The 115343-nt window shown below is 37.6% G+C and carries 69 protein-coding genes (1 of these 69 running past the window's edge); 38 read left to right on the top strand and 31 right to left on the bottom strand.

Annotated features, from left to right (window positions below; translation table 11 throughout):
• The 7 genes from ACRD62_RS03140 to ACRD62_RS03110 form a co-directional block, all read right to left on the bottom strand.
• Positions 1-274, bottom strand: partial view of an endonuclease MutS2 gene (locus tag ACRD62_RS03140; protein ID WP_430818665.1) — the 5' end (the start) only. It extends 2216 nt beyond the left edge of the window; 274 of the gene's 2490 nt are visible here — the first part of the coding sequence; it begins with the start codon at positions 272-274; its stop codon lies off the left edge, out of view.
• A 318-nt stretch (positions 275-592) separates the two neighbouring features.
• On the bottom strand, positions 593-976 hold the full coding sequence (locus tag ACRD62_RS03135) for a hypothetical protein (protein ID WP_430818664.1): 384 nt from the start codon (positions 974-976) through the stop codon (positions 593-595).
• Between the two features lie 189 nt (positions 977-1165).
• Entirely contained in the window at positions 1166-1786 is a 621-nt protein-coding gene (locus ACRD62_RS03130; protein WP_430818663.1) for a response regulator transcription factor, read from the bottom strand.
• Positions 1783-3507 carry a sensor histidine kinase gene (locus ACRD62_RS03125; protein ID WP_430818662.1) on the bottom strand — a complete coding sequence of 575 codons (1725 nt, stop codon included), beginning with the start codon at positions 3505-3507 and terminating at the stop codon, positions 1783-1785. Before ACRD62_RS03125 ends, ACRD62_RS03130 begins: the two co-directional genes overlap by 4 nt.
• Before the next feature lie 77 nt (positions 3508-3584).
• Entirely contained in the window at positions 3585-4154 is a 570-nt protein-coding gene (locus tag ACRD62_RS03120) for an alpha/beta hydrolase family protein (RefSeq protein WP_430818661.1), read from the bottom strand.
• A gap of 105 nt (positions 4155-4259) precedes the next feature.
• Entirely contained in the window at positions 4260-4676 is a 417-nt protein-coding gene (locus ACRD62_RS03115; RefSeq protein ID WP_430818660.1) for a hypothetical protein, read from the bottom strand.
• Between the two features lie 10 nt (positions 4677-4686).
• A complete protein-coding gene (locus tag ACRD62_RS03110; protein ID WP_430818659.1) occupies positions 4687-5262 on the bottom strand; it encodes an RNA polymerase sigma factor in 576 nt (191 codons plus the stop codon).
• A 222-nt stretch (positions 5263-5484) separates the two neighbouring features.
• Here ACRD62_RS03110 and ACRD62_RS03105 point away from each other — a divergent pair, with 222 nt between their 5' ends.
• Both ACRD62_RS03105 and ACRD62_RS03100 read left to right on the top strand, forming a co-directional pair.
• On the top strand, positions 5485-5826 hold the full coding sequence (locus ACRD62_RS03105) for a DUF6249 domain-containing protein (protein ID WP_430818658.1): 342 nt from the start codon (positions 5485-5487) through the stop codon (positions 5824-5826).
• Positions 5827-5956: 130 nt separating this feature from the next.
• Complete coding sequence (locus tag ACRD62_RS03100; protein ID WP_430818657.1) at positions 5957-6772, top strand: hypothetical protein; 816 nt, start codon at positions 5957-5959, stop codon at positions 6770-6772.
• 62 nt (positions 6773-6834) lie between these two features.
• Here ACRD62_RS03100 and ACRD62_RS03095 read toward each other — a convergent pair whose 3' ends face one another.
• Positions 6835-7782, bottom strand: a complete 948-nt coding sequence (locus ACRD62_RS03095; RefSeq protein WP_430818656.1) for a glycoside hydrolase family 43 protein — start codon at positions 7780-7782, stop codon at positions 6835-6837.
• A 223-nt stretch (positions 7783-8005) separates the two neighbouring features.
• Here ACRD62_RS03095 and ACRD62_RS03090 point away from each other — a divergent pair, with 223 nt between their 5' ends.
• Entirely contained in the window at positions 8006-12310 is a 4305-nt protein-coding gene (locus ACRD62_RS03090; RefSeq protein ID WP_430818655.1) for a hybrid sensor histidine kinase/response regulator, read from the top strand.
• Between the two features lie 255 nt (positions 12311-12565).
• On the opposite strand, the gene ACRD62_RS03085 is transcribed toward ACRD62_RS03090, so the two are convergent.
• From ACRD62_RS03085 to ACRD62_RS03010, 16 genes are all read right to left on the bottom strand, one after another.
• Entirely contained in the window at positions 12566-15397 is a 2832-nt protein-coding gene (locus ACRD62_RS03085) for a glycoside hydrolase family 2 protein (RefSeq protein ID WP_430818653.1), read from the bottom strand.
• 6 nt (positions 15398-15403) lie between these two features.
• Positions 15404-16855, bottom strand: a complete 1452-nt coding sequence (locus tag ACRD62_RS03080) for a glycoside hydrolase family 28 protein (RefSeq protein ID WP_430818652.1) — start codon at positions 16853-16855, stop codon at positions 15404-15406.
• Between the two features lie 21 nt (positions 16856-16876).
• On the bottom strand, positions 16877-19657 hold the full coding sequence (locus ACRD62_RS03075; RefSeq protein WP_430818651.1) for an alpha-L-rhamnosidase: 2781 nt from the start codon (positions 19655-19657) through the stop codon (positions 16877-16879).
• Entirely contained in the window at positions 19641-20384 is a 744-nt protein-coding gene (locus ACRD62_RS03070) for a rhamnogalacturonan acetylesterase (RefSeq protein ID WP_430818650.1), read from the bottom strand. The genes ACRD62_RS03075 and ACRD62_RS03070 overlap by 17 nt, the downstream gene beginning before the upstream one ends.
• 30 nt (positions 20385-20414) lie before the next feature.
• Positions 20415-23522 (bottom strand): glycoside hydrolase family 88 protein, encoded by a 3108-nt coding sequence (locus ACRD62_RS03065; protein ID WP_430818649.1) that lies wholly within the window; start codon positions 23520-23522, stop codon positions 20415-20417.
• A gap of 213 nt (positions 23523-23735) precedes the next feature.
• Complete coding sequence (locus tag ACRD62_RS03060) at positions 23736-25253, bottom strand: sulfatase family protein (RefSeq protein WP_430818648.1); 1518 nt, start codon at positions 25251-25253, stop codon at positions 23736-23738.
• A 108-nt stretch (positions 25254-25361) separates the two neighbouring features.
• Positions 25362-29942: a rhamnogalacturonan lyase family protein gene (locus ACRD62_RS03055; protein WP_430818647.1), complete on the bottom strand. Its 4581-nt coding sequence runs from the start codon at positions 29940-29942 to the stop codon at positions 25362-25364.
• A gap of 62 nt (positions 29943-30004) precedes the next feature.
• Complete coding sequence (locus tag ACRD62_RS03050; protein WP_430818646.1) at positions 30005-34606, bottom strand: rhamnogalacturonan lyase family protein; 4602 nt, start codon at positions 34604-34606, stop codon at positions 30005-30007.
• 292 nt (positions 34607-34898) lie between these two features.
• Positions 34899-37754, bottom strand: a complete 2856-nt coding sequence (locus ACRD62_RS03045) for a T9SS type A sorting domain-containing protein (RefSeq protein WP_430818645.1) — start codon at positions 37752-37754, stop codon at positions 34899-34901.
• Between the two features lie 59 nt (positions 37755-37813).
• Positions 37814-39559, bottom strand: coding sequence for a RagB/SusD family nutrient uptake outer membrane protein (locus tag ACRD62_RS03040; protein WP_430818644.1), 1746 nt, complete (start codon positions 39557-39559; stop codon positions 37814-37816).
• A gap of 23 nt (positions 39560-39582) precedes the next feature.
• Positions 39583-42768 (bottom strand): SusC/RagA family TonB-linked outer membrane protein, encoded by a 3186-nt coding sequence (locus ACRD62_RS03035; protein WP_430818643.1) that lies wholly within the window; start codon positions 42766-42768, stop codon positions 39583-39585.
• An 18-nt stretch (positions 42769-42786) separates the two neighbouring features.
• Positions 42787-44310 (bottom strand): fasciclin domain-containing protein, encoded by a 1524-nt coding sequence (locus ACRD62_RS03030; protein ID WP_430818642.1) that lies wholly within the window; start codon positions 44308-44310, stop codon positions 42787-42789.
• A gap of 48 nt (positions 44311-44358) precedes the next feature.
• Positions 44359-46215, bottom strand: a complete 1857-nt coding sequence (locus ACRD62_RS03025; RefSeq protein WP_430818641.1) for a fasciclin domain-containing protein — start codon at positions 46213-46215, stop codon at positions 44359-44361.
• Between the two features lie 25 nt (positions 46216-46240).
• The gene (locus ACRD62_RS03020) at positions 46241-47725 is read right to left on the bottom strand and encodes a RagB/SusD family nutrient uptake outer membrane protein (RefSeq protein WP_430818640.1); all 1485 of its coding nucleotides are present in this window, start codon (positions 47723-47725) and stop codon (positions 46241-46243) included.
• Between the two features lie 41 nt (positions 47726-47766).
• Positions 47767-51042, bottom strand: coding sequence for a SusC/RagA family TonB-linked outer membrane protein (locus ACRD62_RS03015; RefSeq protein WP_430818639.1), 3276 nt, complete (start codon positions 51040-51042; stop codon positions 47767-47769).
• Positions 51043-51047: 5 nt separating this feature from the next.
• Complete coding sequence (locus ACRD62_RS03010; protein ID WP_430818638.1) at positions 51048-53309, bottom strand: fasciclin domain-containing protein; 2262 nt, start codon at positions 53307-53309, stop codon at positions 51048-51050.
• 704 nt (positions 53310-54013) lie between these two features.
• On the opposite strand from ACRD62_RS03010, the gene ACRD62_RS03005 reads away from it, so the two are divergent.
• From ACRD62_RS03005 to ACRD62_RS02980, 6 genes are read left to right on the top strand one after another with little or no spacing between them, the layout of a single operon-like run.
• Positions 54014-55162, top strand: coding sequence for a glycoside hydrolase family 88/105 protein (locus tag ACRD62_RS03005; RefSeq protein ID WP_430818637.1), 1149 nt, complete (start codon positions 54014-54016; stop codon positions 55160-55162).
• Between the two features lie 3 nt (positions 55163-55165).
• The gene (locus ACRD62_RS03000; RefSeq protein WP_430818636.1) at positions 55166-56377 is read left to right on the top strand and encodes a rhamnogalacturonan acetylesterase; all 1212 of its coding nucleotides are present in this window, start codon (positions 55166-55168) and stop codon (positions 56375-56377) included.
• Positions 56367-57116: a DUF4450 domain-containing protein gene (locus ACRD62_RS02995; RefSeq protein ID WP_430818635.1), complete on the top strand. Its 750-nt coding sequence runs from the start codon at positions 56367-56369 to the stop codon at positions 57114-57116. The genes ACRD62_RS03000 and ACRD62_RS02995 overlap by 11 nt, the downstream gene beginning before the upstream one ends.
• An 11-nt stretch (positions 57117-57127) precedes the next feature.
• Positions 57128-58603 (top strand): rhamnogalacturonidase, encoded by a 1476-nt coding sequence (locus ACRD62_RS02990; protein ID WP_430818634.1) that lies wholly within the window; start codon positions 57128-57130, stop codon positions 58601-58603.
• Positions 58600-60870, top strand: coding sequence for a rhamnogalacturonan lyase (locus ACRD62_RS02985; protein ID WP_430818633.1), 2271 nt, complete (start codon positions 58600-58602; stop codon positions 60868-60870). Before ACRD62_RS02990 ends, ACRD62_RS02985 begins: the two co-directional genes overlap by 4 nt.
• A 12-nt stretch (positions 60871-60882) precedes the next feature.
• Positions 60883-62217, top strand: coding sequence for a rhamnogalacturonidase (locus ACRD62_RS02980; RefSeq protein WP_430818632.1), 1335 nt, complete (start codon positions 60883-60885; stop codon positions 62215-62217).
• A 107-nt stretch (positions 62218-62324) separates the two neighbouring features.
• On the opposite strand, the gene ACRD62_RS02975 is transcribed toward ACRD62_RS02980, so the two are convergent.
• From ACRD62_RS02975 to ACRD62_RS02965, 3 genes are all read right to left on the bottom strand, one after another.
• Entirely contained in the window at positions 62325-63161 is an 837-nt protein-coding gene (locus ACRD62_RS02975; RefSeq protein ID WP_430818631.1) for a class I SAM-dependent methyltransferase, read from the bottom strand.
• A 14-nt stretch (positions 63162-63175) separates the two neighbouring features.
• Positions 63176-63670, bottom strand: coding sequence for a hypothetical protein (locus ACRD62_RS02970; RefSeq protein WP_430818630.1), 495 nt, complete (start codon positions 63668-63670; stop codon positions 63176-63178).
• Between the two features lie 131 nt (positions 63671-63801).
• A complete protein-coding gene (locus tag ACRD62_RS02965; RefSeq protein ID WP_430818629.1) occupies positions 63802-64686 on the bottom strand; it encodes an AraC family transcriptional regulator in 885 nt (294 codons plus the stop codon).
• A 142-nt stretch (positions 64687-64828) separates the two neighbouring features.
• Between ACRD62_RS02965 and ACRD62_RS02960 the strand changes: the two genes are divergently transcribed.
• From ACRD62_RS02960 to ACRD62_RS02935, 6 genes are all read left to right on the top strand, one after another.
• On the top strand, positions 64829-65929 hold the full coding sequence (locus ACRD62_RS02960) for an L-rhamnose/proton symporter RhaT (RefSeq protein WP_430818628.1): 1101 nt from the start codon (positions 64829-64831) through the stop codon (positions 65927-65929).
• A 10-nt stretch (positions 65930-65939) separates the two neighbouring features.
• Positions 65940-66254, top strand: a complete 315-nt coding sequence (gene rhaM / locus ACRD62_RS02955; protein ID WP_430818627.1) for an L-rhamnose mutarotase — start codon at positions 65940-65942, stop codon at positions 66252-66254.
• A 346-nt stretch (positions 66255-66600) separates the two neighbouring features.
• A complete protein-coding gene (locus tag ACRD62_RS02950; protein WP_430818626.1) occupies positions 66601-67866 on the top strand; it encodes an L-rhamnose isomerase in 1266 nt (421 codons plus the stop codon).
• A gap of 77 nt (positions 67867-67943) precedes the next feature.
• Positions 67944-69047 carry a class II aldolase/adducin family protein gene (locus ACRD62_RS02945; RefSeq protein WP_430818625.1) on the top strand — a complete coding sequence of 368 codons (1104 nt, stop codon included), beginning with the start codon at positions 67944-67946 and terminating at the stop codon, positions 69045-69047.
• A 303-nt stretch (positions 69048-69350) separates the two neighbouring features.
• Positions 69351-70718 carry an FGGY-family carbohydrate kinase gene (locus ACRD62_RS02940; RefSeq protein WP_430818624.1) on the top strand — a complete coding sequence of 456 codons (1368 nt, stop codon included), beginning with the start codon at positions 69351-69353 and terminating at the stop codon, positions 70716-70718.
• 77 nt (positions 70719-70795) lie between these two features.
• Entirely contained in the window at positions 70796-72094 is a 1299-nt protein-coding gene (locus ACRD62_RS02935; protein ID WP_430818623.1) for a class II aldolase/adducin family protein, read from the top strand.
• 318 nt (positions 72095-72412) lie between these two features.
• Here the strand turns inward: ACRD62_RS02935 and ACRD62_RS02930 are convergent, their stop codons facing one another.
• A complete protein-coding gene (locus ACRD62_RS02930) occupies positions 72413-73129 on the bottom strand; it encodes a GntR family transcriptional regulator (RefSeq protein WP_321408186.1) in 717 nt (238 codons plus the stop codon).
• A 160-nt stretch (positions 73130-73289) separates the two neighbouring features.
• On the opposite strand from ACRD62_RS02930, the gene ACRD62_RS02925 reads away from it, so the two are divergent.
• The 10 genes from ACRD62_RS02925 (at position 73290) to ACRD62_RS02880 (ending at position 87730) form a co-directional block, all read left to right on the top strand.
• Positions 73290-74606, top strand: coding sequence for a dihydrolipoamide acetyltransferase family protein (locus ACRD62_RS02925; protein WP_430818622.1), 1317 nt, complete (start codon positions 73290-73292; stop codon positions 74604-74606).
• Positions 74607-74616: 10 nt separating this feature from the next.
• Positions 74617-75975, top strand: coding sequence for a dihydrolipoyl dehydrogenase (gene lpdA / locus ACRD62_RS02920; protein WP_430818621.1), 1359 nt, complete (start codon positions 74617-74619; stop codon positions 75973-75975).
• 32 nt (positions 75976-76007) lie between these two features.
• Complete coding sequence (locus ACRD62_RS02915; RefSeq protein WP_430818620.1) at positions 76008-78476, top strand: alpha-ketoacid dehydrogenase subunit alpha/beta; 2469 nt, start codon at positions 76008-76010, stop codon at positions 78474-78476.
• Positions 78477-78695: 219 nt separating this feature from the next.
• Positions 78696-79913: a PHP domain-containing protein gene (locus ACRD62_RS02910; protein ID WP_430818619.1), complete on the top strand. Its 1218-nt coding sequence runs from the start codon at positions 78696-78698 to the stop codon at positions 79911-79913.
• 3 nt (positions 79914-79916) lie between these two features.
• Positions 79917-81017, top strand: a complete 1101-nt coding sequence (locus ACRD62_RS02905; protein ID WP_430818618.1) for an SDR family NAD(P)-dependent oxidoreductase — start codon at positions 79917-79919, stop codon at positions 81015-81017.
• A 136-nt stretch (positions 81018-81153) separates the two neighbouring features.
• Positions 81154-82431: a zinc-binding dehydrogenase gene (locus ACRD62_RS02900; protein WP_430818617.1), complete on the top strand. Its 1278-nt coding sequence runs from the start codon at positions 81154-81156 to the stop codon at positions 82429-82431.
• A gap of 9 nt (positions 82432-82440) precedes the next feature.
• A complete protein-coding gene (locus ACRD62_RS02895) occupies positions 82441-83106 on the top strand; it encodes a transaldolase family protein (protein WP_430818616.1) in 666 nt (221 codons plus the stop codon).
• A 245-nt stretch (positions 83107-83351) separates the two neighbouring features.
• Positions 83352-84068, top strand: a complete 717-nt coding sequence (locus tag ACRD62_RS02890) for a FadR/GntR family transcriptional regulator (RefSeq protein WP_430818615.1) — start codon at positions 83352-83354, stop codon at positions 84066-84068.
• Positions 84069-84415: 347 nt separating this feature from the next.
• On the top strand, positions 84416-84751 hold the full coding sequence (locus tag ACRD62_RS02885) for a hypothetical protein (protein WP_430818614.1): 336 nt from the start codon (positions 84416-84418) through the stop codon (positions 84749-84751).
• A gap of 57 nt (positions 84752-84808) precedes the next feature.
• Positions 84809-87730, top strand: a complete 2922-nt coding sequence (locus ACRD62_RS02880) for a cadherin-like beta sandwich domain-containing protein (protein ID WP_430818613.1) — start codon at positions 84809-84811, stop codon at positions 87728-87730.
• 69 nt (positions 87731-87799) lie between these two features.
• Here the strand turns inward: ACRD62_RS02880 and murQ are convergent, their stop codons facing one another.
• A complete protein-coding gene (murQ, locus tag ACRD62_RS02875) occupies positions 87800-88633 on the bottom strand; it encodes an N-acetylmuramic acid 6-phosphate etherase (protein WP_430818612.1) in 834 nt (277 codons plus the stop codon).
• Positions 88626-89480 (bottom strand): ATPase, encoded by an 855-nt coding sequence (locus ACRD62_RS02870; RefSeq protein WP_430818611.1) that lies wholly within the window; start codon positions 89478-89480, stop codon positions 88626-88628. Before ACRD62_RS02870 ends, murQ begins: the two co-directional genes overlap by 8 nt.
• 218 nt (positions 89481-89698) lie before the next feature.
• On the opposite strand from ACRD62_RS02870, the gene ACRD62_RS02865 reads away from it, so the two are divergent.
• The 6 genes from ACRD62_RS02865 to ACRD62_RS02840 all read left to right on the top strand — a co-directional run bounded on the left by ACRD62_RS02865 (position 89699) and on the right by ACRD62_RS02840 (position 99224).
• Complete coding sequence (locus ACRD62_RS02865; protein ID WP_430818610.1) at positions 89699-92734, top strand: golvesin C-terminal-like domain-containing protein; 3036 nt, start codon at positions 89699-89701, stop codon at positions 92732-92734.
• 11 nt (positions 92735-92745) lie between these two features.
• Complete coding sequence (locus tag ACRD62_RS02860) at positions 92746-94203, top strand: glycosyltransferase family 2 protein (RefSeq protein ID WP_430818609.1); 1458 nt, start codon at positions 92746-92748, stop codon at positions 94201-94203.
• Positions 94204-94257: 54 nt separating this feature from the next.
• Positions 94258-95211: a DUF4922 domain-containing protein gene (locus tag ACRD62_RS02855; RefSeq protein WP_430818608.1), complete on the top strand. Its 954-nt coding sequence runs from the start codon at positions 94258-94260 to the stop codon at positions 95209-95211.
• The gene (locus ACRD62_RS02850) at positions 95208-96539 is read left to right on the top strand and encodes a SpoIID/LytB domain-containing protein (protein ID WP_430818607.1); all 1332 of its coding nucleotides are present in this window, start codon (positions 95208-95210) and stop codon (positions 96537-96539) included. The genes ACRD62_RS02855 and ACRD62_RS02850 overlap by 4 nt, the downstream gene beginning before the upstream one ends.
• A gap of 150 nt (positions 96540-96689) precedes the next feature.
• Positions 96690-97994: an MFS transporter gene (locus ACRD62_RS02845; RefSeq protein WP_430818606.1), complete on the top strand. Its 1305-nt coding sequence runs from the start codon at positions 96690-96692 to the stop codon at positions 97992-97994.
• A gap of 123 nt (positions 97995-98117) precedes the next feature.
• On the top strand, positions 98118-99224 hold the full coding sequence (locus ACRD62_RS02840; protein ID WP_430818605.1) for an acyltransferase family protein: 1107 nt from the start codon (positions 98118-98120) through the stop codon (positions 99222-99224).
• A gap of 87 nt (positions 99225-99311) precedes the next feature.
• Here the strand turns inward: ACRD62_RS02840 and ACRD62_RS02835 are convergent, their stop codons facing one another.
• Positions 99312-100556 carry an exo-beta-N-acetylmuramidase NamZ family protein gene (locus ACRD62_RS02835; protein ID WP_430818604.1) on the bottom strand — a complete coding sequence of 415 codons (1245 nt, stop codon included), beginning with the start codon at positions 100554-100556 and terminating at the stop codon, positions 99312-99314.
• 234 nt (positions 100557-100790) lie between these two features.
• Here ACRD62_RS02835 and ACRD62_RS02830 point away from each other — a divergent pair, with 234 nt between their 5' ends.
• The 7 genes from ACRD62_RS02830 (at position 100791) to ACRD62_RS02800 (ending at position 115195) form a co-directional block, all read left to right on the top strand.
• Positions 100791-101948: a C40 family peptidase gene (locus ACRD62_RS02830; protein WP_430818603.1), complete on the top strand. Its 1158-nt coding sequence runs from the start codon at positions 100791-100793 to the stop codon at positions 101946-101948.
• Between the two features lie 9 nt (positions 101949-101957).
• The gene (locus tag ACRD62_RS02825) at positions 101958-103097 is read left to right on the top strand and encodes a dipeptide epimerase (protein WP_430818602.1); all 1140 of its coding nucleotides are present in this window, start codon (positions 101958-101960) and stop codon (positions 103095-103097) included.
• 252 nt (positions 103098-103349) lie between these two features.
• Positions 103350-106415, top strand: a complete 3066-nt coding sequence (locus ACRD62_RS02820) for a SusC/RagA family TonB-linked outer membrane protein (RefSeq protein ID WP_430818601.1) — start codon at positions 103350-103352, stop codon at positions 106413-106415.
• A 13-nt stretch (positions 106416-106428) separates the two neighbouring features.
• Complete coding sequence (locus tag ACRD62_RS02815) at positions 106429-108042, top strand: RagB/SusD family nutrient uptake outer membrane protein (RefSeq protein ID WP_430818600.1); 1614 nt, start codon at positions 106429-106431, stop codon at positions 108040-108042.
• Between the two features lie 317 nt (positions 108043-108359).
• Positions 108360-110642, top strand: coding sequence for a GH92 family glycosyl hydrolase (locus ACRD62_RS02810; RefSeq protein ID WP_430818599.1), 2283 nt, complete (start codon positions 108360-108362; stop codon positions 110640-110642).
• A gap of 251 nt (positions 110643-110893) precedes the next feature.
• Positions 110894-113875 (top strand): glycoside hydrolase family 2 protein, encoded by a 2982-nt coding sequence (locus ACRD62_RS02805; RefSeq protein WP_430818598.1) that lies wholly within the window; start codon positions 110894-110896, stop codon positions 113873-113875.
• Positions 113876-113956: 81 nt separating this feature from the next.
• On the top strand, positions 113957-115195 hold the full coding sequence (locus tag ACRD62_RS02800; protein WP_430818597.1) for an isoprenoid biosynthesis enzyme family protein: 1239 nt from the start codon (positions 113957-113959) through the stop codon (positions 115193-115195).
• The last annotated feature ends 148 nt before the right edge of the window (positions 115196-115343 follow it).

The raw sequence follows: 115343 nt of genomic DNA, 5'->3' as shown, positions 1-115343 counted from the left end.
GTTCTGATTCTTCCATGAATCTTCCTTCGGTACGAATTCGAAGTAAAGGCTCACGAACATCAATGAAATAACTTAGAGGAAAATTATCCTCTTCCAGGCAAATTCTTCTGAACTCAAATGTTTGAAGTTGATTCAGACGAGTTTCATCAAAGTTAGTACTGAATTGCATTTCATCTACAACCTCTTTACCAAGGTTGCTCATGCAATTATTTTTGATGTGCTCGCGAATGCGATTAAACTTAATCTTCTCTTCGAAATTTGCAGGATAAATCACTGTTTTACTTTTTCTGCAAAAATAGAAAAATTAAACAGGCTTTTAACAGCAGAATGAATGGCAATCAAGAGTAAAGAATAAAAAAGACAAAAAAATCGTATTTTTTTTAAAAAGGGTATTGACAACAGAAAGGGAACAGCTTAATTTTGTTTTCACAATGTAAGAAAAGGCTCTCCTGGTCCCCAAATATAGAAACATTCGGATGTGTGTGAGGTTTAGGTTAGAATTTTTTTTCTTAGAATGTTTCTTGCCTGTCTCCCAAAGACAGGCTTTTTTTATGTGCTTATTTGAATAAAAAAAGGCCCGAAGGCCTTTCTGTTAATCAGTTAATATTTCTTTTTGCTGGTTAAGCGTATCATTGGTCTGTACCATATTTTGGTTAATAGTCTCGTTAAAGTGGATGGATTTACTTTTGTTATAAGGTTTGTAGTTTTTTGCATTCGGACCTTTTAATGCCATCTTTTCTTCATTTCCTTTTATCTTTATTGTCTGAGTTTTGTCTTCATTTTTTACCCATGTCTGGTTGTTTTTAGCCACACCACCTGTTATGTTTTTATTAGTGTTGGTAACAACTATACTTTTATTTGATTTATTTATCCAAACCTTTTCGTTTTTGGCTTTAGGACCATATACTCTTTGTTGATTTTGAGCAAAAGAAATGGATGCTATGCTTATAAAAGCTACAATTAAAATATTTTTCATATCTACTTGTTTTACTATTAAATACTGATGTAAAAGTAGATGTATCCTTAATGTTGATCAATTCCTTCTTTTTGGTATATTTTATTCGTGGAATATACCTGGCAAAATATCCGTATAAATACGGATATTTTGATTATAACCTATCAATTGATGTTAAATTATTGGAATAATGGTTTGTTATTGAGTGTTTTATATGAGTCCCAGTTGAGTTGCTTTTGTAATCAATTCAGCAGTATTTTGTACTTCCAGTTTCTTTAAAATATTGCTTCTGTGTGTTTCAATTGTGCGTTTACTAACAAATAATTGTGCTGCAATTTCAATAGTAGTTAGTCCTTGGGCAACCAGTTGCAATACTTCTTTTTCGCGTTTTGAAATTTTTTGAGTATTAGCTTCTTTATTAACTGCTTCTATCATTAAATGTGAAACATCTTTGTTGAAATATTTTTTACCATTAAACACCTCTAAGATTGCTTCAGCCAGTTCTTCAGCATCACAATCCTTTAAAAGGTAACCAAAGGCTCCGTTGCGTATTGCCTGCATAACATATTGCCCTTCATTATGCATTGTAAGCACTATGCTCCGAATGGTTGGGTGCATTTTTTTTAATATTGAGATGGCATCGAGTCCATTGGTAGATTTCATAGAAATGTCAAGTAAGGCAATATCTACTTTTGATTCCGGCAGCTTTTCCAATAGCTCTTCTACCGAGGCTGTTTGATGAATCACCTCAATAGTATCTGTTTTTTCGAGTAACATTGCAATGCCACTTCTGAATAAATCATGGTCGTCGGTTATGCTTACTCTAATCATAGCAATTGTTTTGTTTCAAATTCAACTTCAATGGTTGTACCATCGTTACCTGAAATTATTTCCATATGCCCATTAAACAATTGAACACGTTCTTTAATATTCATCAAGCCATTGCCTAACGAAACTTTATTTGGTTCAAAGCCGGTACCGTTATCGGCAATAAATATATTTACCTGATTAGTAAATTCCGTAATCGATAGTTTAATTTCAGTTGCATTGGCATGTTTCAAAGCATTATTAACAGATTCCTGAATGATTCGGAATGCATTTAAAGCAATATTTAATGGAATTGTTGATTCCTCGTCCTTATCATAAATGTAAGAAATATGGCAGGTATCAGACATTGGTAATTGATCGATAAAGCTCTGTACAGCAGCTGTTAATCCAAAGTCCTTCAGGACTGAGGGCATCAGATTGACTGATATTTTTCGTACTTCTTCAATAATATTCTGAACCCTTTGGGCAATAACTTCCTTTGGGGCATCATTCTGCGAAATTATAAGTTTAAGGTTGGTTAACAACGGACCAACACTATCGTGTAATTCTTTGCTTAACCGGTCTCTTTCTGCTTCTTCACCAGCCATTAACAAGCGTTGACTTTTATTCTGAAGTTGTCGTTCGCGTTCCTGAATTTCGATGAGCTGGTCTTTCATGTAATTTAAGCTGTTTACTAATCTGTCATTATTACTTCGCAGAACCATTGTACGATTAAACTGACTATTAGCTATGTGGTTGGCAAAATCAATAATTTGCTCGGTGTTGGTTATTAATAAGGCAAGAGTTGAAAAAAGGCTTCCGATTTCATCTTTATTTCTATATCGGGGAATATTGGTTTTCTCACCTTTGGAAATTTTAGTTAATGCTTTTTCAACTTTTATGACAGGATGCACAATGTACCAAGCCAGAAAATTGGATAATATTAAAATGCCAATGGCTATAATAGCAGAAATAATATAGATACGATGCTCCATGTCTTTTAAAGGCAATAGGGCTTCCTTTACATCAATTTCAGAAAGGATTACCCAATGGAGTCCGTGATAAGAAAATGACGAAAATGAGCTAAAAACTTCAATGTTTCTGTAGTCAGTGTGTCTGGTGGTACCTTCTCTAACCTTTAGTGACAAGTTAAAAGCTTGTGTCTTACTATAAATTTGTGTAGGCAGAGTGTCAATCCAAAATCGAGATTGACTTCTTAAATAGCCATCACTTCCAACAATGTATGTTTCCCCTGATTCACCCATTCCGGTTCGTTCAAAAAGTACATTTTGTATGGCTTGAGGAGTCGAATAAAAGGTGTAAATCAAGTTGTTATGAGATGTGTGATAGGCAAGGTGCAATTTGCCATCATTTATTTGTGGGCTGATGTCTTCAATTAAGATGGTATCATTTTTCCAATTGTTAAGTTCTTTCAGTTCATGGTTAATTATAATCGAATCGATATGAATGAAGCGGTCGGCAGCCAAAGCATCCAGGTATTCGCTGTTGTTGATGTGAGAGAGCATGGTGTTAATTTCCTGCACATGACTACTAAGAATTCGCTCAATTTGAATTGTTTTTAAATGCCTGATTGATGAAAGTTGTAATAGGATACGGTCTTGAAGTGCATTTTTAAATTGTTGTGCCAGAACAACAGATACTAAAGAAATAATTAAAAGGGCAAAAGAACTTAGCAATAAGGCAATTTTAAATCTGATGCTCAGGTTCCGTATTCTTTTAATCATATAAACTTGTTTCACCTTTGTTTTATAGTATCAAGATAAAACAAAAAAATGAGATGTTAATTAACCGGGATCTTTCCTCAAGGATTTAAGATTTTGCCGGCATAGCTATCCATTGCTTCATAAAGCTTGATAGGCGAAAGGGTACGCCATTTTACTGCAGATAGATTACCGCCGTACAGCACATAATAGTTTAGATTGATCTTATCGAATTCTGCCAGTACATGTTCCCGGAAATTGATTGCAATAATCCATCCATCTTCAATATCATTAAACCAATCTTCGTAATAAGAGTCATCGGAATAATGAAAGTTTAATACATTTTCACCAATCAAAATAAATTTTTGAATGCCATGATCTTCCAGATGTTCAATGATATTACGTTTGAGGTGCATGATGTCGTTATACAGGCAGTCGTTCCATTCGCCCATTAATTCGATGATGCAGTACCCTGAATCATAATTGGCATACAGTATTTTCAGGTAGAGTGTATTTGATCCGAATTCATCCCATTTTGGGTGGATATAATGATCGTAGATGGTGTTACGACATAAATATTCATCAAAGATTTGCCCATAATATGGTGATCTCTTATCCTCATTGGCCTTGTAAATCTTTTCCCACCTGTTGTATGGTTCAATGTTCTGCATGTTGCAAAAATAATGAAAGCGCTTATTGTGTCAATTAATTTTTTGTGCATAAAAAAGCGAATCGTTTTTAGATTCGCTTAAGATATTTTAGAGTAAAAGCTTTTCTTATAAGTTCGCCAGTCGATTTAAAATTTTATCCAATCCTAATAGGAATACAATACCTGCTACAACAAAATATACCAGCGAGGGAATTTTTGTAAATACAGCGAAAAACTGAGAGAAGCTTTTGTTGATAGACCCCAAATTCAATTGTTTGGAGGTGAATCCCAAATCACCAAGGTACTGCTGAATAACAGAGGCATCGACCAGAAATGAGATGGCTAATATGGCGATGGCTGCCGTTATGATCCACCATCTGTTTTGTTTATTGATTAATGGCTGATAAGTCTGAGGTTCCTGCACCCAGTCATGTAAAACACGATTCATCGCATTTTGCCTGATTGAAGCAGGGGCTTCTTCAGGTGTGAAATCCCTGAACAATTCCTTCAACAGTTTATCGTCATCGTTATTAATCTTTTTCATCGTCTCAAATTTATAAAATCGAGTTCAACTCTCCTTTTAAAATTGCATTTAATTCTGTTTGCATTTGCTTTCTTCCGCGGTGCAGTTTCACTTTTATATTTGAAACTGAAAGACCGGTTGTTTTACTAATCTCTTCAATGCTTTGCTCTTTATAATAGTATAAAATCAGAATAAATGCATCGTCTTCCTTTAAATTACTCAATGCCTTTTTAAGTACCTTCTTCCTTTCCTGTAACTCCAACCTGTGCATATTGTTTTCAGCATAGTTGGCTTCGTACTGAATAGTTTCCTTGCTTTCAAGGTCCTCGGTTGAAGGCTTTCGGCTTCGTAACTTAGAAATGGCAGTATTATAAACAATACGATAGAGCCAGGTTGAAAAAGAAGCATCTCCCTTGAAGCTGTCCAGCGATTTATAAGCTTTTACAAATGCATCCTGGGTTACTTCTTCTGCTTCCTGCAGATTTTTGACAATTCCTTTGGCTAATGTAAATGCCATATGCTGATACATATCAATGATCTGCGAAAAGGCTGCAACATCTCCCTTTTTAATACTCTTTATAAGCTCTATGTCTTTATTATTGCTCATTCACAAAATAGGACGCACCTAAATCATTATTGGTTACAAGTATTCTGCAAGTTATTTTTATTTCTTACTAAGGTCAATACCATCAGTTTCTTAGTAAGTTGTTTGATGAAAAAACGAAAAAGTAACAAATTTTTGTAACCGTGTCTTTTTTCATGGCGTCATACGAATGAGCACGCTCAGAGAGTTGATTAACAAATAATGTAAAACTTAAAATATAAAATCATGGAAGGTTCATTAGCAATTATTTTTATTTTCGGAGGTATACCTGCTATAATCATATCATTGGCTTATTTCAGAACACGAAGAATTGAAAGAACAGCATTAATAGCAGCAGGAAAAGATGCTTCAATTTTTGATCAGTTGAATTCCAAACCCAAGCACTATTTAAGTCTTAAATACGGTATGTTGATGGTTGGATTGGCAGTTGGAGTAGTATTAGGATCGGTATTACAGAATAATACCATGATGAATGAAGCAGCGGCATATTTATCAATGGTGCTATTATTCGGAGGTTTGAGTTTAGTATTATTTTATCTGATTCAAAAAAAACTGAATGACGAGTAATTAATATCACTCAGATATGCATGAAAGAAAGGCTGTTCCGTTGAGCAGCCTTTCTTTGTTATTAAAAATTAGATAACTATTTGTTGATTCATTCGTATTGATGGTTGGAAAACGACTAACAATAAATTCAATGAAAAAGCCACTTTTTAGTTTCATAACTTTTTTACTGGCACTGGTATTATTAAGCTGTGAAGTAGAAGAAAAAATCAATCAATTCAACTCTATTGATGAAGGTATTGAGGCATTACAGGAATATTCGGTAGTAAGCAAGCAATTCCAGGATGCCTCAAACAGCAGTGATGAAGCTATTATGGAAGCCGAATTACAATTAGCCGGTGAGCTGAAAGCCACTAAAGAAGGTCCTGCAATAACTATTGAGCCATTTGATGCAACAACATGGCCTAAAAATATTACTGTTGATTTTGGGGATGGTATTACCGGATTGGATGGAGTTGTTCGTTCCGGAAAATTATTGATTGTATCAACCGGTTTGTATCGGACTGAAGGTAGTGTGCATACTACTACTTTTGATAATTATTATCAGAATGGTTATAAATTAGAAGGTACACATGTTGCCACCAATAATGGAAATCCCGATGGTGAAGGGCTTCAGTTTAATGTTACCATAACTGGTGGTAAAGTAACCAAAGAAGAATCGGTTATAGAATATCAGCAAAACTCAACACGTACCTGGGTAGCCGGTTCAGATACTCCTTTAAATATTTGGGATGATGAATATACATTGGATGGTACACAAAACGGAACGAGTTCAAAAGGAGTTGAGTATGCATTGTCGATTACAGAATCACTACATTTTGTAGTCTTAACCAGACAAATCACTGAAGGTAAAATGGCAGTTGTAATTGAAGGATTACCTAATATAATAATGGATTATACAACCTCAACAATAAAGATTGGAGAACTAACTTATCCAATGCAAAATTAATAAGGGAGACAGACGGACAAGGAGAAAAAAGAGTTACCCGCCCGGGTAACTCTTTTTTAGTTTTATTCTTTTACAGAAAGGACAAGGAGTTTATTTAAAACATCTTCTGTAGTTTTAAATGCAGTGCCATGACGAATACCTTTGGGCAGATTAATGGTTTCAGATACGTCTTCCCAATTTTGTCCATCAGTAGAACGGATGGCTCCATATTTCTTTTCTCGATATTTGTCGAAGTAAATGTAGGTGTATTCTCCAATTTGCATAGGAGTTGGACCTTCCACCCAGGAGTCGCCCGAAATACTTTCAGTTACCTCTGTTGGGAATCCTTCTTTTAAGTCTGTTGTAAATGTTAATCTTAAATTCTTTTCTACCGGAGCCGACATTTCATTTTTAACCACCATCATGTAATCAGAATCTCTTTTTAGAATAGCGGCATCAATTACACTGAAGCCCGGATCAAAAAATAATTCGGTTGGGCTAAAGGATTTAAAGTCTTTGGTGGTTGTGTAATATTGTCTGTGATTCAGTCCTTTTTCGTTTGGTAATGTTTCTATGTCAGGATATAACTCAGGTACCGTTGATGCCCAAACAATATAAAAGATGTCATCCTTATCATCGTAAAAGACTTCCGGAGCCCAGCTGTTTCTTGTACTTTCCAGATGTTCCATTACAGGTATGTATTGTTGTTCCGACCAATTGATCAGATCAGTGGATGATGCATAGCCAATTCCTTTATCCCACCATCCGGTTGTCCAAACCATGTGAAATACTCCATCTTTACCTTGTGCTATACTTGGGTCACGCATCAACCGGTCTTTACCAATTACAGGTTGAAGTAAAGATTCACCATTGTTTACAACACCCCATTCATGTCCGTCATAACTATAAGCTATGTGAAGTCCGTCTTGACCACCATTAATGAAATAAGAAAAAAGGTATACATCTTTCTTTAGGGTGCAACTTGATAATAAAATAATTAGAACAATACTTAGTTTAATCAGGTTTTTCATAATCATGAAGATTCTACTTGAAGTTTACGAATGCAAGGTAACGGCTCACCCAAATTCTTTAATGGATAATAATACAAAGAACTGAAAAAATTGACATATTCTTCTGCATGTATATTATATTATATAATTTTATTACCTTAATTATTACAAGCGAAATCTGTTGAAAATTCGCAATTATCATTGAATAAAGATGATCTATAGGGAAAGGCTTATTTTATGGGTTATGTTTCTGTACTTGTTTACAGGTATAGGTATTTATGCTCAGGAAACCATTACATTTAGTCAGATTAGTACAAAAGAGGGACTTTCTCAAAATACCGTACGTAGTATTCTTGTCGACAATAAAGGCTTTTTATGGGTAGGTACACTTGATGGTTTAGTGCGTTACGATGGCAACCGTTTTATTACCTATAAACCGGAAGCTGATGCTCCCACAAATATACCTGATCAACGGGTAAAAGGTATTTATGAGGACAGGAATGGTTTTATTTGGATATTAACATATGCCAACTCTTTTAGTTGTTATAATCCCAATACAGAAGACTTCATAGAATTTAGTTACGAGGGTAAAAATATTTCATTGCCTTTTACTCACTTTGCTGAGACCTCTGATGGTAATGTATGGCTATGGGGAGGGAATGGTTGTGTAAAGATGGCCATGGGAATGAATAATTTACCTGAGGTATTATTCCATTCATCAGTTAATAAAAAACAGTTGACGGATGAGAATATTAATTTTTTGTTTGAAGATTCAGCTAAGTCAATATGGATTGGTTCAGAATCTGGACTAAACTGCTTTAATCCTTCCGGTGACATTCAACATTTCTTTAAAGGTAATGATGATGGTGTTTTTGTTGAAGCTGTTGAAGAGAGCGGTATTATATATTTTCTAATGGCGAATGGAACCATTCATCGATTTAATCAATCTGCAAAAACATTTATTTCATCTTTCAGAAGCCCTGTTGAAGATACTTTCCGGGATTTGAAGAGAATGAATAACAGCTATCTGGTTGCATCAACATTAAATGAACAACTGTTTAAAATTGATATCAGTACAGGCAACTATTTTAAAAATGCCCTGAATCTGTCTCATACATTTAAAGGTTCACCACAGTTGTTCTTGGATAAGAAAAAAGGTTTATGGGTATATGATTATTCCGGTATGGTTTTTTACTATAATCCAGAAAAAGATATAGTTAAATCGTTTCAACTTATAAAACCTGAGATAGCAAATGTAATTGATGATGGACGTTATAATATTTTGATTGATAATGAAGGTATTTATTGGATAACAACATATGGCAGTGGACTTTATCGTTATGATTCAGAAAGAGATCAACTTACAAATTACAAGTATGATCAGCTACAGAATAGTCCTGCTTCAGATTATATGCTTTCGATCATTGATGATAAATATGGAAATCTTTGGATTGGATGTGAATATGCTGGTGTTATAAAAGTTGTGAAGGAAAAATATCATGCTGAATATATTAAACCAGAGGCTGCAGGTTCTATTGGAACTAGGAATAATGTAAGAGTTATAGTTAAGGATTCTGATTCGAATATTTGGTTAGGAACTAAAAACGGAAGTCTTTATTTGTACGATAAGGATTTGAATAACAAGAAGGTTGTTATGAAGAACATTAATCCTTATACTGTTTGTGAAGATGATAAGGGACGTATTTGGGTTGGAACAAAGGGGAATGGTGTTTATGTGATTGATAAAAAGACGTTCAAGGAATACTATCATTTTACGGCATCTGATGATGATGAACAGAGTTTAAGTCACAATTCAATTTTTGATATTATTCAGGATACGGATAAACGCATTTGGATAGCATCTTTTGGAGGTGGTATTGATCTGGTAGAAGAAACAGATCAGGGTATTACATTTAAGCATTTTCTTAATAATAAGGGTAATCTTAGTTTTGTAAGGTGCCTGATTCAGGACAGGGAAGGTAATATATGGGCTGGTAGTTATGAAGGATTGATAAGTTTTCGATTCGAAGAAATCAACATCAATCCCAATGCCTATACAATTTACACTTATAATTCAGGGCATCCGGTTGGATTAAATTGTAATGATGTAAAAACGGTTTATGAAGATAGTTTTGGGCAGTTATGGGTTGGAACTGCCGGAGGAGGATTAAATTTATTTGATAAATATAGTCCTGATCGACAGGGAGCTTTTATAAAGTATACCAAGAAAGAAGGATTGCCATCTGATATTGTGACTTCGGTAATGGAGAGTAAGGATGGTGTAATCTGGGTAGGAACAGAAAACGGTCTGGCTCATTTCGATAGAAACACCAAAACATTCCTGACGTACTTTTTCTCAAATAGTTCCTTTGGTAACTTTTATGGTGAGAACGCTTGTTTACGAAACGATAACGGATATCTTTTGTGGGGTACTTTGGATGGATTGTTGGTCTTTGATCCGGGTGAACTGGATGCCAATAAAAAAGAAGTGCCAAAGGTAACATTAACTGATTTATATGTGCTTGACCAAAGGATTGAAACGACACAGAAGAAATCACCATTAACTGAATCAATAAATAAAGTTGAAAAGGTAAAGCTCAAAAGCGAACAGAAAACATTTACATTGTATTTTGCCTGTTTAGATTTAACAGATCCAAAAAGGAATAAGTATTCCTATAAGATGGAGAATTATGATCAGTTTTGGAGTAAAGCCAGCACTAATAACTGGGCTACCTATAAAAACATGCCTCCCGGAACCTATACTTTTATGGTAAAAGGATCAAATGCTGAAGGACAATGGAATGACGAAATCAAGACATGTCAAATAACAGTGTTGCCAACGTTTTGGCGATCAATATATGCCATTATCTTATATGTTTTTGTGATTGCACTTTTAGGCTTGGTGTTTATTCGTTTCTTGTTTAGAATCAATAAATTGAATACGGCTGTTAAAATGGAGAAGCAACTTACTGATTATAAGTTACGTTTCTTTACCAATGTTTCGCATGAGTTCAGAACACCACTTACTCTTATAAAAGGAGCATTGGAAAGAATTAATGATGAAGAGAATCACTCACCGGAAGTTAACCGTCACCTTGCTCTTTTGAACAGAAATACCCAGCATATGTCGAGGTTGATTGATCAGTTGCTCGAATTCAGGAAGTTACAAAATAATATACTTACTCTTAATCTTGAAAAGACTGAAATTAATGAATATGCTTTAAATGTATATTACGAGTTTAAGGAAATTGCATTTCAAAAAGGGATTGATTACCAGTTTGAAGGGTTGGATGATAAATGGTATTTCTATGTTGATCGTAATAAGCTGGAAAAGATATTATTTAACCTGTTATCCAATGCCTTTAAGTTTACACCTCATAACGGATCCATTGTTTTTAAATTACAAAAGGATGAAGATGAGAAGAAATGCATTATCTCAGTCGCAGATTCGGGTATTGGAGTACCTAAAGATAAGCAGGATCTATTGTTTAGCCGATTCAAACAGGTTACATTCTCGGCAGAAGGAACCGGAGTAGGTCTTGAATTGGTGAAGGAATTTGTGGAAGCTCATCAGGGTAAAGTAAGTTATCAACCAAATGAGGGCAAAGGCTCGGTGTTTACAGTTGAGTTGCCAACTAACGAAGAATTGTATAAAGATGCCAACTATGTAAATTCTCAGCCTACAGTTGAAAATGCTGATAAGATTATTGAACAGAAAGTAGAAGCTGAAATTAAGCGTCCGGCTAGTCCATCTAGTTCTAAGATTCTGATCATTGATGATAACTATGATATAAGAGAATATCTGAATGATGAACTAAGACATCACTTTAATGTTGAGCTGGCTGTTGACGGAAAAGAAGGACTTGAAAAAGCCATTGCTATCAATCCAACATTGATTATTTGTGATGTTAAAATGCCTGAAATGGACGGTTTGGAAGTGACGCGACGGCTGAAAGATAATTTTGAAACAAGTCATATACCTATCATTCTTCTAACAGCCATGTCGTCAGATACCATTAAACTTCAGGGTAGCGAGAGTGGGGCAGATGCATATATTATGAAGCCATTTAGTCTTAAGTACCTGTTATCAAGAATTTATGGGCTGATTGAGCAACGTGAGAGACTTAAAAAGCGTTTCTCTGTTGATATTGATGTGAAGATTGGAGCATTGAGTGAAGAGAAAAAAGATAAAGAGTTCTATACTCTAATTAATGATATAGTTGATAAACATCTGTCAGATGCCAATTTTACAGTTACTGAATTTACCGAGCAAGCCGGACTCTCGCGTACTATCTTTTATAAAAAGGTAAAAGGATTAACGGGTTATTCACCAAATGAACTAATAAAAATTAAGCGAATGAAGAGGGCTGCAGAACTTCTTGTTGAACGAAAACATACCGTTTCAGAAGTATCGTGGCAGGTAGGTATTGAAGATCCGTTTTATTTTAGTAAGTGTTTCAAAGCACAATTTGGTTGTGCTCCTTCGAAATTTGGAGTGGAAGATTTGAAGTTAGATTCAAGTCATGAAAAGGCTGAAGATTTAAAGTAAATACCTTAAATAGGATATTATATCGGGGCATAAGTTTGTTGAGTATTGTTTTTATTTTGATTCTTGAAAGCTTAAAGAATTCAAAGGGTGTCAAGTGTAAATCAAATTGAACTTGTAAATATTGAATATCACTCAGCGATGGGCCAAATCAATAAGCCAATGAATTAGGTTTACATGTATTGAATCTTAAACCTTTGCAATAAAAAAGAGGAATCTCAAAAACTGAAATTCCTCTTCATACCTAAAGCTATATTACTAATTACTTCTAAAATCAAAATTCAACACCATTTTGATACCTTCATCACCTACTTTAATGCGAATATTGCCAGGCTGACTATGAGGTCCCTGTTGTGAAGTAGGTTTAAACGATTGTATGGCAGGTATATCATATAAGAATGAGATATCACCTTCGGGGAAACCAGGCATGGTTCTTCTTCCATTCTGTCTGCCTTTAGGTTCTTCGGGAGTAAATACTCTCATAAATACACCGTCTGTCTCTGAATAAACAGTAAAGGGGGCTTCATCTGACTCAATAGTTGCCCAATACAGGTTGGCATGATATCCTTTGAACTCAGGATAGGTTAAACCATACTCACTTTCACCAGTAGTGGTATTGTTGTAATCTTTTTGCCAAAGGTTGTAGTTGGTTCCTTTAATGCGGTTCTTCCATACGCGGTATGGTCCACGTCCAAACCATTCCATTCCTTTAGCTAATTCTTCAGGATACGAAAAAGATAGTCCGAAATTATAAATGGCATCATCGGTAAATGCGTCATCAAAACCCTGACCACCTCTGGCCCGGTTCAGCATAACTGCATCCATTTTTAACAAACCATCAGCATTCATAGTCCATGCAATAGAATCGATGGCTCCCAGATATTTTGCTACAAAAATTGCAGAGTTCTCATCCTGAAGGGTATAATACTCTTTAAACTGGATCTTCATACCAACAGCAACAGGTCCGTTATTAAAAGGTATCTCACCATTGGGGTTTGTAATTTTTACCAGTTGACCATTGGATTGATTAAATGTAACCGATACACCATTCGATGATAAAGTAGTTGTTGTATCCTGCTCTGAGATCTTTACTGCACTGCTGTTTTTTGCAGCTTCTTCCTGTGTTTTAAAATAATCACCAGCATATTTAACTGTCCATGACCAGGTACAAATTGAATTGCCATGCGGATCAAAAGCTTCCAGTTCCAAAACATCACCATCAAAGAAATTAGCAGGAAGTTCCATTCTAGCCATTCCAGTTTCACCTGGATCAATTGCAGGTAGTGTTAAGTTACCTTCTGATAATACCTCTTTTTTGGCACCTTTTAAAGGTGAATCGATTGAATAAAGCTTGTATTGAGCCTTACAATCTTTCAGGTTAGTAAACAAGAAAGTATTTGAAATAGTAAAGTTTCCTTTGAATGACGGGGTGATGAACAGCTGTTTAAACTGAATTGGAGCCCAAACTTCCCGCACTGTAAAGACACTTCCTTCTTTTTCGCGGTATGGTCCAACAATACCATCCGGCGCACGGAAATCATCAGAATCCAGTTTGCCACCTCTGTCCGAGCGTTTTACAGCATTATCGCAGAACGCCCACATAAAACCACCTGCAAACAGAGGGTGAGAAGTCCAGTTAACCCAGAAATCTTCCAGACCTGCACCATGTCCCTGGTCGTACATTCCGTGCATAAACTCAGTTGGTAAAAATACTTTATATCCATTGGTAAAACGTGCAACACCAGTCAGGTAGGTTGGGTAATGGTGTGCATCCACATCATTGAAATCTGCCCAGGGATGAATCACATGTCTTTTTTGTGGATCGTAATCGGCAAAATGAGCATCCAGATTGTAGTTCCATCCACCTTCGTTACCGTTACTCCAGATAACTATACTGGGGTGATTTACATCGCGTGTCACCATTTCTTTTTGCAACTTGGGACCAACCTTTGAGTCATAGCAATTTTGCCAACCTGCCAGCTCATCCATTACAAATAAACCAATTGAATCACACATGTCAAGAAAGTGTGGATCAGGAGGATAGTGAAAACGTACAGCGTTTATGTTCATTTCTTTCATCAGCAGTACGTCTGATTTACTGATCTCTCGGTTGGTAGTTCTTCCTCCATCAGGATGGAAGGAGTGACGATTGATACCTTTCATTACTATTTTGGTATCGTTTACATATATACCGTCTTTTGGTCGGAATTCAACGGTTCTGAACCCGATACGCGAGTTCCAGGTGTGTAAAGTCTGGTTATTTTTATCAATCAGCTTCAGTTTTAAAACATACAATTGTGGAAATTCAGGATTCCAGTTAATTACGTTGTCCCATTTTGTGCTGATAGTTTGTTTTAACTCGCTGTCTTTTAAAGGAATTGATACTTCATTAAAAGAGCCTTCTCCTGTAAGTGGTTCAATAGAAGCAATTATTTTAGCACCTACTAAGGGTACCGATAAATCCACATTAGCCATTAAAGTACCATCGGCGCGGGCATCAACAGCAACATGCGAAATGGCCTGTTGAGGTTTGGCCTCAAGGTAAACCGGACGATATATTCCACCGAACAACCACCAGTCAGCCATTCTTTCAGCACGGTTAATACTTGCGTTTTCGGAGTGTTTATGAACAATTACTTCCAGTCTGTTTTTCTTACCTACCAGAAGTTTATCTGTTATGTCATACGAAAAGCGATAAAAACCACCCTGATGCATTTCACCAGCTTTATGGCCGTTTACAAATACTTCAGTATCGGTCATAGAGCCTTCAAAAACAATACTAACCTGTTTGTCTGACCATGATTTTGGCACCTTGAAAGAGTGACGGTAAGTACCTGTTTCTTTTGAAACTTCTTCACCTTTTTTGTACCAGCGACCATATGTATATTCACCGTATCCTTGTAGTTCCCATTGTGAAGGGACTTGTATTTTACCCCATTTACCACTGTTGTTGCCACCTGAGCAGAGGAAATCCCATGTAACGGTATTGTCCAAACCAGTGCCTGAAAGATATAATTGTTCAGTTGATTGGCCTTTAACTATTAGTGTTGTCAGTAATATGGAGCAGATTAAAAACAGGTTGCGTTTCATTATATCTTATTTTGTTGTTGACTGATCTACAAGTTCGTTAAATTGTAATTTAACCTTTTTGTTGTTCTCTAATTTTATTTCATCCAATCCGTTAATGCTTAAGGATTCACAATCCCAGTTATTGGCATACTTAATAAAACCGGATTTCTTGCCTTCAAGCGATACGTTTTTGAAAATGAAATTATCAATGGTACTGGATTCAATGCCTCCAATTCGGATACATACCTCGGCATCATTGGCAGTGAGGTCATTGAAAACAATGTTTTTAAATTTAGGGGTTCCTTCTTTTGGGTCCACTTTCTCCAGCATTTTAATCCAGTGTTCCGGAACTTCATCAACACTATAACCTTCGGGTAGAGTTGAATAGCTATAGGTTGGATTCCAGTTTAAATCGACAGAAATTGGAAAATTTACGCCCTTCATATCGATATTAGACAAATAAATATCTTCTACTGTGCCACCACGATTCATCGCACTTTTAAAACGAAGACCGTAAGTGGTGTTTTCAGCTCGCAGGTTATAAGCCACCACGTTGCGAATGCTGCCAGATGTCTCGCTTCCACAAGTGATTAATCCGGCACCGATACCTGCATAACATTCCCGGATAACAATGTATTCGCATGGTCGGTTAACTTTTAGTCCATCGGCATCTCTGCCGGCTTTCAAACAAAAATTATCATCGTTACAATTGATCGTGCTGTTCTCAACCAGAATAAACGAGGATGAGTCGATGTCGATACCATCAGTGCTTGGGCCGTGGCCTTCAATGTTATTACTAATAATCATGTTACGAACAGAAACATGACTTGAGTAAAGAATGTGCAAACTCCAGAATCCAGGTTGGTACAGAACAACACCATCAACAGTTATATCTTCACTGTCTGAAATTAGAATCCCTCTTGGACGTTCGCAATCATAATCAACAATCCAGCGTAATCCTTTAGGTTCATATTCACGTCGCATGTCCCAATATTTATCCCAGAAAACTTTTCCTTTACCATGAATGGTTCCATTACCGGTAATGGCAGCATTTTTTTTACCAATAATATTTACCAAAGCTGCCGGCCATTTCATTTCCAATCCAGCTACCCTGGTGTCTATCTGCTTATAATCATTCAAATTCTGGCTGCCAATAAGCATGGTACCTTTGGGAATATGAAAATTAATATTATCGCCTATAAACAACGATCCTGTAAGATAAATACCTGGTTCAAAAGTAACTATGCCTCCTCCTGAGGTCACTGCATCATCAATGGCTTTTTGGATTGCAGTGGTATTCATTTGAATGGCATCCCCAACGGCTCCGTAATTTTTTACATTGAAAACTTTATCACTTGTTGGAAACGATTGAGCTCCTACTTGTTCCATCCATTCGAAATGAGGTATGGAATCCTTTTCGCTTTCACCGGGACACAGATGAAAATTTATAAGTAGTAATATAATTGACAAAGTCTTCATAATCAAAACAATTAAGTTTTATTAATTTGATAGGTTCACCGGAATCAACTTCACTTCGCTATTTAATCCGGAAGGCATAATTTCCCAATCATTGTAGAGTTTTCTTGAATACTTGATGTCTACAAGGTTAATCTCTTTGAATTTTCTCCATTTAACACCATCTCTGTCCAACTTTGAAATGTAATTGGCAGGAAGATTGGTTACTTCTATTTCAAGGGTATTCAATCCATCTTTAAGGTATGAGCCGATGTGTACATGATATGGTACTGACCATAAGGTGTCAACAACAATTCCGTTAACGGATACCCGGGCAGTCTCACGAACATCACCCAAATCCAGAATCCAGTCGTCTGCCATGTCTTTATTCGCTGAGAATGTGGTGGTGTACTTACCCCTTGCCATGGCTACTGAAGCATTCTCGTCTGGAAGCATAGTCCATGATTGAACTGATGGCAACTTAAAAGTATCTGTTATTTCAGGAATACTTTTTGTGAATGATAATTGCCAGTTGTTATTAAGTACAAATGGAGTTTTATATTCATCAACATAAGCCCATGAATTACATGAAGGTGATTCGTTTGAGAAAGTTTGCAGAATCAAAGACTGACCTGATTCCAACTGGATACGTACCTGTTTTGATCCGTTTTTCTCTCGTATAGCAGCTTGCCCTATTTCACCTGAAAGAGGGTCAAATATCAATGCTGACTGAAACGGCTTTGCAAGGGTAATCCATTCATCTGTATAGCTTTCTTTTAAAGCACTGATGAAATAATGGTGTCCTTTTGTATTCTTACGACGAATATAGGATAGCCCGTATTCTTTCTTTAGTTCTTCAGAAGCTGTTTCTGTCTTGGCAAGTGTAGAAACAAAATCAGAACCCGTAATGATTGAACCCTTGCCAAATTCATACTTTTCACTTTTACCAAACGTACTCTCAGGTAATTCTTTTAGGTAATTCAGGAAGCTCTTTTGCCGCTCATCAAGTTGATGAAATCCGGGAACATCATTTGGATAATGATCCATAAAGATAATTTGGGCTCCTTCTTTTGCAAGTTGAATCAGATGTTGCAGTACTGCTACCGGCATTTTTTTTGCAGCCGGAACAATCAAAGCCTTATAAGTGACTCCACCAGAAGTCATCAAATCCCCATTCTTAACTTCGGTGCTTTTAATAAAGCTATCCGATATGTAGTCAACGTCATATCCGGCATTACTAATTCGATGAATGACTTCAATAAACTCAGGTGCTCTTTCATTCATCTTGTGAATATCAAACATCAGCAAACGACCATCTTGTTCGTGCCACATATCATAAACAGGCAGATAAACTAAAAAATCGTTATCCGGCTCACCCATCTGCAGAAATGCTTGTGATCGCGAGATGTATTTAAAGAATGGGCTTGCATCTTCCCATAAAGGGTTTGTCGGACTCATATCGATGGATGCATAAAATTTCCATCCCGGCCATTCTGCTTCTTGCGGGCTATAGGTTGTACCATGAAAATACATGCGATTAACACCTGAGACAAACATAAGATCCAGATCGGGTTTGCATTGAGCAAGAGAAGTACGAAAGTGCTCTGTAAGCCATGTAAATGTCTCGGATGAAGTAAATGGTTTACCTGCAATATGCGCTGCTGATGAGGCATATTTGAGCATCGATAAATCAGAATCGTTATGACGGGTTAATGAATCGTGTCGTAAGCCCTTAATATGAAAATCAGACAAACCAAAGCCTTCGCATTCAGGTACATCAACAGCTGCGTATATGTCAATCAGGTTACCTGGCGAGCCATGTGCCTGACTGCGGGTTTGAGCTCCCATCTCATGGGCCCAGCCAGTCCATTTTTTGGTGAAATTATTAAGCAGTAAATCATTTAATAACTCACGATAATCAGTAATAATGCGGGCTGTGGTATCATTCTTCTCGTTACTTAAAAAATAAGGAAGATAGTCTTGTAATTTATATTGATACTTATTCTCAAAGGCTTTTAAAAGTCCTGGGGTCCAGTCTGCCTGGTATACTTCATATGAATCGGTGAAGAAGAATCCTGGGGCAGGGGCATTGCTTTTAGAAAAAGCATCGGTGAATCGTTGCAGATAATGAGGTAGTGCCGATGCTGAGAAATGATCGATCACCAGACCTTTACCTCCCGGAGCAGCTCTTTTAACCTGTTGAAAGGTGTTTCCTTCAAATAAAGCAATTACTTTCCAGTTTCCTTCCGGAGAGGTCCAATCAAGATGTCCATCCTTAACTTTTTGAGTCAGATCAACTGATTCCTTATTTTGATTAAAAGCCATGATACAAGCCAGATGTGCATGCTCTATTTGTTTGGCGTCTTCAGGCAGTATGTCGATTTTTAGAGACTCACCGGATTTTACACTGTACTCCTGAATAATTAATTTAGTTGCAGCATCTACGGGTTTTACCTGAGGGCCACCAAAAGGCCAACCGGTGCCGGTATTCATATCAATCTGCATGTTCAAACGTTTGGCTTCAGCCTGAGTGTGTTTATACACTTCCATCCATCTGTCTGACAGAAAATCGATGTCATTTTCGTCGTTATCCTGAACACCGTAAATGGGAGTTATCTCAAGAGCTCCCATTCCGGCTTTGGAATAGGCTTCAAGGTTATGAGTCAGGTTTGCTTCATCAACAGCACTACCTAACCACCACCATCTGGCACCCGGCTTGGTTGTAACAGATTCTTCCGGCCATTTAACATCGGGTTGACATGCTGCAACTAATGAAAGTATTAAGCCGAAGAATAAAGGCTTATATTTTCTAAGGTAACACCACATGCGATGATAGATTTTTCAGATTAAGTTTCTTTATTTCTTTAGCTGCCAACTCAGCGACAGCGGTTGCTCCGGCTTCCTGTAAATGAGTGTCATCTTCTGATCCATCCGGACGTTTTTTATCTAAACCAGGACCAATCCACATGTATAGTTCTTTTGATGGTTCATCACCCAGCATGATTATCATATCACGGCTTCGGCTATAGATATCAAGCAAAGGAAGGTTTAATGAATCAGCCACCTGTCGTGTTATCACAGGATAAGCAAGTAAGCGATCATCAACTAAAGCCCTGCCCTGAAAGGTTCGCATTACTATTGAAGTTGCCAATATAGGATTGGCTTGTTTTGCTTTAACATCGTTAATCATGTTAACCAGGTTCTGACGATATTGGTCGTGCGATGCATGGCGCTCGGGGCGGGTAGAGGCATCGTTATGACCGAATTGTATAATTACATAGTCACCTGGTTCAGTTTCTTCAATCAGCTTAGCCCATCTTTCTTCCTCTATGAATGTTTTAGTGCTTCTTCCAGCTTTTGCATGATTCTTAACAGTTATGGTGCTGTCTAAAAAAAGTGGTAGCATTTGGGCCCAGCCACGCATAAGTGTTTGAGTCGTGTCGTACGATTGAGCCGTTGAATCTCCGGCAATTAGCACACTAACCGGTTTTTCCTGTTCGCAGCTAAAAATCAAAAGCAGAAGTGGCAGAATTAGTAGATATTTTGGTTTCATAATGGATTTATTTTGGACTGATGCTGATTATTATTGATGAATTAGATTGATTTCAATAGATTTATCCCGGTCGCAGGTGATTTTTCCATCACTATATTCCAGTTCTCCAACCTGAATGGAAGTGCGACGTGTGTCGTATGTGTTTTCTTTGGCTTTATCCCCAATCCGTCCCGGATGAGTAAAGTAAAAGATATAGGCTTTGTTGTTGCTGACAATCACATCACAATGCTGACCATGCACGCCATCATCCTTACCTGATCCGCCTTTTTGCAGGATATGATCGGGTTGACGAGTCCAGTTGTCCAGATCAATAGAAGAATGGATGGCCAGACCTCTCCATGTATCAATCACCATGAAATAATGCTCTTTCCATTGGAATACTTTAGGGCCTTCACCACGTTCGGCTATTATTTTACCCTTGTCTTCCCATTTGTATAAGTCAGGACTGTCGGCATAATAGATGGTTTTTCCATCTTTTTCGTTATTGTAAAACATTCGCCATGTGCCATCCGGTTTTTGAATAACACCTGCGTCAATTACTTTATCAGATGTTAAATTCAATTTTGATTGAAAATCCCAATCTAACAGATTTGTACTGGTTAAATGCACAATATGACGGGGATGACTCCAATCAGAAAATATACCCGGAACAATGGTTAGGAACATATGATATTTTCCTTCAAATTCAACAATATCCGGAGCCCAGTAGGTATATTCATCAATGCCATAGTTGATATTGGCCGATCCTCTGAATTCCCATGTTAATCCGTTATCCAACGATTCAGCAATATTGATTTTAGTGCCATGTACCCAATCAACGCCATTCGGATTTTTCATATTGGCTCTTCTATTGGTATAGAACATAAACCATCGTTGTTCTTTTTCATTCCAAACCACTTCAGGATCGGCAGCACCATCAAATACCGGGTCGCGATATAGTGGTTTAGGCGCTACTTTCTTCTTGGTTACTAGTGTCTCGGGTTTTATATAGTTTTTGAGATCACATTGATCAAGATCTAAAATTGCTTTTGCCAAGGTTCTGCCGTGCAACATAGCTCCATCGAATGAAGTATGTACATTATCCTTGTAATAGGGTTTGGTAGCTTCTTTACCAATGGCTTCATATTGCTCTGCACACAGGTTGTTATGATCGATGTAACAAACGCCTTCTTCTTCTGCTACTTGTTTAGTCCATGCAGCAAAAGTATCTGTACAACGATTCATTTTGTCACCTGTCCATCTGTTACCCGGAGTGTGTGATAAGGCAATTACTTTTACACCTTGTGCTTTTGCCTGGCGGATGTATGTTTTTATATAATGACCAAATGAATAAACAGTTTCAGGTCCTCCATGGCGCTGCATGATAACCGTTTCTGATTCATCACCGGCACTGTGAAGAGAGGCTCTCGCGCGACCTGTATTCAATGGGCCTCCATCATTGTGCCCAAACTGAATAATCAGATAATCGCCAGGTTGAAGTCCCTTTAGAACTTTTTGCCAAAGTCCTTCCATTAAGAACGAGCGGCTGCTTCTTCCGCCAAGAGCATGGTTCTCAACAGAGATTTTTGTCGTATCTACAAACTTGTCAAAGAAACTTCCCCAGCCCCATTGACCACGATCTCCTTTACCACTGCCATTTTTAACTGTAGAATCACCAATTATAAATAATACTGGATTTTTGACTTTTCTTGTGCTTCCTGCTCTCATATATGGAGGGCGTGATGGATCCTGCACTTCAAAGATTGGCTCGTTGTGATTCTGAGCTATTTTATAAAAATGAACAGCACTGTCGTTCATCTTTGGATGCCAGTTCTTTAATAATTCAATAATTTCAGCACCAGCTAATAGTGCCGGACCATAGCCATGAGCAGCATAACTGCTTACTGGTCGGTGATAATAAAAAGCAGCATCAAAACCCATTCCGGTGCCTACACAGGTTCCTTCTACTTTACCATCATCTGTAATTTTCTCATTTAACGCATTCCAGCCCAGGATGGTGGCAGGTCCGTACAGGGTTGCACTGATCCAACCTTTATTAATACCATGTGCCAAGGCATAAACATATATGGCTGTAGCCGATGTTTCAAGGTAACTATCGTTTTTGTCAATTAGTTGATGCCATAATCCATTAGCTGACTGGTAGCTAACAATTGAATGAATATGCGTCTGGTAGAGTTCTAAAATATTTGAATATTCTGGATGACTGCGAGGTAGCATATCCAAAGCTTCACACAGGGTAAGTAAGGCCCATCCGTTTGCTCTGGCCCAGAAAAAGTCTGGCTGAGGATTTTGTCCTTCCACCCATCCATGGCGGAAGAGGCCTTTTTCAGGCACCCACATTTTTTCTTTAAAAAGCTTTATCTGTTTTACAGCCTCTCCGTTAAAATCAAGGTCGGTATCGAAAGGTGCTTTTTGCAGTAAAGCCGGAATACTCATAAACATATCATCCGTCCATACTGCGTTGTGTAAAGGACGATTGCGGGCGAAAGTGCCATCGTATAATCGTTGTTGATGATACATGATATAGTCTATGTATCGGTCAATCATTGGTTGATAGCTTTTAAGATTCCCGGTTTGACGGCCTGTTTTGATAACCGCAGCACACATGGCACCGGCATCGTCCAATGCATGAGGATTGACAACTTTATTCATTAAAGGATCAATGATCCCTGTTTCATCCAGGATATTTGAAAAGTATGGTGATACTTCAGCCAGAAAATCCAATCGGTCTGTAACATATTTTAAATACTGAGGATTATCTGTAGCCTGGTTCATTTTCAGCATTGCTGCATAGGTAACGCCCCATTCGTATGAAGTTAACCTGAAATCACCTTTTTGTAATTCACAATTACGATCAATCGTTGAGTAATCGGTAACAATACTATTGGTTTGCTTATTGATGATAGCAGGTGGCGTTGAGTTTGAAAGATATTGCAGGATCCCATCCATTTTACCAGCCACTTCATTAATGGTTGGCACATGGTAATTAAATGAATAATCGGGTTGTAACAGATGAAGTGGAGTATTTGAATCGTTTAATTCAACCTTCTTAGATCCCTTTTTTTGAGCTCCCAATTCAATGGGAAGAAGGGTTAATGAGATTAATAAAATGAATAATATTCCTGTAGATCTTTTCATAGTTTTTGTCAAATTCAGTATGAGCAATGCTCATTTATTTTAATGTAAAAATACTTGCCGATGAATTGTAGCGAAATGGAAAATTGTGCAAAGACCTTTAAATTTTGCTACCCTGTTTTATAATCCGGCATTCAATGTAATTACAGTATTATTGGTTTTAGTGCTTATGTAACTTTTGTTATATAATTTGATTAATTTGTGTTATTTCTCTGATTATATTTTGCTTTTAACCTGTGATTTTAAGTGATTCAGCAATTCATCCTTCATTCTAGTCATTATTGGATCACTTTCGGATGAATGATATTTATTATTCCATTCCTGTGGATCATTTTCCAGATCGTAAAACTCACCATCAATGATATCATCCTTATTGTATTCGCTTAAATTACTTTTCCGGTTCATCACCAATATGAGTTTATGTTGTGCATTTCGCCACATAAACGCTGCCTGATCTTTCTTTTCGTGCAGTGCACAAAAACTTCCTTGTCGGCTTGTATTTGTGTCGAGCAGGTTTATTCCCATTGCACTTTGAGGTATTTCAATGTTAGCAGCTGAAAGTAGGGTTGGAAGAACATCAATCAGTTCTGCATTACGACTATCTTCTTTGCCCATTAATTCTTTTGGGAGTGCTTTTCCTGAGATTATAAACGGAACCCTTACACTTGATTCGTAAAGGCAATACTTATTAAATCGATAATAGCGCTCACCCAGCATCTCGCCATGATCTGAAACATAGATAATGATTGCATTATCTAAAAGGTTTTTCTCATCGAGGGCAGCCAGAGTTCGCTTAAACATATGGTCAGTCCATGAGCAGTTAGCTTTGTATCGCAAGGTCATTTCTTTCCACTGTTCTTCTGTTGCATCTTTCCAGAAGTTGATATACATATCTCTTCTGTTTACCCCAAATGCATGTTCTGAGTGATCTTCATCCCAGAAAGGTTGTTCTGCATATTCAGTGTTTTCAAGATCGTAATGAGATTCGTATCCTTCAGGGACATTATGTCCGGCATGTGGTTTTAAAAATGATAAATACAGGAAAAGCGGTCTTTCGTCCTGTCGATTATTAATGTAATTCAAACATTGCTCGAACACCCAGCCATCACGATGGTCACCTTCAGCGATTCCACTGGTTCTACCTATATATCCTAATGGTTTTTCTTCGCCACCTCCGTACTCTTTAACTTCTTCGTTGTATCTTTCTTTACGATCAGGAGCAACGTCAATCATCATAACGGCTCCTTCTTCGCGACATTCACCAATATAACGAGTTTCAAAACCACGGGTTGACGGAATAAATGGTTGAGAACTGGTTCCCCAATGGGTTTTTCCAAAACCAGCTGTTTCATAGCCTGCATCCTGAAATAACTGTGCCAGTGTTTTTGCAGGCAATAAAGAATCTCTTAATCCGTGTTCATTTCTTACGATACCAACCTGGTTCGGATACATTCCGAACATCATTGAATTTCGGCTGGCAACACACATTGGTGCCTGACAAACAGCCTGGGTAAAACGAATCCCTTCTTTAGCTAGTTTGTCAAGTGCCGGTGTGTACATTGTTGAATCTACAATACCTATAGCATCATGCCGATGCTGATCATCCATCAAAAAAATGATGTTAGGCTTTGCAGATTGTGTTGTTGCAGTCTTTGTTTCACAGGCCATAAGAATGAGTAACAGCATCAGGAATGCAATTAATTGAATTAGTTTCCTATTTTGTTTGTTATTCATAAATATGATTTAATTGTTGTATTCAATACTGTTTATTTCAATCTTTAAATAGTCATACATGAAATAAAAGAAACTGTTAATCTCATGCCTGTGAAACATACTATCTGCTTATTCTTTAACTATTTTCTTTATTAATAATTGCTCGTTTACAGTAATAATGACAAAATAAATTCCCTTGTTATGATTGCTGAAATCAATCTTGTAATTACTTCCATTATTACCAACTAGATGTTTAATAGTCCTGCCTGATACATCCCTTATTTCAATCTTTGCAGGAATGTTATTATCCAAAACTTCTATATAAAGTAGATCTTCTACAGGATTTGGATAAATGCGAATGTTATCATTTGCCTCAACAGGTGTAATTGCCGTTGCAACATTTGTTACCTTAATAATTCCGTTAGTATATAATTCTGAAGTATCCCAATATAATCCATCTCCAGGTGAAGATGGACTTATGGCATCGAATGATCCGGAAACGGATGATGCATCCAATACCTGATATGATTGACCATTTGCAAAGCTTCCATTATTTAAAACCATGTATAAGGTTCCTGCAATTGTGTAAGTTCCGTTAACAGTAACCTTATCGCATATACCAGCAGTTGCATCCGTTTTAATGTATAAACGGGCTCCTGTTAAAAACGTAAGGTTATTATTAATCGTTAAATTACCATATGCAGGGCTTATTCCAGGCATAATGTAAGCCCTGTTATTTACTGTGACAGCTCCGGAAACATAGCCTGTTCCGGCCAGACTTGAATTTGTATAAACTGTGACAGGGCCAGTACCTGTTGCACTGCCTGAAGTATTAGCTGCAATAATGGTTCCTTGTTCGATAACAGTACCACCGGTATATGTGTTGGCATTAGTAAGTGTCCATCTTCCTGAACCAGTTTTAATAATGGCAGTTTGTGAGCCGGTGTTTTTATACTGATCATTTGAGATTTTTCCATCAAAAGCAACCGAAGTTCTTTTACCACCAATTTTCCAAGTAATTGTGTTGGCTCCTTGTCCACCAGATCCTAATACAGATGAGCTTGAACCTGTTAATTCACCAATTTCAATTGTAGCATCAGAACTGTTTTTGTAAACGGCAAAAACGTCATTGTCCAGATAGACAGAAGCATTAGGGAAACCGGTGCTGTTTCCAACAACGAACCAGTTACCATAGACTGAAATAGGGGAAGCACTTGCATTAATCTGTCCAGCATAAGCTGACCAGTCTCCATTCAGATGAACACGTGAGAAAGGAAGAACGAGGTTAAGTGTTCCCTCTCCGGTAGCATCACCATAATGTTCGCAACGTCCATCCATATTGATGGTGGCGGTATATCCGGCAGGAACTTCTAAATCCCAATAAATATTGCTGTAAGTACCGGTACTGTTAAACATGTTTAAGGTAGCATCTTTTATTATCACCTTATCTGTTCCCAGACCATAAGAATTGGCGTTTTCTGATGTTAGTGCAATGGTACCTTCGGTTAATGTAACAGGTCCACTTATTGTATTGGCAGCCGAAAGGTTAAGTTTACCAGTACCTCTTTTTGTAAAGTTCCCGGTTCCTGTTATTACACCATCAAGGGATACCTCTGAACTACCGACTGTATAAAAATCTCCATTACTTTCACCAATGGTAATGCCCCGGTTGGTAGTACTTTGGTCTCCTGTATAATAAATACTTCCGCCGTTAAGGTAGATACTGGCAGGATCATTACTTCCACTACCCAAACTACCCGGACTTCCAATGTTACTTAAGTTGGTAACACTGGTTAAGCCAGCTCGTAATTCTACATTACCTGTAAATGTGTTTGCTTCATTCATTATTAAATATCCGGTTCCGGATTTCAATAAACCTCCAGTGCCACTGATGGTTCCTGTTCCTGTAAATTTGTAGGTAGTAGAAGCACTCACTTCCATACCTCCGATAGGTACATCATCTGCGACATTAACAGTTGTATTTCCACTGTCATCAAACAATACATAATCACCATAAGTAAAGAAATCGCTTACACCATTGTTCAACCAATTGGTATTATTGAGGTAGTCCCAGCTGTTATTGGTTGTTCCATCCCAAACAATTGAGGCGGGGTCGCGAACTAAGGTTGTAATAAGTACAATCGACTGACCGGATAATTCAACGCTTGTCACCAATTCTCTGATTCCAACAAGTGATATATTATCTACCGATCCTGTAAACGATCCTGTAAACGAAAGAAGTGTATAGGTACCATCACTTAATTTACCATCCGGTTTACTTACATTAAAAGTTATATTCTCGCCCAGGGATAAATCACCATCAATAATAATCTGATCGTTTGATTTTGTTGTTCCTGTTGGATCATCGCTTAAATCAAATTCAAAGCTGGTATTGTCACTAGCCAGAAGGTTTCCATTTATTTGAGTAGATGAAGCCTGAGTGTAATCACCTACCCAGATTTTTGCTCCGGATAAAAGGTTAAGACTTCCAGTTGTTCCATTACCTGTTATTTCACCTTTGCCTTCAATGGTTGTTTCACTTGTTGCTATGTTTCCATTAACTTGTAAAAGTCCTTCAGAAACCAATGTTTTACCAGTGTAATTATTTGCGGTATTTATAACCAATGAACCGGCTCCACTTTTTATTAAATCCATCGAACCGCTTAACCCACCTGTTCCACTAAAGGTATAATCATTAGGGTTGATAACTGTCACTTTTGATGGACTTACAGTTTCGTTAATTAAAACAGCTGATGTGTTATTGCCCGATATCGAGAATATAACATCATCATCATTATTAAATACCGATGTAGTACCATTGGCTAATTTCCAGTTAGATGAGGCGTTCACATCCCAGTTGAATCCTGCTGAACCATCCCATTTTAATTTTGCCTGAGCAATAGGAGCCAGGGGAGGAGTATCCATATCTGTACCCAGAAAGAATCCGGGATGTGGTGGTTGGTTATACCCAACATTTTGCCATGCAATAGCCAAACGATACTGAGGATCGTGCATTAATGTTCTGAAACGGTATGAAGTTTCATTGGTAGTTGTATAAATTCTAAGTTTTGTATTGTCTGTTGTTCTGAAAATAACTTCTTCGCGCCAGTCACCCAAAATATCGCCTGACAGATTTGGTGTTGCTTTGGTTGAGTTATTAGAACTACAATTAAATGCTGTAAGTAAGGTGCCAACATTGTACTTGCTGATATTTGTACCATCCAATAGTTCTCTTGTCAGATCATCATCCCACCAGATAAGAAAATTCATAGCGGTTTTTCCACCAATCAAATCTCCGTCAATACTGTAAGCTCCATCTCCTGTTGAAGACCAACGTTCATAGCCTCTGTAATCCGGGCTGATATCACCTGCAACACCACGACCTACATCTTCGCCAGGGGCTTTTATCTGCCAAAGAACTTCTCCTGTGGCAGCATCACGATAGGTCATTCCATTACCAGCTTCTTCGTGAGGCATAAAGACTTCCAGACCAGGACGATCAGGATCCATATCAGAAACATGTAAGGCATCACCATGTCCTAAACCAGTTGAATAAAGGCCTGTACCATCATCGTTGATGGTACATGAACCGTATATTATTTCATCTTTACCATCCTGATCAACATCAGCGACACTTAAGTTATGATTTCCTTGTCCGTAATATGCACTGTTACCAGAATCGTTACTATCGAAAATCCATCGTTGAGTTAATTCTGTTCCATTCCAATCCCATGCTGACAGAACTGAACGGGTATAATATCCACGAGTCATTACCAAACTTGGATGTTCTCCATCCAAATAAGCTACACAGGCTAAAAATCGGTCAACCCTGTTTCCATAACTATCACCCCAGCTGCTTACACTACCTCTTGCCGGAGTGTAATAAACAGTTGCCATTTCGTATCCGTTTTCTCCACTAAAAACAGTAAGGTATTCGGGACCTGACAAAATATAGCCTCCTGTATTTCTGTAATCAGCTGAATGATCAGCCGATGCAGCCGGCCCTGTATTTATATAATTACCGGAGTTATCCTTTGTACCCGGAGCAGTTTTACATGCAAGTTCAGCAATGCCATCACCATCAAAATCGTAAACCAAAAACTGAGTATAGTGAGCACCTGCTCTTATGTTGATACCCAAATCAATTCTCCACAATTGTGTTCCATCAAATTTGTAAGCATCGAGAAAAACATTTCCAGTGTATCCCGATTGTGAATTGTCTTTTGAGTTGGATGGATCCCATTTTACGATAATCTCGTACTGACCATCACCATCCAAATCACCCACACTACAATCGTTGGGAGAATATGTATAGGATACACCATCAGGTGTTGTTCCTCCTGATGGACGATTCAAATTAACTTCGAGGTATTGGTTATCCCAGATATCAACCGGAGTTGACTTAGCCTGTTCAACATCATCAATTACTGCAGCTACTGAATATTGGGCAACAGCTGATGAATTATCAACAAAATTTGTAGTTTGGGTAATAGGAGTGGTGTTTATTTTGGTATCGTCGCGATAGATGTTAAATGAAATATTTTCATCTTCAGTACCCAACCATCGCCAACTAATAAAAACTTCACTGGTACTCGTTCTGACAGCAACAACTCCACGATCCAGATTCTCTATTTGTCGTTGTGCAATTGACAAGAAAGGTAGCATAGCCCACAGTAATGCTGTGCAGAAATATGTGTAGAATTTTTTCATAAAGGATTTAAATTGCAATGCAATCTCCTTTGATCAATAATTTGATCAAAGGAGATAAGTATCTATGAAACAATTATTTTATTAATATAGTATTCGTTGTTAATCTGTATTTTAACCAGGTAAACTCCTGTTGGTAAATGTCCTAATGACCATGTAACAACACTTCCGCCTTCTATTACATCATTTAAGACAACTGAACCTTCCAGGTTTTCAATTGAGATTAAACCTTTGCCTTGAATGTCAGAAAGATCAATGTTGAAATTATCATCTGATGGATTCGGGTAAATATGAACTCCTGAATAATCAGCATCAAAGATTCCCGTAGGTGTATCGGTTACAGCTATGATACCTGTTGTATATAAATTAGTTGTATCCCAATATAAGCCTGTGCCTGGTGATGTTGGACTAATTGCTGTAAAAGAGCCGGTGATGGCATTTGCATCCAATACATTAAAGGATTGACCATTGGCAAAGGCTCCATTGGTTAATGTCATATAAAGAGTACCGTTTAATACAGCTGTACCATTAACTACGACCTTGTCGTTTGAAACAGTAGATGCATCTACTTTAATGTAATACCTTCCTCCATCAAGAATAGTTAAATCACTGTTTAGTGTTAAGGTTCCAATTTGTGTCGATAATCCAGGCAACAGATAGCCTCTGTTGTTAAGTGTTACAGCACCTGCCACACTTCCGGTACCAGCCAGTGATGCGTTAGTCATTACTTCAATGGCTCCTGTACCGGTAGCACTTCCAAAGCTATTTGCTGCAATGACAGATCCTCTTTCAATTACTGTTCCTCCTGTATAGGTATTATTTCCTGTTAAGGTCCAGCGTCCACCACCTGTTTTAATGATGGCAGTTTGAGATCCTGAATTTTTGAATTGTGTATTATTGATGACTCCATTAAATTCTACGGAAGTTCCTAAACCACCAATCTTCCAGGTGATTGTATTTGAACCTTCACCTCCTGAACCTAATTTAGAACTTGAGCTTCCCGTTAATTCACCTATCTCAATAATATCATCATTACTGTTGCGATACACTGCAAAAATATTATCACCCAAATCAATGGCAGCATTGGCATAACCATTTATATTACCCAGAATTAACCAACCATCGTTTGTTGTGGTGGCATTAATTTGTCCGGTAAAAGCTGACCAGTCACCAAATAATTCTGATCTTATATAAGGGATATCCAGGTTAAGTGTTCCATCTCCTGTTAGGCTACCAAACATTGAACATCTGCTATCGAGGTTTAATGTGGCAGAAAAACCATTCGGTACTATTAAGTCCCAATATATATTACTATAAGAACCAGCACTATTAAACATTTTCAAGGTGGCATTTTTTAGAGTGACCGAAGAACCTAAACCACTGATCTCAGCTGTTTCGGAGTTTAACAAAACACTACCACTGTTGATAACTGTACCTGCATGTGTGCCAGTTTCAGATAAAGATAATGTTCCTGTTCCATCTTTTATCAATTCTCCTTCTCCAGCGAATGATCCATCCATCGTCATTGTGATACCAGTACTTGTATATATTGTTGCATCATTTGCTCCGATGGTAATGTCGCGGTTAGTTGTAAAAGAGGCATCTGATAAATAAAGTAACGAACCATTTATGGTGAAATTTTCAGCTTCACCTGTAGCTGCACCCAAGGGGCCATTCATTCCACTGTTCGAAATGTAACTCACCTGAACCAAGCCTCCATTCAATGATACCGGTCCGGTAAAATCATTTACATTATTGATTTTAAGCTGACCAAATCCAGACTTGGTTAGGCCACCTGTACCGGAAATCATGCCTTCACCATCAAAAGTGAAGTTGGAACTGGCATTGACAACCATGCTACCAATAGGAACAATCTCTGTGATATTAACAGTTGTGCGTGTGGCATCATCATTAAAAGTAACATTATCATTACCTAAAAACCAATCATCAACATCGCTGTTTAGCCAGTTATAAGCTCCTGCAAAATCCCAAATGTTGCTGGTACCGCCAGTCCAGATGATGTCGGTTGCTTCACGAACCTCCAATACTTCTAATGTTAACTTTCCATCGGCAACCACTAACTGACATGCAACATCATTTATATTTAATATTTGAATATCGTCTACTGAACCATTAAATGTTCCATCAAAAGTTATTAAGTCATATGATCCGGGATCAAGAGATCCTTCCAGACGATTAAAATAGAAATTACAGATTCCTTCAATGGTCAGATCACCTGACAACGAAATTGCATCATTTGTACCAACCGGATCCATTGTTAAATCAAAATACGTTTTTGATCCTTCATTGAGGGTCAGGCCATTTTGTATAACTCCATTGCCAACAATACCTTCGGTTGAGCCAATTTTTAATTTTCCTCTGGACATTACCGTAACTCCATTACCAATGGTTCCATTCAAAAGTAATTCGCCAAACATACCAACTTCTGCTTTGCTACCAGTAATAGCCTGATTGATGATTAATTTACCATTGTATAATTTGGTTGTCCCTGTATAATCATGGTTTGAGTTAAGAATTAAGGTGCCGGTACCAGCCTTTATTAATTCCATATCCCCAGATAATTTACCTGTTCCTTCAAAAGTATAGTCATTCTGAGAGAAAACAGTGACACTGCGTGGCGATACGGTATTGGTAATATTTACAGAACTTGTGTTATTCCCATTGTAATCGAACAAAACATTAGCTCCATCAGAATAAGATATTGAGTTGCCATCTTCGTCATTCCATGATGAAGAACCACTTCCCCAGTCGGGTCCCGAAACCCATGCTATTTTATCATTAATGATAGGGTAGGGAACAGCCTCTTCAGTTTCATTTCCCAGATAGATTCCTGTGTGAGGTGGTTGATTGTATGAGTTATTCTGCCATGCTACAGCTATCCTATATTGAGGTTCGTGCATTAATGTAGGCATGCGGAAATCCGTTACATCAGTAGAAGTATAAATTCTTAATTTTGAATTGTCAATGCTTCTAACAATCATTTCTTCACGCCAGTCACCGATAACATCAGCTTGTAAACAAGGATTTCCTTTGGAATGATTAACTGTTGCCATTCCTGTGGCTGTAAGTACAGCGTAGTTATCAAGAGTAGAAGGATTATATTTTGATATTTGAGGTGTTCCATATCCTATTTCTGAAGAGAAAGAAGAATAATCCATGAATTCACGGCTTAGATCTCCATCCCACCATATCATGTAATTCATTGGTACATTGTTTGCACCAACAACTTCCCCATCAACATTGTACATTGGACTTTCAGTTGCTCCCCATACTTCCCAACCATCATAATCAGGATTTATATCACCTGCAGCACATCGTCCACAGTCACGGTTTGATCTGTAACGAATATGCAACTCGCCATCAGCTGAACTTCTTAGAGTAACTCCCCAATATTCTGAACCTTCCAGGCATTGCCATGTTTCCAAACCAGGTCGATCAGGATCCATATCACTGACATGAAGAGCATCACCGTGTCCAAAACCGGTTGAGTAAAGACCAGAACCATCATTGTTAACAACCATAGCACCATATACAATCTCATCACAGCCATCGTTGTCAACATCACCGCAACTTAAATTATGGTTTCCTTGTCCTGTGTACGAAGTGGCAACTCCACCGGGATCACTGTCAAAAGCCCATCTCTTGGTTAAATTGGTACCATCCCAATCCCAGGCTTCCATTTTTATACGGTGATAGATACCGCGACCATTAACCATACTGGGTTTTTTACCATCCAGATAGGCAACGGTCCACATACACTTATTGGCACGGTGAGCATACTGTGCAAGGTGCATACCTGGTGTTCCCCATTGTGAGATTGGATCTAACTCAATATAATAATCCCATGCCAGTTCTTTTCCGGTTGCACCTTCGAAAATTGAAACATAGTCAGGTCCTTCGGTTCTGTATAGTGTTCCTGAATTATCAACTAATGAATACCGGTAGTTAATGGTTCCATCTCCATCACGGTCTCCAACATAAGTTCCGGTACCATCGGTAAAACCATCGGATGTTCGTGTTGCAACCTCAGCTTTTCCATCACCGTCAAAATCATAAACTAAAAAGTTTAATTCTGTTTTATCATTGATATTCGGACCCATATCGATTGTCCACAGATAGGTTCCATCCAGTTTGTATGCTTCGATTAAATTAAAATAGGTAGCACCGACACTTTGATCAGCAGCAACTCTTTTAATGATCACTTCATATTGTCCGTCACCATCCAAATCACCGACTGAGGCATCATTTAATTCGTATTTATCAATGGCTCCATACGTTTCATTTATTGGAATATCCAGGTATTGACTTGTCCAAACAGGTACTTCATCAGATACAGGTTGTTCTATTCCATCAATTATTGCAGAAACAGAATACATTGCAGCAGAGCTGCCAGATGTATCCAGATAGTTGGATGCTCCAGTGATTGGAGTTGAGTTTATTTTTGTTCCATCGCGGTAAACATTAAATGCAACATTTCTAAGTTCAGTTGCCGATATTCGCCAACCAACATAAATGTTGCTTCCGGATTCAATAGCAAGTACACCTCTGTCCAGCACCTCCATCTTACGCTGCGCACTTGTGTTCTGATACAGACCGAATGCAATTATCATCATGACAGTCTGAATCAGGAGTTTTAGATTTTTCATATGTAAAGTTTTTATTTTCATAAGCAATGAGAATACTCGATTTGTATAAGGGCAGAAATTACTTCTGTTATATTTTGGGTTTATTAATGATCAGTTTAATATAATAAGGTTGTCTTCTTTCCTGTAAATGTCTTTAACGCATTAATGCCTTTCTTCAAGGCATAATCTTCATTGTTAGGTTATTAATTAGGTTAAAATAAAAGGTTGGTTGTAATAAATAAGTATTTTATAAGGTATTTGTTTAAGGGTGAAAAAGGAAAGCTCATTCATGAGCTTTCCTTTTTGAATTAAATTATTTAACAATTACTCGTTTAACAGTTACACTATTACCAGTTGTAACTTTTACTAGGTATAAACCTTTAGTAGAAACAGAAACAGGAACTTTACCTGCTCCGCTTACAACCTGGCTTGATACGGTTGCACCGGCAGCATTAATTACTTCAATAGTACTACCTTCTCCTTCTTCAACATCGATGAAGAAATTACCATCTGATGGGTTAGGATACAAGCTTACTTTTGCAGCTTTATTATCACCAATTGCAGTTACACCTACCATAATAGCCACTTCGTTACTAGTTAAGTAAACAGAAGCACCATCATCATCTAAAACATAAGCTTCGAATACAACATAGTAGCTTCCTTCATCAAGGTCATATGGTGTAAATGTAGATGATGTTTCCTGAACAGGGAAGAATTCATTATATGGTCCGCCAGATGTTGTTGAATATTTCCACTGAACAGCAGTTGCTCCATCAGGTAAGGTATAAGAAAGTTCAGTTCCGTTATTATCATTTGGATAAAAGTCAATGTATTGTGTCGCAGCTGGACTTACAGCAATATCATAAACCTTTACTGGTACTACATTATTTGACCTGTCGGTGGTTGTACCAGTAGTGGCATAACATACAACATAGTATGTACCAGCTTCACTAAATGATACTTGAGCAGTTTCACCAGTAATAGCAGGATCGAAGCTTTGGAATGGACCACTAGGTCCTGTTGACCACATCCATTCATAGCTATCGTATCCAGTAGCATTTAGTAGAGACAATGAATTTGTTAATTGATTTTTGCTAACAATTTGAGATTTAGTTTGCTCAATACCGAATGCAGAAAGAGCACGAACAGAAACAATTGTAAGATTTTGTACTTCGTCATAAATCATTTGAGGTTCAAATCCTTCAGGTGTAATAAATTTAGGATAGAAAGTTATTACTCCATCAACAACTGTACCTGTTAACCAGGTTGCAATTGAACTACGCACATCACCTGCAAAATGATATTCTGCATTTCCTTCCAAATGGAATTCACTATGACCTTGATTAGCTGAAATTCGTCCAGGTAATGTATTAAAAAGTACAACTGCATCATCTTGAATATATATATGAGAACCGACAGCAGGGGTATTGCTTGGCCCCATTAAGAATGATCCATCCATAACAGCCTTTGCATCATTCTTAACCGTAAAGGTTGAGGTTTCTTTATAAAAACGCATATAAGTGCTACTACCTAATACAAATACACCTTTTTCAAGGATATAAGCTCCTTCCCCTGCGTAATCATTATTTGGACGATACCATAAAGTGTCAGTAGTTGAGGTCCCAGTCAATGTTAATGTAGCATTGGCAGCAATCCATATATTACGTAGGGTATCTTTGTTTAATCCATCTATTGTTACATCAAAACCGGTAGGAATATTTATACCATTTTGGTGAATGTACGCTGCGTAATCATAATTAAATATATTTCTTGCAGTATTGTCATATGTACCTTCAAATGTCATGTTTAAAGCTGAAGCATTCCATTCACTTACATTGAATTGTAATTCTTTTGTTCTTTCTGTATTACTACCAATCAGAGATTCGCAAACAACAAAATAAGTACCAACTTCTGTAAAAGTATAGTTAAACTCAGTACCTGTAATAGGAGTATCAAAAGAAACATATGGGCCTCCAGTTGTAGTTGAATATTTCCATTCTCTACTGGTAGCTGTTTCTGTTTCAGTTATTGTTACCATGCCAGACATTTGAGTTACTCTAAGGTATTGAACAACAGCAGGAGAAACACTTACTTTATTACTTGAAATGTCAAACTCCACACTATTAGAATAATGTATTACTCCATCACCATCTATTCCTTTAAGAGCCATAAAGTAATTGCCAGAATTAGGAAATATTGGTTTTATATAATTATTTATTTGAGCAGGATCAAAACTCATAGTATAGCTACCATCTTCTGTACCATACACCCACTCTATGGAGGCCATATTACTATAGCCATCGTTTTGTATAACATATACAGAGTCACCAACTTCACCGGCAGATAGTAATTGTTTTGTAATAGGTTCAATAACAAAAGCAGTTTTGTCACGAAGATAAATATGAGTTTTATTAGTGAAATTATCATAATCTGCCACAACATCCTTATCCTCAGTTGTTCCAATACTGCCAGTTGCAATTCTTTCTTCAATCCATGTTACAATATCACCATTAACATATATTTGAGCCTCATCTGCAAGGTATAAATGAACTCTTCCTAAGTTTAAAGGGATACGGTCAAGACTACCCATAGTAACATAAGAATGACCTGTGATATTCAATTGACCACCTTTTGTCCCATTTCTATCACCTAAACCAACCCAATGTCTGAATGTAACAGTATCACAATCTATATTTACAACTGTTTCATTATTGTCAATATAGAAGTTCCTGTTAGGAGCATAGTGGAAGTTTCCTTCACCACCAGTAATATTTAAAATACCTCCAGTATAATCACCTGTGCCGCTTACGGATTCAGCATTAACTCTAAAAGTTGCTCCCTGAGACATGTTGATTGTAACCTCACCAACTGGAATATAAGTTTCATTAACCGTTTCTGACCATGCATCCATGTTAAAAATATTAACATCGATGGTTTCAGTTCCTGTAATAACACATGCGTTTGTATAATAGCTGGTATTTTTGAAAATAAGGTTATTTCCAGCCATATTACCTTCAGGTGACCAGTTCTGGGTTTCACTAGCATCAGAACTAATACTACCATTCCAAGTAAGGTCAACTGGTTCTTGGGCCATTAACCCGGATGTTGTTAATAACATGGCAGCTGATAAGGTCCATGTTTTTAATTGTTTAAGATAGATCTTCTTCATAATAAATGAAATTAGTTGAATAATAATATGTATTAAGTCAATATAGCCTTTGCTATAAATTATTCTTCGTTATCAGTGAGCGGTAACCACCAGTTTTCACGGTTAGCTAACAAAGCACGCAATTGATTTGCTGTTCCTGCATCACCCGCTTTTTCAAATTTTTGAGCAACTTTTTCAGCCAGAAGGGTATTATCTCCACGACGGATTGACATACGAACTAAATCGCCCCAACGTGAACCTTCGAAAGCAAGCTCCAATGCATTTTCTTCCAATATCTTGTCTTCGATGTATAGAAGTGAGTCCTGATCAGTAGGTACGGTATAGCTTTGAAGACTAACTCTGTCGCGAACTCCAACATTTCTGTACCACAAACCTCTGTGTACTGGTGGTACCTGAAGGTTATTAGTACTTCGTGCATCAAAGTCGTATGGATATGGAAGTTGTGTTTGTTCCCAGTTAAAGGTTCCTACCACATCATTTTTATCTCCAGGGTATGCATAAGCAGAAGCAATACCTTTGTTCATTAAAGCGTAGGCAACTTTATGTTTTCCATCACGGTTGGCTGCTTCACTATAACGCAAGTGTAATGATGTTGCACGCCATAAATACCATTTGCCGGCCTTCTCAAGTGGATTATTTTCGTCAAGATCTGATATGTATTTGGTAATAACCGGATCGTTTCCAACTAATTTGTAAGAACCTGTATTGCCATTGAAATCTTCTATATTACCTCTGAAGTCTCCGACAAATCCATTGTCTTGCATCTGACTATTCCAGTTATTAATGGCAGCGGCAGATGGTTTAAGGTAATAGTTTCCTTGTTCTTTAGAGAAAAGTTCATAAAAAGGAGATGGTTCATATGCATAATGATAATACATCACCCAAATCCACTCGCCATAATAGTCGCTGGTACCATAAGTTGAGAACAAAGTAGCCCAATTATTTACAGCACTTTCAATATCATTTTCATAATAACGAACATAGCGGCTGTGGTAGTCAGAGAAAGTAAAAAAGTCAGTGGGTATTTTGTACTTATCAAAGTCTCCGGCTGAACGTTCCATTATGTTTTTGAAGTAGCTGGCTGCAGCCAGGTAATTACCATTCCAAAGGTTTAGCTCACCTAAAAGATATTCCTTATCAATGAAAGAAATCTGTGTGCTAAATCCATCAAAACTTGTGTTGATATCTGTGTCGGTGTATAAATCGGTGTATGGAAGCCCTTCCATAAAAGAAAGTAGTGTTGCTAACATTTCTTCAATCTCCAGCACCGGTGCTTCAGATGTGTTGATTTTTGATATGTCATCCATGCTTTCAATTGGCTTGGTAATATAAGGTGCTTTACCATAATGAATAATCAACTGGAAATATACATAGGTTCTTAAAGCACCCATATCGCTGTAACGCTGATTATACTGCTCACGGGTAATTTTAGAACTTTCGTACATCACTGTAAGATTCTGCATTACATCATTACAGTTATTGATAACCTTATAGAAAGGTCGTGGATCTGTCCATGGATTATCTGAAGTTGTAGAGTGTTTACTTACTTCCTCCAGGTAATGATCAGCATTGTAAGTAATATCCATCAGATCGGCTCTTAATTCATTCAGTACTACCAGTTGAGGCGCCAAATCCTGAAACAGGGCATAAGCTCCCAAAACGGCACTGTTAGCATCATTAATTGTTTTGTAATGATTACTGTCTTTAAGAACATCCAGATTATCTACTTCCAGAATATCGTCGCATGCAGTTGTAAAAGCGATTAATACAAGAAAGAGAGTATATATTAAATGATTTTTTTTCATGATCATCATTGTTTGCACGTTGATTATAGTTTCAGTTTAATACCCAGTAGAATAGCTTTACTTTGTGGTGGCAGACCCATATCAATTCCTCTGGTAAGAGTAGAATTACTCATACTAAAATCAGGGTCTAATCCTTTGTATTTTGTGAATGTAAGAAGGTTGTTACCTGTTACATATACTTCAGGCAATTCCATAAAACTGGTTCGAATAGGCAATTTGTAGCTTATTGTAATATTGCGCAGACGAATGTATGAACCATCTTCAATCCAACGATCAGAGAAACGACTGTTCATCATAGGATCACCATAAGTAGCCTTAGGAATATCAGTAACCTGACCTTCTGTGCGCCATCTGTTTCGGACAGCATTGGTTTGATTGTTATAAGTTCCCATCGATTCCAACTGATAACGCATGGCATTAAATACATCATTACCATATGAAAATCCAACGTTGGCAATTAATGTGACACCTTTGTAATTAACACGTGTATTAACCTCACCAAAGAAGTCAGGAGCAGGATCTCCAATAACAACTCTGTCATTTTCGTCAATTATACTGGTATATGATTCTCCTTCAATATTGTCTTTGTGATGATCAACAAAGATTACATCACCAGCTTCAAAAGGAACGATGTCGGTATTTGGCAGGTAGTTGCCCAATTTAGAGTTTGCAGCTGCTTCTGATGTTGCATAAACTCCATTGGTTTCATAGCCGTAGAAAACGCCAATTGGCTGTCCTACTTGTGTTAAAACAGTGGCTCCGTATAATTCTGTTTCTAAACTGTTGTTGTGTAATGCGGTTACTTCTGTTATGTAACTGCCGATATTAAGCCCCAGGTCCCATTTAACTTTACCTGAGATTACTCTTCCCTGAATACCTAAATCAATACCTTGTGTGGTAAAACTACCGTTATTGAAAAAGTAATTTTCTTCGCCGGAATAGATGGAAGCAACCTTGTTCTCAATTAAGTCTTCGGTTTTGTTTTGGTATACATCAGCAGATATTACCAAACGGCTGTGCAGTAGTTCTATATCTAAACCTACGTTTGCCTTGGTATTGGTTTCCCACTGAATACCTGTATTAGGTATGTTACCTCTGATAATACCTTGTTGTCCAAGGAAATTTTTGGCTTCGTAATATTTATACCTGTGATACAAACCAAAATTGTCGTTACCGGTTAAACCATAGCTGGCTCTTACCTTTAACAGATCGATGAATGATACATCTGACAAAAAGTCCTCTGAACTTAACAGCCAAGCTCCTGCAACAGATGGAAAAACACCGTATATATGTTCGCCCAGTTTCAAGCCATCAGCCTCTGTACCAAAATGAGATGCTCCATCAACTGAGACATTAGCAGAAACAAAGTATTTCTTTCTGAAACCGTAATTGGCAGATGCATAATATGTAATCGAAGTCCAGTCGCTCAGGAAACCACCTGAGGTGTTGTATAATGGGTCGCCCTGGCCAACTGAGGTAATCTGATCACTAGGTGTATTGGCTCCGGTTGCCCAGTCTTCTTCAGCACGGTTGATATTGATTCTTGCTCCAATAATTCCGTTGATGAAGTGAGTATTATTGATAGTTGTGTTATAGTTTAGTCTGAAATCGTTGTTAATAGTGAATTGTTTCAGAGTTCTGAATCCATTCTTATTATAAATAACACCTATGTCGGTGGTATCAGGAGATATACCTAATGAAGGAATAAAATAGGTTTCTCTGTCTTTATCAAATAAGATACCAACCAAATTACTGATAGTTAGTTTGTCATTGACTTTAGCATTCAGATTGAATGATCCGGTAAAACGATAGTAACGTGCTACCTGATCCAAACCATTGGCATCATAAAGCATCGAACTAGGGTTGGAAACACCAAATACATCAAAATCTTCGTAAACAGGTGTTTCAATGCCATCTGCAGTTCTAACGAAGCTGGTAAGGAAAGGTGCTTTAATCAATGCCTGATAGTATGGATTATCCAATCCAAAACTGGAGGTGCCGCTTCGGTGATTTTGGTCACCTCTCATGAAGCTAACATTTGAGTTAAGACTGAAAACCTTACTAATATTGATGTCGGAATTAAATCTCATGTTAAACTTAGAGAAATCTGTTCCAGTAACAATGCCTTCGTTTTTCAGGTAATTGATTGACAGAGCATACAGCGCAACATCGTCACCACCCTTAATCTTGAAACCAACATTTGTATTGTAGCTGTTGGCAAATACTTCTTTTTGCCAGTCGGTATTGTTATGATAACGGTAATAGTCTTCTGTACCTTTGGTGCCATTCATATAAGGTAGTTTACTGATAGAGTCTCCGCTAATACCCTGACTTTGCATCATATCATATAAGAATAATGAATAATCATCGGCATTCATCATCGGGAATCCGGCAGGTTCCATATTAATACCACCTGACATGTTCAATTCTATTTTGTTTGATTGTTCAGTTGCGTGACTGGTAGTAATGAAGATTACACCGTTAGCTGCTTTAGAACCGAAAATAGAAGCAGCATCTTTTAAAATTGTCACATTTTCAATATCGGTAATATCAATTGCGGTAAAAGGGTTTTTTCTTTGTCCGTTAATGGTTGTTGTACCATATTCCGAGTCATCATAGATCATACCATCAACCACCATCAAAGGGCGATTATCTCCATATAAAGAGGAGTAACCTCTTAAGAAAATATCCGAACCTACTCCAGGAATTCCTGAGCGGCTTAATACTTCAAGACCAGGAACCCGGCCTCTGAAAACTGCTTCTCCTGATGGAGAGCCTGTTTTACCACCATTGTCGTAACCTGAATTAACAATTACACTGTTTACAGCATGAGGTGTGTAAGCTAATTTAGGATTGGTATAAAATAAGTTTGCTTCTCTCTGAAAAGTTGGATAACCAACCGGAGTCATATAGACATCAACCTTTGATCGACCTGCAAGAATCACTTCGCGATCTTCATATCCGAAAACGGTTACCTTAATAATGTCGTGATAAGAACGCACGGCTATGCGGTAATTACCAATTGAATCAGTAAAAGTTGAAGCTATAGAGTCATTATCAATGGCTACATATTCTAAGGGTCTACGTGTTTCTGCATCATATACTGTACCAGTAACTTCAATCGGCTCAACCAGCTGATCCTGAGCTAAGGCAACAGTACCTCCAAGAATGACAAAAACGAGTATAATTAGCTGTTTTATGTTAGTCATAATGTGTAATTTTTCAAATTATTCGAAGTCAGGAACTAGTTTGATGTAGTCTGCAGTAATAGCTGCGCCATTATCCATCGGACTGAGCCACAGATATATTTCTCTCATAGAAGTAAACTTGTAGCTTCCAACTTCTTCTTCTATTGCCTCATCATATGATGTTGCAGTAACTTTTATTGAATCTGATACAGCAATCATAGGATTAAAATCGTAGATCATATTGTTTTCAGATCTTAGTGTAGTAATACCTAACTGTTGGCTTAATATATAGTCATTATCTTTAGGATATCTGTACGAACCCCTGAAATCGTTTACAGCCTTTAGATAAAACTTGTATCTCATGGATGCAACTTCATCAGCATGTAAGATCAAACCAGATCCTTTAGCAGTCGTTGTCCAGTTATCCAATACATAATCGAAGCCTCCTGAAGCATCAGGTCTTACCCTTTTATATCCTGCAGGATATCCGTCAATTGCATCACCAAAAATGGTAAAGTTATCAGTGAAACGTTCCAGTGTTTCTGCCTCTATAATAATAGGTTGTATTTTGTTGGCGAGGGGTACAGCACAGGATGTGATATGATGAACCCAGCCGTTACTCGCCTGAAATGAATCATAAACCAATGATTTATCAACAGGTACTTCTACCATGTCTACCGAAGTTGCCATTGCAGGTATTTCTGTCGCTCTATAGCTGCTTGTGAAAACATAATCTTTTGTAATCTTAAATAAGCATTTGGCCTTATTTAAAGCTAGAGCTTCATCGGTGGTTGCAGAAGTAATTTTAAAATAGGATGTGTAAGTATCAAATTCTGTATCGAAAGCTTCATCATCAATAATGATTAAAGTGTAGGTAGAATCTTCCGATCTTAAATCAGCAACATTATCCAGAAAGCTGTTTTTCCAAACCATGCCCGATAACGTGTCGTAGATTGGCAAACCTCCTCCGGTATAACCGGTTATGGTTGCTGAATCCGGATCAAAAACATAGCCTGATAATGAATTCAAATATTCGATATGTTTGTTTGTACCTGTATAACTTTCAATGTATTGCCAGATAGTGATGCGAGGCTCAATGGTTGATCCGATAAACTGTACCACACCATTAGTTGCTGCCTGATCTTTTTTAGTGATTGCTATCTGATCGATTGTAGCAGCCTCTCCATCAAGTTCAATAAACTTTCCGCTTAACATTAAAATTCTTTTGGTGTCAGTCAAAGTTGATGTTAGCGTGGCACCTTTACTAATGTGGTTGGCAACCAGCTTGTACAATTCTTTTGTATCATCCGGAAGATTAGTAAAAACATCATTTGATGGTGCCCATACTGTATACATATATGGTTCTGATAATGTCTTGTTAAGCCCCGTTGTTTTAAGTGCAGAAACAAAATTGCTGTAATTTGAATTAGCTTCCAGTGTTTCTAATAATGTTTGTGAGGCCGTGCTGTCAGCCAGGTCGGCGTGATTCTCCCAGGCGTCTTGGCATCCGCTAAAAAGAAGAAGCACAACAACAGTAGCTATTTGTAATATATAATTTCTCATGCCTAATTTTTTTCTATAAATCTTGTGTCAATAATTCTTACTAACATATTATTCAGGTACGGTCATTGGTGGCAATCCTTCTTTTTCAATTCGGGAGTTGTCATCTACATTACTTCTTGGCCAGATTTGATCCATATCGGTTGGTATAAAATGAATCTGATCCAGACGTAACACCTGACCTGCATAGGCACTGATACCTACAAACTTGATTTTATGCTGCCCTGTTGTTTCTACTTTAATGGTTCCGGCAAGCTGTCCGGTAAAACGACCCGAACCATCTCCATCAACGTAGCGATAAGCAGTAGAATCTCTAAGAGGCCAGAAAGAATACCATTTCAAACCTTGTAATTCATATTCTTCTTCACTCACATCACGGTTAAGTGTAATGTTGGTATCGATAATTACAGGAAGTACTTCATCATCGAAATACACGAAAAAGATTGGGTTTCTTCTTCCACTGGAAGGATATACATTTCGTGTACAGGTCCAAACTTTATATTCTCCTTTAACCAATATTGGAGTTGTAAATTCGATCCATGGAACAACTTCAGGACGTAAGTAAACCTCAAGGAAATCTCCTAATACAAATGGATAAGGAGAGTTAACAGTTCCAACTTTATACCATATATTGTTACCTTCAGGCCATACAATTTCTTCCAGCTGTCCAGGTTCCAATTCAACAGATTGTTTGCCGTATATACCTGGCATTTTTCGAATCTCTAATTGATCAGTTACATCCCAATAAACAGGGAATGGAGTACGGACTTTAATGTTGAAATCATTGTCCATTACATGGTAAACACCATTATTGGATGTGTTGTCTGATGCATCCAGATTAATAGCGTATCCTTCTTCGATTGCGCCGTTGAAATAATCCTCGTTGATCTTCACCTTAGCGTCTACGGTTTTGATAGTAATTACTTCCAATGGAGCCATTGTTAAATGTGCAGCCTGTTCCTGAAGATCACTCACAAATTTTAATTGTTCATCCAGTATATGGTAAGCAACATACAGGAATAAACTGTCTTCCGGATTTTTTGGATTACCGGTATTGCTGTATTTTGCTGCCAACTCGTCATATGAATTAATTTCATCTTTAGCATAAGCCGAATTAGGTATCACAATGGTTGTAAACCAACGTGGATCTTCATCTCCTTTTTCAACTGCTAAATCCAAAGTGTCAGCAAAACCTGTATTAACCAGAGCTTCGTAAAAAATACTGTAATCAGGATTTTCGCCAATCAACTCAGATGTTGTTTTGGTAACAGGATCCAGTACATCTTCAACAGAGAAAAGAATACCGTTTAATAAACGCTTATCCTTCATTTCAATGTTTGAATATTTGTTAAGTACTATTGTAGCTTCGTTATCAACATACTGAACTTTAGAAGTAAGATATTGACCATACATGGTAGGAGTCTGCAATTTCCCATCAATAAAAAGGGTAGAGGCAATGGTATCCTGAATGGTGTGATATCTTACAAGGTCTTTAAGTTCTTCGGTTGTAAAATCATTAAGACCTGTCTTTTCTTTGCTTTCAAAATAAGCTTCAAAGGCTTCGTTTGTTGGAGCAAATAATGTATAAGTACCATAAGCTTTTAAGAAAGCAACTGTTTCACTTTTTTGTAATACTTCATAAAAAGTTGAAAACTGATCCGGATTTTCTTGTAGATACTCACCAATTAACTGTTCGTAGTTGGTCCTTTCGGTATATTCTTCGGGTTGACAACTGGACACTGAGAAAATGACTGCTGTCAAAAGTCCAATTATACCAATTCTAAAAAATGGATTTATTTTCATGATTCTGTTGTTTTTAGTTTGGATTGAAGAATCTGCATACCTTGGTGCGTAAGTAACTTTTGAAGTTCTTCTGCCAGAAATAATATGTTTTTCTGATTCTTTCATTTTAACTGATTCTTTTAACTAGTCCTTAATTGTAAAATGGATTCTGGACAAGAACAGGATATCCCGCATTAATATCTGATTGAGGAATAGGATAATAATGACTTAGTGTATCCTGGTATTTACTCAAAATCGTTTGAAGACGGTTGTATGGAGCACCGGATATAACCATTGTTTCAATTAAATCCATGCGCTCATAGTTATTACGTCGTGCATTTCGCAGAACATCCAGCCATCTTTTTCCTTCGAACATAAATTCACGGGCTCTTTCATTTACGATGTATGAGATTAAACCTTGTTGAGTAATTATCTCACCGTCCAGTATGTTTTGGGTTACTGCAGATGCCTTGGCCCTAGTTCTAATCTTTTTAATTAATGCCAGCGACTGTTCGTAGTCATCTCCATCACCTCTCATTGCAAGTGCTTCTGCTTTTAAAAGAAGTACGTCGGCGTAGCGGTACAAAATGAAGTTTGAAGTCGCCTCATCATCACCTTTTTCTTCATCTCTGTTTAATCCAATGTATTTCCATAACTTATAGTTGCGGCTTGAACGGAAAGAACCTCTGTCTCCTCTGATATCTGCACTATCGGTAGGTAAATATATGTCGATAGGGAAATAGGTTTCCATAATATCTGCATTGGCAAAGAAGGTTCTGTTATAATTAAACAGCGTATAAAAAGGATTTAAATACTGGGTTGAGTATTGTAATTCAAAAATTCCTTCAATTGAATTAGTTTGATGAAATAATGTGTTCAGCCACATTTCACCAAAAGGTACTAATCCAAATTTGCCAGAGTTGATTACTTTATCGGCAGCTTCAACACTTTTATCATAATCATTTGTCCATAAATAAAGGTCAGCCTGTATAGCATTAATGGCAGCCTTTGTGATTCGGCCCTTATCGTTTTCAACATCATCGAACGATTCTACTGCCAGACTTTCTGCATATGCTAAGTCAGCCTCTATTTGTTTGAATATTACTGATTGTTTACTTTTTGCAACTTGTAAATCCTGATCATCAGAAAGGGTAGCTTCCAAAATCAATGGTACCTCACCATAATATCTGGCCAGATAGAAATACATCAGACCTCTTATTGCATATGCTTCTGAACGATATTGATCCAGTAATTCCTGAGTAAATGAATCATCCAATTCTAATACACCCGGAGCTTTTTCAAGCAGGTTATTACAATAGTTAATGGTGCGATAAAGAGGTGCCCATTTCATTAGTGATAATGTTGGTAATATATCACCATTATTAATATAGGTAAAGTCGTTATAGTTGTTAGATTTAACCATTTCTCCACGTACTTCACCCCATTTAAAAAGCAGGTATGGATGGTCTGAAATCATAGATGAATAGATACCCATAGCGGCACTATGAACTTCTTCTTTTGATTGCCAGAACTCTTCTACAATAATTGTATCCTGTGGCTCGAGGTACAGCCAATCATTACACGATAAAGTTGCTAAGCTCATTAGAAGCACAATGGCAACTGAACGTAAATTCATGGATTTATTTAGTTTAATTTTTATCATGGCTTCCTCAATTTTTAAAATGTAATACTTAAAGTACATGTGATGTCTCTGGTTCTAGGTGTGTTAGAATCGTCGTAACCTACGGTGTAAATGGTTCCATCCTTTGAATTGATGTTGATTTCAGGATCCTGACCACTATAGTTGGTAAATGTTAGCAGGTTGTTGAATGTTGCTGAAAGTCGTGCAGATTGCATTCCTAACTTGCGAGAGAATTTAGTTGGAATTTTATAAGCCAACGTAATATACTTCAATCTCATAAATGATCCGTCTTCAACAAAACGATCGGATCCTAACCAGTTGTAACCATAACCAAGCAATGCTCTTGGAATATCTGTATCATCACCTTCTTTTCTCCATCTGCGTAATACAGCTTGAGTCTGATTATCGAAGGTGTGCATATTTTCACCATACATTTTAGTACGGTTAATAATGTCGTTACCTACTCTGAAATAGAAATAGTAATTGAATGAGAAGTTTTTGTAACGAACCATTTGACCAAAACCACCAAAGAAATCAGGGTTGGCATCTCCCAGTAACACAACGTCGGCAGCATTTATGTTACCATCGTGGTTGATATCTTCGTACATAGCATCACCCATTTGAAACAGATAGTCTACATTGGCAAAATCATACATCATATAAATTGGATTACCATTCGGGTCTTTGATTTGATTACCAAACTCATCGCGGGCAATTAATTGATCCTCTGTGGTATAAACTCCTTTGTATCGAAATCCGTAGAATGAACCTGCCGGGTTGTCAATCTGAGCATATCTCTTATATTCACCGTTACCGGGTGTTTCTGCAACTACAGTTGAGAAGTCATCTGCTAATTCTCTTAATATATTGTAGTTACGAGCGATGTTGAAATCGAATGTTACGGTCCAGTCTTTACTTCTTACAGGATATGTCTTCACTTGTAAGTCCCAACCGTAGTTATCCATCGTTCCAATATTCTTAACTGATGTTGTTGTATAACCAGAAGTTGACTGAGTTGCTACATTGTATGACAACATATCTTCTGTACGGTTTTTATAAAAGTCAACATCAGTACTGATTCTACTATCAAATAATTCTGCTGATACACCTACGTTAGTAGTTTTGATGGTTTCCCACTTCAGGTTTTGGAGCTGCATGTTTACAGGATAAGAACCTGTTGTTCCCAGGTAAGCAAAATCATAAGTTCCGTAATTACTATAGAACATCGATTCATAACGTGGAGGGTTACCGTTTTCACCGTAGCTAAAACGAACTCTCACATCATTCATGAAAGTTAGGCTTTCAAGAAATGGTTCACCAGATAAACGCCATGCAGCTGATAAACTTGGGAAATTGGCCCAACGGTATTTATCATCAAATCTTGAGTTACCTTCTCTTCTCATACCTGCAGAGATAATATAACGATCTAATAAGCTATAATGGAACATTGCCAATGCACCAACTGAGCGGCTTTGACCTCTACTGGTTGAACCTCCGTAACCTGATACGTTGTCACGTCCATCTCCCGAAGCATCAGGTAAAGAAGAAGAAATACCATTGGTTTTATAAAGGTAAGAACCATAACCAATGTACTCATTGGTCTGGAAGTTAAGTGTTGCTGTTAACTGGTGGATCTCATTAAATGTATTTGTATATGCCAACATGTTGTTGGTATAGATGTTATATGAGTCATCATCACGATCGACCATACGGTTAGCATATCGGCTGGTATTTGATACTCCTGTTGCTTCCTGTGGAAGAAACTGCTTAAGTTTATTTGAGTTTACGTCCAGCGACAAGTCCATTGTGTATCGAAGCTCAGGAAGAATATTATATGAAATATTGAATTTTGAGTTGATACGGTCATTTATTGTTTTATGAACTCCCATGGTGGCCAAGGCAACCGGGTTATACATACTTGGGAATGAACCTTGCGGATTGGAAAGAGGAGCAAAATAGTTACCGGTTAATTCGCCGAAGGCATTGTATTCATAAATCGACATGTTAGGCATCATTCTGTAAGCAGTACTTCTAATACTGGTTGTATTTCTGATTACTCCACTTTCAGAATAATTACCTTCTGTTGTACCATGTGCATAAGAGAAGTCAGCGCGTAGTTTTAACTTATCCGAAATAAAATAGTCAAGATTTAAACGTGTAGTTAAACGATTCAAACCTGTTCCAATAGTCACACCTTCCTGTTCCTGGTAGTTGGTTGAGAAACGGTATGTTGCTTTAGATCCACCACCGTCGATTGCCAAATCATGGTTATGAATAAAACCTCTTCTGGAAATAGCTTCCATCCAGTTAGTATTCTGACCGTAGTTGTAATAGTAATATGGTTCGGTTGGCAAATACAGAAATTCCTTATAATCATTTGTGTTTAAAGGATAGTTATGCGTATTCATATAGGCTTCCTGAATAAGAGTAGAATACTGATCTCCTGTAAGAGTTGGTAATGTTTCAGGTTCCTCTGTAAAGGTACCTCTGTATGTATAGGTTACTCTTGGAGCTCTTCCTTTAACACCACGCTTTGTAGTAATCATTAATACACCGTTGGCAGCTTTTGTTCCCCACATAGCTGTTGCGGCAGCATCTTTCAAAACGGTAATCTCTTTAATGTCACTAACCGAGATGTTTAACATCTGAGCATAACCTTCTTCGTTAGCAGTTGCAAAATCAAAGTCGGATGAAATAGTTGTTTCAAATGGAACATTATCAACCACAATTAAAGGCTTATTATTAGCCGATAGTGTACTAACACCTCTGATTCGGATTGACATACCTGCTCCCGGGTCTCCTGAGTTGGCTGCGATATCAACACCTGCTAGACGTCCCTGAAGTGCATCGTCAATAGTAGAAGCCTGCACATCATCAAACTCTTCAGCTGATATTTTTGCAATCGGAATAGCCAGGTCACGGTCGGCAAGGTTCATAAAACCAGTATTGGTTTTCTTGATTGCCACTACCTGAATATCTTCAATCTGTACAACGTCTTCAACTAAAATAACTTTGTAATAGTTTGATTTATCCGAGATGGGTATAATTTGTTCTTTAAAACCAATAAAAGAAAATCGGAGTGATGAAGTTCCTTTTGGTACATCTATTACAAATTCTCCATTTAGGTTAGTAATTGTACCATGCAGAATACGATTACTTTTATCAAGGGCAACAACAGCTACCCCCGGAAGCGGGCTCATCAATTGTTCATCTGTTACTTTACCTGTAAGCGTAGTTCGCTCTTGCGCTGTCACTTTTGTAAAGACTGACAATGAAACTATAAAGGTGAGTAATATTATTAATTTATTCATGAAATTTAGTTTTTAGGATAGCGCAAATAAGTATCGATCTGGTGTATGATTGCTCTGTTTGCCAGTACATTACTTCTGGTGTTGACAACTGTTGCAGTTCGGGCTTCAGAATCTGTGATTGTCATTACATCGTCGCCACTTACAACTGTTACATAGGTCTCTCCATCAACAGTTTTAAATTGTGTTGAAACTGCATTGTGGTAATAACTGCTTGGTTCAAGAATAAAGCCTGAAAGGATGTGATACTTCACAAAACTGTATACCATTTGTTGTTCAGCAAGTGTGAAATCTGCAATTGTGATTGGAGGAAGATATCCGTCAGCCACAGCTTGTTGAATTGCTGCATCATTTGGAATTAAGATGGTATTATTCTGAGAAATCTTAACATCGCTAATTGCTTTTGTAAGGGTGTTATACAGATAGCCTTCCATCGACTCACCATTGTCAGGATTTAAACTGGTGGCTGATTTATATAAGTATTGATAATACAAACCGAAATTGGCAACGTTCTTCTCAATCTGAACACCCACATTATCGGTTGTAAACAATACAGGTTCAGCAACACTGTATGACTGACCGTTTGTTGCGTTTTCTTCAATAGGTCCCAGATATTGTGGTCCGGCATATGAACTTGCATTACCTGATGAGGTGATAAAAAATCTACGACGATAATAAGCTACTTTAACATATTCACCGTTTTCAAACATACCTGATTTGTAGATTCCGGGAACCTCGAAGTTTACATCTTTATTTAAGAATAAATGTAAATTCAGTAGTCTCTCTAATGCTACCAGTGCATTATTTCCCAGTGGATTATTGTCTGTAATGGTCCACTCACTTCTTCCGTAATCATAAGTGATACCTGTTGCATCCATTTGATCGTTGGTTAAAAGGATCAACTGAATATTAATGTCTTCACTACTGTTTTTAAGAAGAGTTTTAATAATAGGGAAGGTGTTGATGGCATTCAACATATTTGAATACTCAGGATTAAGAGATACATCACCAAATACTGTATAATATAAATCAGATCCCTGAACAATATTAGTTCCGTAAAAGATACCGTTACTGCAAAGGGCTTTGTCTTCAATGTTAGATTCAGGATCGAAACGTGCATCTTCACCATGAAGATTGTTGTAACGGGCGAATTTACTTGGCCACATATTGTTTTTCCATAAATGAGCATTGATAAAATCAGCGATCTGATCAGTGGTCATTTGTTCAATGGATTCGTAATATTTAAGAAACTTCTCGTTAAAGAAGGCTTCGATAGCGGCATTGTTTGGAGCGAACATGGTAAAACCTTCTGTTTGGTCATCGTACCATTCGCCACCTCCGTAACGAAGGTAATTTTCCACGTTTGGCGAGAAGTAAGCACTTGGGTATCCTTTAACAAAAATATCTTCGTAAGTTCCGGTAACCTGTTCGTTTCTGATTAGGAAATAGTCTGAAGCAATGTCATACTCACGAATGTATTCATCAAGAATAGTTTTGAATGTACTGTAGTTGTCATTCTCAGCCAATTTCTCTTCAATGTTAGGTAAAGGAAGAATAACTTTATCTACAATATGAATAACACCATTCTCGGCATATAGATCTGCTTCAGTCACCTTTGCATCAACAACATTCATTTCACCTAATTCAACAGAAGGGTAGAAATAATTGTAATCGTAGCTGGTTAATCCAAGCGAACCCAGGAATGTAGGTGTGAAATATGGGATGTTTTTAAAATTGTTATCATCGTAAAAGATATTAGATCCGGTATATTCTTTTGCCGAAACAGCATTTACATCGATTACTTTATTAACACCATATTCAGGTACATCTTCCTCGTATGTCCATTTGTAATAAGTTGTTTTGCGTTTGAATGCAATATCTGGTTCGATTAATTCTTGCGAAACTGATTGATAATCGTCAAGTTCAGCTAAAGAATAGCGGTTCTGAATCATTGCATATGACACTATATCTTTGGCTAAGTCTTCATCAATGGCTGAAATCGAACTAAGGCTTTGTTCTTCAAGGAAAGTCTTAAATGCTTCATCTGTAGGTGCAAATACGGTGTAAAAACCAGCACCACTTAAAGTAGATTTTAAACCTGCTTTATCAACGCATGCCAGGAATGAGTTAAAATTTCCTTTATCTTGAAGTTGTTGATAAATGGCCGGCTCTAGCCATTCTGGCCGGTCGTAGTAACTGTCTTTTTCATTTTTACAACTCCAAACGATGAGAAGTGTAAAGATGAAAGATAAGATAGATCTAATTTTCATAACAAAAGGTTTCTTTAGCGATTTTGTTAATCTTCATCCTGTAACTTGTGTTTTGATTAAAAGTTAATAGGTGTTAATAAGATTAATCGAATGTAAAAGTACGAGAAGCTTTTTCATTGGAAATGGAGAAAAATACAAAGACCTGTAATATCGTTCTTGCGGGTTTTAGTATCAAGATATACAGTGTTATAGGTGTGTATTTGTAAATGTAAAAAAAACTAGGGTGGATATTTTGTTACGATTTGTGATCTATAAAAAAGCTTAATTTATTAATAAATAGCTTTAATAATATGGAGTGAAACGGACGAATTTACAGGTGGATTTTTGGGTATCATCTGAAATCAAATTCAGATATAAATGAACGCCTTTTTGTTAAAATGAATATTCTTTTTCTGGAATTTATAAATGTATTTTTTGACTTCAGGTTGGTTTTTGTGGATAAAATGGAATTCAGTACTCGATATTCTTAAAAGGGGTGATATTTGAAACCGTTAAATAATTTAAGTGGGAGGAATGATTCGATTTAAATTTGTTAGTTAATATGGCTTTCGAAAAAAAAATCAATGGATGATTTCGATAATTCGTAAGTAAAGTAGTGTAAACTACCACTTGTACTATCTTCTATATACATGGATTAATTTACAGGGCATCTATGCAATTACTGCATTATATTCGCAATATTAGAATAGATTAAACCAAGTTATATGTTCAGATCAGTATTAAAAACTACCCTTAGTAGTTTGATTTTGATAGTTGTATTAGGGTTAACCGGTAGTAATTTGTTAGCACAAACAGTACCTGACAGGGAAGCGACTTTAAAAACTATAGTGTCAGTGAATAAGTATTTCATGACCAAGTTTGAAGATTACAAAGCACCTTCCAATGTAGGTCGGGTTCGACCAAGTAATATATGGACTCGAGGAGTATATTATGAAGGATTAATGGCATTATACTCCATCTTACCAGAAGAAAAATATTACGCCTATGCCAATGATTGGGCAGATTTTCATAAATGGGATTATCGGAATGGGCCATCAACACGCAATGCTGATGACTATTGTGCAGGACAAACATATATTGATTTATACAGGTTATGCCCGGAGCCTCATAAACTAAGAAAGGTAATTGCCAATTTAGATATGTTGGTGAATACACCTCAGAACGGAGACTGGGATTGGATTGATGCTATTCAAATGGGGATGCCTGTTTTTGCGAAGTTGGGAACCACACTCAATGAAACAAAATACTACGATAAGATGTGGAACATGTATGAATATAGTCGTAATCATATTGCGGGTGGATTGTTTAATTCAGAGGACAATTTATGGTGGCGCGATGGCGATTTTATTCCTCCTTATAAAGAACCAAATGGCGAAGATTGTTACTGGTCACGCGGGAATGGTTGGGTATATGCTGCCCTGGTTCGTGTAATGGATGAGATACCAGCTGATGAAAAACACTACCAGGATTATTTAAAAGACTTTTTAGCAATGACTGATGCTCTGGTGAAGTGTCAGCGAAAAGATGGATTCTGGAATGTGAGTCTGCACGATCCCAAAAATTATGGTGGTAAAGAAGTAACCGGAACATCATTATTTATATACGGAATGGCCTGGGGTGTTAATAATGGTATTCTTGATAAAGAAACTTATTTGCCAATAATAGCTAAATCGTGGGAAGCAATGGTTAAACATGCTGTGCACGAGAATGGATATTTAGGATACGTGCAGGGAACTGGTAAAGAACCAAAAGATGGTCAGCCCGTGAAATACGATAGCGTTCCTGATTTTGAAGATTACGGGGTAGGCTGTTTTTTATTGGCAGGTTCTGAAGTATACAAATTGGAGGAATAAATCATGACATCTAAAATATACAGATACTTAAAAAATATTACACTTATTGGTTTTTTAGTTTTGGGTACTATCAATTGTACTTCAATCAAAGAAGCCAAATACCGTATTGATGATCCATTGTCGGTTGCCGATAATGGGTTCGTTACCTTTAAAAATATACCAGACGGCAATTATAGGGTTCATGTAAGAGTTGGTTCCAAAACCGAAAAAGGTCATACTGTAATTAGGGGTGAATCACGACGTTTATTTTACGACGGTATTGAAACAGCTGCCGGAGAATTTAAGGATATTACATTTGTGATAAACAAACGTGATCTTCAGATTGATTCTACTCGAAAAGTAAATATCAAAGAGCGCGAATTGGGTAAGCGTAACTGGGATGATGATATCACTTTTGAGTTTAACGGGGAATCACCTCAGGTTGAATTTATTGAGATGGATCCTGCACCTGATGCGATCACTGTTTTTTTATGTGCTAACTCAACCGTTGTAGATCAGGACTATGAGCCCTGGATTGGCTGGGGACAAATGTTTCCTCGATTTTTCAATGATAAGGTGGCTGTTGCCAATTATGCCGAATCAGGCGAAACCGCAACCGGGTTTATTGCCCGTGGCAGGTTGGCGAAAATAATGACACAGGCCAAAAAAGGTGATTACATCTTTGTGGAATTTGGTCATAATGATCAGAAAGAAAAAGGAGAGGGCAGAGGAGCCTACCTAAATTTCACCGATCGATTGAATGAGTTTGTTGAGAAGGCAAAAGAAAAGGAAATGAATCTTGTATTTGTTACACCCACTCAAAGAAGAAGCTTTAATGAAGAAGGAAAGATCATGGATACACATGGTGATTATCCTGATGCAATGAAGAAAGTGGCTGAAGCAGCAAATGTACCTTTAATTGACTTACATAGTTATACACGTAACTTATATGAAGCCATGGGAGTGGATGAATCGAAGAATGCTTTTGTGCATTATCCGGCAAATACTTTTCCTAATCAACCTAAAGCATTAGCTGATAATACTCATTTTAATCCTTACGGTGGTTCGCAGATAGTGCAGTGTGTGGTATATGGTATGAAAGAAATCAATTTACCACTGGTTCAGTATTTAAGAGAGGATGTCCCAAACTTCTCACCAGATAAGCCAGACAATTTTGGATCATTTAAATGGTACCCGACTCCTTATGTTGAAATAGAAAAACCCGATGGTAACTAAATTGATAAACCTTTCTTTAGGATTGATTCTTTGCTGGGGTACAATAAATGCCCTGGCTCTCCAACCGGATGTTACTTTTTTAACTCCCCGATTAGCCGGGACCTTGCGATTGGGTGTTGAAGTAAATGGAGAAAGTAAGTGGCTATCCGATTTTTCATCTGTCAATAAGAAAGAAAAGGCAAATCAAACAGAATATACATTAAAAGATGCTTTTATTGGTAAAGGAAAGATCTCCTGGATAATAAAAGAGTTAACCGATAGTGAAGGGGCTGTTATGAAGTGGTCATCTGATAACATGCCTGATGGAGCAAAGTTGATTTGGGCTTATGGAGGTGCTTCAAATGGGGTAGTTCAGCATACACCTGAAAAAAACATGTTGTTGCCTGAATATTGTGATCAGAATGTTTTTAGTATTGAAGGACATTCATTCACACTCTATTATGGAACCAGTCGATCGTTAAGAATTCTCGAAGTGGAAACACCTCCGGGTGATAAGCTGAGATTATGTGATGCTAATCAGCAGAAGTATCCTCTGCAGTTTTTGAATTCTGGTAAAAACAACAAATCTCATGCACTTGGATCAAGCGTGCCCTTGCAGTCAAACGATGAACTGTACTTCTGTGTCTATTATCTAAGCCCTAAAGCTGATTATAATTATTTTATGCTTCCTCAGTTATTTGAGGAAGGTTACTTCAGGGTTAATGAGGAAACCGAGTGGATGAAATCAACGCCTGATTAAGTAAAACGCACATGGTTAAAAGCAACGAATACATCATACTTTTTTCACTGATTTGTCTTTTGAGTTTTCAGGGGTTACTTGCTGCAACATACAATATTCGTGATTATGGAGCGGTTGGTGACGGAAAAGCAATTGACTCTCCGGCCATCAATGCTGCTATTGATGAAGCATCGAAAAATGGAGGAGGTACAATTTATGTCCCAACCGGAACGTATGCCTGTTATTCTATAAGATTAAAGAGTAACATTACTCTTTATCTCGAATCTGGTACTACCATTCTGGCAGCCTTTCCAACACAGATAGATGGTTACGATGCTGCTGAACCAAACCCTGATAATCCATTTCAGGATTTTGGGCATAGCCATTGGAAAAACTCTCTGATATGGGCTATTGGTGAGCATGATATTGTAATAGAAGGTCATGGACTGATTCATGGAGAAGGTTTAACCCGCGAAGAAAGTCGCCTGACTGGCGTGGGAAACAAGGCAATTGCTTTTAAAGAATGTCATAATATTACTTTAAAAGATATTTCAATGCTTCATTGCGGGCATTTTGCATTATTAGCAACCGGAGTTGATAATTTACACGTGCAAAATGTGAAGGTGGATACCAATCGTGATGGTTTTGATATTGATTGTTGTCGTAATGTACGTATCACCGACTGTTCGGTAAATTGTCCCTGGGATGATGCTATTGTGTTAAAATCAAGTTATGGATTGGGTTATTTTAAGGATACCGAAAACGTAACCATTAGCGGGTGTTTTGTTTCTGGTTATGATAAGGGATCGGCCTTGGCTGCAACATGGGAAACGTATGAAGATGTTGCACCCGACCATGGAACCAATACCGGTCGAATCAAATTAGGGACCGAGAGTAGTGGTGGTTTTAAAAATATTGCCATTACCAACTGTATTTTTGAACGTAGCAGAGGATTAGCCATTGAAGCAGTTGATGGTGGTCATCTGGAAGATGTTGTTATTTCCAATATTACGATGCGCAATGTTGGTAACTCTCCTTTTTTCTTCCGTTTGGGAGCTCGCCAGCGAAGCCCCAAAGGAACACCGATTGGAAAAATGCAGCGTATATTGGTGCAAAATGTAAATGTTTACGATGCTGATTCGCAATTCTCCAATATTATTAGTGGTGTTCCGGGACATTCTATTCAGTCGCTTACATTTAGTAATATCAATATATGGTTTAAAGGTGGTCATCCTGTCGAAGATGGTTTGATTACGCCACCTAAAAACGAACGGACTTATCCTGAGCCATGGATGTTTGGTACTATACCAGTATCAGGTTTTTATATTCGCCATGCAAAGGATGTAATATTTGATAATGTAAGATTCTATTTTGAACATCCGGATGGTCGTCCATTGTTTAAACTGGATGATGCTGAAAAGATTTATATTGATCGAATCTATGTAAATGGTGACCTTGTTGCTGATCCGTTTTCAGGATTAGATAAAAGAAAAGAACTGAGAGAATGAAACAACAAAGTGAAAATGATTCGGGAATTTTAAGTATGCAGAAGATAAAGCTTTTTGTAGTTCTTATTCTGACCATTGGTTGGGTAACATCATTTTCGCAAACTCATATGCTGAAGAAGGGCCCGGCATATTCATCTAGTCTTCAAAAGGAGAAGTTGGGAAGAGGATTAATAGCAATGCGTCTGAATAAAGATAGTATTGCTGTTAGCTGGCGATTTTTGCCTGAGGATGATGTTCGAATGAGTTTTGATATTTATCGGAAGGAAGGAAATTCAAAGCCTCAGAAGATAAATAATGAAGGACTTCAAAACAGCACTTACTTCATTGATACATCGGCCCCCAAATCAAAAGGACTGATTTATACCCTAAAAGAAACAGGCTCTGATAAAATATTGGCAAAGTATGTTTTACTGGATGAGTCAGAGAAGCCGTACTTGACAATACCTGTTAAAGAAATACCCGGAGATCCTGATTTTCGATACTCACCAAACGATGCCTCTATTGCTGATTTAACGGGTGATGGAGAGATGGAATTAATCCTGAAACGGGAGAATAGTGGAAAGGATAATTCGCATCGGGGAGTGTGTAATGGTGGTCCAATCATAGAAGCATACAAACTGGATGGTACTTTTCTTTGGCGCGTTGATTTGGGTATTAATATTCGGCAAGGTGCGCATTATACACAGATGATGGTTTATGATTTTGATGGAGACGGAAAAGCTGAATTAGCTGTTAAAACAGCAGAGGGAACTGTGTTTGGTGATGGTGCAACAATAGGAGATGTTAACGGGGATGGAATTTCGGATTATGTAGATAGAAATGAAAGATCCAGAACATATGGTAAGATTATGGAGGGACCCGAGTTTCTTTCTGTTATAGAAGGAGCTACAGGGAAAGAATTGGCAAGAACCGAATATATTGAGCGTGGTGCTCCAGATAGCTTTGGAGACAGAACTGGCAACAGGGTGGATCGATTTCTTGGAGGAGTTGGTTATTTCGATGGTGAGCACCCAAGCATATTAATTTGCAGAGGTTATTATGAAAGAACGGTTTTGGAAGCCTGGGATTATCGTAATGGACAGCTGATGAAACGTTGGCGTTTTGATTCGCATAGCGGAAATGATAAGGACAGAGAATATGCGGGTCAGGGAAATCATAACCTGAGCATCGGAGATGTGGATGGTGATGGAAAAGATGAGGTGACTTATGGTGCCTGTCTCATCAATGATGATGGAACAGGTGCTTATAATACTAAATTAGGTCATGGTGATGCAATGCACCTGACAGATATTGATATTGACCGACCAGGATTGGAAGTGTGGGATTGTCACGAGCATGTACCTACCCGAGCGGGAAGCGAATTGCGCGATGCTGCAACAAGCGAATTGCTTTGGGGTATTCCTTCATACGAAGACGTTGGTCGGGCTCTGGCTGCGGATATCGATCCACGGTTCAGAGGTTGTGAAGTCTGGACAACTCATTCAAGTGGTGTTTATACAGCTGATGGTCGACTGATCACCGAACGTACTCCATCAATTAACATGGCTATCTGGTGGGATGGCGATTTAAACCGTGAATTATTGAACGGATCAGGAGTATATCGACGTCCGTTTGTACGAATTGAAAAATGGAATGGAGATGGAGTTGATCGTTTTTCACTTGCGGATGAGGAAGATCTGATAGCTAATAACTGGACCAAAGGAAATCCATGCATCAGTGCTGATCTTTTTGGCGACTGGCGCGAAGAAGTGGTTGTGAGAACCAAAAATAACAGAGAGGTACGAATTTATATGACGCCATTCAAGACTGACTATCGTTTCTATACATTGTTGAACGATGTTATATATCGAAATAGTGTCATTACCCAGAATATAGCTTACAATCAACCGACACAAACAGGTTTTTACCTGGGCTCAGACCTTGGTCGTTTCTGGCCGGAGTATTACACAAATAGAAGTAGTGTACATTCCAAATCTGGTCAGGGTGAAGGTGGGCGACCTAATGGCATGCATATGCGTTTGCAGGGTGCAGAACGAAAAGTTATTAAAGAGTTCGTATGTGAAGAAGATATTTTTGAACTCGATGCAAGATATAAATACGATACTTACAGCTGGAAAATAAATGGAAAAGAAGTAAGTAAACAAAGAGTTTTGAAACTGAATGCAGGGGACTATCCTAAGGGGGAAACATTAAAACTGGAACTAGAAACTGTGATTAAGGGATGTGTATTTTCGGATAGTGCGACATTAAAATTTTATAAAGAATAAACAGGGGGAACAATGAGAGGGATTTATTTAGGAATATTATTGGCAGGGGTATTTACATTTACTGCATGTAAGATTGAAAAAAAGCAAACAGAGGATTTGTTTCCTGACGGAACCAAAGTTTCAGCATGGTTTTCGGATAATTCGAAAATAAAACTTGAAGATCTGGGGAAGCAGTATAACATTGTTGATTTTGGAGCAGTCAATGACAGCACTGTCTTGCAAACCGAAATAATACAGAAAACAATTGATGAAGCGTCAGCAAATGGTGGTGGAGTGATAGTGATACCGAATGGTACTTTTTTAAGTGGAGCCTTGTTTTTTAAACCTCTTACTCATTTGCATCTGGCTGATGGAGCAACACTCAAAGGTTCTGATGAAATTGAAAACTATCCGTTTATGAAGTCCCGTATGGAAGGACAGAGTATAGATTATTTTGCTGCCCTGGTTAATGCTTACGGTGTTGATGGATTCACCATCTCCGGAAAAGGAACCATCAATGGTAATGGATTAAAATATTGGGAGGCATTCTGGGATCGAAGAAAAGAAAACCCAAAATGTACAAATCTGGAAGTTTCACGACCTCGTTTGGTATTCATTCAGGATTGTGACAGTGTTCAGGTGCAGGATGTAAAGCTGATTAATGCAGGTTTCTGGTCGAGTCATTATTATCAGTGTAACTATGTTAAAATATTAGATCTGCATATTTTCTCACCGCATCAACCGGTTAAAGCCCCAAGTACCGATGCGATTGATCTGGATGTATGTTCAAATGTTTTAATCAAAAGGTGTTATATGTCGGTGAATGATGATGCCATTGCTTTGAAAGGTGGTAAAGGTCCATGGGCAGATAGAGATTCGACCAATGGAGAAAATACCAATATTATCATAGAAGATTGTGAGTTTGGTTTTTGTCATTCAACATTGACCTGTGGCAGCGAATCCATCCATAATAAAAACATTGTGATGCGTAACTGTAAAGTCTCTGAAGCTACTCGCTTGTTGTGGTTAAAAATGCGTCCTGATACTCCACAGAAATATGAATATATTACGGTTGAAAACATTAAAGGCCAGGTGCACAGTATGATATTTGTAAAGCCTTGGCGTCAGTTCTTTGATTTGAAAGGCAGAGAAGATGTACCACTTTCATACTCTGATCATATAACAATGAGAGACATCGAGTTGGATTGCGAAATATTCTTCGATATAAATACAACAGAGTACGATAAGTTGTCGAATTTTACATTTGAAAATCTGACCATTACAGCAGTGAATGATGATTACAATAAAGAACTTATCGATAATGTTACCTTCTCGAATGTTGTGGTAAATGGTAAGAAAATAGAGTAATTATAATGTATTCTTAAATAATAAATTCAGAGGCATTGTAAACAAAAGCTGATTTCGTAACTGAATGAGTTCATAATTTGAAACTACTTCGTCTCTGGTTTGTTTGATTATATTTTACGAGAATCGATAACCACAAAAGGAACACTAAGTTTTAAGGTGCCTTCTTTTTCTGCTTTTTCGTTTAATAGTTCTTCAACAGCTTTAAATACTGTTTTTTGCATATGAACAGGAATTAGTTCTTTCCAGGAGTCGATAAAAGCTAAACGAATAAAGAAATGATTAAACATTGAAGTTGCATCTGTAAAATGATATTCAAATTGATCATAAACAGTTGAAATAACTTTAAATTCTTTTGAATGAATCATCTCAAGATATTCAGCCACAGGTTTTCGTTTTTTATAAATGTGCTGCTGCATTAATTCAATAGATTCTTGCAGTTGGAATTGTTGCAGAATAATCTCCAAAGCAGAATAAAATTCTATCATCGTTTCATTGAGATTAACGGTCTGTATAAACTGTGCACCTGTTTTACAAATTCTTGCACATTCAGTTATGGCTTTGTCGAGGTCAGAAACATTATTTAATCCATTATTACTGACTATTAAGTCAAATGATTGATCAGAAAAAGGGTTGTTCTCAATAGTTCCATTTATTAATTCAACATTACTTATCCCATAAACCGATAACTTTTTCTTCGTTCTTCTGATGGCAGCTTCCCATGGATCAATACCAAATACGTTAGATGAATTACCCAGTCTCATTGCCAGTTCAGTAAGCGGAAATCCACTTCCGAATCCAATGTCTAAAGCTTTTATTCCTTTTTTATATTTGATTCTGTCAAGCAGTTTTAATCCAAATGGAGCAGACCAAACAGGTACTTCATCAAATACATCAATCAACTCGTCTGAATCAAAGTTCCAGTTGGTTTTTAAATAATTTGTCATTTAATAAGGCTTTGCTAATTAAAAACTGTTACCCAAAGTGGCAACATTGCAGCAATACTAGTTGCAACGGTTATCTGAAGCAGGTAATTAGTAATAAATAGACCACATAGCATTAGCATGTCATTATTACTGTTAGATTCAATTATCCCGCTGTTTGTTCTTCCCGAATTTCGTATGATGGTTCCATCTGGGCCTAACATCGACCATTTAGTATTCCAAATATTGTCGTACTGCCAGAGGTAAGTTTTATCTGATAAACTAATGGTTGCCTTTGTCATCCACGTTCCGTAAGAGATATTCCCAATTATAGTATTGTTATCAGCATCAATGATAATGGTTTGTTGCTTCCAGAAACCTGTGGTTTGAAAATGGATATTACGATTGTCAATAATCCCATAGGCCATACGCTTAAAGGAGTTATCTTTTAAGTTGCCAATGAGTTGGTTGCTCGTATAAATTTCATAGGTTGATGAGAAAGTGCCTTTCCTCCAGTTATAAAGAGTCGTCATAGATTACAGATTAAGTTGATTAAAGATAGAAATATCTTCTTTCTTATCGATACCCTTTTAACTGATATTGGTTTTCTCTTTCAATGGTTATCGTTGTGAAATATTTATATTCATGTGGTAGTTGTTGATAATCAATTAAATTTACTTTTAATCACATTTCTCAACTCAGATGGATTCTGACCAACTTTCTTCTTGAAGAGTCTACTGAAATAATGGATGGATTGAAAACCCAAATGATAGCTGATTTCTTTAATGCTCTTGTCGGATGTGAGGATTAATTCTTTCGCACGCATTAGTTTCAGATCGAGATAATATTGATGAGGGGAGATACCAGTGTACTTTTTGAACATTTTTCGGAAATAGGAATATCCAATGCAATTATCGTGTGCCAGTTTCTCCAAATCTACCTCTCCTTCTATGTTGCGGCGCATATGAAAACGGGCATCCTGTATTACTCTCTCAATTTGGGTTCCTGCAAAATTGCGATGTTTCTGTTGTGCAGCAATATATCCTAAAAGCTTTATTATGAAACCTGAAGCAATATGTTGGTTTCCAGGGGCCTCGTTTTGGGCTAATTCAAAAATCCTGTAATAAGTATCAATGATATCTTCATGATCTCCACATTCAATTACTGACTGTTCTTGTAAAACATGGTTGTCGTGGAGGAAATGTTTTGCCAGTGTGCCATCAAATCCAATATAATGTTCTTGCCAGCCCGAATTTCTGGCCGGACGATAGCGATGCCATTCACCTTTTCGGATTATCATTAAAGAACCAGGTTTTACAGTAAACTTTCCACGATTATTTTCAAGAGTTCCTCTTCCTTCTGTTATGTAATTAATCTGATACTCGTTTAGAATACGACCGTTTTCCCATGTAAAGTAATATCCGCTAGGATGTTCAACGGGAGGATAGTTAACACCGGGTTTTATTTTCGATTGTCCGGCAACATTTAAATAAAGGCCCCAGGCTTTGTCTTCCGCTCCAGCTGTAAGGTATTTGAAAAAATCTTTCATAATTGGTCCAAAAAGTGCAAATCAAGTGCCAAAAAGTGTATTGATTAATTTGATTATGAAGTTTACTTTTGGTTCTATAAGCAACTAAATTTATTGAATAAAATTATTCATTTTTCCCTTAAATCAAATTAGTTATACTATTATGCAAGTTATTTTAGGAATTATTTTTCACTCTCTGGGAGGTGCCGCTTCCGGAAGTTGGTACATGCCTTATAATCTGGTTAAAAAATGGAACTGGGAAGTTTACTGGATTGTAGGCGGATTGTTTTCATGGTTGATAATGCCCTTCATTGCCGTTTTATTAACCACACCTGGTTGGAATGATATCATTGGTAGTACAGATTCTTCAATCGTTCGTCTTACTTATATCTTAGGTGTTCTGTGGGGAGTAGGAGGACTTACTTACGGTTTGGGAATTCGTTACCTGGGTATGTCACTTGGAAATTCAGTTTTACTCGGAATTACATCGTTGGTTGGATCGTTGGGTTTACCAATTTTACGAAATGTTGGCAACTTAGGTGAAGTATTACCTGCCGGAGATTCTTTTATCGATATGTTGGGTAGTACAAGTGGTAGGATAATTCTGTTTGGTATTCTGGTTATGATGATTGGAATCGTCTTAAGTGGAAAGGCCGGATTAATGAAAGATAAAGAACTGGCAGATGTCAAAGAAGGTGTGAATAGTGAGTTTAAACTTACGAAAGGTTTAATTATCGCTGTCATTTCAGGTGTGCTTAGTGCTTTCTTTAGTTTTGGCATTGATGCCGGAAAGGAAATGGGGGAAGCTGTTCGAACTATCGCGGTAGATAATAACTTTTCTTTTGTGACTGATGGAGTATATCTGTTCGAGAATAACATCATTTTTCTGGTGATACTTTGGGGAGGTTTAACAACTAACCTGATTTGGAGTTTGGCTCTTATTATCAAAAATAAAACAGGTAAGGATTTTGTTGATACCAAATCTCCACTTCTTAAAAATTACTTGTTCTGTGCCTTGGCCGGTACTACCTGGTTTTTACAATTCTTTTTCTATGGAATGGGAGAAACCAAAATTGGAAATGGTGCCAGCTCCTGGATTTTACATATGTCTACTATTATACTTACGGCTAACTTTTGGGGTTTCTACCGAAAAGAATGGGCTGGTGTTTCCAGTAAAACAAGAACCACAATTTTTCTTGGAATTGGTTTAATTCTCTTATCCGTAATCATTATGGGTATTGCCAAAAGTGATTTTGTAAATTAAACCTTTTGTCATGACTAGATTAGCATTTAAGATGCACCTCAACGAGGGGCAAAAACAGGAATATATAAAGCGCCATAATGAGATATGGCCTGAGTTGAAGAGGCTATTGAAAGATGCGGGTGTGTCTGAATATTCCATCTTTCTGGATGAAGAAACCAATACTTTGTTTGCTTTTCAGAAAGTAAGTGGAGATGGAGGTTCACAGGATCTGGGTAAAACAGAAATTGTTAAGAAGTGGTGGAAATTTATGGCCGATATAATGGTTGTAAATCCAGATAATTCACCGGTTTCTGTGCCTTTGGAAGAAGTGTTTTATATGGAGTAAAAAACAAGTTAAAAGTTATCGGACGGATGATTGGAGGCAGAAGTTCGAAGCTCGCATAAGGAACGGTTCTCTATTAAAGAAATGTAAATAAAGAACCGTTCCTTATATAAAGTTCTGGTAGTCCCGCAGGGAAGATTGTATTTGAATAGCATTCTAAATGCAATGTTTCGTAGAAAATGAATATAAGAGTCCCGGAGGGACGATTGTAACAGCATAGTACGTAAGTGCTATGGGAATAAAGAAGCTGAAAATCAAGTCCCGGAGGGACGTTTGTATTAGCATAGTACGTGAGTGCTATGATAGATAGAAATAATAAAAAAGTAACAACAATCAAAAGAATAATAAAATGGCTAACGAAATCATAGAAAGAGCTTACGAAGTAGCAAAAGAACAATATGCTGCATTGGGAATTGATACCGACAAAGCTATCGAAAAAATGAAAGAGGTAGTTATTAGTTTGCATTGCTGGCAAACTGATGATGTTGGAGGCTTTGAAACTCCTGATGCTGAACTTTCAGGAGGGGGCATTCAGACGACTGGTAATTATCCGGGTAAAGCCCATACCATGGAGCAGATGAGAGCTGATTTGGAGAAAGTGTTGTCGTTACTTCCGGGTAAGCAGCGCCTTAATTTACATGCGATCTACGGTGATTTTCAGGGAGAGAAAGTAGATCGTGATCAGATTGAAATTAAACACTATCAAAGCTGGATTGACTGGTGTAAAAAGCAGGGTATTGGTATGGATTTCAATGCGTCTTGTTTTTCTCATCCAATGGCAGATTCAGGCTTTACGCTGTCATCAAAAAATGAGGAAATACGTTCATTCTGGGTGGAACATCTAAAGCGTTGTCGCGAGATTTCGGCTGAGATTGGAAAACAATTAGGTACACCATGTGTGCACAATACCTGGATTCCTGATGGAGCAAAAGATACTCCTGTTGACCGCAATGGACATCGCGTACAATTAAAAAAATCACTTGACGAGGCCATGGCAACCGATTATCCAAAAAGTCAAATGAAGGATGCTGTGGAAAGTAAGCTGTTTGGTATCGGAGCTGAAAGTATGACTGTTGGTTCGCATGATTTTTATTTAGGTTATGCTATTAAAAACAATAAGTTGATTTGTTTGGATAACGGACATTTCCATCCAACAGAACAGGTTGGTGATAAAATTTCAGCTTGTCTTCAGTTTGTTGATGAGGTGTTGTTACATGTTACTCGTCCAATACGTTGGGATTCAGATCATGTTGTTACCTTGAATGAAGATGTACAGCTGATTGCTTCTGAAATTATCCGTAGCAATTACCTGGATCGTGTAAATATTGGTCTTGATTTCTTCGATGCATCAATCAACCGTATTGGTGCCTATGTAACAGGTACACGTGCCGCTCAAAAAGCCTTTATGATTGCTTTGCTGGAGCCAACCGAAACACTTAAGGAGTACGAAGAAGAAGGTAAAAACTTCGAACGTCTGGCTTTATTGGAAGAATTAAAGACCAAGCCATTTGGTGCAGTATGGGATTATTACTGTTTGAAAGAAGGTGTGCCTGTGAGTGAAGCTTATATTGCAGAAATCCAGCAGTACGAAAAAGATGTGTTAAGCAAAAGATAATTGACTTTGTTCTGAATATTTGAGCATTCCGGGTGACATATTGTGTTTCCGGAATGCTTTCCCTTAAATCAGTAATTATGAATCCAAGTCTGAATGATTTAATTGAAATTTCGCAACACTACGGAAAAAATCCGCTGTATGTGATTGCCGGGGGTGGTAATACCTCTTTTAAGGACGAAGAAAAATTATGGATCAAGGCAAGTGGAACATCACTTGCAGTGATCGAAGAAGACGGTTTTGTATGTCTTTCGCGAAGTAAGCTGAAGACCATTGCTGAAAAATCGTATAGCGATGATAGCTCAAAGCGAGAAGAAGAAGTTAAAAATGATCTGCATGCTGCGATACTTTATCCTGCAGATAAACGTCCCAGTGTGGAAACATCAATGCACGAAGTAATCGATTATGCTTATGTGATTCATACACATCCAACATTGGTAAATGCTTTGATGTGTTCGAAGAATGCAAAATCAATGTGCAGTGAGTTATTTGGCGATGCTTTGTTTATCGAGTATACTGATCCGGGTTATGTGCTTTTCAAGAAAGTGTACGACCGAATCAATACATATAAAGCAGATAAAGGTGTATCTCCCAAGGTTATCTTCCTCGAAAATCATGGAATTTTTGTGGCTGCCAATACCACACAGGAGGTAAGAGAGATTTATGATGAAGTATTTGCAGTACTGAAAGCTCAGCTTCAGAGCGAATTGCCGGATAGTGCAGCTTCGGAATTAACCGACATTGATATGAATAGTATTAAGGTTGCTATTGATAAGGACGATCAGTTGAAATTAAAAGCATACAACAGTGATTTGATTCATTATTTTATTACTGATGAAAAAGCTTTTGAGGAGGTAGCAGCTGCTTATACTCCCGACAATATAGTTTATGCTAAAGCTTACTATCCGTTTTTAGATGCAGAGAAGGATGCTGTTCAGTTAAAAGAGTTTATTGCTCAAAAAGGATATACACCTAAGGTAATTGCCATTAAAGGTAAAGGGATTGTAATTGCCGAAGAGAGCGAAAAAGCAATTGCAACGGTGTTGGAGGTTTTTACTGATATGCTGAAGATTGGTTTTTATGCAGCAAGCTTTGGTGGTCCCAAATCAATGACGGAAGAGCAAATCGCATTTATTGATAATTGGGAAGTTGAAAATTACCGTCGAAAGATGGCTAAAAAATAAAATAGGATTGAGTAAAGTTATTCAGGTTGGCCTCATTAAAGATGATTGAATCGATGAAGAAGAGCTTTAGAAAGACCGGGAAGCTGAGAACTTGTTCGAAGATCACCCGGCCGCACTTAAGCTCTGCGAATAAGAAGCAATTATCTTTTAATGCAGCCTTGATTTTCTTTGTTTCGTTTCTTGTATCAAGACAAGAAATGAATTGAAAATCGGCGAAGCCAAAAGCCTTCGCGGCTTGAGCGGTGAAAATTAGGAAAAAGCTTGTCACAGTATAAAAACGAAGATTCATTAAATAAAAAAAGAATGAGTGTACCTGTTATTGCTGTTTTTGATATAGGTAAGACAAATAAAAAAATATTACTCTTTGATGAAAAGCTTCAAATGGTTTTTCAGAAAGAGCAAAAAATGCCAACCATTGTTGATGAAGATGGATTTGAATGCGATGATATTGATTTAATTGAGAACTGGATGAAATCAACCCTCAGGCAACTGGTTGATGAAAATGAGTATGATGTTAAGGCGGTTAACTTCTCAACATATGGAGCCAGTCTGGCTTTTTTGGATGAACAAGGAAAACGTCTTACCCCCATTTATAACTATCTGAAGCCAATTGATGAAAGCATTCATCAGGATTTATACAATAAATATGGGGGAGAAGCTGAGTTTTGTCGTCAGACAGCCAGTCCTGCTTTGGGAGTAATGCTCAATTCAGGTATTCAAATATTGTGGTTGCAAAAAGAGCAACCTGAGTTGTTCTCCAAAGTGAAGGATATCTTGCATTTTCCACAGTATTTATCGTATCTGCTGACAGGGAAGATTACTTCAGAAAGTACTTCCATTGGTTGTCATACCTTTATGTGGAATTTTGATATGGGAGGCTATCATCAATGGTTAAGTGATGCCGGAATTCAGCTTCCAGAACCAGTTTCGAACCAATTGTGCTTCGATAGTAAATTGGATGGTGTTGCTATCCAAACCGGAATTGGAGTGCATGATAGTTCATCTTCGCTGGTGCCATATTTCAAAGGAAGTGATGAAAAATTTGTATTGGTTTCAACAGGTACCTGGTGTATCAATATGAATCCATTTAATTATAGTCCATTGACAGCCGATCAACTGAAACGCGACTGCTTATGCTACATCAGTAGTGAGCAAAAACCGGTCAAGTCGTCCCGTCTGTTTATGGGGCATATTCATGATGTGAATACGCAGCGATTGACAGAATTTTTCAAGGTTGAAAGCAATCAATACAAAAAGGTTAAAGCTGATTCGGCATTAATGAGTCAATATCTTTCAGAAGATACAGGAAGACTGTTTTTTAAGGATGAAATGACGATTGATTATATTGATCTTTCTGTGGATTTGTCTCAATTTGCATCATTTGATGAGGCCTATCACCGATTAATGTACGATTTAACATTGTTAAATGCTGAGTCGCTAGATCTTGTAATGAGTGAGGATGTTAAAACAATTTATATCTCCGGAGGATTTGCTCGTAATGAGATGTTTATAAGGCTAATGGCTAATCTATATCCTCATTGTAAAGTGTTTACATCGGAAGTGGATAATGCCAGTGCGTTGGGAGCTGCTTTATTGGTTTACGATCAGTTGGATTCAAAAGAAAAACCTTCTGTTGATTTAGGTTTAAAAGAGTGGAAAGCATTTGGATAAAAAGAGTTAATACTCTTAACTTAGATTCATAGAATAGTTGATAAAGATTAAAAAAAGGATTTTTTGATTTAAGGATAATGAAACAAATTGACACAAAGTTGATGCACCCAAAGGTGCAGATTGTTAAGATTATTAGTCGTATCTACAAAAGTGGAATGACGACTACTTCGGGTGGAAACATTTCCATTTGTGATGAAAACGGTGATATTTGGGTAACACCATCGGCCATCGATAAAGGGACTTTAACCGAGAAGGATATTATCTGCGTGAAGCGTGATGGAACCATTGTTGGACCTCATAAGCCATCATCAGAGTTTCCGTTTCATAAGGCTATTTATGATTGTCGCCCTGATATCAAGGCGGTGATTCATGCGCATCCACCAGCGTTGGTTTCGTTTAGTATCGTACGCCAAATTCCGAACACCAACATCATTCCTCAGGCAAAAAATATTTGCGGTCCTATTGGATATGCACCTTATGGATTGCCGGGTAGTGATGAGTTGGGTGACTTGATTGCTGCTGAGTTTAAGAAAGGCGAGAGCATGGCCGTTATCATGGAGAATCATGGAACTGTATTGGGAGGAAGCGATATGTTGGATGCTTATGCACGATTTGAGACTTTAGAATTTTGCTGCCGTACAATTATCAATGCAAAAGCTATTGGTGAACCTAAGTTTCTGACTGATGACCAGATTAACGAGTTTGAAAAGCAGGTGCCACATAATGTGCCTCGCAATACAGATGTAACCTATCCACCGGAAGAAAGAGAGATAAGACAGCATATTTGTGATATTGTTCGTCGTGCCTGTGATCAGGGGTTGATGATCAGTACTTACGGAACTGTTTCGGTACGTTGGAAAAACAATGATTTCTTAATTACACCACCTGATGTGGCTCGTTGGGATATCTCACCTGAAGATATTGTACAGATTAAAGGAGGTAAAGCAGAACCGGGTAAAACACCAAGTCGCTCTACTTTCCTGCATCAAAAAATCTACCAGGAAAATCCACATATCAATTCAATTATTTTAACTCAGCCTCCTAACCTGATGGCTTACGGTACAACCGGAGTTAAGTTTGATGTGCGCACCATTCCTGAAAGCTGGATCTTCTTACAGGATGTTCCATGTTTGCCATTTGGTGTACATTTTCAGGGTGATGATACCATTCCTAAGTTGTTAAGCGCTAATGTTCCTGCTGTATTAGTGGCAAACGACTCATTTATCGTAACCGGAGATAAGTTGCTACAAACATTCGACCGCTTGGAGGTAGCTGAGTTTAGCGCTAAATCGCTGGTGATGGCGGCTCCGATGGGTAAACTGGTGCCAATTAACGAAGAGCAGGTAGAAGCTTTAAGAAAGAAGTTTTTATCTTAATGAAGCAACTAAGAAAAAGCCGAGGTGAGTAATATGGGGTAAACCTATTTATTGATTCGGTATAACTTGCATAGATTTGAATCCCCGCTGTCAATGGATTGCGGGGATTTTTTCACTTTTTATCTTTATTCGTGCTTGTTGGGGAAAAACTAATAACGACCTTTTGTCTTGAAAGTTCTATCTACTATTCTCTAATTTCTTTTTTAATCAATTCAGCAACTCCCCGATTCAACAATTAACCTTTATACTTTTAACTTCATGTTGTTCGGATTGCATCTTTAATTGATATGATTGATAGAAAGATGCGATTCGAAAGGATTAGAAAGTTCCATACAATCCATAATCAGTGGTGTTGCAAAATACCTGACTGTAAAAGAAAAAACCTTCTTTAGTGGTCTCCATCTTTCTGTCTAAACGTAAGATTGGGTGGCCGGGTTTTACATTGAAATACTGTTGCATCGCTTCATTGGCTGTAATGGCCATTAGTTTCTGCTCGCCACCTATTACTTCTATTTGATAATTGGTTCGCATAATCTCAAACAATGAACGGTTTTCGAAATTTCTGGTGCTAAATCGTGGAAGATTAATATTGGGCACCATTGTTATGTCGTAAAATACCGGCTGTTTATTAATGATTCGAAGTCTTTCAATGCGGTAGCATCCCACCTCTTTCTCATAGCTCAACAAGGGAAATCCAAATGCATCTTCCCAGGTGGTAAGATAAGGCTTGATAATGATTTTTGTTTCCAGATTTTCTTTACCGATAGCCGATGTTGTTCCTGAAAGAGAAAGAATGCCAACGCCCTGTGGCTGACCTTGCACGATGCTTCCTTTACCTTGTTTTTTTCGAATATAACCTTCGTGTACTAATCTGTCCAATGCCTTTCTTACAGTGGGGCGGGTTACATTGTGTGTGGTACATAGTTCGTTCTCAGAAGGCAGAATATCTCCCTTTTCGTATAAACCATCAGTAATGTGTCTTCTTAATTGTTCGTATAAAATTTTATATGGAGGCAGACTTTTCTTATTCGTCATCTTGTGAATTTTTTGTAAAGATAAGTTGTTTTAAATGTATATACAAGTAACTTGTAAAAGGTTATAAATAGCAATAAAACAATGAATTAAATAAAAATGCTATATTAACTTGTATATACAAGTTGTGATAAATAGATTTGTAAAAAAACTAAACTAAATCATGGCTAACGCAATTATAATGCCTCGCCAGGGGCAATCAGTCGAATCCTGCATTTTTACCCAATGGTATAAGAGTGTGGGCGACGAAGTAAAATCAGGTGATATTCTTTTTGCCTACGAAACCGACAAAGCATCATTTGAACAGGAAGCAGAAGCCGATGGTATTCTGTTGGCTGTATTTTGTGAAGAAGGAGATGAAATTCCGGTTTTGCAAAATATTGGTGTTATTGGGCAGGCAGGCGAAAATATTGATGAATTTAAATCCGGTGGAGCAGAAGAAGCTCCCAGAACAGAAGCTGTAAAGGAAGTAGCTGTTGAAGCGGCAGCTGAACCTGTTGCTGAAGTTGTTTTAAAGGAAAGAGCTGAAGGCGAGAAGGTGAAAATTTCACCCCGGGCAAAAAAAATGGCCGAAGAAAAAGCTGTTCCTTATGCAAGCCTGGAAGGTTCGGGACCGGAAGGACGAATTATTGTAAGGGATGTGGAAGCTTATCTGGCTTCAACGCCTAAAACAACTCCTTTGGCTAAAGAAGTGATCAGACAGGAAGGACTTCAGCCTGCTGCAACTGGTACTGGTTTGGATGGAACTGTTAAGGCAGCTGATCTTACTGCAACTAATCCTGTTTACAGTGGCGATTTCGAAATTAAGAAACTTCCAAATATTCGTAAACTGATTGCAAAGGCAATGCATGCTTCTTTGCAAAATTCAGCTCAGCTGACTCACCATTTAGGTGCAGATGCCCGTCGCTTGCAGGCATTACGTAAGCAGGTAAAAGCAAAAGAAGGTGCGCCAAATATTACTATTAATGATATGGTTTGCTTCGCCGTAATCAAGGCATTGAAGCAATTTCCTGATGCGAATGCTCACTTCCTGGGAGATAGTGTAAAATATTTCAATAAGGTTCATCTTGGACTGGCTGTTGATACCGATCGTGGCTTGATGGTTCCGGTGATCAAAAATGCGGATGATCTGTCCATCACAGGATTATCCAATCAGTTTAAAGAAGTAGCAGAAGCTTGCCGTAAGGGTAGTGTCGCTCCTGAATTATTGTCATCAGAGGCAGCATCGTTTACGGTTTCTAATCTTGGAAATTATGGAGTTGAGATGTTTACTCCGGTAATTAATCTGCCGCAGGTGGCAATTCTGGGTGTCAATACCATTGTGCCGCGACCAGCTGATCTGGGCGGAGGTGTTTATGGCTTTGTGCCTTATATGGGCTTGAGTCTTACCTACGATCATCAGGCTATTGATGGAGGTTTGGCAACCCGGTTCCTGAAACAAATTGCCATTGAAATTGAAAATTTAACTATCGACTTCTAAAAATAATTACATGTACGATTTAGCAATTATAGGAGGAGGTCCTGCAGGATATGTGGCAGCTGAACGAGCAGGTGCCAAAGGATTAAAGGTGGTTCTGTTCGAGAAAAAGGATTTGGGTGGAGTCTGTCTGAATGAAGGTTGTATTCCAACAAAAACCTTGTTGTACAGTGCCAAGCTGTACGATAATGCCAAAGGAGGAGAAAAATACGGAGTGGAAGCCAACGATTTGTCTTTCAGTTTTGATAAGATGATGGCCCGCAAACAGAAAGTGGTAAAAAAACTGGTTGGCGGCGTTGGTATGAAGATGAAACAGCATAAAGTAGATGTGATAAAGGAATCTGCGTTAATAAAGGGACGTACTCAACGGGGTATAGAAATTTCAATTCAAGAAGGAGAAATAGTGGCTTCGAATCTGTTGATCTGTACCGGATCCGAAGCTTTTATTCCTCCTATCCCGGGTCTGGATAACAACGATGCCATTCTTACGAATCGTGAAATACTGGATTTAAAAGAACAACCCGAGTCATTGGTGATTATTGGTGGTGGTGTGATTGGGATGGAGTTTGCCAGTTTCTTTAATAGTCTGGGAACCAAAGTTACAATTATCGAAATGCTGGATGAGATTTTGACCGGTATGGATGTTGAAATGAGCGCCATGCTTCGTCAGATGTATGCTAAAAAAGGAATTGAATATCATTTATCATCCAAAGTAACCAAGGTTGACGGACAAACTGTGACTTTTGAAAAAGATGGTAAATCAACCGAAATAAAAGGCGATAAAATATTGGTGAGTGTCGGTCGTAAGCCTGTGGTTACCGGATTTGGTTTGGAGAATCTGGGAGTGGAACTTTTTCGTGGTGGTATCAAGGTTGATGAAAAGATGCGAACCAACATACCCAATGTTTATGCTGCAGGTGATGTAACAGGATTTTCTCTTCTTGCTCATACTGCCAGTCGTGAAGGTGAAGTGGTGGTGAATAATCTGGCAGGAGGGAAGGATCAGATGCGATACAATGCCATACCGGGTGTTGTTTATACCAATCCTGAAATTGCAGGAGTGGGTTTGACAGAAGAAGCAGCCAAAGCAAAAGGTATCGAATATAAAGTAGCTCAACTACCCATGGCATATGCCGGAAGATTTATTGCCGAGAATGAAGGCGGTAGCGGACTTTGTAAAGTTCTGGTAGGAGCAAAATATGGCGAGGTTTTAGGCGTGCATATGCTGGGCAATCCGTCAAGTGAAATGATCTACGGAGCCTGTATGGCTATTGAAGCAGAGATGACCCTCAAGGAGTTGGAACAAGTCGTGTTCCCACATCCTACTGTATCAGAAATATTTAAAGAAACCGTTTTTAGTTTCGCCCATTAACCTTTATTCATTAACAATTAATAATTAAAAAAATGCCTAAGTCACAATTTATAGATCCCGCAAAAGTTAGAAAATCAGGAGTTTTAAAAATTAATGATATTCCTGTAAATCAATATGACAAATCAATTGAAGAAGAAAAAGTAAACTTCTCTAAAGAGCAGTTTATAGATATATATCACGATATGGTTTTGATCCGTGAGTTCGAAACTATGTTGAATCTGATTAAAATTAAAGGAGAATACGAAGGTATAGCTTATAACCATCCTGGTCCGGCTCACTTGTCAATTGGACAAGAGTCGGCTGCTGTGGGTATGGCTTATAACCTGGGTGTTGAAGATTTTATTTTTGGTTCGCACCGTTCGCATGGTGAGATTCTGGCCAAAGGAATGTCTGCCATTCATAAAATGGACGATGAAGCCTTGACGGAAGTAATGAAGAACTTCTTTGATGGAACCATCCTAAAAATTGTTTCAGAGAACCATCAGGGTGATTTGAAATCATTGGCTCGCCGTTTCCTTATTTACGGAACTTTAGCGGAGATTTTTGCCCGTGAGACTGGTTTTAACAAAGGTCTTGGTGGATCAATGCATGCATTCTTTACTCCATTTGGTGTTTATCCGAATAATGCCATAGTGGGTGGTTCTGGTGATATTGCTGTGGGTGCAGCTTTATTTAAAAAAGTAAATCAGAAAGAAGGTATTGTGGTTGCCAATATTGGAGATGCTTCCATGGCTTGTGGTCCGGTGTGGGAAGGTTTGTCTTTTGCAACCATGGATCAGTTTGATCAATTATGGGAAGGTGCCTATAAAGGTGGTTTACCAATCATCTTTAATATAATGAATAACCAGTACGGAATGGGTGGTCAGACCTCAGGTGAAACCATGGGATATGATATCGCTGCACGTATTGGTGCTGGAGTAAATCGTGATAATATGCATGCTGAACGTGTGGATGGTTATAATCCATTGGCGGTTATTGATGCCTATAAGCGTAAGATGGAACTGATCAAGGATAAAAAAGGTCCTGTTTTGTTGGATGTTCTTACCTATCGTTACAGTGGTCACTCTCCTTCCGATGCTTCTTCTTACCGTAGCAAAGAGGAGATTGAAGCATGGGAAGCTCAGGATTGTATTGCGAGTTATGCTGCTGAGCTGGAAAAAGCAGGTGTAGCTTCATCAAAAGAGTTGGAAGCAATTGGTGCTGATATAAAAGAGTTGATGAAATATGCCATGAAGTTGGCAATTGATGAAGAAGTTTCACCTCGTATGGATTTGGTGAAGCATCCTGAGATAATTGGTGATATGATGTTCTCTAATGAGAGCCTTGATAAAATGGAAGATCGTCCGGTGGAAGTAAATCATCCGATGGAAGAAAACCCACGAGTTCAGCAAATTGCCAAAAAAGAACGATTTGCCTTTGATGCCAATGGTAAACCATTCTCAAAAATTAAGCAATATCAGTTGCGCGATGGGTTGTTCGAAGCAATTGTGGATCGTTTCTATAAAGATCCAACTTTGGTAGCTTACGGTGAAGAGAACCGTGACTGGGGTGGAGCATTTGCCGTATACCGTGGTCTAACAGAAGCGCTACCTTATAATCGTTTGTTTAACTCACCTATTTCCGAGGCTTCAATAGTAGGTACTGCCATTGGTTATGCAATGTGCGGAGGACGAGTTATTCCTGAAATTATGTATTGCGACTTCCTGGGCAGATCAGGCGATGAGGTATTTAATCAGTTACCAAAGTGGCAGGCAATGTCGGGTAATGTAATTAAGATGCCGGTGATTGTGCGTGTTTCTGTTGGTTCGAAATATGGTGCTCAGCATTCGCAGGACTGGACTTCATTGGTTTCTCATATTCCTGGTTTGAAAGTGTGCTTCCCTGTAACTCCATATGATGCAAAAGGATTGATGAATTCGGCTCTTCAGGGAACAGACCCGGTAATTTTCTTTGAAAGTCAGCGTATTTACGATATAGGTGAGCAATTTCATGAAGGCGGTGTACCTGAAGGATATTATGAAATTCCTTTTGGTGAACCTGATGTGAAGAAACAAGGTAAGGATATTACCATTTTAAGTATTGGAGCTACCTTGTATCGTTCCTTGGAAGCTGCCGAAGAACTGGAAGCGAAATATGGAATGTCAGCTGAGGTGATTGATGCCCGTTCGATTGTACCGTTTAACTACGAGCCGGTTATTGAGAGTTTGAAAAAGACCGGTAGAATTATCCTCACAAGTGATGCCAACGAACGTGGTTCCTTCCTGAAGGATATGGCTCAGCGATTAACTGAATTGGCATTTGACGAGTTGGATGCACCTCCTGTTGTGGTTGGTTCGCGTAACTGGATTACTCCTGCTTATGAGTTGGAAGACTATTTCTTCCCAACGAAGGATTGGTTGTTGGATGCTATTCATGAAAAAATTGTGCCGTTGAAAGGTCACACTGTCAGCAACAATTTTACGAATGCAGAAAATATCCGCAGATCAAAATTAGGAATCTAATAAAAGAAAATGAATTTCTTTAAAACCACAGATTACTCAAATTACACAGATTTTTTGTTCCGACTTGCGGAATAATTTATGGTAATTAGTGGAATTTGTGGTTAGAGATAATACACAATCATCGATGTTGTTGAGGAACGGTTCTCTTTAAAAGTTTTGTTAAAAAAATGAATCGTTCCCTAAAACGAATAAACTATTGAATCTCTAAATCTGGTTTTTATGAGTTTTATAGATAATCTGAAAGATTTTTCACCACAAAATACAAGCGGCGAACTAAAGCCGCTTAAGGTGAATAATCACCTGCATACACCTCATTCGTTTAGTGCATTTCAATCGGTTGATGAGGCTCTGAATCAATCAGCTGAAGAAGGTGTAAAAGTAGTTGGAGTTAACGATTTCTTCAGCTTTGATGCTTACGCAGAATGGTGTGAAGGGGCTTTTAAAAGAAATTTATTTCCGCTTTTTAATGTTGAATTCATTGGTTTGAATGAGGCTTATCAGAAAGAGGGATTAAAAGTGAATGATCCGGGTAATCCGGGTCGGACCTACTTTAGCGGAAAGAGTCTGGCTTACCCAATCACATTGTCCGCTGAAACACAAAGTAAGATTCAGGATTTAGTTTCGAATGCCAACGACTATGTTAGAAAAATGACAGAAAAGGTCAATGATCTTTTAGCAAATAAACATTTTGGTTTTCGATTGAATTATGAATCGATAAAATCTGATCTTGCTATGGGGCAGGTTCGTGAACGTCATTTGGCCAGAGCAATTCGTCAGTTGGCAGAAAAGCATTATAAAGATAAAAACCGTTTGCTTGCTTTTTATAATGAATTGATGGATGACAAGGGTATGACTTGCAATTTAACGGATGAGGCTTGTGTTGAAAACGAAATCAGAAATGCTTTACTGAAGGCTGGAAAACCTGCTTATGTGGCCGAAGATCCCAATGGATTTTTAAGTGTCGCAGAGATCCGTTCCATTATTTTAGAAGCAGGAGGAATTCCAACTTATCCGTTTTTGGCTGATGCAGTAAAAGGATACACAGATTTTGAGCGGGATTTAAAAAAGGTTTCGGCTGAATTAAAGAAACTGGGTGTATGGTCAGTAGAGTTTATACCAACCCGAAATAATCATACGGTTTTAAAAGAGTATTCGCAGTTCCTGCTAAAAGAGGGTTTTGTGGTTTCTTTCGGAACCGAACATAACAGCCCGGGTAAGCAGCCAATAGAAGTTAAGGCCAAAGGCAACGCATTGTTGGATATGGATCTGATGAAAATTAATTATGAAGGAGCCTGTATTCTGGCGGCTCACCAGTATTTGTTTGCCAAAGAAGGACAAGGGGTGCTGGATGCCGATGGTATTTTTATTTCAGAAAAACGGGAAGAGTTTGCTAAATTGGGTCATTCTCTCATTGAGTTTGTAACGAATAAAAACTAAAAAATGAATTTTATAGAACTGGTGCCGGTTGTGCGTATGGCCTTATCAAAAGAGGGTCTGGTTACTACCAGTGCATTTGAAAATATAGATAGTTACGAAAGGTTAAAAGTAAGCGGATATGATTTTCCTGAAGATGAATGTGTTACTATTCTTCCAGGGGATGATAAGACTGCTTTTATTTCTGCTTTGCAAAATCAGGTTACTCCCAACACAAAAGCTGTTGTTTTAAAAGGAATAGGTGCGATTGTCAATAATGGTGGAGGCATTAGTAAACCTGTTAATTCAGTTGAAGGACGCATTATTATTGTTACAGGTGGTGCTCAGGGCTTTGGCGGCGGTATTGCTGAAGAACTTTATGAAAAAGGGGCTCATATTGTTGTAGCCGATTTAAATGAAAAGGTTGGGCTTGAGTTAATTCAAAAGTTAAAAGCTAAAAGTAAAAGCAATAAGGCCGTGTTTGTTCCGGTTAATGTGGGTGATTCCGATTCGGTGAAAGGCATGGTTGAAAAAACAGTGCTGGAGCTGGGTGGTTTGGATGCCATTATCAGTAATGCGGGAATTCTTCGTGCAGGTGGTCTGGACGAAATGGATCCGGAGACTTTTGATTTAATGACTAAGGTAAACTATACCGGATATTTCTATTGTGCCAAACATGCATCCAAAATAATGAAATTACAATCTCAGGTTGATGTTAATCATTATATGGATATCATCCAGATTAATTCCAAATCAGGTTTGAAAGGAAGCAATCGCAACTTTGCATATGCTGGTGGTAAGTTTGGTGGTATTGGGTTAACGCAGTCTTTTGCCTTGGAGTTAATGCCTAATCACATTAAAGTCAATTCTATCTGTCCGGGTAATTTCTTTGATGGTCCACTCTGGAGTGATCCCGAAAAAGGATTGTTTGTTCAGTATCTGAATGCAGGCAAGGTTCCCGGAGCTAAAACTATTGAAGATGTTCAGGCTTATTACGAGAAGCAGGTTCCTGCCGGAAGAGGTTGTCGGGTAGCTGATGTTACAAAAGCAATAGTTTATGTAATTGATCAGGAGTATGAAACAGGGCAGGCAATACCAGTGACAGGTGGTCAGGAGATGCTGAAATAAAGTTGTTTTTTAAGTCTTAAGGAACGGTTCTTTATGAGCATAATGTCAAAGAGAACCGTTCCTTAAGAAATAATGAATTTCACACAATGAACAAGCTAAACGGAATTCATTGAAACAGAACAAACAAATTAGAAATATGAAAACAAAAGCGGTACGATTATACGGTGAAAAAGATCTTCGACTGGAAGAGTTTGAATTACCTGCCATCAAAGAAGACGAAATATTAGCAAAAGTAATTTGCGATAGTATCTGTATGTCGTCATATAAAGCAGCCAGCCAGGGAACAGCTCACAAGCGTATTCCGGATAACGTGGCTGAAGAACCAATCATTATCGGACATGAGTTTGCCGGCGAGATTATAGAAGTGGGTGCCAAGTGGCAAAATAAATTCAAGCCCGGACAAAAATACTCTATTCAACCAGCTATTTATTATGAAGATGGTCCGGTAGGTGTTTTGAGTGCGCCCGGATATTCATACAAATACATCGGAGGAGATGCAACCTATGTAATTATTCCTAAAGATGTGTTGGAGCAGGATTGTTTATTGTCTTACGAAGGACCCGGATTTTATCCTGCTTCTCTGGCTGAACCATTGTCATGTGTGATTGGTGCAATGCATGCCAATTATCACACAACACCAGGATCGTATGTTCATAAGATGGAGATAGTTCAGGGAGGTAAAATGGCAATTCTGGCTGGTGTTGGACCAATGGGATTGGCGGCAATCAACTATGTTATTCATCGATCCGATCGTAAACCGTCTATTTGTGTGGTAACAGATATTGATCAGGGAAGATTAGACAGGGCTGCCGAGATTTATACAGTGGAGTCAGCGAAAGCAAATGGTATTGAGTTGATTTACTTGAATACAGGTGAAGGCGATGCTGTTGCAAAGCTTAAGGAACTTTCCGGAGGAACTGGTTATGATGACGTGTTTGTGTTTGCTCCTGTTCCTGCAGTGATTGAGCAAGCAGATGATATTCTGGGTTTTGATGGTTGTCTTAACTTTTTTGCTGGGCCATCCAATCCGCAGTTGAAAGCGCAGATGAATTTCTATAATGTTCACTATGCTTACACGCATATTGTTGGTACATCAGGTGGAAATACCGATGATATGAAAGAAGCTCTGGAGGTTATGAGTAATGGGCTGGATCCTGCAGGTTTGGTTACGCATATTGGTGGAATTGATGCAGTAATTGATACTACCCTTAATCTGCCACATATTCCGGGTGGTAAAAAGTTGATATATAATCATATTGAAATGCCATTGACTCCAATTGCTGATTTTGCAGAAAAAGGAAAAACAAGTCCGTTCTTTGCTCAACTGGCAAATCTTTGCAAAAAGCATAATGGTTTGTGGAATATTGAAGCAGAAGCATATTTATTGGCTAACTTTGAGGCCTTAAACCAATAAGTTAAAATCATGATTTATTTAGCTGATACGGCCAATATAGATGAGCTGAAACAATTGTTTTATTATTTTCCGTTGGAAGGTGTTACAACAAACCCAACTATCATTGCGCAGGCTCAGAAACCAATGTCGGTAATATTGCCTGAGCTGATTGAGATTGTAGGAGATAAAATGCTCCATGTACAAATGATCAGCAATAAGGCCGAGGATATGTTGAGAGAGGCAAAGACTTATAAAGCAAAATATGGTTTGGGCGATAACTACTTTGCTAAAATTCCTGTAACCGTAGAAGGCTATAAGGCAATGCCTATGATTAAAGATGCTGGTATAAAAGTTACAGCTACAGCAATCTTTACACAGCAACAGGCATTGGTTGCAGCCAGGGCTGGAGCTGATTGGGTTGCGCCTTATGTAAACCGCTTGGATAATATTTCATCTCATGGTATTGAGGTAGTTGGTAATATCGTTGAAAACATTGAATGTTTTGGCCTGGATACAAAAGTTTTGGCGGCCAGCTTTAAAACAGTCGACCAGGTGCATCGCGTTAGTATGATGGGAAGTCATGCTGCAACAGTCAACTTTGAGATATTGGAACGTTTGAGAAGCCATCCAATGACAGATATGAGTGTTGATTGGTTTGAGAAAGATGTAGAAGGATTATATGATATAGATTTTTGACTATTATAAACAGTAGACTTTGTATTTAAACCGTAAAAGCATTCTTGGCCTGGCTGAGAATGCTTTTATTTTGATAATACAGGATGGATTTTAATTTGAATTTCGTATCTTATCAATGATTAGATTGAAACATTGGAATTAAGATAAGTTGTTGATTTTAATGAAGTACTTTAATTTGATTATAAATCAAATGTTTATTGATAAAAAAAAGTACTTTTGTATGATATGTTAGCCAAATGAATAATATGGATGATATTTTTGGAAAAGTTGGTACCAGTCAAACCTTAAGTCAAAAGATTGAAAGAAAGATTGAGGAAGCCATTCGAAATAAGCGTTTGATACCTGGAGCTAAACTTCCGTCGGAAAAAGAGCTTTGTGAAAGTTTTGCTGTTAGCAGAACAGCACTTCGTGAAGCGCTCAGAAGATTGAGTGCCCGTGGATTGATTGAGATTAAGAAGGGAAGTGGCATGTACGTATCCGAAATAAAAATTGAAGATGCAATTAAATCACTCAACTTATACTACGACCTTAAGTTTGATTCTAATTTAATCCGTCAGATCATTGAAGTACGGCGAATTTTTGAACCGGAAATATGCAAGCTGGCAGCTGTAAATCGTTCAGATGAAGATTTGTTGTTGTTGAAATCCAATATTGATGAGCTTGAAAAATGTGATCCGGATAATACTCAGCTGGAAGTTGATTTAATTAATCGCTTTCATATGAATCTTGCAAAGGCAACCAGTAATCCCATTGTAATTATTTCTTTGGAACCAATTTATTCGCTATTGCCCCGAATGCGAAATATGATTTATGCAAATGTTGAAGGTGAAAAGGAATATACTTTACGTTTGCAGAAGGAAATTTACGAAGCGGTAATAAAGAATGATGGAGATAAGGCATATAAATCTTCGGTTGAATTGCTTGAGCGAAACATGCAAATTTACGATAGATATTTTAAATAAGGTTTAGTAATTTTCAATGATACAAAAGCAGTGCAATTAGTTGTGCTGCTTTTTTTATTGATGAAGATATTATTGATCGTGTGGTTGTTTATAAGATATGATAAAAGATTGTATAGTGAATTGTTTATTATAAATTCTGACTTATAATTGACTAATTTTTAGGTAAGTTTCTTTATTTGTTAGGTGCTTATTATCATGTAATTAAGTGTTTTTTTGTTAAGTGATTAAGTAAATATGACAGTTGACGAAAAAATGTTGCTTTATGACGAAAAAAGGATGGTGAAGATTTAGATTTTAATATAATTTTATCACACTTTTTAACAATTAGCAATTAAATACAATTGAGTATGAGACAAAAAAATCTACTATTAAAATGGGGCTTGTTTTTCTTGATAGGATTGATAAGTGGAATTTCTATCCATGCACAGGATGTCACTGCTACCTATCTGACGAATCCTAGTTTTGAAACTGGCGATTTAACAGGATGGACTCTTACTGGAGCCGATGGTTATGCATGGAATACAACTGGTAATGACGGAGATGGGACTCAGGATGAAACCTATAATGCAGGGGTTTGGAATAGACCAATTGGAGATGTTGAGTGGTCTCAATCTGTTACCGGACTTCCAAATGGTTTTTACAAAGTGGGTTGTTTAATGACAGTTACTGATGTCACTTCATGAACTGACGGTGTAACTAAACGAATATCTACACAGCGCCTGTATGCCAATAATAAAAGTATGCTTTATGGCTTTAAAAAGAATTATTCAGATCAGAACATTGCTATAATTGCTGAGACTGAATCATATTCTTTTGCTGGGATTCAAACTGCAGCTGCAGAAAATGGACCTTTTTATCCAATTTCATTAATTATAGAAGTAACTGACGGTAACTTAACTATTGGAGCAAGAACCAATGGTGATGCTAGTCAGTATGCGTTTGATTTTCAGGGTGGCAATACCGATAGGGGATTTTTTAAAATTGATGCTTTTACCTTAACTGAGGTATCAGATCTTCTAATTCAGACTTTAACAATAGGAGGAGAGGCTGTTACTGATTTTGATCCAACGGATGTTGCTCTTTATTCTGTTGATATTCCAGCAGGTGTATCAGAATTACCTGAAATAACAGCAACTGCTGGTGATGGTGTTACCGTAGAAATAATCCCTGCTACTTCATTAACAGGTAGAACAGAGATTGTTCTGACATCTGCTGACCAGAGCTATTCATTATCTTATTATATTCAGTTTACAAAAGAATCCGATGCAACTTTATCAAGTTTATCTTCAAGTCTTGGAACTTTGAATCCTACATTTGATTCTGCAATTGATACTTATGAATTGATGGTACCATATGGTACAACTTCTGTTGACCTTGACTGGGTTACGACAGCAGAAGGTGCTACTGTTGAATTTTTTGATGCTATTGGTAATGAGCTCTCAGCTGATGGTGTTATTACATGGGTGGGTGATGGTATTGATATTGAAATTGTTGTAACGGCATTGGATGGTACCTCAACACAAACTTACTATGTGTCTATATATCTTGATCCTGCAGCAGAAAATGCTAATTTAAGTGATATTACTCTATCTGCTGGTCATTTAACAACCGATTTTGATGCATTAGTTAATGAATATACAGCAATTGTGCCTAATGGTACCACAGTTGTTACTATTACAGGTGTGCCAATGTGGTCTGGTGCAGATGTTCAGGGTGACGGAGAATTAACATTAGTTGATGGAGCGGGTGCTGTTACTATAACAGTTACTTCGCAGGACGGACAGAATACAAATGATTATATAGTAAATGTATATGAGTCAACCTTACAGGTAGGTAAAGACTTTTACATTCAACACGAGGCTTCGCAGTTTGTTATTGAAGGAAAACCTTCAAGTTATATCAAGTTACAGCAACCATTATTGAATAGTACTCCTCAATTATTCAAACTGGTAGATAGTGGTGTTGAAGGTCAATATTATTTGCAAAACGGAAATAGTGAATATATTACACTCACAAAAATTAATGTTTCGTCTTGGGATATGTTGATGACCGATCAATTAACTCAAAATCTGGATAGTTGTAGATTTGAATTTGAAGAATTTGAACAAGGTAAGTACAGGATTATTACAGTTGTTCGAAAAGATAATGTTGAAGGAAAATATTACTTGGGAACTAATGATAATAATGTAGGTACCAGTATCTATTCTGATAAACCATCAGGTGCTGACAGGATAACATGGATGTTAAGAGAACCTAGTGATTTAGTAGATCCTTACGATTCTCATCTTTCATCTTTGGCATGTGATCAGGCAAGTATTAAACCTGCATTTGAACCTTTTGTTACAGAGTATTACATGACTGTTCCGGTTGGTGTTGATGCTATTGATATTACGGCTATACCTACAGATTTATCATCAAATATTACCGGGGCAGGTGCTGGTGTTACTGTTAATGATGCCTCTGGTGATATTGTGATAACTGTTACTGCTCCCGATCCATCAAATACAACAGATTATGTGATTCATTATAGAAAAGATACCGACTTAACATTAATGCACTCATATACATTTGAAGATGGAACAGCCAGAGATATGGAAGGTAGTGCAGATGGAGTCGTTACTGGTGGTCATGTTGCAGAAGGTGTTTTTGTTAGTGATGGTACTGGTGGTTATGTAACATTGCCTGCTGCTGAAATTGGAATCAATACCTATCCTTCAATTACTCTTGAAACATATGTAAAAGCTGGTTATAATCCAGGTTGGTCTATGTTGGCATATTTTGGCGGACTGTGGGGATATAAATCATATTGGTTATCTGTTCAGAATAATGATGACTTTACAAGAGCAGTAGTTGATGAGTGGCAGGGAGCATACAGGGCTGAGACTGTTGGTGAAGCGTCTGAAGGTGATATGTATCATTATGTTACTACTATGACAAATGATTCTATTTCATTATACATTAATGGTACAAAGGTTCAGAAGACATTACTTCATGAGGATTATTATGTTGCTGACTTAAGTAACGAAAATGCTTGGATTTGTTATGGTGGATATAACGATCCGATCTGGTTGGGTGATGTGTATGAATTTAACATCTATTCAGGCGAGATGGATGAAGCCACCATTAAAGCGAGAGGTCTTATTACTTCATTTCCTGTAGAGAGTGCTTCAAATGATGCAACTTTAAGTGATCTGACAGTTAATGGTGTAACTGTTGAAGGTTTCCATTCAGCTAATTTAAATTACGTAGTTTCGGTTGATGCAGGATCAACACCTGCTATTGACGGTACAGTAAAAGTTGCAGGTGCAACCTATCAGGTAAATGCGCCAGAGTCACTTCCAGGTGTTGGAACAGTAGTTGTTACAGCAACAGATTTGGCAACAACTGTTACTTATACAATACAATTTGAAGTTGCAACCGGAATAGGAAATGGAAAAGAAAGTGCCATTAAGGTTTACCCAACAGTTTCTTCAGGAGAATTCAATGTTGAAATGAATGGTAAATCTTCAGTAATTTCAGTGTATGACTTAGCCGGAGGATTAGTAAAACAGATTGAAACAAATGCTAAGAAAGAAATAATTGCTCTGGATCAAAAAGGTATGTATATCGTTAAGGTTGATTCAGATGTGGAATCAGCAACATTTAAAGTTATTAAAAAATAACATAGTTAGTTTGGATTGATAAAAGAGGCGACTGCTTTAGTGAAGTCGCCTCTTTTTTTGTCGCATTTATTAAGGTTTATCTTTGTAGGCGTCAATAGCTTTTTTAACTGAACCATATTTTAATAGTAGATCCTTTGATTCGGAATAATCCAGTTTGATTTCGTCCATTATCATTCGCGAACCTCTGTCTATTAGTTTTTTGTTGGTTAATTGCATGTTCACCATTTTGTTACCTTTTACCCTGCCGAGTTTAATCATTGTGGTTGTGGTGATCATATTTAAAATCATCTTTTGAGCTGTTCCGGCTTTCATTCGGGTACTTCCGGTAACGAATTCAGGACCAACAATGGCTTCTACGGGGAATTCGGTTACTTCAGCTACCTTACTATTTGGATTGCAGGTGATACAGCCTGTAAGCAATCCGTTTTTACGGGCAAGTTCAATGCCTCCAATAACATAGGGGGTTGTCCCTGAAGCTGCAATCCCTATAACCGTATCCAGTTCATCTACTTTATATTCGTTTAATTCTTTCCAGGCCATCTCCGGATCATCTTCAGCTGATTCAACAGCTTGTCGTAATGCAGTATCTCCTCCGGCTATTAATCCTATAACCATATTATTGGGAACTCCGAATGTTGGAGGTAGTTCGGATGCATCCAAAACGCCTAAACGTCCACTGGTTCCTGCTCCCAGGTAAAATATCCTTCCACCTTTTTTCATCCGTTTAACTATTCTTTCAGTCAATGCGGTTATTTGTGGTAAGGCTTTTTCAACAGCAAGATGAACCGTAGCGTCTTCTTTGTTGATACTGGTAAGTAATTCCTCAACATTCATTTTATCCAGATTATCGTAATGAGATGATGATTCGGTGACGCTGGTTTCTTTTTTTGTTTTGTTATTCATGGTTCATGTTTTGCTGTAGGTGGTAATGAATTAATCCCTCCATAGGTGATTGGCTTATTTTACCTGCGGTTAGTTTAAAAGTTGCCAAAGCCTTCTCGAGTTGAACTTTGAAATAAAAGGCAATGCTTCCGGTAAAATGAATAGGTAGTTGGGGTAAGTTGTTATATTGAAGAAGGTTTCGTTGAATGAAATCCTTGAAGGATGAAATCACTAAATCTTCTAATTCTTTATTGTGAACGTTGGCTGAAATAAATTTTGTGTATTGAGCCAGATAACGATTCGGAAAAGGTTTTTTGTAAATGTGATCCAGAATTTCTGCTCGATCTGTTTTGTAAGTATTAAAAAACAAATCAACTAATGGTGAAGAAAGCTGATTCTTTAGAATATCGCCCATTAATCTTTTCCCTAAAACAGCTCCACTGCCTTCATCACCAATAATAAAACCCAATGGTGAAACATTTTTAGTAATAACTTCTCCGTCGAAATGGCATGAGTTGGAGCCTGTGCCCAGGATGCAGGCAATGCCTTCTTCTGTTTGACAAAGAGATCGGGCAGCACCAACCAGGTCGCTGTTGATAGATATGTGTTCTGAGGTGAAAAATGCAGATAAGGCATTTTCAACAACTTTGTTTTTTTCTTGATTGGCGCAGCCAGCACCATAAAAGAAAATGAATTGGGGCTTTCTATTATTTAATGTATATTCCTCTTGTAAACTTTGCAGGATTTCAGCAGTGTCTTGATAAAATGGATTAATCCCTTTAGTGATGCATGTTTCGTTACTGTTATTATCATTTGAAACAAGTCGCCATTCTGTCTTGGTAGATCCGCTATCTGCTATTAGTATCATATTTGTATGATATGTATTGTAAATTTATGATTCAATCAGCTTAATGATTAATTCTAAATTTTTTAAGAGGCTGAAAGATGTCATTTATAAAGGTTATTGGGCAAAAATATGAATAAATTTTATAGAAATCAAGAATAATACGTAAGATGTATGACAGAAATTTGAATCCTATTAAAATCTTTCTATTTTTGAAATGTCGAATTGAATAAGTTTGATTAATGAAAAAAGTAATTTCTCCCGACTTGCGAATAATAACAGGAATAATGTTAATCCTGATTATAGTAGTGCATTCTATAGATGCTCAAAATACTCATTCTGATAGAATAGAGAAGCGATTGAATAAATCCATGATTGATTGGCATAATCCTTTGATTCAATGGGATGGGTTGGGAATTATTAGACTTGATTCTTTACAGATTGATGAAAGAGCTAATCAGGTAAACTATTTTTTTAATACAGTGCTTTCTTATTTGCCATGGCGATCAGAAATGGTTTCAGAATTTAAAAATAATCTATCAAAGCACCATAATAGAAGAGTTAAAGATTACGAAGTTCAGGTTTTTACTAATGGCTATGAATTGTCTCAGCTGGTTCCAAATATTTATCGTACAAGTCAGGAGGTTGATGAGAATCGAATAGCTCAGGGAAAAGAAAAAGTTGGATTTATACACATGCAAGGTCAGTTGGAATATTCTCAGGGTTTATCTGATAAGCTGATTGCTTTATGGCATAGTCATGGTTGGTGTTACGAATCGAAACTGGATAGATGGGAGTGGCAGCGAGCTAGGCTGTATGGATCGGTCGAAGATATTTCACCCATGGCTTATGTGTTGCCTTATCTGGTTCCGATGTTGGAAAATGCAGGTGCCAATGTGTTCTTGCCTCGTGAAAGGTGTTTGCAATCCAACGAAGTAATTATTGACAATGATTTTTCATCATCTAAAGCGCAATTCTCTCTTGAAAAGAATTTAGAAATAAAGCATCAGAAAGGTTTTGCCTACAAAGACACTTTGTTTGTGGGAGATAATCCTTTTCAAACTGGAACATCTTTAGAGGTTGTAGCGGCAAGTGGTAAAGTGGCAGAGTACAAAGCAAAAGTGCCCGAAACGGGTGATTATGCTGTTTATGTTTCTTATCAGCAAAATCAGGATAATTCAAAGGAGGTTACTTACAAAGTTTTTCATAGTGGTGGAGAAACCAGTTATTGGGTAAATCAAACAATGGGAGGTGGAACATGGATTTATCTTGGAACCTTTCATTTTAAGAGTGCTGAGGAGGCTTTAATAGAAGTTTCAGGCAATGGAAATATATCACTTGACGCTGTGAGGTTGGGTGGAGGTATGGGTAATGTAGCACGCAAGCCTTCGGATGAGGTGATTCCTAATCAATGGTCGTTAAATAATTCGGGCAATACTGATGTGGAAGCTGTTAAAGTTGATACAGAAATATTCTCGGCCAAATTATCTGGTCGTCCGCGTTATATGGAAGCTGCCCGGTATTGGCTTCAGTATGCAGGCATGCCCGATACGCTTGTGTTCAGTTTGAATGATGAGAAAAATGATTATAACGACGATTATCAGAGTCGTGGCGAATGGGTGGATTACCTGATGGGAGCGCCAAACGGACCTACCAGGAATCGGAATGCTGAAGGGTTGAATCTTCCCATAGATCTGGCTTTTGCATTTCATACTGATGCAGGTATTACACCCAATGATTCCGTTATTGGAACATTGGGAATTTTCAGTACTAAACGGGATGATGGTAAATTTCCAAATGGTCAATCTAAATTGGCGAGTCGTGATTTGGCTGATATTATCCAAACGCAAATCGTAGATGATATCAGGGCCTTGTATAAAACGGACTGGACACGTCGTGGTTTATGGGATAAACAATATTCCGAAGCCTGGCGTCCAAATGTGCCAACCATGTTACTGGAGTTGTTGTCGCATCAGAATGTGGCAGATATGCGCTATGGACTTGACCCTGAATTCAGGTTTGATGTATGCCGGGCTGTTTATAAAGGTATGCTGAAATTTCTTGCTTTTCAGGAAGGCCGTGAATATGTTGTTCAACCATTGATGGTTGATCATTTAGCCATTCGGCAAAAGAATGGGACATATGAATTAAGCTGGCAACCGGTTATTGATTCATTGGAACCATCTGCCACACCAACAAAATATAAAGTTTATCAACGAATCAATGATAATGGATTTGATAATGGTACTATCGTTGAAGGTACATATTATCAATTGCCTCAGCCTGAAGTTGGATGTATTTATAGTTACAAGGTAACAGCAATAAATGATGGTGGTGAAAGTTTTGCAAGTGAGATATTGTCATTAGGAATTTTAGGTGATGATTCAGAAAAAGTTTTGGTAGTAAATGCTTTTGACAGGGTTAGTGCTCCGGCTTTTATCGATGAAGGTGACTTTGCAGGTGTGGCCTGGTGGGAAGATCAGGGTGTGCCTGATAAATTTGATTTGGCCTTTACCGGGTTTCAGTACGATTATAACAGAAAATCTCAATGGCTGGATGATGATAGTCCAGGTTGGGGGGCAAGCTATGCTGATTACGAGGGTAAGATAATTAAAGGAAATACTTTTGATAATGTGTTTGTTCACGGTCAATCAATATTAAAAGCAGGTTATTCTTTTGTTTCGGTTAGTGATGAGGAGTTTAGCCAGCCTGATTATGATGCATCAAAATATAAAGCTGTTGATATTATTCTAGGCGAAGAAAAGACGAGTTATTCATATCAGGACAGTGCAGTTCAATATCAGATTTACACCAAAGAATTTATGAATAAGGTAGTTGATCTTACAAAGAATAATCAAAATATATTTATGAATGGGGCCTATGTTGGATCTGATATTTATATGACAGGTGACACAATTGTAGCTAAATTTGCGGCTGATGTTTTGGGTTTTAAATGGAGAACGAACCATGCGGTAAAGAGTGGAAATGTATATGCAACGGATTATGCAACATCAGTTTTTAAAGGAGAGTTATGTTTTAATACGGTTTATCGTCCGGATATTTACACGGTTGAAGCGCCTGATGCGATAGAAGCTGTTGGAGATAAGGCATTAACTGCTTTTCGATATGATGAAAACAATGCCAGTGCTGCAGTCTTATATCAAGGTGATTATAAAACGGTTATTTTCGGCTTCCCGTTTGAAACGATTATTTCAGAGCAGGAAAGAGATAGCCTGATGAAAGCTATTCTGAATTTTTTAATGAAGAACAATAAATAATACATATAGAGATGAGCGGAAAAATATCATGTATTCTTCCATTTGCTCCAACCAATGAGTTGGAAGTAACCATTAAGGCATTAAAGGCTTCGGCTTTAGTGGATAAAATTGTAGTGGTGGCACCTGAAGATGTTAATCTGGAGGGTGTAGCGGTAATCGTGTCAAAAGTAGGCTTATTCGCCTCAGCAACCTGGAAAAAAATAATTGAGGAATCACTTGGAGATTATGTGGTGGTGTATTCCAAAACCATGGCCCTTGAGGTAGGAATGAATGCCCTGGAGAGAATGTGTAAAGCATGTGATGATACAGGAGCTGGGTTGGTATATGCTGATTTTTATGAAAGAAAGGAAGGGAAATTATCTGCTCATCCGGTGGTTGATTATCAACAAGGAAGCTTAAGGGATGATTTTGATTTTGGTTCGCTGATTCTATATAAAAAAGAGGCTTTACTGAGTGCTGTTAAAGATATGGATGCTGATTATATCCATGCGGCAATGTACGATCTTCGCCTGCGAGTATCGCAATCCTATGAGTTATTCCATTTGCCTGAGTTATTGTACACCGAAGTGGAATTGGATACCCGTAAATCGGGCGAGAAAATGTTTGACTATGTTGATCCTCGTAATCGTGATCGCCAGATTGAAATGGAAGTAGCCTGCACGGCTCATCTTAAAAAAGTTGGTGCATATCTGAAGCCTGAATTTAAACAAATTGAGTTTTCAGAAGAAGAATTTCTTGTTGAAGCATCTGTTATTATTCCGGTCCGAAACCGCGAGAAAACAGTAGCTGATGCCATTGAATCGGTGTTAAAGCAAAAAACAGATTTTCTTTTTAACCTCATTATTGTGGATAATCATTCAACGGATAAAACCACTGAGATAATCCAGTCATTTAAGGATGATAGAATCGTTCATATAATACCTGAACGTGACGATTTGGGTATTGGTGGATGCTGGAATCGCGCTGTTGAAGATGATCGATGTGGTAAGTTTGCTGTTCAGTTAGATAGTGATGATTTGTATATCGATGAAACAGTTTTGGATCGAATCGTAAAAGCCTTTTATGAGCAAAATTGTGCCATGGTGGTAGGAAGTTATCAGATGGTGAATTTTAAATTGGAAGAGATACCTCCCGGATTAATTGATCATAAAGAATGGACCCCAGATAACGGACGTAATAATGCATTGCGAATTAATGGTTTGGGTGCTCCACGTGCTTTTTATACTCCTGTTTTGCGCCAGGTTAAGGTGCCTAATACAAGTTATGGTGAGGATTATGCCTTAGGCTTAAATATCAGTCGTCATTACCAGATTGGTCGAATATATGATCCTTTGTACTTGTGTCGTCGCTGGGATGACAATTCCGATGCATCTTTGGATATAGTTAAAATGAATGCTCATAACTTCTATAAAGATAAGATCAGAACCATGGAGTTTAAGGCTCGTCAGCAAATGATAGCCATGCGGTAATTAGAAGTCAGGGAATAAAACTTCTAAATATTGACTAAAATCGTAAGGATTACTATGGATATATTATATAAGGTTAATGAACTGATAGAATCTCAACTTACCAATTGGGATCTGGCAGCAATTAATTTTAAAGGTCTGAATTTAGTGAAGACCCGGAGTTTGATTTTATCAGGAGGAAGTGAAGTGAAAATTCAGTTTAATCCTGAGCGAATCAGATCGTCGGCTGCTAAGGTGGATGCCCGATCGATTCAAGAACGGCCCTGTTTTTTATGTGAACAAAACAGGCCTGAACAGCAACGTGGTGTTGATTTTGAGGACTATACTATCCTTGTTAATCCTTTTCCAATTTTCAATAAGCACCTGACTATTCCACACAAAAAACATACGCTTCAGTTGATTCAGCCTTATTTTAAATCAATGTTGGATCTGGCTTACGAACTTCCTGAATATACCTTGTTCTATAATGGACCCAAATGCGGAGCATCTGCACCTGATCATTTTCATTTTCAGGCAGGTAATAAGGGTTTTATGCCTATTGAAGAGGATTTTAAAAGTGGCAGGTTTGCAAAGTTATCAGGTCTAAGCAATGATGTGGCTATATATACATGGAAAAACTATAACAGAGGCGTGATTACACTAATGAGTTCGGAGTCTGCTGCAATCGTTTCTTTGTTTAATGAATTATATGACTTGTTGGTTCAGAGTCAAAAAGATGAAGTTGAACCCATGTTGAACGTTCTATCATACTTTGAAGAAGGTGAATATGTGGTTCATGTTTTTCCTCGAATATTACACCGACCTGCCAGTTATTTTAAAGAAGGAACAGAACAAATTTTAATTAGTCCTGCATCTGTAGATATGGGCGGCGTATTTATTACTCCGCGACAGGAGGATTACGAGAAATTAACAGCAAATGATGTGGAAGAAATACTGAATCAGGTTTGCCTGGATTCTCAGAAATGTGAAGAGTTAATTCAAACTTTAATCGAAAAATCAATTCAAAAATGAATCACATACCGGTAATAAATGTGGGTATATTATTTAAACCCCGCTTTGAATTTACTTTACATTCGCCTTTTGTTACAAAAGAGGGTAAGATTCTGTCTGATAAGTGGGTTGCTGAGCTAAAGGATGGTTCAATAGTTCTGTCTAACGGTAGTCAAACTTTTCAGCTGACAAATGGGGCCACTCTTAAACCTCAGAATGAAGAAGGAACTTTTACGCTTCATAAGGTGACCATAGGAATTAATTTTCATTGGGAGCGCGACGAGGATCAAATGTTTAAAGGGAGCCTGAAGCTATTGATTGAAGATGATAAGATCACGGCTATCAATATTCTTTCAGTAGAAGATTATCTGATGAGTGTAATCTCTTCAGAAATGAGTGCCACTTCTTCCCTTCAGCTTTTGAAAGCTCATGCAGTAATTTCTCGTAGTTGGTTGTTGGCTCAGATTGAAAAAAATAAAGCGTTGGCTCAGGAGACAGAGAAATACAGTTCGGTTTATCAATCAGAAACAGAGTTGATCCGATGGTACGATCGTGAGGATCATGCTAATTTCGATGTTTGTGCCGATGACCATTGTCAGCGCTACCAAGGGATTACAAGGGCTAATACACCTATGGTTGTGCAGGCTGTTAAAGAAACCTGGGGTGAAGTACTCACTTATAACAATGCTATATGTGATGCGCGTTTCTCAAAATGCTGTGGAGGTATGGTTGAGGTGTTTGAGAAAGTTTGGGAACCGGTTAATCATCCTTACCTGCAAAAGTTTGTGGATAACGATACCATTCCAACAGGCTTTAGTCTTGATCTGGACAATGAACCCTCAGCCGAAAAGTGGATTTTGGGAGAGCCCGATGCTTTCTGCAATACCAATGATAAAGAGGTTTTAAGTCAGGTGTTAAATGATTATGATCAGGAAACAAATGATTTTTATCGCTGGCAGGTTACGTATTCACAACAGGATTTAAGTAGTTTGATTGCTCGTCGCACAGGTATGGATTTTGGACTGATTCTGGATTTAATTCCAGTTGAACGTGGTGATTCCGGGCGATTGATAAAACTGAAAATCGTAGGAGATAAAAAGACATTGATCATTGGCAAAGAGTTAGAGATTCGTAAGGCTTTGTCAGAATCGCATCTGTATAGTTCTGCTTTTGTGGTAGAAAAAGAAGAAAAAGAACAGCAAATGAAATTTACTCTTAAAGGAGCCGGATGGGGGCATGGAGTTGGACTTTGTCAGATTGGAGCAGCTGTAATGGGCGCCAAAGGTTACGATTATAATGCTATCTTAATGCACTATTTCAGAGGGGCAGGATTGGAGAAGAGATATTAGTCAGTAGAAAGTAGTCAGTGGTCAGTAGTAGATAGGCAGTAGTTTAGAGGCAGAAGGAAGAAGAGGGAAAAGCTTATAGCTAATGGCTGATAGCTTGAATATAAATTAGGCGTTACAGACTTTGGACTTGACGCTTCGGACTTAGAAAACATGAACAAAAAATCTACATCTCCCTGGGCATGGGTGCCCAGCTTATACTTTGCAGAAGGAATACCTTATGTGGTAGTTATGACACTGGCAGTGATCATGTATAAAAAGCTTGATATTTCTAATACAGATATTGCTTTGTACACTTCCTGGTTATATTTACCATGGGTAATCAAGCCTTTCTGGAGTCCTGTAGTGGATACTCTAAAAAGTAAGAGATGGTGGATAATTGCTATGCAATTGTTGATTGGAGCAGGAATGGCAGGAGTTGCTTTTACGATTCCAACCGGCTTTTTCTTTCAATCAACATTGGCATTCTTTTGGTTACTGGCCTTTAGTTCGGCTACACACGATATCGCTGCCGATGGTTTTTATATGTTTGGGTTGAATGATAGTCAACAGGCATATTTTATAGGTATTCGTAGTACTTTTTATCGTTTGGCAATGATTACAGGTCAGGGAGCTTTGGTTTTTCTGGCTGGTCAGTTGGAAGAAATGACTTTGTTTGGTAATGAGGGTCCAAGTATCCCCCTTGCATGGTCGTTAACTTTTTATGTTGTTACCGGTTTGTTTTTGCTGCTTGCTTTGTTTCATAAGTTTGTACTGCCACATCCTCAGGATGATATGGATAAGGAAGTAAAAAGCTTTGGAGAGATAATGAATGATTTCGGTAAGACATTTCAGACTTTTTTTGCTAAAAAAGATATTTGGGTCATATTAGGAGTTTTGCTTTTTTATCGCCTGGGAGAATCTCAACTTGTGAAGATGGCATCACCTTTCCTTTTGGATTCCCGGGAAGTGGGAGGATTGGGTTTGAGCACCAGTGATGTGGGAATTGTTTATGGAACTATTGGGGTTATTTTTCTAACGATAGGAGGAATTTTAGGGGGGCTTGTAGCTTCAAAAAAAGGACTGAAATACTGGTTGTTGCCAATGGTTATTGCTATTAATATTCCTAATCTGGTATATGTGTTTTTATCTTATGCTTTGCCCGAATCGATTATAATGGTGAGTGTTGCAGTAGCAATTGAGCAATTTGGGTATGGATTTGGATTTACAGCTTTTATGTTATATCAGATTTATGTCTCAGAAGGAGAGCATAAAACAGCACATTTTGCATTCTGTACTGGGTTTATGGCTTTGGGTATGATGTTGCCGGGTATGATTTCGGGATGGATACAGGATATGATAGGTTATCAGTACTTTTTTATTTGGGTAATGGTTTGTACGATCCCGGCATTTGTGATTATTCGTTTCTTGAAAATAGATCCTTTATTTGGTATTAAAAAGCAACCAACAGATAACTAAAAATCATTGAGTTATTGTTGTGCTTGTTTTTAAGTTTTAGATTTGAAGTTATTCTCATTAAAATATAAATAAGCTATATGCCATGAGCTAGTAGCTAAAAGCTAATTAATTAATCCCAAAAGTATGAGTAAATCACAACGTTACCTTGCTCTCGATGTTCTTCGGGGGATTACCATTGCAGGAATGATTCTGGTTAACACACCCGGAAGTTGGTCGTATGTTTATCCACCCTTACTGCATTCAGAGTGGCATGGATGTACACCCACTGATTTGGTATTTCCTTTCTTCCTGTTTGTAATGGGAGTATCTATGTTCTTTTCTTTTACTAAATATGGAAGCGAACTTAATAAACAATCGGTTTTTAAAATTGTAAAACGAACAATTCTGATTTTTGCTATTGGTTTATTCTTAAACTCTTTCCCACAGTGGAGTCAGGATTTTTCTCATCTAAGAATATTGGGCGTATTACAGCGTATTGCCATAGTGTATGGCGTAAGTGCATTGTTAGTACTGTCTTTTAAGTATCGTACCATACAATATATTGGAGGTGGAATCTTGTTAGCCTATTGGGCTATTCTTTATTTCTTTGGAGGGGCAGATCCATACAGTCTGGATGGTAATGTTGTAACTGGTATTGATAAATGGCTTTTTGGAGAGCAGCATATTTATCATGGATTTGGCATTGCATTTGATCCTGAAGGTTTATTAAGCACTTTACCTGCTGTTGTTACAACATTGATAGGTTATCTGGTTGGCCGTTCTATAAAAACCATAGAAAAAGTTAAGTTGCCATTGCATTTGCTGATTGTTGGTGCTATTTTAACGGCTGCAGGTTGGTTGTGGGATTTCGTTTGGCCAATCAATAAGCCAATTTGGACAGGTTCATATGTGATTTACACAGCGGGATTAGGTACTATGTTTCTGGCTGTGTTGATATGGATCATTGATATCAAGGAATATAAAAAGTGGACATCTTTTTTTGTGGTCTTTGGAATGAATCCTTTATTTATTTATGCATTATCCGGTATTTGGGTTCGAATCCTTTATAAAATGATTCATATCAATTCCGGAGAAGATGTTTTAAATGGTTATCAGGCATTATATCAGAAGGTTTTTGTGCCGTTGGCCGGAAATATGAATGGGTCATTATTGTTTGGTATTGCTCATATCATTTTCTTTTGGTTTATCGGTTGGATTCTTTACAAACGAAAGATATTTATCAAGGTCTAATTATATAAAAGTGAATATAGTTAATCCGAATTGTCTGGTAGTTTACTTTTCAATTCGGATTTTAATTTAAGTATTACTTGTTGTTGTTTAGTTATATAGATAGTATTTTTTAGATTGTGCTCTGAATTCTTCAATGCTATCCATCCAAAGGGGAATAATATCACTTACCAGCCAGTTTTTTGTGAATTCTTTTCTTAGTTTATCACTGCCACATACTTTATCAAACATTGTGATGCGATCGCCTGAGCATAGTTCAAATACATTGTATTCCGGCCAAAGTTTATGCGCCTCCTGAAGTACATAAAATTGTATTAAGGATAAATTAGCTTCTTTGTAATTTGTGATATGTACCTGAATTCCGTGTACCATCTTTCCTTTAGAAACACTATAATAAGGTTTAAAGTGTATTGGGCGAAAGATGACGCCATTGAGATGAAGATTATTCAGATTGTTGGCAATGCTGTCTGCATTCATCCATTCGGTTGCAAATAAATGGAAGGGAAGTGTATAGCCAACGCCAATATTAAATACCATTAATTCACCCAGAATTCCACTAACCGGATAGTAAAAGCATGATTGAGCATTTGGTATATGAGGTGATGATGGCACCCAAGGTAGTCCTGTTTGATCGAAAGTCATGGATCTTTTCCAGTCTTCCATTTTAATTACTTCTAAATCACATTGAATACCGTTGTTTAAAAGTTTTTCACCATTTAAGAATAAGGCAAGTTCCCCAACTGTCATACTATGCAGGTAGGGTATTGGATACTGACTAACAAATGAAGTAAATTCAGGTTCAGTAATTAATCCTTCAATTTTTTCACCACCCAATGGGTTAGGACGATCCAGTACTAATAGCTTTTTATTATTCTCGGCAGCAGCTTCCATGGCGAGTCCGAGAGTACTTATATAAGTGTATGAACGTGAACCAATATCCTGTATGTCATAAACCAGAATATCTACATTTTGTAGCATCTCGCTGTTTGGTTTTCTGTTTTTACCGTACAGGCTGTAAACTGGTAATTGAGTTTTAGGGTCTGTAAAAGACTCAACATGATCGCCTGCAGAATAATCCCCTCTTACGCCATGTTCAGGACCATATAAAGCAACAAGATTTACAAGAGGTGTCTCGTGTAAAATATCGATGGTAGAAATAAGTTGACTGTTAACCCCCGTTGGATTAGTAATAAGTCCTACACGTTTACCTTGAAGTGATTTAAAGTTTGTTGCCTGTAATACTTCAATTCCGGTAAAGGTTTTTTGTGCATCAACTAATTGTATGCACAATAATAGTATTAGGTAAATCAATAGCTGTTGTAATGAAAGTTTCATAATGGATGATTATTTGCTTTAAATCGGTAAATGAAATATGTAATACAAATATATAAGCATTTTTATTTACTAAAAAATTAATTGAGCAGGGGTTGAGCTCGTTCTTAATTCAAAATTTTTCGGAAATAAATGAAGTCTATAAGGGTGTGGAAGAAAAATTTGAAAGATTGTTTGTTATTAGTAAAACTATTTATACATTTGATAAATGTAAGATGTAATACAACATACCGAAATATGAAAAGATTTTACTACATATTACAATTGGTTCTGCTTGTTGTGTTCGGCAGTTGTAATAATGCGATGCACGAAGTTGCTATGGAATTAGAGCAGGTTAAGCAGAAGTATGTTCCGGATACACGTGTAGCTGTTTTTGATGTGGAGGTGTTATTTCGTAATGGTGATTTAATAATAAAAGGCGAAACAACCTCTAATGATGCAAAGGCAGATTTATTGAATCATCTTAATAAGATACATAAAACAGTTATTGATAGTCTGGTTGTATTGCCGGTTTCAAATGAATTTGGATGTTATGCGCTGGTAACTATAAGTGTGGCTAATTTGCGCGAATTTCCCCGCCATTCCTCTCAGTTGGTTTCTCAAATAATTCTGGGTACTCCGGTAAAAGTATTAAAAACGGATGGAGACTGGAGTTTAGTTCAATGTCCGGATAAATATATTGGTTGGACAAATAATTCATCTCTGACTAACTTGAGTGATGAGGAATTTCAAAATTGGAAAGGAAGTAAAAGAGTTATTATTCTGAATGATGCATGGTTAAGGGATGAACAAGGAATGGTTGTTTGTGATATGGTGAAGGGAAGCATTGTTGAATTGATTGAAAAAGACAACTCAGAATGTAAGTTGGCACTTCCGGATGGTCGGCAGGGTAAAGTGTCGGAAGATTCTATATTGGATTTTGAAACCTGGCTGAATAAAATTGATTTAAATCCAAAAGCATTGGTTGAGGATGCTAAAAACCTACTTGGATTGCCATATTTATGGGGAGGTACTTCTTCTAAAGCACTTGACTGTTCTGGTTTTGTTAAAACAATTTATTTTTTGAATGGATATGTTTTGATGAGAGATGCATCTCAGCAAATCCATTATGGCGAAGGTATAGACTTGGATTTGGATAAATTAAAACAAGGCGATTTATTATTTTTTGGAAATAAAGAGGCTAACAAGGTTACGCATGTTGGAATGTATATTGGTAATCATGAGTTTATACATGCTTCCGGTTTTGTGATGATAAATAGTCTGGATTCAACCAGAGTTAATTTTAGTAAAGATAGATTGCTTTCATGGTTGGGAGCTCAAAGATATGTTGGCCAGGAAGAAAGTGAAGGAATGGTTTCTGTAGCAAGTCATCCATGGTATGTTTTACTAAAGTAATCGAGGAGTATGACCAATAGAAGAGATTTTATTAAAAATGCAGGTGTGCTGGCAGGATCTGGCCTGATAGCAAGCTCTTTTGTGTCGTGTAATGCTAAACAAGAAAAGAACCTTAGATCCACATCAAAAATGAAATTAAGTTTTAAGCCATATAACCTTCAATTGAAGCATACTTTTACCATTGCTTCCAGTTCGCGTACAACCACTCCTGTTATGTTGGTTGAAATTGAATACGATGGATTTGTTGGATATGGTGAAGCAGCTATGCCGCCATATCTGGGTGAGTCGCACGACACAGCTGCAAAATTCTTGTCGCAAATTAAATTGGAGCAATTCACTAGCCCCTTTTTGCTTGAAGAAATTTTGACATATGTAGATGGAGTTGATGTTGGTAATTATGCCGCTAAAGCTTCAATCGATATTGCGTTGCATGATCTCGTAGGAAAGATTGTTGGTCAGCCGATACATAAAATATGGGGATTGGATGCTTCCAAAACGCCCAACACAAGTTTTACTATTGGAATTGATCAGCCGGATGTTGTAAAGGAAAAAGTGGAGGAGGCTTCCCCATATAAAATTTTAAAAGTTAAGCTGGGCAAGGATAATGATAAGGAGATGATTCGTACGATCCGCTCGGTTACAGATAAACCTTTATGCGTTGATGTTAACCAGGGATGGACAGATAAAAAGGAAGCATTGGATATGATTCATTGGCTAAAAGATCAGGGAGTTGTATTTGTTGAGCAGCCTATGTCGAAAGAAAAGGAAAAGATGGATGAGATTGCCTGGTTATCGGAGAATAGTCCGTTGCCAATTATTGCCGATGAAGCACTTCAGACCATACATGATGTAATGCCTTTGAAAGGAGTCTATTCAGGTATCAATGTGAAGTTAATGAAATGTGGTGGTTTACTGGCAGCTAAAAAGATGATGACCATTGCCAGAGCATTGGATATGAAAGTGATGATTGGTTGTATGACAGCTACTTCCTGTGCGATATCAGCTGCATCACAACTTTCACCTTTGGTTGATTGGGCAGATTTAGATGGTAATCTGCTAATATCAAATGATGTATTTGAGGGAATGAAGGTGATTGATGGGAAGGTTACTTTAAGTGAGTTGCCAGGTATAGGAGTGAGGAAATTATAGAAATTGAGAAGTTAAAACGATAAACAGATTAAAGTCAGTTAAGATCCGGATTTTTGTGTGTTGACAGAATAATCTGTCGCTTGGGGAAATAAATCCAAAAAATATATAGCCAAATGCCTGCTGAGCATTCTAAGATGCTTTGCTTGATAGGATATTACATGCCTTTTTTAAAGAGTATGAAAGGATGAAAATGATTGATTAAGAACTATATAATTATTGATAATCATGTATTAACACTTTAATTACTTATCTATGAAAAAAAGTCTGTTGAGCTTGTTTTTATTGTGTTCGATCATAGTCTTTGGTCAGGCACAAACAAAAACAATAAGCGGAATAGTAAAAGATGATCAAAACATTCCCTTACCCGGGGTTAATGTTACAGTAAAAAGTAATCCATCAGAGGGAACCATTACCAGTGTAAATGGATCCTATACCATCGAAGTAAATTCAGGTGAAGTTTTGGTTTTTAGTTTTATTGGTATGGTTTCACAAGAAGTGCAAGTGGGAGATCAAACTGAAATCAATGTTAAGTTGGAACCTGAGTATTTTGGACTTGATGAAGTGGTGGCTGTTGGATATGGAGTGCAAAAAAAGAGTGATATTACTGGTTCTGTTTCATCAGTAAATGCTGAGGCTTTGGAGAATCAACCGGTGGCCAGTGCAGCTACTCTATTGCAGGGTAGAGCATCTGGTGTTATGGTAACTCAAACATCTGGTGCACCGGGTTCAGGTTTATCTGTTCGTGTGCGGGGAACAGGAACAGTAAATAATTCTTCTCCATTATACGTTGTAGATGGTATTTTTCTTGATGATATATCATTCCTGAATTCGAGTGATGTTTCTAATATGGAAGTATTAAAAGATGCTTCTGCTACAGCTATTTATGGTTCCAGAGGTGCCAATGGAGTTGTTTTAATTACAACAAAAACAGGTAAATCTGAAGATGTAAAGGTGCAATTGGAGTTAATGAGTGGGGTGCAACAGGCCTGGAAAAAACCAAATCTGATGAATTCTTCAGATTGGTTGGAAATATATAATCAGTCGCAAAATAATGCAGCTGCTTTTACCGGTTCAAGTGCATATACATCTCTAAATCTATTGTCGCCTTCTGATAATGTAAACAATACAACAAACTGGTTTGATGAAGTAACCCAAACAGGTAAGATTTACAAAGCCAATGCAACCATCTCAAGAGGTAGTGAAAAATCGAATTCTCTTATTAGTGTTGGTTATTTTAAGAATGAAGGAATTGTTTTGAATTCAGCTTATGAACGGTTGAATGCCCGCATTAACAACAATTACTTTATGGGAGATAAGTGGGAAGCAGGATTTAATGTGGCTATTGCCAATGAAAACAGCGATCAGGTTACCAGCAATGCAATAAGTGGTGTATTGACGCTTGCGCAGCGTTTGGATCCTCTTACTCCGGTTTATCAGGAAAGTGGAGAGTATGCATCTACTCCTTATTCCGATTTGGCGAATCCCGTGGCGCAACTAAACAGGGATGTTTATAATGCTAAAGTATTAAGTATTCTTGCTCGTTCATATGTTCAATTTGAGCCGGTAAAAAATCTGTTTTTGAAGAGTGCTTTAAGCCTGAATTTAAGAAGAACTAAAAGCAAAACTTATTATCCAACTTATAATTATGGAAATGAGTTAAGAACTGTAAACAGTATTTCAAAACAAACAAGTGATACAGATGGTGTATTAAGTGAAAATACGATCAGATATATTTTCTCAAAAGAAAAACACAACCTTACTGTTTTGGGAGGTTTTACGGCTGAGCAAACCAAGTATGAATATCTTGGTGCAGCGCGTAATAATGTGCCAAATGATAGTGAGGAATTACAATATATTTCGGCATCTACTGATTTGGAGAGCACAACTGCATGGAACTCGGGAACAGATATCAGAATGTTTTCTTATCTGGCTCGTGTAAATTATGATTTTGCTGGTAAATATTTCCTAACTGCTTCTTTCCGTCGTGATGGTTCTTCAGTTTTTGGTCCTGATAAACGAATGGGTAATTTCCCATCGATGTCCTTTGGTTGGAGATTGAGGGATGAAGCCTTTATGGATTGGTTATCTGAAGATCTTGTTAATCGTATCATGCTTAGAGCAGGTTGGGGACGTGTTGGTAATGCTAAAATTGATCCTTATTCTTTTACATCTACAGTTCAGAGTAGTGATGCCAGAGTTGAGTATAGTTATGTTTTTGGCGATCAGGAACAAGCCGGTGCAGCCCCTGTAAAAATGGCCAACACAGAAGTGCAATGGGAAACAGTTGAGTCAACCAACTTTGGTATTGACTTAGCCTTTTTGCAGGATAAAATTTCTTTATCAGCTGATTATTTTGTGAAGCAAACAAAGGATATGCTGGTTCAGATACCCATTGCAGAATACGCAGGTTACGACGGAAGTCCTTATGTTAATGCAGGAACTGTTGAGAATAAGGGGATTGAATTTGATTTAGGATATCGTGGAAAAATAGGTAACGATCTAAAGTTTAATGTGAATCTGAATGCTTCTCATATAAAGAACGAAGTTACCAGTTTAGGTGGAGGAGTACCTATCGTGAGTGGTAGTGTAAGTTTGGTTGGCTCGGTTACCCGCACAGCTGAAGGGTTACCAATTGGAGCATTTTATGGATATGAGGTCGAAGGAGTTTTCCAGACTGATGGTGAAGTGGCCTCAAGTCCACAAGCTGGTGATCCGATTGGAGCTGGAGACTTCAGATTTAAAGACCAATGGACAGATAAAGATAACGACGGAGTATTGGAAGAGCCAGATGGTGTATTGGATGCCAACGACCGTGTGATGATCGGAAGTCCGATCCCGGATTGGTACTATGGTTTAAATATTGATTTGGAATATAAAAACTGGGATATGACACTGTTCTTCCAGGGTGTTGCCGGTAATGAAATATTTAATGGATTTAAGTATTATAACTATGCTGATTACAAGCGTTTTGCTTTAACTGAAGATTACAAGAACCACTGGACAGCAGCTAACGGATCAAATTCTATGTTTGGGTTGAATGCAGCTACAACAGAATATAATCTTAAACAGTCTGATTTCTATATTGAGGATGGTTCATATGTGCGTTTAAAGAACTTCCAATTGGGTTATACATTCAGAAACATAACTCCATGGTTATCCAATGTTCGTTTGTACTTCTCAGGTCAGAACCTGTTAACATTCACCAAATACTCAGGATTAGATCCTGAAATAGGAGGAGGAACTCTTACTCAAGGTATCGATTATGGTACTTATCCTCAGTCGAGAACATATTCGTTTGGAGCAAGTGTAACTTTCTAAATTATTGAAGAAGATGAATAAGATCAAAAATATATTTTTAGCAGGATTGATGGTGTTTGCTGCAGTGGCCTGTAGCGAAGATTACCTGGATACAGATAAAATAGGTGAGCAAACCGAAGGTAGTTTTTACTCTAATGATGCAGAGCTGATAACAGCAGCTAATGCTTGTTATGCTCCCATGTGGGAATACCATTACAATTGGGGGCGTACCTCAATAAATAATTCTAGTACTGACGATGCCGTCGATCGTGAAGATTTGCCTTTAAGAGAATTTACGTTTGATGCGTCTCATTTCTTGTTTTTGTATAACTATCGTTATAACTACCGAGGAATATTAATTGCTAATAAGCTAATACAGAATGTTGAAGGAGTTGATATTTCGGGAGTGAAAGACAAAGATTTGCAAGCAAGAGTTGTGGCTGAAGCTAAATTTATGCGCGCATATTATTACTACGATTTAGTAAAAATGTATGGTGATGTTCCATTGATTACGGTACCTCTTTTACAGGATGATCTGGATCAGACACGTGAAAGTGCTGACAAGGTTTTTGAACAAATAGAGAAAGATTTAAACGAAGCCTGGCAAGATCTGCCAACAAAAGATGAGGTAGCCGATTTAGGTGAATTAGGTAGGGCTACAAAAGGAGCAGCTCTTGGTATGTTGGTTAAAGTTTGTGTAACCCAGGCCAGTGCAGGATACTCATCACAGTCGTTTTATGATGAATCAAAATGGGAAGATGCTAAGACTTATGCAAAAGAGTTATTTAAATTGAATTATGATCTGTATCAGGGCAATTATCATGATATTTTTACTGAAGCAGGTGAGAATGGGATAGGTTCTATTTTTGAGGTTCAGTTTTATGATTCTCCTTTGGATGATGGTGCTTTTACCAACAACGGTAATTTTACTACTTTCCTTAATATGCCTTGGTTAGGAGCTGCCGATCCATATGGTCGCTATCAGGCAACTTATGATTTATATCTAGCCTTTGAAGATGGTGATCCTCGCCGCGAGCAGTCTTTGATTAACTCTTTGACTTATGCTGTAAAATGGGCAGAAGATGATGGAACAATTCCTACAGTAAATGAAGATTTGACTGGCTTTAGTAATTATAAACATTTTCTTGAACGTGCAGATTATTATAATTTAGGAAACTTCCGGAACTCACCTGTAAACGAGCGTATTATCCGTTTAGCTGATATTTACCTTCTATATGCCGAAGCATGTTATCATACTAATGATGAATCAACAGCTAAAATCTATTTGAATTATGTTCGTGAACGTGCCCGCCAAGGAAATGAAACAGTATTACCAGATATTACAGCAAGTGGTGCGGCTTTATTAGATGCGATTTATCATGAACGACGTGTGGAGCTTTGTGGTGAAGGTCATCGTTTCCATGATTTGGTTCGTACCGGAAGATTGGAGCAAATTGTAAAAACTGACGGCTATAAAGTTAAAGCAGCATTAACAATGGAAGAAGACGGATCTGTTACCGTTGATGATTCAGGAGAACCATTATTTCATGCTACTAACCTTCAAATGCCTAAAAATATCTTCTTCCCTCTTCCTCAAACGGAAGTCGATAACACTGGTGGTTTAATAACTCAGAACACTGGTTATTAGTTTAATATTTGTTAACGTGGAAAAGGGGGAGTGGTTGCCCCCTTTTTTTGTGCCCTTTTGCAACTATTTGACTTGAATGCTGGATTTTGAATTCATTAATTATAATGACTAGGTAATATTGTCAAGATAAAATTGTGGTTTGTAAGAATGAGTAAGAATTAACATTAAACTTTATGTTTTATATAAAAAAGTTAATTTTGGATACTTAAAAATAACCTATTGAATCTTGAACGATAGATAAGAGAAATATCTAGTGTGTTTTGTATTGTTGATATACTTGTTATTCTATTGAGATTCAATTAAAATTAAACCTAATCATGAAATTAAAGAACAGTATTATTACAGTTCTCATTGTAGTATTTTATGCCTGTAACCCCTCAGGCAATAAATCCAATGAGCAAAGGCAACCGATTGATTTTGTTAATCCTTATATGGGTAATATAAGTCATTTATTGGTACCTACTTTTCCTACTATACATCTCCCCAATAGTATGTTAAGGGTTATTCCAAGCAGAAATGATTATACAACCGATAAATTATTTGGACTACCGGTTGTAACCACTAGCCACAGGGGTAGTTCAGCTTTTAATATAAACCCGGTTTCATCAGTTGATGACAAGTTGCAGTCAGTTTACAAATACAGTTATGATCAGGAAAAAATCTCCCCTTATTCCTGGGATATTTACCTTGATGAAGAGCAAATTGAGGTGAAATATGCGGTTTCTCATCAGGCCGGAATCTATTCATTTGAATTTGCATCCGGACAAAATAACTCAATTGTCATTAATAATCAATCTGGAGAAATAGCTTATTCAGATGGAGCTGTCACCGGGTTTCAGGTTGTTTCTAATGCGGTTAGAGAGAAAACTACAAAGGTTTATCTATACATGGAGATGGACAAACCTTCTATAAAAGCTGGTTTGTTGAAAGATGGTGAGATATCAGAAGAGAAAAGCGGTAATGGAAGAAATGTAAGTATTGCACTTGCATTTGATAAAGGTGTCAATAAGGTTTGTGCGAAATATGGAATATCTTTCATAAGTGTTGAACAGGCAAAGGCTAATTTGTACAGAGAGATAAAGGATTTTGATTTGGATAGAATCAAAGAAGAGGGACGATATGAATGGAATAATGCTTTATCGAAAACCAAAGTTGCAGGTGGAACTGAAGATGACAAGGTTGTGTTTTATACTTCAGTTTATCGTACCTACGAACGTCCTGTCTGTATTTCAGAAGATGGAAGATATTACAGTGCCTTCGATGGTAAGATACATGATGATGAAGGAACCCCGTTTTATACAGATGACTGGATTTGGGATACCTATCGGGCTACTCATCCATTACGCTGCTTGACTGAAAAAAAGCTGGAAACAGATATCATTAAGTCTTTCCTGAGGATGGCAGAGCAAATGGATCATTTCTGGATGCCAACATTTCCTGAGATTACGGGTGATAGTCGTCGGATGAATTCTAACCATGGGGTTGCAACCGTTTTGGATGCCTATACTAAAGGGTTGACTGATTTTGATTTGGAGAAGGCTTATCTGGCTTGTAAAAGTGCCATCACGGAAAAAACGTTAGCGCCTTGGTCAGGCATGCCTGCAGGTGAACTGGATCTTTTTTACAAACAAAATGGGTATTTCCCGGCATTGAATGAAGGAGAGCAGGAAACGGTACCTGAAGTTCATGGTTTTGAAAGTAGGCAACCAGTTGCTGTTACACTGGGAACGGTTTATGATGAGTGGTGTTTGTCGCAGTTGGCTATGTTGTTAAATAAACAGGATGAGTACGAGTATTTTCTGAATCGTTCATTTAATTACAGAACAATCTTCAATTCTGATACACATTTCTTTCATCCTAAAAATGATAAAGGCGATTTTATCGAACCTTTTGATTATAAGTTTTCAGGAGGCATGGGAGCCAGAAAATATTACGGAGAAAACAATGCCTGGGTTTATCGTTGGGATGTGCCCCATAGTGTTGCAGATCTGATTGCATTGATGGGAGGTCGTGAGCAATTTATATCTAATCTGGATGCAACTTTTAATGAACCTCTTGGGAGGAGTAAGTATTCCTTCTATGCTCAACTACCTGACCATACGGGTAATGTGGGACAATTCTCAATGGCTAACGAACCCTCTCTACACATTCCATATCTGTATAATTATGCCGGACAACCATGGAAAACACAAAAACGTATCAGAAAACTTCTAAAAGAGTGGTTTCGAAACGATTTAATGGGAGTTCCCGGAGATGAAGATGGAGGAGGCATGTCAGCCTTTGTGGCCTTTAGTCAGTTAGGATTCTATCCGGTAACACCGGGTTCAGGAGCTTATAATGTCGGCAGTCCTGTTTTTGAAAAAGCTGAAATACAGTTAGGTGATAATAAAGTGTTGGAGATAGTTGCGCATAATGCATCAGACGAAAATAAATATGTGCAATCAGCTATGTTGAATGGTAAACCTTTAAATAAACCATGGTTCTCACACGAAGAAATTCATAATGGTGGAGTATTGGAGTTTGTGATGGGGCCAAAAGCAAATAAAGAGTGGGGTACCGAGCTTGAAGATGCCCATCCATCGGCAAAAACGTTAGAGTAGGTTGAATAAATAAAATAAATTAATACCGTTTCGCACTGGATTAGTTTATTGGAGAATAGTTGAGGAGGCGTTTGCCTCCTTTTTTTTGTAGCTATATATTAACTTGAAAGAGATAGGCTTGTTAGGCTAAATTCTTAATTTCTATAAGAATTAGGAGGTGAGATAAATATTTTAATTTTATTTTTGATTGTGCAGGGAGTGTTTTACCGCAATACTATCCCTTATCCCTTTAATCTGATCAAATCTGTCAAATGAAATACATCGCATTACCTTTCATATTGTTTTTCTGTTTATCCAATATCTTTTCGCTCAATCATACTAAAGCCAATCGGGTTAAGTATAATTTCAATTCTCAATGGCTCATCCATGTTGGTGATCTTGATAATGGAGAGTCAACCAGTCTTTTAGATAAAACCTGGAAAGAAGTGACTTTGCCTTATGCCTGGAATCAGGAAGAAGCATTTAAAAAATCCATTCACGATCTGTCAACAGGGATTGCCTGGTATCGCAAACACTTTCGAATACCCAAAACAACCAAAGGTAAAAAGGTTTTTGTTGAGTTCGAGGGAGTGCGACAGGGTGCTGATTTTTATATCAACGGTCATTATCTGGGTTATCATGAGAACGGTGTGATGGCAGTTGGTTTTGATATTACCGATTACCTGAATTATGGCACTAATGAAAATGTAATTGCAGTTAAAACTGATAACGACTGGAAATATAAAGAAAGAGATACAGGAAGTGGATTTCAGTGGAACAACGATAACTTCAATGCTAATTATGGTGGAATTCCTAAAAATGTGTTTTTACATGTAATGTCTGATGTTTATCAAACATTGCCTTTGTATTCAAACCTTGAAACAATTGGAACATATATTTATGCCACAGATATTAATATCGATACTCAATCAATAAATCTGAACGCCGAAGCTGAAATTAAAAATGAGTCTGATGATGACCAATCTGTGCTGCTAAAGGTTGATCTGTATGAACTTGATGGAAAATTATTGAGTTCTTTTTTAGGTGAAACAAGCTATCTGGCGAAAGGAGAAAAGGCCATTCTTAAAGCTTCAGGTAAGGTTAATAATATCGAATTCTGGAGCTGGGGCTATGGTTATCTGTACAATGTTAAAACATCAGTTTTGATTGATGGTAAAAGTCTTGATGAGGTAATTACGTGCACTGGTTTTCGTAAGACGGCCTTTAAAGATGGAATGTTTTATCTGAATGACCGTGTGTTGCAACTTAAAGGATATGCTCAACGCACCAGTAACGAATGGCCGGCTATTGGAATGTCGTGTCCTCCCTGGATGAGTGATTATACCAACAATCTGATGGTTCAAAGCAATGGAAATCTGGTAAGATGGATGCATGTAACTCCATGGAAGCAGGATGTTGAAAGTTGCGATCGCGTGGGATTGATTCAGGCTATGCCGGCCGGTGATGCTGAAAGAGATGTAAATGATCGTAGATGGGAGCAAAGGGTTGAGCTAATGAGAGATGCAATTATCTATAATCGAAATAATCCGAGTATAATCTTTTATGAAGGAGGGAACGAGTCTATTAGTGAAGAACATATGGCTGAGCTCAAACAGATAAGAGATTTATATGATCCTTATGGAGGAAGAGCCGTTGGGTCGCGTGAGATGCTGGATAGCAAAGTAGCTGAATACGGAGGCGAGATGTTGTATATTAATAAAAGTGCTGATATCCCAATGTGGGCAATGGAATATTCGCGTGATGAAGGCCTTAGGAAATATTGGGATGAGTTTTCCTATCCGTATCATAAAAACGGCGATGGGCCTTTATACCGCGATAAAGATGCAAGTGATTACAATCGCAACCAGGATTCTCATGCCATTGAAAATATTATTCGTTGGTTCGATTATTGGGAGATGCGTCCCGGAACAGGTAAGAGGGTTAGTTCTGGAGGTGCAAATATCATTTTTTCAGATACAAATACGCATTACAGAGGTGCTGAGAACTACCGCAGAAGTGGAGAGGTTGATGCAATGCGTATACCCAAAGATAATTTTTACGCTCATCAGGTTATGTGGGATGGCTGGGTAGATACTGAGAAGCATCATACTCATATTATTGGACACTGGAATTATAACGATACCATCCAAAAAGATATTTATGTGGTATCAACAGGTGATGAGGTAGAGCTTTTTATTAACGGAAAATCAAAAGGGAAAGGTCTTAACGAGTATCGATTCCTGAATACCTTTAAAGATATTCATTGGGAAGAAGGTGTGATTAAGGCTGTTTCGTATGATAAAAATGGTAATATATTAAGTGAGGATTCCATTGAGACCATTGGTAAACCTTCGAATATTAAACTGAGTTTGATTGAGAATCCTTCAGGTACAAAAGCCGATGGTGCTGATATCGCAATCCTTCAGGTTGAAGTAACTGATTCAAAAGGTCGAAGGTGTCCGTTGGCAAATGATTTAATACAATTTCAATTAACAGGCGAAGGTCAATGGCTGGGAGGTATTGCACAGGGAAAGGACAATTATATTTTATCAAAAGAATTACCTGTGGAATGCGGAGTAAATAGGGCTTTAATCAGATCAACAACAAAAGACGGAAAGATTTATGTAAAAGCTTCAGCCAATGGATTGGAGTCAGATGAAATTACTTTTTCTACTCATCCATTTCAGGTTAATGATGGATTGTCGTTACAACTGCCATCTGACGGATTGGATGTTTATTTGGACAGAGGACCGACTCCCAAAGGACCATCATATCTTGTAAGTAAAGTGGATATTCCCATCAAGAGTGCGGTAGCCGGACATAATATTGAAAATGTCACCAATAGTTTCGATGATAATGAACTGACAGAGTGGAAAAACGATGGAACTATCGAAACCGGTTGGATAAAATATAAGTTGGAAGAAGAATCTGTTTTGGATGAGTGTATCATCAAATTGTCGGGTTGGCGCATGAGAGAGTATCCCATTGAAATATTGGTTGATGGTCAGTTGGCTTTTTCAGGAAAGACATCCAGGAGTCTTGGTTACGTTATTTTGCCTCTTAAAGGTTTGAAAGGGGCTGAGGTAACCATAAAGCTTATTGGTGCCAATACCGAGCAGGATGCTTATGGGCAGATAACTGAACTGGATGCTGCCAATGTTGAATTGGACCTCTATCGTGATCCGAATGGGGCAAAAGCTAATGGTCAGCTTCGTATTGTGGAAGTAGAATTTCTGAGGTATGTAAATAATTAATTGTAATGCAGGTTGATTGAGACATACTATTTCAACAGTTTATATAAAATTCTATCTTAGTGATTTAATATAAAACAATTGATGCACCACCTTACCTACTTCAGAGAACTTTGGGAAACCAGTTCTACAGATTTTCCCAGATTAAACAAAGAATATTCCTTTCATCAAAAGATCTTGCACGAAAAGAAGTTTGATTCTTTCTTTCATTCCCTTCGCGAGAGTTTAAATGAAAGTAAAACAGATAATAATCAATCGTCTGAGAACCCTGTATTTTCTCAAATAAGAAACTTTTTAAAAGAAGGACTGGATTATTCCGATGATCAGCTCGACATTATCTTATCGAATGATATGATTGCTAACACCTTACATTTTATTAACGAAGCACGCAGTTTTGATAAAGAATTGGGTTTGGAAGAAATTTTTCAGGCATGTCGGAATGTATGGATTATGAATGGACTTCAGTATCTCTTTGGTCAGCAAATAAGACTTACTCCATCCATTTTTGCATATAGCATGTTATATCCGTATACCGATAATTTTATTGATGATGTGAGTGTTTCGGCCGAAGAAAAACAGGCTTTTGCAGAACGATTCTATAAAAGGTTGGATAATCAGGTTGTAGAAGCAGCGAACGCTACAGAAACTAAAATATTTCAACTGGTAGCTAAGATAGAAGAGGAATGGCCACGGGATTTATATCCGGATGTTTATACAAGTTTATTAGCTATTCATGAAGCTCAGACCAAGAGTTCCGCATTGTTAACCGAAAGCCATTCATTACCTAAAGAAGAGGTATTTGATATTTGTGTGAATAAGGGTGGTTGTTCGGTAATGGCCGATGGTTATCTTATTTTGGGTAACCTTAATGAAGAACAGGAAAAGTTCTTATATGGTTATGGTGCCTACCTTCAGATTCTGGATGATCTTCAGGATGTTTATACCGATAGCAGACAGGGTTTAATGACCTGTTTTTCGGAGGCTGCAAGAAGAGATGTAATTGATGAATATGCCAGCAGAACTTTCTGGCTGGGAGAAATGATATTAAAGAGTGTTGAACAGCTCAGTTATGCTAACAAATCTGTCTTCTTTTCATTGATGGAAAAAAGCATTGAGTTGTTTATTCTCGAATCTGTTATATCAGCAGGTTCATTATTCAGTAATAAGTATGTAAAAGCATTTAAGAGGTTCTCACCGGTTCGCATATCATACCTAACTAAACGTAGAGACTTATTAGGCTCATATCCCAAAAATATTATTGAAAAAATTGCTGAAATAGCAATTCATCAGTTTGATCCAATAGTAAATGAATTGGTCGATTAAGGCAATACAATAAAAAGAGGGTGCCTCAATTTTGGACACCCTCATTTTAGTCTGGGATATTCAGAAGTTGATTTATTTCTTTGATAATTAAGTAATTATCACTATCTTAAAAGTGTAACAAAACCCCGAAAACAGGCACTTTTGCCAT

It is taken from the genome of Carboxylicivirga caseinilyticus (genome assembly GCF_050589785.1).
Lineage (GTDB): Bacteria > Bacteroidota > Bacteroidia > Bacteroidales > Marinilabiliaceae > Carboxylicivirga > Carboxylicivirga caseinilyticus.
The sequence above is the reverse complement of the archived record's forward strand: the minus strand, read 5'-3'. Positions and strand labels throughout refer to the sequence as shown.

Coding starts and splice junctions, on each gene's coding strand:
- ACRD62_RS02830 (WP_430818603.1), top strand. CDS start 100,791: ATGAAAAGATTTTACTACATATTACAATTGGTTCTGCTTGTTGTGTTC.
- ACRD62_RS02890 (WP_430818615.1), top strand. CDS start 83,352: ATGGATGATATTTTTGGAAAAGTTGGTACCAGTCAAACCTTAAGTCAA.
- ACRD62_RS03110 (WP_430818659.1), bottom strand. CDS start 5,262: ATGAGCAATAATAAAGACATAGAGCTTATAAAGAGTATTAAAAAGGGA.
- ACRD62_RS03010 (WP_430818638.1), bottom strand. CDS start 53,309: ATGAAAATTAGATCTATCTTATCTTTCATCTTTACACTTCTCATCGTT.
- ACRD62_RS02840 (WP_430818605.1), top strand. CDS start 98,118: ATGAGTAAATCACAACGTTACCTTGCTCTCGATGTTCTTCGGGGGATT.
- ACRD62_RS03135 (WP_430818664.1), bottom strand. CDS start 976: ATGAAAAATATTTTAATTGTAGCTTTTATAAGCATAGCATCCATTTCT.
- ACRD62_RS03060 (WP_430818648.1), bottom strand. CDS start 25,253: ATGAATAACAAACAAAATAGGAAACTAATTCAATTAATTGCATTCCTG.
- ACRD62_RS02900 (WP_430818617.1), top strand. CDS start 81,154: ATGAAAACAAAAGCGGTACGATTATACGGTGAAAAAGATCTTCGACTG.
- ACRD62_RS03100 (WP_430818657.1), top strand. CDS start 5,957: ATGAAAAAGCCACTTTTTAGTTTCATAACTTTTTTACTGGCACTGGTA.
- ACRD62_RS02870 (WP_430818611.1), bottom strand. CDS start 89,480: ATGATACTAATAGCAGATAGCGGATCTACCAAGACAGAATGGCGACTT.
- ACRD62_RS02965 (WP_430818629.1), bottom strand. CDS start 64,686: ATGAAAGATTTTTTCAAATACCTTACAGCTGGAGCGGAAGACAAAGCC.
- ACRD62_RS02810 (WP_430818599.1), top strand. CDS start 108,360: ATGAAATTAAAGAACAGTATTATTACAGTTCTCATTGTAGTATTTTAT.
- ACRD62_RS03090 (WP_430818655.1), top strand. CDS start 8,006: ATGTTTCTGTACTTGTTTACAGGTATAGGTATTTATGCTCAGGAAACC.
- ACRD62_RS03055 (WP_430818647.1), bottom strand. CDS start 29,942: ATGAAAAAATTCTACACATATTTCTGCACAGCATTACTGTGGGCTATG.
- ACRD62_RS03065 (WP_430818649.1), bottom strand. CDS start 23,522: ATGAAAAGATCTACAGGAATATTATTCATTTTATTAATCTCATTAACC.
- ACRD62_RS02800 (WP_430818597.1), top strand. CDS start 113,957: ATGCACCACCTTACCTACTTCAGAGAACTTTGGGAAACCAGTTCTACA.
- ACRD62_RS03030 (WP_430818642.1), bottom strand. CDS start 44,310: ATGAGAAATTATATATTACAAATAGCTACTGTTGTTGTGCTTCTTCTT.
- lpdA (WP_430818621.1), top strand. CDS start 74,617: ATGTACGATTTAGCAATTATAGGAGGAGGTCCTGCAGGATATGTGGCA.
- rhaM (WP_430818627.1), top strand. CDS start 65,940: ATGACTAGATTAGCATTTAAGATGCACCTCAACGAGGGGCAAAAACAG.
- ACRD62_RS03000 (WP_430818636.1), top strand. CDS start 55,166: ATGACATCTAAAATATACAGATACTTAAAAAATATTACACTTATTGGT.
- ACRD62_RS02970 (WP_430818630.1), bottom strand. CDS start 63,670: ATGACGACTCTTTATAACTGGAGGAAAGGCACTTTCTCATCAACCTAT.
- ACRD62_RS02835 (WP_430818604.1), bottom strand. CDS start 100,556: ATGAAACTTTCATTACAACAGCTATTGATTTACCTAATACTATTATTG.
- ACRD62_RS02905 (WP_430818618.1), top strand. CDS start 79,917: ATGAATTTTATAGAACTGGTGCCGGTTGTGCGTATGGCCTTATCAAAA.
- ACRD62_RS02855 (WP_430818608.1), top strand. CDS start 94,258: ATGGATATATTATATAAGGTTAATGAACTGATAGAATCTCAACTTACC.
- ACRD62_RS03130 (WP_430818663.1), bottom strand. CDS start 1,786: ATGATTAGAGTAAGCATAACCGACGACCATGATTTATTCAGAAGTGGC.
- ACRD62_RS03075 (WP_430818651.1), bottom strand. CDS start 19,657: ATGTGGTGTTACCTTAGAAAATATAAGCCTTTATTCTTCGGCTTAATA.
- ACRD62_RS02845 (WP_430818606.1), top strand. CDS start 96,690: ATGAACAAAAAATCTACATCTCCCTGGGCATGGGTGCCCAGCTTATAC.
- ACRD62_RS02860 (WP_430818609.1), top strand. CDS start 92,746: ATGAGCGGAAAAATATCATGTATTCTTCCATTTGCTCCAACCAATGAG.
- ACRD62_RS02985 (WP_430818633.1), top strand. CDS start 58,600: ATGAAACAACAAAGTGAAAATGATTCGGGAATTTTAAGTATGCAGAAG.
- ACRD62_RS03095 (WP_430818656.1), bottom strand. CDS start 7,782: ATGAAAAACCTGATTAAACTAAGTATTGTTCTAATTATTTTATTATCA.
- ACRD62_RS03040 (WP_430818644.1), bottom strand. CDS start 39,559: ATGAAAAAAAATCATTTAATATATACTCTCTTTCTTGTATTAATCGCT.
- ACRD62_RS02945 (WP_430818625.1), top strand. CDS start 67,944: ATGAATCCAAGTCTGAATGATTTAATTGAAATTTCGCAACACTACGGA.
- ACRD62_RS02930 (WP_321408186.1), bottom strand. CDS start 73,129: ATGACGAATAAGAAAAGTCTGCCTCCATATAAAATTTTATACGAACAA.
- ACRD62_RS02995 (WP_430818635.1), top strand. CDS start 56,367: ATGGTAACTAAATTGATAAACCTTTCTTTAGGATTGATTCTTTGCTGG.
- ACRD62_RS02825 (WP_430818602.1), top strand. CDS start 101,958: ATGACCAATAGAAGAGATTTTATTAAAAATGCAGGTGTGCTGGCAGGA.
- ACRD62_RS02915 (WP_430818620.1), top strand. CDS start 76,008: ATGCCTAAGTCACAATTTATAGATCCCGCAAAAGTTAGAAAATCAGGA.
- ACRD62_RS03035 (WP_430818643.1), bottom strand. CDS start 42,768: ATGACTAACATAAAACAGCTAATTATACTCGTTTTTGTCATTCTTGGA.
- ACRD62_RS02910 (WP_430818619.1), top strand. CDS start 78,696: ATGAGTTTTATAGATAATCTGAAAGATTTTTCACCACAAAATACAAGC.
- ACRD62_RS03120 (WP_430818661.1), bottom strand. CDS start 4,154: ATGCAGAACATTGAACCATACAACAGGTGGGAAAAGATTTACAAGGCC.
- ACRD62_RS03080 (WP_430818652.1), bottom strand. CDS start 16,855: ATGAAGACTTTGTCAATTATATTACTACTTATAAATTTTCATCTGTGT.
- ACRD62_RS02950 (WP_430818626.1), top strand. CDS start 66,601: ATGGCTAACGAAATCATAGAAAGAGCTTACGAAGTAGCAAAAGAACAA.
- ACRD62_RS02880 (WP_430818613.1), top strand. CDS start 84,809: ATGCTTTATGGCTTTAAAAAGAATTATTCAGATCAGAACATTGCTATA.
- ACRD62_RS02865 (WP_430818610.1), top strand. CDS start 89,699: ATGAAAAAAGTAATTTCTCCCGACTTGCGAATAATAACAGGAATAATG.
- ACRD62_RS03045 (WP_430818645.1), bottom strand. CDS start 37,754: ATGAAGAAGATCTATCTTAAACAATTAAAAACATGGACCTTATCAGCT.
- ACRD62_RS02975 (WP_430818631.1), bottom strand. CDS start 63,161: ATGACAAATTATTTAAAAACCAACTGGAACTTTGATTCAGACGAGTTG.
- ACRD62_RS02925 (WP_430818622.1), top strand. CDS start 73,290: ATGGCTAACGCAATTATAATGCCTCGCCAGGGGCAATCAGTCGAATCC.
- ACRD62_RS03115 (WP_430818660.1), bottom strand. CDS start 4,676: ATGAAAAAGATTAATAACGATGACGATAAACTGTTGAAGGAATTGTTC.
- ACRD62_RS03015 (WP_430818639.1), bottom strand. CDS start 51,042: ATGAATAAATTAATAATATTACTCACCTTTATAGTTTCATTGTCAGTC.
- ACRD62_RS03125 (WP_430818662.1), bottom strand. CDS start 3,507: ATGATTAAAAGAATACGGAACCTGAGCATCAGATTTAAAATTGCCTTA.
- ACRD62_RS02820 (WP_430818601.1), top strand. CDS start 103,350: ATGAAAAAAAGTCTGTTGAGCTTGTTTTTATTGTGTTCGATCATAGTC.
- murQ (WP_430818612.1), bottom strand. CDS start 88,633: ATGAATAACAAAACAAAAAAAGAAACCAGCGTCACCGAATCATCATCT.
- ACRD62_RS03025 (WP_430818641.1), bottom strand. CDS start 46,215: ATGAAAGAATCAGAAAAACATATTATTTCTGGCAGAAGAACTTCAAAA.
- ACRD62_RS02885 (WP_430818614.1), top strand. CDS start 84,416: ATGAGACAAAAAAATCTACTATTAAAATGGGGCTTGTTTTTCTTGATA.
- ACRD62_RS02980 (WP_430818632.1), top strand. CDS start 60,883: ATGAGAGGGATTTATTTAGGAATATTATTGGCAGGGGTATTTACATTT.
- ACRD62_RS02895 (WP_430818616.1), top strand. CDS start 82,441: ATGATTTATTTAGCTGATACGGCCAATATAGATGAGCTGAAACAATTG.
- ACRD62_RS03070 (WP_430818650.1), bottom strand. CDS start 20,384: ATGAAACCAAAATATCTACTAATTCTGCCACTTCTGCTTTTGATTTTT.
- ACRD62_RS02935 (WP_430818623.1), top strand. CDS start 70,796: ATGAAACAAATTGACACAAAGTTGATGCACCCAAAGGTGCAGATTGTT.
- ACRD62_RS03105 (WP_430818658.1), top strand. CDS start 5,485: ATGGAAGGTTCATTAGCAATTATTTTTATTTTCGGAGGTATACCTGCT.
- ACRD62_RS02850 (WP_430818607.1), top strand. CDS start 95,208: ATGAATCACATACCGGTAATAAATGTGGGTATATTATTTAAACCCCGC.
- ACRD62_RS03020 (WP_430818640.1), bottom strand. CDS start 47,725: ATGAATTTACGTTCAGTTGCCATTGTGCTTCTAATGAGCTTAGCAACT.
- ACRD62_RS03050 (WP_430818646.1), bottom strand. CDS start 34,606: ATGAAAAATCTAAAACTCCTGATTCAGACTGTCATGATGATAATTGCA.
- ACRD62_RS03005 (WP_430818637.1), top strand. CDS start 54,014: ATGTTCAGATCAGTATTAAAAACTACCCTTAGTAGTTTGATTTTGATA.
- ACRD62_RS02940 (WP_430818624.1), top strand. CDS start 69,351: ATGAGTGTACCTGTTATTGCTGTTTTTGATATAGGTAAGACAAATAAA.
- ACRD62_RS02815 (WP_430818600.1), top strand. CDS start 106,429: ATGAATAAGATCAAAAATATATTTTTAGCAGGATTGATGGTGTTTGCT.
- ACRD62_RS02960 (WP_430818628.1), top strand. CDS start 64,829: ATGCAAGTTATTTTAGGAATTATTTTTCACTCTCTGGGAGGTGCCGCT.
- ACRD62_RS03085 (WP_430818653.1), bottom strand. CDS start 15,397: ATGAAACGCAACCTGTTTTTAATCTGCTCCATATTACTGACAACACTA.
- ACRD62_RS02805 (WP_430818598.1), top strand. CDS start 110,894: ATGAAATACATCGCATTACCTTTCATATTGTTTTTCTGTTTATCCAAT.
- ACRD62_RS02990 (WP_430818634.1), top strand. CDS start 57,128: ATGGTTAAAAGCAACGAATACATCATACTTTTTTCACTGATTTGTCTT.